Genomic DNA, 115,343 nt, shown 5'->3' with positions numbered 1-115,343 from the left:
AGGCCTAACAATAAAAGCCTTTTCAAAAATCCGAGACAAAGGTAATGGTTTCTATAAACTTATGAGGTCACCTACTCAAAAACAATCGTCGGTTAAATGATTTAAAACACAAACAACGGATTTAAAGAGAGAACAGACTGTCGTGAAACATAGACTATTTTCAGGCAAACCCGTAAAACGTCTCTGACCACGCCCTTAGGACGCGGTTTATTGAGCTGAAATAAATGAGAGAATTTTAACCAGTTGCAATCTGGTTGCATTTTTTGAAAAACACAAAAACAAAAACAGCTAACAATCTGTTTATAAGATTATTAGCTGTAGTTTTTTGATTGCTTGCGGAGAGAGAGGGATTCGAACCCCCGGTACCTTGCAGTACAACGGTTTTCAAGACCGCCGCATTCGACCACTCTGCCATCTCTCCAGACGCTGTTCAGGTCGGTGCTTTATTTCTAAAGCGTTGCAAAGGTACGGCTTTTTTTTAATCCTGCAAATGTTTCGACAGAAAAATTGCACTTTTCATATAGAAATAGTACTTTTACACAACCTACTTAATGACAATACTTATGAAGAGAACTTTACTTATTCTTGCCTTAGGTATAATAACATACTCAATTTCAAACATTAAAGCCCAAAACCAACAACACATTGCAATTCAGAATATCAATAAAACTCAATTCCTGAGAAAAATTGGAAATCTGGACAAACAGCGGAAATATAAAGGACCAAAGCCGGTCATCATTGACTTTTGCGCCACATGGTGTACTCCATGCAGAAAACTTTCCCCGATTTTACTTGAAGTAGCTAAAGAAAATAAGGATATAATCATCTATAAAGTAAATGTGGATCAGGAACGTGAACTGGCTCAACAGTTTAAGATATTTGCTATCCCTACTTTACTTTTTATCCCAGTCAATGGCAAGCCATCTAAAAATCTGGGACTTATCTCCCGGTCAGAACTAGACACATTAATCCAGCTCAAGCTTCTGAAGTCCGAATCCTCCAGTCTTTAATATAAATATGATCAACTTCTACACTGCTACAGAAAAAGACATACCGCTGCTTCAACATTTAGCAGACGAAATCTGGCATCAGCACTACCCCGGAATTCTCAGTATAGAGCAAATAGACTTTATGCTCAAAAAACTGTATAGTACGGACAGAATAAAAGAGGAACTAAGCCATGGGGTATACTGGGTTATTTTTAAATACGACCAGCAACCTGCGGGATTTATAGCCTGCGAGATGGAGAAAATGCAAACCTGCAAACTCCACAAAATATACATCTACCCACATCTGCATGGTAAGGGGATTGGACGTAAAGCGATGGAAGTCGCAAAGGAATATGCCAGAAGCCAGGGAGCAAGCAAACTAAAACTATACGTAAACAGAGGCAATAGAGCTTCCATTGAAGCTTACAAGAGATTAGGATTTACAAAAGAAAAGGAGGTTGACCAATACTTGGATAAGTTCCTGCTTGACGACTATCTAATGTGTCTGGATTTATAACAAAGAAGGATGTAAGCCCCAGCCTACATCCTTCTTTGTTATCTGAAAACTATAGATTTTCAATCTTATTCAGCATTTTAGCTGTCGCTTTAATTGCCGCTTCAGTCTGATCCCCATCCAGACCACGGGTTTTGAAGTCCACCCCGTTATATGACCAAGAAATTACTGTCTGAACAAAAGCATCGGTTCGTCCACCTGGAGGAATACTAACGCTGTAATTGGTCAGCATCGGGAATGAACGATCCAATTTCTTATACACCTTCTTCAAAGCCTTCATAAAGGCATCATACTGACCGTCGCCATTAGATGTTGATTCATGCATCTGGCCGTCTATCTCGATCTTTAAAGAAGCGACAGGCTTCAGTCCCTGCGCCAGTGAAAGCGAATAATTCAGAATCTTCACATTGGATTCCTTAACATCCTGTTTCAATACATCTGAAACAATATATGGAAGATCTTCCTGTGTTACAATCTCTTTCTTATCTCCCAACTCTATGATACGCTCGGTCACTTTACGGATTGATTCTTCATCCAGATCAATTCCCAAATCTTCGAGATTCTTTCGGATATTGGCTTTGCCGGAGGTTTTTCCTAAAGCATACTCTCGGGTTCGGCCAAATCGTTCTGGCAAGAGATCATTATAATAAAGGTTATTTTTGTTATCTCCGTCAGCGTGAATACCGGCACACTGGGTAAAGACATTCGCTCCGATTACCGGTTTATTTGCCGGAATCGTCACTCCGGAATATGACTCTACAACGCGACTGACGTGATTCATGTTCTTTTCCACAATGTGGGTCTTCGTCTGTAACTGATCGTGAAGCACGGCGATAACACTCGACAAGGGAGCATTACCGGCACGCTCACCCAGACCGTTAATTGTAGTGTGAATTCCCTTCACCCCTGCTTTTGCAGCTGAAAAGACATTGGCAGCAGCCAAATCATAATCGTTATGAGCATGAAAGTCAAAATGCAGGTCAGGATAGCGCTTCACCATCATCCGGCAATAATCGTAGGTATTGTACGGATTAAGCACTCCCAGAGTATCGGGTAACATAAAGCGTTTAACCGGCATATCTTTGAGCCCGTCCATCATAAAGAAGACGTAATCCTGTGAATCCATCATACCGTTTGACCAGTCTTCCAGATAAAGATTCACCTGAATACCCATCTCCTGAGCCAAAAGAATAGTCTTTTTAACGTCAGCCAGATGCTCTTCAGGGGATTTACGAAGCTGAAACTCGCAATGCTTTTGAGACCCTTTTGTCAAAAGATTCACCACTCGGCAGCCTGCATTCTTAATCCATTGCAGAGAAACTCCTCCATCAACAAACCCCAACACTTCAATACGGTCCAGATACCCTTTACGGGTAGCCCAGTCGATAATCCTGTTTACGGCATCGTATTCACCTTCCGACACACGCGCCGAAGCAATCTCTATACGATCAACCTTCAGATCCTCCAAAAGCAGACAGGCAATACTTAGTTTCTCCTGTGCCGCAAATGAGACTCCGGATGTTTGTTCCCCGTCACGCAGGGTGGTGTCCATTATTTCTATCTTCATGCACTTCTCCATTTCTACGATTAAAATCGCTCTTAATCGTTCAGTTTTGTCAAATACTAAAAAACACTGAGACACTAAGAGCACGAAGAGACACTTAGCTTAAGTGAAACTTGGTGCCCTTCGTGCCTCAGGGTTTCAATATGGCGGAAAGATTATTTCTGTTCCCAGGCCTCTATCAGAGTCTTGTTGCTCAATAGATAGTCGATATCATCGAAACCGTTCAACATACAACCTTTTTTGTATGGGTTAATATCGAATGATTCGGTTTTACCGTTAGCGTTGTTCGTGATTGTTTGCTCTTCGAGGTTCACAGTCACAGTCGCAGCAGCATCAGCATTGATTGCAGCGAACATTTCTGCCAAAAATCCTTCGCTTACAACAACAGGAAGAACGCCATTGTTCAGTGCATTTCCTTTGAAGATGTCAGCAAAAAAGCTAGAAACTACTACTTTGAAACCGTAACCGGCAATTGCCCATGCAGCGTGCTCACGGCTTGAACCGCTACCGAAGTTTTTACCTGCCACAAGAATTTCTCCCGAAAAAGTAGGATTGTTCAAAATGAACTCTTTAATCGGAGCACCGCTTTTGTCATAACGCCAGTCTGCAAAAAGGTTATCACCGAAACCTTCGCGGGTAGTCGCTTTCAGGAAGCGAGCTGGTATAATTTGGTCTGTGTCCACGTTCTCGATTGGAAGAGGCACACAAGTCGATGTTAATGTTGTGAATTTTTCCATAATTAGAGACCCCACCCAACCTTTCCCAAGAAGAGAAGGTTGCGGGTATTTGGGCTTATTTTATAATTACAAATCTTTTTTTGTTCTCTAAAAATTACAACTTGCGAGGATCGGTAATTTTACCGGTGATCGCAGCAGCAGCAGCTACCAGCGGGCCTGCAAGAATAGTGCGGGCACCCGGTCCCTGACGACCTTCGAAGTTACGGTTAGAGGTAGATACCGCATATTTGCCGGCAGGAACTTTGTCTTCGTTCATAGCCAAACATGCAGAACATCCCGGCTGACGAAGTTGAAAACCTGCTTCAGTCAGGATTGTATCCAAACCTTCTTCGCGGATTTGTTGCTCTACCATCCAAGAGCCAGGAACCAACCATACAATTACGCTATCCGCTTTTTTCTTGCCTTTCACAAAGTTAGCAAATACACGGAAGTCTTCGATGCGACCGTTAGTACAGCTTCCTAGGAATACATAGTCGATAGCTTTACCTTCGAGTTTTTCACCCGGCTGAAAGCCCATGTAATCCAAAGATTTCACGTAAGAAATTTTACCAGCGTCATCAATGGTATCCAAAGTAGGAATATTTTCGGTAATACCCATACCCATACCCGGATTGGTACCGTAAGTCACCATTGGCTGAATATCAGCAGCGTTGTAAGTTACTTCTCTGTCGAATACCGCATCGTCATCGCTTTTCAACGTTTTCCAGTAAGCCAATGCTTTGTCCCACTCTTCACCTTGAGGTGCGAATTCACGACCTTTTACGTATTCAAATGTAGTTTCGTCAGGAGCAATCATACCACCACGTGCACCCATCTCGATACTCAGGTTACAAACGGTCATACGCTCTTCCATGCTCATTGAGCGGATTGCCTCACCGGCGTATTCTACGAAATATCCGGTAGCGCCACCGGTAGTTTGTTTTGAAATAATATAAAGTGCTAAGTCTTTTGCAGTTACACCAGCGCCCAGTTTACCTTCGATGTTGATACGCATCGTTTTAGGTTTAGGCTGAAGGATACACTGAGATGCCAATACCATCTCTACCTCGCTGGTACCGATACCGAATGCGATAGAACCGAAAGCACCATGAGTAGAAGTGTGGCTGTCACCACATACGATAGTCATACCCGGACGGGTCAAACCGTTTTCCGGTCCTACTACGTGGATGATACCGTTTTTCTTGTGACCCAATCCCCAAAGAGTTACACCGAACTCAGTTGCGTTTTTGGTCAATGTTTCTACCTGAAAACGAGAAATAGGATCTTCGATTGGTTTCTCCTGATTCAAAGTAGGAATGTTGTGGTCAGGAGAGCAGGTTGTTTTTTCCGGACGGAAAACTTTCAAACCTCTTTTACGCAATCCGTCAAACGCTTGCGGACTGGTTACCTCATGACAGAAGTGTCTGTCAATGTACAATTGAGTGGGACCATCCTGCACCGCAGTTACTACGTGCGCATCCCAGATTTTGTCAAATAATGTATTCATAATCTTCTTCTTTGCCGGAATCCCATCAAATTACCCCGACGATTTTTATGATTTAATTAAATTCTCTCGCGATTTGGTCAGATGACAAATTTATTGATTGCATCAATATAAGCTTCCACTGAAGCGGCAATTATATCAGTATTGGCTCCAAAACCGTAGTAAACAGAACCTTCATATTCTACCTGCATGTGAACTTTACCCACATCATCACTACCTTTGGTAATGGCCTGAATCAGGAACTCTTTCACGGTAGTCTGGCGACGAATAATCTGTTTTACCGCATTGATTGCAGCATCAACAGGGCCGTTACCAGAAGAAGCAGCTTCGAAAGGCTCTCCGGCAATAGTCAGACAAACACTGGCAACCGGCTTAATACCTACACCAGAACTTACCTGCAAATATTCAAGTTTAATACGTCCATTTTCTTTGCGTTCTTTGCCTACCAACATTAAGACATCGTCATCGTTAATGTCTTTCTTTTTATCGGCAAGTTTCAGAAAATCTTCGTAAGCCTGATCCAGCTTCTCTTTATCAAGCGTAACGCCCAACACTTCCAAGCGGTGTTTCAATGCTGCACGACCACTGCGCGCAGTCAATACGATAGAGTTTTCATCAACCCCTACATCTACCGGATCAATGATTTCATAGCTTTCACGATTTTTCAAAACACCATCCTGGTGAATACCAGAAGAGTGAGCAAACGCATTACGACCTACGATAGCCTTGTTCGGCTGAACCGGCATATTCATCAGGCTCGAAACCATGCGGCTGATACCGTAAATCTTTTTCGTATTAATGTTGGTATCGATACCGATATCTTTGTGGCTCTTCAGAATCATAGCCACCTCTTCCAACGAAGTATTACCGGCACGCTCTCCAATACCGTTGATGGTCACCTCAACCTGACGCGCACCGTTCATTACACCGGCAATAGTATTTGCAGTAGCCATTCCGAGGTCATTGTGACAGTGTGTAGAAAGGATTGCATTATGCACGCCATTTACATTCTCCATCAGATATTTAATCTTGCGGCCGTATTCTTCAGGCAAACAATAACCGGTAGTATCCGGGATATTTACCACAGTAGCACCGGCTTTGATTACCGCTTCTACCACGCGAGCCAGATATTCATTATCCGAGCGACCGGCATCTTCAGCGTAAAACTCCACATCATCCACAAAGCGACGGGCATATTTCACGGCAGCCACTGCTCGTTCGATTATTTCCTCGCGGGTTGAGTTGAATTTGTGCTTGATGTGATAATCCGAAGTACCAATACCGGTGTGGATACGTTTGTGTTTAGCAAAACGCAACGCATCGGCAGCTACTTCAATATCTTTTTCGACAGCGCGGGTCAGTGCGCAAATGGTTGGCCATGTAACTGCTTTAGATATTTCAATTACTGAATTAAAATCTCCCGGGCTAGAAATCGGGAATCCGGCTTCGATAACATCCACACCCAACTCCTCCAATGCCTTAGCGACTTCAATCTTTTCGATAGTATTCAACTGACAGCCTGGCACCTGTTCGCCATCTCTCAGCGTTGTGTCAAAAACATACAATCTATCAGACATAACTATTTGTTTTAAATTATTTGCAATACTGCAGCCCCCTTTAGGGAAGCCGTTTTTGATTATAGTATAAAAAAAAGCCTTTTTCACCAGGGAGTGAGAAAGGCTTCATTATATTTTGTGACACATCACCATATTACATACCCACCTTTCTTCTGCCTGATTTACCCGGGAGAATAATAGAGTTTTGCAGTAGAAAATGTAATGAAATAGTGTTCATATCTTCAATTTTATGATGCAAAGATAGAGATATTTTTTTACACGCAAAATAAATCAACGTTTTTTTCTGCATTAAACTTAGAAAGTATAAGATTTTCGAGCAAAAAACATTCAATCTATAAGATTAAAGCAAATACAACTTACAAATCCATACACCTCCCCCGATACGACTCTTAGAAATAGAAAAGGCACTTCTGCGCGAAGTGCCTTTTCATTATACTATAAGAATGAATTATGCGAATTCTTCCCATTTAACATTACGCATGTCTCCGGACTTGTTGAATTCAGTGTGGAAAGCCAGACACGCATTCAGGTTGTGAGGAGTATGTCCTTTACCCAGCTTCAGGTAATCCCACAACAACTGTTTGTAATCCGGGTGAGCTGTTTTTTCGATAATCTCTTGCGCACACTGGATTGGAGATTTACCGCGAAGGTCAGCCACACCGTATTCAGTAACGATGATTTTAACTGAGTGCTCACTGTGGTCGTGGTGAGAAACCATTGGTACGAATGCGCTGATCGCACCGTTTTTAGCAACAGAAGGAGTCGTAAAGATAGAAAGGTACGCGTTACGCGCGAAGTCACCTGAGCCACCGATACCATTCATCATCTTGTTACCAATGATATGAGTAGAGTTTACGTTACCGAAGATATCAGCCTCAATCGCAGTGTTGATCGTAATCAATCCGAGACGACGAACCAACTCTGGGTTATTTGAGATTTCCTGCGGACGAAGAACCAGTTTATCTTTGAAGAATGCAAGGTCTCCATAAACTTCATTCATACAAGGAGTACTCAAAGTCAATGAGCTACCGCTGGCGAATGAAATATTACCTTGTCTCATTTGATCGATCACTGAATCCTGAATCACCTCGGTAAACATAGTGAATGCAGGGATATCCGGATTAGCCCCCAGACCGGCCAATACTGCATTTGCAATGTTACCTACCCCTGACTGGATTGGCAGGAATGAAGCAGGAATAGTCCCTCTTTTAATTTCAGCAGCCAGGAAATTTGATACGTTTTCACCGATTTTCAGTGTAACGTCATCCATCGGAGTAAATCCGCCGATTTCGTCATCCAGGTCAGTTTCTATTACACCGACAATTTTTTTAGGATCGACTTTCAATACCGGAGAACCGATACGATCGCTAACTGTATAAAGAGGAATTTCTTTTCTATAAGGAGGATCCAGAGGAATGTAAACATCGTGCAAACCTTTAAGTTCTTTTGAACGACGCTTATTGCGTTCCAAAATAATTTTATCAGCCAACATACAGAAAGTAGGTGCGTTACCTACAGCTGAAGTCAACACCAACTCACCGTTGTCATTATAGTCTGCAACTTCGATTACAGCGTAATCAATTTTCCCGAAGAAACCATAACGAAGATCCTGAGCCAATTGAGACAAGTGATAGTCGAAATAATGAGCTCTGTTTGCATTAAGAGCTACGCGCAGGTCTTTGTTTGACTGATAAGGAGTCCGGAATTTGATTGCATTGGCACGTGACATCACACCATCCAATGACTCTCCGGTAGAAGCGCCGGTAAACATACCTACCTGAAATGGTTTTCCTTCAGCGTGGAGTGCTTCTGCTTTTTTTGCCATCTCACGACCGATGGCTTTCGGGCAACCCACAGCAGTAAATCCACTGAAACCCAGGTTATCCCCGTGATTAATCATACCTGCAGCTTCTTCTGCAGTAATTATTCTAAATGCCATAATATATAGTGTTGTAAATTAGTTTTCCCTACAACCTGATTTTCAAGCCGCGAAGTTACAAAAAATACCTTTGACAGAGACCAAACAGGTAAAAAAATCAAACACTTAACAACAAAATGCCAGCAATCCCAGCTCACGATCTTCAATTCTCTGAAATAAAAAAGTTACTCCGGGAATTCACCTGAAGTAACTCTTCCAATATTTTTTCATCCGGCAAATCTCAAAAGTATTTCCGGTTAAATATCTCCGAATAGATAACCGCCTTTTTAAGCTCATCCTTATCCACAAAATCAACAACCGGACGATTCGATTCTTCCTCCGGATTTAAACCCTTTTGAGGCATTTCCAATGAGGGAGATATCGCAGAAAGTCCTTCTACGTTATCTACCCGGTCAATAGAGAGCGGTACTTTTTTTACGGGTTCAACCGGCTTAACAACCTCGGGGGTTACATTTCCCGGAAAAAAGATCGTCGGGAAATCATCCTCTTCTTCTCTCGGAGGTGAAGACGGCGGGGTAACATTCTTTTTCTTCGACTTATTAATGCTTCCGATGATTGACAGGACAACCATTACAAGAAAATAAATCCAGGATTTATCGTCACTCATAGCATCTACCGGTTAATGGAACAATAAGAAAATATGATTTCCGTAAAGGTACGATTATTCCGGCAAATATCCAGTTTAATAAAACCAATGTTTCCGACTAGTTTTCTCCCGAAACCAGGTGCTCTGCCATTGTAACCCGGATATCATCAGGAATAGCCACCGAGCGCTGCTCGTTAAAATCGAAATGAACTAAAACAGTTCGTCCTTTTGTACAAAGCTTCTCTCCCTGCCAGGCCTCCTGATGAACCTCAAATGAAGAACGTCCGATTTTTGAAATAAAGGTACGAATCTCCACATCCTGGTCAAAATAGAGTTGCGCAACAAAATCAACCTCATAACGAGCCAGAATCAAATTCCAGTTGTCAAACTTAAATTCGGGATTAAAATAACGATAAATAGGGTTTCTTGCCTGCTCAAACCAGCCGGGCATTACCGTATTATTTACATGGCCCAGGCCGTCAATATCGCCAAATTTGGGAGTTACAGTCATTGAATACATTGTCTCAATTCTTTGATGTTTACGGGGACAAAATTACAGAAGCCATTTTTTGCAGCATAGGCAAATTCACTTTTTAGCCTTATTTTAACTCAAACACTTCTGACGCAGCGAGCATCCTAATTTATGTAATATATCCATAACAATTCAAATGTCCTTTTACAGGACGTCACACTCATTCGACTAAGACGCTCAAAAAAAAAAAAAATCCCACAATATGCTGAGACAGGCAGAAGACAGAATACGACAAGAAAATTCACCCAAGGAAAGCTTCAATCCCATTGACATTCAGCATCTCATCCAAAGGCCCTTTAACAAAGAGTGTAAAGAAAATTGAGGGCCGCTTCACAGCGCCCCTCAACGATTTAACCTAAACCTTAACTATGAAATATTTCATTCATAGTTATTTGTTGCTTCAAATATAGCACACAAAGTTTAACGATACAACTTCGCACTTTGAAAAGCTTCTAATATTATCATTTATTAACACTACAAAAACCTTCAGGTTACGTTTGTCAAACAAACAAGCTCACTCTTTCAGTCCTTAATCTTTTCAATCAAAACCGAATATGAACGTAATCGGTTTAATTTAATTATCTTTGCAGCGGTTTTTAACCGGCATATAATTTGTTCAACTTCAAATATTGAAATGCGATTCAGCCGCTCAACAGAACATCCAGGAAACCAACCTGCTTTCCAGTCATTCAGACATAAAAACAGTACTTTCGTTTTTTCGCATTTCCATTATATCGTTACGCTACATCAGGCACCTGCATGCTATTTTCCACTATAAAATATTCAGATTAAGAATTCACAAAGCAACTATTCATTATGGCTTTTGTAAACAATGCTTTAATCGTCAGACGGGTTTTACTGGAAAGATTGGTAAAACTCTGGAAAGAAGACAAACTGATCTCCGATATAGACCGGTTACCCCTCGAACTTACTCCTAAAAACGCCAAAGTCAGGGGACGCTGCTGCGTTCATAAAGAGCGGGCAGTTTGGAAATACAAAGCTTTCCCACTGCTGGGTTTTGACGTATCGGACGAAAAGGATGAACTTGCACCTCTCTCCTATTATGCAGGAAAGGCACTTGATGCCAATAGACAACCCAAGGAAAATCTTCTTTGCGTGATTGACGAAGCCTGCACAGCATGCGTCCAGGTAAACTATGAAGTGACCAATCTGTGTAAAGGCTGCGTGGCACGTCCCTGCTACATGAACTGCCCCAAAGATGCTATTGAATTCCACCGCAACGGCCAGGCCGCCATTAATCACGATAAATGTGTTAGTTGCGGTATTTGCAAAGATGCCTGTCCGTACCACTCTATCGTTTACATTCCAATTCCTTGTGAAGAGGCGTGTCCGGTAAAAGCAATCTCTAAAGATGAAAACGGCATCGAAGTCATAGACGAAACCAAATGTATATACTGTGGTAAATGCATCAACGCATGTCCGTTCGGCTCTATCTTCGAAATCTCGCAGACTTTTGACGTCTTATCAAGAATAAAAGAGGGTCAAAAAGTGGTAGCAATTGTCGCTCCCTCAATTTTGGCACAATACGAAAGCGACTGGGAAACCGTTTTCTCTGCAATGAAAGAAATTGGATTTACCGACATAGTAGAAGTCGCGCATGGTGCGATGGAGACAACCCGCAACGAAGCTGCCGAACTGAAGGAAAAACTCGAAGAGGGACAAGCGTTCATGACCACCTCCTGTTGTCCGTCATATGTCAATCTGGTGGATAAACACATCCCGGGTATGAAGCCATTCGTTTCCCACACCGGCTCACCGATGTATTACACCGCACGTATGGTGAAAAAAGAACATCCCGATGCGATTATCGTATTTGTAGGCCCATGTGTTGCGAAACGCCATGAGGCAAGAAAGGACGAAGAGGTTGATTTTGTATTGACCTTCGAAGAAATCGACTCTATTTTTAACGGATTGGGAATTGAAATCACCCATTGCCATAAAAAAGAGTTTGCACCGCGTGCTCAGAAAGAAGGACGTGGCTTTGCTCAGGCTGGTGGGGTAATCGCTGCCGTTAAGTCGATGAATCTTATCCCCGACCTCAACGCGCTCCAGATCGCCGATGTCAATAAAAAGAATATCGGACTGCTCCGCGCTTATTCCAAAGGGAAAGCACCTGCACAATTTATAGAAGTAATGGCGTGCGCCGGAGGATGTATTACCGGTCCATCGGCAAACGTAACAGGAAATATCAGCCAAAAGTATTATATCAAAAATATGGCTGACGAAAACGAAGAATAAACCGCTTACAATTATACAATGAGTCAGAAAATCATTATCAGCAAAGACATCCAACAAGATATCACCGCTATCCTGGCGGAAATGGCTTACGACCACCTTTTCATTCTGACGGATGAAAATACACAAAAACTTTGCCAACCGCTATTAGCCGGAATTCACGTTTTGGAAAAGGCGCAGTACATCACCATCAAGGCTGATGACACAAATAAAACGCTCGAAGCGATTGCCGGAGTATGGACTTATCTGAGTCAGAACCATGCATCACGCAAATCAATGATGATAAACCTGGGCGGTGGAATGGTTACCGATCTGGGAGGATTTGCCGCTTCTACTTTCAAGCGTGGAATCAAATACATCAATATCCCAACCACTTTGCTTGGTGCTGTAGATGCTGCCGTAGGTGGAAAAACGGGAATCAACTTTAATGGTTTGAAGAACGAAATCGGCGTATTTTCTCCTGCCGATGCCGTCATTATCAATTCTAACTTCTTCCGCACACTTGACCGCCAAAACTTACTTTCAGGCTACGCCGAAATGCTAAAACACGGACTCATCAGCAGCGAACAGGAGTGGAAAAATCTACTGAAATTCGACATTGATAACATCGACTACGATTACCTCACTCAATTGGTCGGTGAATCCGTTTCCATCAAAGAACGTGTCGTAACCGAAGACCCGTTTGAAAAAGGAATCCGAAAAGCCCTTAACCTCGGTCACACTGTGGGACACGCTTTCGAGAGCCTTTCTTTCGAAGAAAACCGTCCGGTACAGCATGGTTATGCCGTGGCATGGGGATTGGTTTGTGAGCTTTACCTTTCGAAGAAGCAGACCAACTTCCCGGCAGAGAAGCTGAGCCAGACTGTCGCCTTTATCCGTAAAAATTATGGCACGTTTGCATTCAGCTGCAAACAATACGACCGTCTTTACGAACTGATGACGCACGACAAGAAAAACGAAGACGGCATCATCAACTTTACACTGCTGGGTGAAGTGGGAGACATCCGCATCAACCAACAGGCAACAAAAGAGGAAATCTTCGAAGCGCTGGACTTTTATTGCGAATGTTTCGGACTATAATCCGTACATTATCCGGCAAGAGTACACGTCAGGGGGGCGTGTGGTCGTAGTATCTAAGAATATAAGCAGAATGGATTCAGTGGAAAAATCACCACTGAATCCATTTGCATTTTTACAAACAATAATTATCTTTGCAACCGCAAAACGGGGTGTAGCTCAGCCCGGTTAGAGTACACGTCTGGGGGGCGTGTGGTCGCAAGTTCGAATCTTGTCACCCCGACTGCTGAGTATAAGGGTCTTACAGGTTACTGTGAGACCTTTTTTATTTTATAGCCTAACTTTTGGGGTAAAGTTCATATTTCCACAACCGCTTTTCTTTTTAATCGCTTTGTGATGCGATACCACCCGGAAGGTTGGCTACAGAGAACAAAGAAGCTGTGGATAAAATACCGTCCAATAATGATAGGAAGCAGCTTCTGCTTCTTATAATCTTCATCCAGATTCAATCTTCTTATATCCTTATTGCTCCTTTCTGAAACCCAGGCATCCAGATTATCTTTTTATCTTAAAATTAGCTGACTCACAGCGGTTTGTTAAAAACCAAAAGCATAAAACCCAAGCCTCACGATCAAAGTTTTATATTTCAAAAAAGAAAGACACTGACTGAACATTCGCCTCCGGCCATCGTTCTTATTTGGAATTATTATACACAACCACAGGTAATCAAATACATTATGTCAATAACCAAAGAAAAGCTTCTGCATATGTACAAGCTGATGCTTGACATTCGAAATTTCGACAATAAGGTAAATCAGATGGTTAAGAAGGGACAAGTTCCCGGCATGACACACTTCTCAGTAGGCGAAGAAGCTGCGAATGTGGGAGCTATCTCTGCTATCGGCAGAGGAGATCTGATTACCTCAAACCACCGCGGACACGGACAAAGCATTGCCATGGAAATAGACCTCAACGGCATGATGGCCGAAATCATGGGAAAAGCCAATGGAACCTGTAAGGGGAAAGGGGGATCCATGCACATTGCCGACCTGGAAAATGGAAATCTTGGGGCTAACGGGATTGTAGGCGGTGGCATGGGAATGGCTATCGGTGCAGCCCTCACCCAAAAGATGAAAAAGACAGGCAATATTGTGTTATGCTGTTTTGGCGACGGCGCTTGTAACGAAGGAACCTTTCACGAATGCGTCAACCTGGCATCTGTCTGGAAACTACCGGTTATTTTCTATACGATCAACAATTCATATGGTATCAGCACTCCCATCAAATCGGTGATCAATGTCGAGTATAACTATCTGCGAGCCGGAGCATACGGTATTCCGGGGTACCTGATCGAAGATGGCAATAATGTACTGGATGTGTACAGGATGTTAGAAGAAGTGGTGAAATACGTTCGCGATGGCAATGGCCCCGTTCTGGTGGAAAGTCTCACCTACCGCTGGTATGGTCACTCCACTTCCGATCCTGGAAAATACCGCACCAAACAGGAAGTGGATGAATGGAAGAAAAAAGATCCTATTCTGAAATTTAAAGTATATCTGATTGAAAACAAGATAGCAACCGATACCGAACTTGATGAATTGGATGCCAAATCGAAAGAACGGGTGGAAGAATCTGTAAAATTCGCTCAGAGCAGTCCTGACCCCAATCTGGAATCGGCTTTCGAAGATATATTTGCCGACTAAACAAGCGATTTAAAAGATCATATTCTTATAGATTCCACATTTCAAGGTTTAAGAAGATACGCTTAACTGATGTGCTCCATTATATAAAAAAGCAACTTCAATGAAAAACGAAACAAAACTAATGTCTGTAAGAGACGCAATTATAACAGCCATGTCCGAAGAAATGCGAAAAGACGAAAACGTATTTCTGATGGGTGAAGATGTCGGTATTTTCGGTGGTGATTTCGGGACATCGGTCGGTATGCTTGAGGAATTCGGCAAAGAACGTGTGCGGGATACTCCCATTTCCGAAAATGCCATTTCAGGTTGTGCCATTGGAGCCGCTATGACAGGTATGCGCCCCATCGTTGATGTCACATTTATGGATTTCGTCGTATACATGATGGATAATATTGTCAACCAGGCAGCCAAGACCCGGTATATGTTTGGCGGTAAAGGACAGGTACCTGTTGTTTTCCGTTGCGCAGCGGGATCCGGTGTAGGCTCTGCAGCTCAACACTCTCAGTCGCTCGAGTCGTGGTTTTGCCATATTCCGGGACTGAAAGTCGTGGCACCGGGTACTCCGGCGGATGTAAAAGGCCTGCTGAAAGCTTCTATCCGGGATAATAATCCGGTGATATTCCTGGAATACAAAGCCCAATACAATGTAAAGGGCGAAGTACCGGTCGATCCCGAATTTGTTTTGCCATTGGGCAAAGCCGATATCAAGAAAGAGGGAAAAGATGTAACGGTCATAACATACGGACGAATGCTGGAGCGTGTACTGCAGGCTGCCTACGAGGTTGAAACCTCTGACGGCGTGAGTGTGGAAGTGGTGGACCTGCGTACATTAATTCCCCTGGACAAAGAGGCCGTACTGGAATCGGTGAAAAAGACCGGAAAAGTATTGCTGGTCAATGACGCACACAAAACCAACGGCTTTATCGGTGAGGTATCTGCCATTATAGCCGAGAGCGAAGCGTTTGATTATTTAGATGCTCCGATCATGCGCCTGGCTGCCGAAGATGTACCGGTTCCCTATAACCATAGTCTCGAAACAGCTATGATTCCCAATGTGGACCGCATCAAAAAATACATCCTTAACCTTATGAACAAACGATAACAGGGAGGGTGAGCATGAAAAGTACGAAATTAAGAGCAACTCCTGCAGCCCGGGCCTTGGCTAAACGGTTGGGGGTTGACCTGTTTCATGTGGTAGGAACCGGCGCCAAAGGCCGGATTCACAAGGATGATGTGGCCGGCTTCAACTACGAGAAAAAGATTCATATTACACCGTTGGCCTATCGGATAGCAGAAGTGCATCATATCGATCTGAATGGGGTGACCGGCTCGGGCCACAACGGAAAAGTGATGAAGGAGGATGTGTTGAATCTGATTCCCGATCCTGCTATTAAAGCCATCTTTGACCGCGACGAATTATACGGGCTGCCCGCAGCAGCTTCTCTAAAAGCAACGACCCCTTCTGTCAGGAATGAAGCAGAATCGGTTCCGACCATACCGGCAGAACAAGGCGACACAGAAGTCATACCGATGAGCATGATGCGCAAAGTGATCGGCCGGCGTATGTCGGAAAGTTACTTCGGTGCACCTACCTTTATCCAGACCTGGGAAGTGGACATGACCGAAATGAATGCTTTGCGTGCTAAGCTGATGGATCCGGTCAAAGAAAAGACCGGCAAGAAAGTAACCGTTACCGATTTACTTTCGATGGCCGTGGTGAAAACCCTGATGAAACACAAGTATATCAATTCGAGCCTTTCTGCCGATGGCAATCAGATCATATTCCATAATTATGTAAATCTGGGTATTGCAGTCGGATTAGAGGAAGGATTAATGGTACCGGTTGTGAAAAATGCAGAGAAAATGTCGCTCAGCGAGCTGGTGGTGGCAATGAAAGACCTCACAGAACGCACGCTTGCCCGAAAAGTGCTGCCGGATGAGCAATCGGGCAGCACCTTCACCATCAGTAACCTGGGAATGTATGGCGTGAGTCATTTTACGGCAATCATCAATCAGCCGAATGCCGCCATTCTCAGTGTGTCATCTACCGTGAAAAAGCCTGTGGTGGTAAATGATGAAATCGTGATACGGCCCATGATGAGCATGAGCCTGACCAGCGATCACCGGCTAATTGACGGATTGGGCGCTGCCAGATTTATGACAGAACTGAAAGCACTGATCGAAAACCCCATAACATTGCTGATCTGAAAATGGTTGGTGTTGTCTGATTCACAAATACTAATTTCAGGATTTACATTAAGAAACAAGAATATGGCTTATGAAATAATCATGCCCAAAGCCGGTATTGATATGACCGAAGGGCAAATTGTGAAATGGCTAAAGCAGGAAGGTGACAAGGTGGAAGAGGGTGAGATCATTCTCGAAATCATGACCGACAAAACCAGCATGGAGATTGAAGCGGAAGTTTCAGGATATCTGATCAAAATCCTTCACAGGGAGGGAGAGACGGTACCTGTGGCGGAAGTAATCGCATATATCGGAGAACAGGGAGAATCTCCGGATAATCAACCTGAGGAAAAGACTGAAGATGCTCCTGTAGAACAACCTCAAACCGGTGACAAACCATTGATCCGTCTGGAAGACAGTTATCATGTGGTTGTAATCGGCGGAGGTCCTGCCGGCTATTTTGCGGCTATTCGTGCGGCACAGCTGGGCGCTAAAGTTGCGATTATAGAAAAAGGAGCATACGGAGGTACCTGCCTGAACTGGGGATGTATCCCGACCAAGGCTTATCTGAAAAATGCCGAAATCATAGAAGCGATAGAGCTGGCAGCTTCACGCGGTATTATTCTGGAAAATACGAAGTACTCCATCGATATGGACAAAGTGCTGAAATTCAAAGATGGTGTTGTGAAAAAACTATCCCTTGGGGTAGAAACATTGCTGAAAAGCAATGGTGTGGACATTTTCCGCGGTGTGGCTAAAATCAATAAAAACAAAGATGTGGTGGTCAATGATTCGCAAATCATCAAGGCCGATAAGATCATTCTGGCCGGTGGTTCTAAAGTATCGAAAATCAATATCCCCGGCATTGATAATCCACGCGTACTGTCGAGCGACGATGTGCTGATGCTGAGAGAAATTCCGGAAACACTGACCGTGATCGGCGGAGGAGTTGTGGGTATCGAAATGGGACTTGCACTCCATGCTCTCGGTTGTAAAATCACCGTAGTGGAGATGATGGATCGGATCATTCCGGGCATTGATGCCGAAGCGTCGGCTGTATTAAGCGCCACATTGAAGAAAAAGGGAATGACGATTATCACTTCTGCCTCGATTACCGGCATCGAGGAGCGCCGCAATAAGCTGCAGATCAAGCTGGCCAGCGGAGATGTAGTGGAATCGGATAAAGCGCTGCTCTCCATCGGCCGTGTACCTGATCTGGAGGGTATCGGTGAAGTAGAATTTGTAACCGAACGCGGAAAGATCAAAGTGGACAAATACATGGAAACCAGCGTAAAAGGCATTTACGCTCCCGGTGACATTAACGGCATCAAGATGCTGGCTCACGTAGCTTTCCGCATGGGCGAAGTGGCTGCAGAAAATGCGGTGAAAGGCAACCACCGTTCGGTCAAACTCTCGTCTGCTCCATCTGTAGTATATACTTCACCTGAGGTGGCAATGGTTGGTTTGACGGAAGAGCAGGCCCGTGAAAGGTGTGATATCCGTGTCGGACGTTTCGAATTCGCCGCGAATGGTCGTGCCATGGCTTCGAGTGAAACGGTCGGATTCGTAAAAGTGATTGCCGACAACAAATACGGTGAGATCCTGGGAGTACATATCGTTGGTCCTACGGCTGCCGAAATGATCAACCAGGCTGCTTCTCTAATGGAACTGGAAATCACCGTTGACGAAGTGATCAAAACCATTTATGGGCATCCGACTTACTCTGAAGCGCTATATGAAGCATGTGCCGATGTATTGGGCGAAGCCATCCATATTCCGAAAAAGAAAAAGTAATCAGATGATCTGATAAGTAAAAAAGCTGTTTTCGAATTGTCGTAAAACAGCTTTTTTACAACTACACTACTTACTAAACCGGAAAATATCCCGGCCATTATTCAACAGGAATACTATGATCTATGTGATTAGCAAATCATTCAAACCACAGTTCAACATTGCCTTAGAAGAATATTGCTTCAGGACACTTCGTCATCACGACAAAGTGCTTATGCTCTGGAGAAATGAGCCTTCCATCATATTGGGCAAATTCCAGAATACACTCGAAGAGATAAATATGTCATACGTAAGGGAAAATGGGATCCATGTTGTCCGGCGTATTTCGGGCGGTGGAGCCGTGTATCATGATCGCAACAATCTGAATTACACAATCATCTCCAATGAGGATAAAGGTTCTGAATTTGATTTCAAATCTTTTGCCGGCCCTGTCATAGAAGCATTGGAATCGTTGGGAGTGAAAGTCTGTTTATCAAACCGTAACGATATTCTGATTAATGAAAAAAAAATAAGTGGCCATGCACAGGCTTATATCCGGGGGCGTATCATGCACCACGGTTGCCTGTTGTTCAATAGCGAACTGAGCGCATTGTCCAGAGCATTGGAAATCCCGAAAGACGAGTTCATATCCAGAGGGGTCAAATCGGTGCGTAGTTCCGTTGACAACATATACCCGCATTTGGCTGAAAAGATCACGATAGAGGAATTTACCGATTGCATTTTGCATCAGATGAAACTCCGGTTTCCTGATATGGAAGAATATCTGTTCAGTGACGATGAACTGGCCGAGGTGGCTAAAATCAGTACCGAAAAATTCAGTTCCTGGGAGTGGAACTTTGGGCACTCTCCTAAATATACCATTAAACGTAAAACCGTATTTGCAACAGGAGAGCTTCTCGTCTGCGCGGATATTAAAAACTCCGTAATCGAGAATATCTACTTTGACGGTGCTTTTGCGCTGAACAATAGTGGTCTTTCATCCGTTGAGAGCGCTCTGCTAGGTGTAAAATACACCCGGGAAGATATCAGGGAGCGGTTGCATCAGTTTTCTACGGATTGCTATTTGAAAGGAATTCAGATCAATGAGTTAGTAGGAGCGATTGTAGATTGAATGAATCAATAAAATAATTTGTAACAGATCAATTACAACCAAACCCTATTTAATGGGATTTGAAAAGAGCTGCCCCGGCCTAAGCCGAAACAACTCTTTCTTTTGTGGAGTCTGGATTAACCTCAAAATACATCTCCCACCATAAGGGCATCTTTCGTAAAAGAGACATACCTCTCCCCCACCTGCTGCACAAACTCGATCCCAACCGACTGAATACAGGCAACCTGTGCTGTAGCCAACCCCTCCACATTGGTAAGCGTGGAAGTTAGCGACAGGACCTGCGCTACATCATCACTTACCGGAAAATAATCAGAGTAGGTAATGACCGACTTCTCATTCAGCACCGCTTCTACCGGCTCATACTGCTCCGTTACGGCATTGTATGCAAAGTCTGAGAGTACTGAAAGTATCTGGATAAACCGAAAATGGGTCGCTCCGGATGGATAGGTCAGCACCTTTGCCGGCACAAACGGTTCGATATGGAAAGTGGCACTCTCCTTACTTTCGGTATGTGTCATACTATAGGGCGCGCGTAACACATCCCGGAGTTGCAGGCTCTCCCTGTAAGGAAAGCGAATCAGCATCTCCCCTTTTTTACTGACCAGAATGGCTCGGTACCCACGCGCTTCCGAGAGATCTTCGAGGTTGATCTTCTTCATCAGCTTCACTGCACGGGCGCTCATGGTGTCATCGGCCATCTGGGTAAGCAACGGTGCAATCCCCATCCGGAACGATGCCGTAATCCGACCGCATGCGCCAAACTCATTCATGTTCTCCCTCGTCCGGGCAAACTCCGCACCCTTCTTGATACGGTCAGCGCTGACCGGAGTTACATACACGGCAAAGCTGCCTTCTTTTCCCTTAATTTTGTAGTGCCGAATCCCGTCTAACGAGCCACGGTACTTTAGCATAGTGTTGTCTTGCCATGATTGTAAATCGATTAATTAATGAATAAAATGTTTCTGATTACAATGCAAAACTACAAGTTATCCGCCTGGTCAACAATCGGATATAAAGACCAATAAAGCTCATTTAAGCCCATTAGGATAAGAGGCGTTATTGGCCTCTATTGTGTCTTATTGGGCTTAAATGGACGTGGGAAAAGAAGTAATTGAGGCGAATATAACTTCATTTAACGTTAAAAACCTCCAAGGTTTTCATTTCCCCAGGTATAGGCAAGGTAACCCCAGGATATCCCCTATCTATATAGGTAGGGAATATCCCCGGCAATTCCCCCGCTATTCCCTGTCTGTTATTCATCAGAAACACCAATGACCCACCCATGAGTATCGGATTACTACCGAATATGTACCGAACCAGAGCTGATCTCCCAGAGAAATCTTTGCCTTGAAATAACATTGTGCTCTGATGAACTCTATTGGTCTTATTTGGCATTTAGAATCATTTGACTACCAGATGAATACCCGGTAATTTTGCATTGTAACCGAAAACGATAAAAATTCAGAATTTGGCAAAATTAAAAGGAGTCCTGCAAATGACAGGGAATATCGGTGGAATGTCTATCTACAAAATGAAAGGATGTGACGAACTGATTATTCGGGTAAAGGGAGGTGCCACCCGGGAGCAAATTGAGACGCTGGAGAGCTGCAAGGTCGTACGACAAAACAACAACGAGTGGCGGGGCGTCACTCAACTGGCCGGAGCTATCCGGAGATCAATAAAACCAATCACCGGATTGTCGGATTACAACTTTTGCGGTCAATTGTCAGCCCTTGCCAAGAAAATACAGAAGTCAGACATCGAGTCCGTTCCGGGAAAAAGATCCTTGTTACCATCTGCTAATCGAAATCTATGCACCGGATTCCAGCTTAACCGGGAACACTCTTTCCGCAATACGGTACTATCAGAACTTTCATGGGAGATTAACCGGGATAGCAAATTGGCACAGGTCAATATCGGAGAAATCACACCGGTATGTCATATCAAGGGGTGGAGTAATGCAGGAACAGTTTTTCGATTTGTGGTTACATTAGGAACGGCATCGGATTATGCATTGTCCGAAGATCAATATCTACCGGTAAACAACTCTCTACCGGAATTTACCACCGTTAAAACGACAGATTGGCTTTCGATGAAGCAGGAGATTGATGCCCAGTCGCTAACATTGGCAGCACCAATGAATAAGAACACCATCATAGACAATCACACCAGTTTTGTATTGGGAATCGGGATAGAATTTGCCACACCAGGGATAAGCGGTGAGATACAACCGGATAAAGTAGTGGGATGTGCACAGATATTGGGTGTGGGGTAATTGCATTGGACGTCTGATGTTCGCAACTGGTAATATGTATATGCACATGTCAAATTTTCAGGTTTCTTTTACAGATGAGCTATTACTGTATCAACAAATCCATATAAACACATAGCCCGACAGACTCACGTCTATCGGGCTACAGATTCAGATATGATTGATATATGCATATCTGAAATTATAATAGAGAAGGGTTATCTTTGTTTCACGTTCATCCCGCTACCCATAAGGCTTTGGTGAACTTTCATGTTGCAAATATATTGCATTTTTTGGAACTGAAAATAGGTTTTGCAGAAACATGTATGTAAAACATATTTTTATTCTGTTTCAGACGAAAAATCAATTCAGAAAGCACAGCCCGACAGACATCACGTCTACCGGGCTGCTGTATCAGATGAGATTGGGCAAAATCATCCGAATATATATAGAGAAGGGTTATCAATTTAATTTATGCCATTCAGGTTTCTTGATTCCGATTTTCATTACCTCATCTTCAAATGTATCCCTTGGAATAGCAGCTTTATTTCTGATCCTGGTTCTATAGTTATAGATTGTGGTAACAGAATAGCGCAAAAACTGCGACATCTTTACACTGTCTGTTATTCCTAGTCGTATCAATGCCATCATACGGAGCTCTGTCGGCAATCCTTCTCCCGGTTTGGGGTGTATGGCATAATCATTCTGCAATAAAGCATTAAACTCCTCAATAAAATTGGGGAAAAGCTGCAGGAAGGTCTGATCGAAGTTGGTATAAAATGTAACCAGTTCTTCGTTAATAAACTTTTCCGAGCGGATGTTCCTCATCAGATCCTCCATTTTTCCGGTCATCGCGATTTTGTGGAGTTCCCGTCTGTATTCGTCCAGCTTCTGAATATACAGAGAACATTGCTCTATATAACGCCCTACAAATTCCTCCTTAATCAAACTGGCCTCTGTCAAATCATTATTAGTTTGCTTCAGCATCTCATTAGCGGATACAAGCTGCTGATTGAGGTACTTTAATTGCTCATAAGCCAGATCCCGCTCTTTCTGCATAATGTCAAGCTGTCGCATATGCTTTCTCATTTTACTTCTCGAAACAAGCAAAATGAATAGCAGGAGAACAATTACGCCGGCAAAAACCCCCAAAAGCTGCTGACGATCCCGATTTGCAGACTCATATGCCTGATTAATGATAGGCATAATCTGCGTGATTTCCCATGTCCTGGCTCTTGATTTACACAACAAGGCATCGTCCAAAGACCTTAATATGTATCTGTGAGAGCGGTTAATATCCCCCTCTTCAAACAATAGGAATGCCAGTTTATAGAGTGACTCATAATTCCTGTAAGCGTACTTCAGGTCATATATGGAAGATATCGCCAACCATCGCTTTTCATGCAACCTATCCCCCAATCCCTGGTATGCCATTGCAATAAAATAGGCATAAAGCGCCCGGTTATGGTTATCGGGCAGAGAGGAATAAGCAGGTAGTAATATCTTCAGCGCTTTTGTATAAGCTCTATTATTAATCAACTGATCCGAACGGATGATATTTACACCCGGAATACGATCAGATGGACATTTCAACATATACTCGCAACAACGATTAATTTCTGAATTAAACCGTTGCTTTTCATCTTTATCAATTGCATAGGATAAAAGATTGCCATAAACATACCGGAGTATCAAATGGTAATACCCTTTTAGTTCAGGATAATCATCAATATCGACCTGATTAAGCATATCAAGGCTAAGCTTTGCCCTACCTACAACTGAAAAAAAATAGGCTATATCCAGTCTGGATTCATTTATTCTGAAAACATTATGTTGTTTTTCAGCAATCCGGAGTTTCATTCGGGCATACTCCAATGATGAATCAGCCAGGTAAGTTTTATACTCGTCGAAAAGCAGACCACAAACGACATAATGTACATTATCATCCGTAGCATTTCGTAACTGCGTTTTCAACAATTGAAGTTTTTTCTCTTTTATATCGGTATAAAGACTACGTTCAGTAAGTGTTTGATCCAGCTCTTTCAACAAAGAAACGACCTCTGTATTAGCATAAAGAGTGGATACAAATAGCAATAAAACAGCAAAGGTCAACAATCTCATGGTCATCAATTCAGATAAATAAAAGTAATTCAGATAAGCTCCCGGATTATCTGACAGTCCTTGTGGTATTCTATTCAGTATGTTGTTAGATGGTTAATCAAACAAATATACATTGTTTTTTCGCACTTATCTTCTGATTAAATCACATTACAGACTCGCTGATTACTATCATACTCTTTTAACCGGCAACACACCATAGTATTACTATTGAAATATCCGATAAATAAAACAGAGCCTGCACATTCTTCTACATCATGTAACATTCCCTGAAATAAAGACTCTTCGTTATCTGATTCCTTGGTTTTAACCAGAGGTGTTTTATAAACTTGACTTTTCATTCTGATTAGTATAAATAATAACAATTAGTTGTCAATCACTTTCTAGCATAATTTCCCGTTCATGTAATTTCTTCGGGCATTATCAGCCATGACTACCTCTCGAGAAGATAAATTGCAATCTCCTGCGCTTTAATATCTAAACTAAATAGAATGGAACTTCAGAAAACAAATTTAGTAAGGATAACTTTTGATGACGCCAGCATTAAATACAAATATAGTATTTAATGCCCCCATCAACACCACACAAACCTGGCTTTCAACCAACTACAACAAACAGACAGAAATACAAATATAGTACTCTAATCAAAATACATTATAAATAACTCGTTCAACAAACACTCATTGACGTAAATAAGAACATCCCTGACATAAATTTTGTCCCGGTACAAGTCCACTATTGATCACTTAGTGTTGAATCAGAGTTTCAATACTCAGAATTTATTTTGAAAGCGGATATAATTGATACTTCCCGAAAGCTTCTCCACAAATATCATTTCAGACCAATCGTCATGACCCGTTCCTCGAATGTCTCGCGGGAGCCGACTGCTTTGTTTCTGATACGCGTTCGGTAGTTATAGATTGTATTCAGAGAATAGCGTAGGAAATGTGAGATTTTCGCACTGTCAGTAATTCCCAACCGGATCAAAGCATATATTCTCAATTCAGTTCCCAATAGTTCTCCCGGCTTAGGGTATATACCCTCTCCATCAGCAAGCAGGCTGTTGAACTCTTCTACAAAATGGGGAAATATCCGAAGAAATGTCCTGTCAAAATTAGCATAAAAGCTATGAAGCTCATCTTTTATAAATTGCTCCGATTTGACCGCTTGAATCAAATCCTCTATTTTGCCGGCAGCTGATTTGCGAATCAATTGCTTCCGGTATTCCTCCAGCTTGTGAATATAGATCGAACATTGCTCCATATATTTCCCAACATACTCTTCTTTGATCATATTGACTTCGGACAAGCTTTCATTAGACCTCCTCAGTGCCAGATTTGCTTCTGACAGATCATCATTCAGTATCAACATCTCATCATTAACCCTCTGCATTTCCTGATTTAGCTTAACGAGTTGTTCGTTAGCCTGACTTAACTCCTTACGGGCCCGCTTTATCTTTTGCTGTCGTAGATATAATATCCATCCTCCTATTAATAATAAAATAGCCAGTACACTTACAACGATCAGAAAGATAACCAGATGGCGTTCTTCTGCATCATTTTGTAATTGATAAGCCTTATCTATGACCGGCATCATCTTTGATATCTCGATCGTTCGCAAATAAGCCTTACAAAATATGGCATCCTCCAGAGCTTGCTTCATATATGTATATGCCCGATCATAATCGCCGTCTTCATACAACATAAAGGCAAGGCTCCGCAACGAAATGTAGTTCTTATATACAGCCTGCAAGTCGTAGATCGCAGAGACCATAAGCCACTTCTCTTCCTGTTGACGATCCTTTTTTTCGTGGTATGCCTGTGAAATGATAAAAGCAACTATTGCCCGGTTATGATCATCCGGACGAAGAGAATAAAAGTACCCGGGTAAAGATTTTAGGGCTTGATCACTCCTGCCAGCGGCTATCCATTTAGCCGCATTGACCATAATATGCACACTGGACTGATCATCTCCTGAAAGAATTAAAGAGTCCCGATATTTATCAATCTGCAGCTCATTTTCCTTTTTCTCATCCCTGCTGATGGATAGATTTGATAAATACTCATACGAAGTTCGACGGATGTGATAATAATAGGACTTCATCTCCGGATAACTATCAATATTCACCGGAGCTAATATTTCAAAAGTTGATTTTATTCTGCCCAACGACATCATCCCATCAGCTACATTCAATCTGGAGTCTGTAATTTTACGTTTATCTTTTAGCTTTTCCGCAAAGTCTAATTTCCTTTGGGCATATATCAAAGAAGAATCAATAGAATAGGTTTTATACTCATCATAAAGCAAACCGCAAAACGCATATCGCAGACTATCCGAAGTGGCTTTTCTCAATGATACTTTGAGCTTATTAAGCCGTGCCTCCTTTCGTGCACTATAGATAGGGCAATTGGCAATCGTATTATCAAGAACGTTCAACAACGAATCTCTTTCATGATTCGCGAAAGCAAGGTGAACGACCATAAAAAGCAATAAAACAGAAAATAATTTCTTCATGTAGATGAATAAGAACATTATAACAAAAGCACCTTTGATGTTTCAAACAATTAATATCCAGTCTGGTTTAGCAACAGATTTCTTTTTGGAATCAATTCCGGATAAAATACAATGAAGCTGAAGAACTGACTCCCATTTCGACGAAGCTGACTCAACATTTATTTTAGGGAATAACCCGCCCAACAATAATATTTCTCACAAAAGTAATTCTTCGCAACTACTCCGTTTGTTTCAAATGTTACATTACTTTGTATCAGATGTTACATTACTTTGTTTCTAGTGAGCTAATTGAATATCTGCCTTTTTAACATTATCCAACCATGATCAAACAGATACCATCATCCCAACCGAATACAAAATAGCAAGGGAAGAAGGGACAAAAAGGCCCGGACATTTACCCCCGGGCCTTTTTGCTATATTATATTTGTGGCAGGAAGAATCACTCTTCATCCTTATTTTCCTCTTTCATGATCTGCGCTACGATCTTACGCTCATCGTGCTTCTCGTAAGCCTCAACAATACGCTGCACCAACACATGGCGCACAATATCGTTTTTGTCAAATTCCACCTTACCGATTCCTTTTACATTCTTCAGAATCTGAAGCGCCTGTATCATGCCCGACTTTTGCATCGGAGGAAGGTCAATCTGTGTAATATCTCCGGTGATAATCATTTTGGCATTCAGGCCAAGACGGGTGAGAAACATCTTGATTTGATGTGTAGAGGTATTTTGTGCTTCATCGAGGATAATTACAGCATCGCTGAGTGTTCGCCCGCGCATAAAGGCCAGCGGTGCAATCTGGATGATGTTGTTCTCCATATATTCTTTCAGCTTTGCACCAGGCAGCATGTCCTGCAAAGCATCATAGAGTGGTTGCAGATAAGGGTCGATCTTCTCTTTCATATCGCCGGGAAGAAAGCCGAGTTTCTCGCCCGCCTCCACAGCAGGGCGGCTCAGGATAATCTTCTTCACCTGTTTGTTTTTCAACGCCCGTACAGCCAATGCAATCGCCACATAGGTTTTTCCTGATCCCGCAGGTCCAAGAGCAAAAACCATATCGTTTTTATCAAAGGCTTCCACCAGCTTCTTTTGATTGGGCGTGCGCGCCGTGATAGATTTTCCGCTCACCCCGTGGATAATCAGGTTATCCAGCTTCACCTCGGCGGGTTCTGCGCCTTTTACAAAGCTGATAATGATATTTTCATCCAGCACATTAAATTCAAGACAGTAAGCTTCCAGTTTACGGATCGTCTGCTCAAAAGCATTCGTATCTTCCTCATCGCCGATTACACGGATCACACTACCACGCGCAGCCAAACGGATTTTCGGGAAAAGAGATTTGAGGAGTTGAAGGTTGCAGTTGTTCACGCCGTAAAAAACGACCAGATCGACACTGTCAAGGATGATTACTTTTTCTATCATTAATTTGTTGTTAGGGCTGATTTTAAGGGATATGTTTCTACAATCTGCACAAAAGTAATCAATCGCGACTAATTCTTTGAAAAATGATCGCTATTTTTAGGGTGTAAAACCCTTTACTCATTAACCTTAACTGATGACTTATGAAGAAACACGGACTATTTTTCGCCTTACTCTCGCTCTTACTACTTTCATCATGCCATAAACAACAAAAGATAAAACGGATGTTTCACATCAATGACTTCCACAACTTTTCCCGAACATTCAATGATTTGAATGAAAAACAACTTCAGGCAGCGCACCTGATAGGCATTTCCCCTATTGCATCGCGTGAAGAGGCGGAAAAGAAGCTGGATAAACTAAAGGAGGTAAAAGATTGTGATTTATACAATGTAGATAGCCTGACAAATTCGGTTCCGTTTTTAGTCAACAAGGCAGCCTGTTTACTTGATACTATTGGAACAAACTTTCAGGATTCTTTGGGAAAGAAGAATGCACCTAAATATAAATTGATAATAACGAGCATTCTCCGTACACACGACGACATAAAAAAGCTCCATCAGAAGAATGGAAACTCAACGCTTAATTCAGCGCATCTTTTCGGAACTACTGTCGATGTCGCTTATACACGTTACGAAAAGCTGGATCCGGAGCATGAACTAACCGATGTACCGGAAGATAAGCTGAAAGCAGTATTGGCAGAAGTACTGCGCGACTTGCAAAAGGGTGGAAAATGTTACGTCCGCTACGAAGTAAAACAAGGGTGCTTCCACATCACGGCACGTCCGTAAACAGTTACACCTGACAGGTTTTAAAAACCTGTCAGGTTAAAAACATAAAAAAAGCGCCGGATTGCTCCGGCGCTTTTTATTTATGTTGGGTTGGATTATTTTACAGAATCCATGTGTGCGATCAAATCCAACACTTTGTTAGAATAACCCCACTCGTTGTCATACCAGCTAACCAGTTTGACGAAGTTACCGTTCAACGCGATACCAGCACCTGCATCGAATACAGAAGTGCGTACTTCGTGAACGAAGTCAGTAGAAACTACTGAATCTTCAGTGTAACCAAGTACACCAGCCATTGTAGTTTCAGAAGCAGCTTTTACAGCAGCTTTGATTTCTTCGTAAGTAGCAGCTTTTTCCAAACGTACAGTCAAGTCAACTACAGAAACGTCAGCAGTTGGTACGCGGAATGCCATACCTGTAAGTTTACCATTCAATGAAGGGATAACTTTACCTACAGCTTTAGCAGCACCAGTAGAAGAAGGGATGATGTTACCCAGGATAGAACGGCCACCTCTCCAGTCTTTAGCAGAAGGAGCGTCAACAGTTTTCTGAGTGTTAGTTGCAGCGTGTACTGTAGTCATCAAACCTTCAACGATACCGAAGTTATCGTTGATAACTTTAGCCAAAGGAGCCAAACAGTTAGTAGTACAAGATGCGTTAGAAACAACGTCCATGTCTTTAGTATATTTGTCAAGGTTTACACCGCAAACAAACATAGGAGCGTCGTTAGAAGGAGCAGAGATAACAACTTTCTTAGCGCCACCTTTCAAGTGAGCAGAAGCTTTCTCAGTAGTAGTGAAAACACCGGTTGATTCAACAACGTAGTCAGCACCAGCAGCACCCCAGCCGATAGCAGCAGGATCTTTTTCAGCAAAGAAAGCAACTTCTTTACCGTTTACGAACAACTTACCATCTTTGTTTTCAGCAGTTCCCTGAAATTTACCGTGTACTGTGTCATATTTCAACATGTACAACAAGTAATCGATATCCAGGAATGGGTCATTTACTGCAACGATTTGAACATCGTTTCTTTCTTGAGCTGCACGGAACACCAAACGTCCGATACGGCCGAATCCGTTAATACCTACTTTAATCATTGTAATAAAACTATTTAAGGGGTTTTAAAAACTGGGGGCAAATTTACCGCTTTTCTCTTGTATGGTAAAATAATACAAGAAAAAAAATATGCCGCAAAGCACTTTTTTTACCCCTCATCTATTAAATCGTAATCTCAACATATCAAAATGACACATAACTCTCATTTTCAGGACTATTTTCAAATTCAACTTGATTATTTTCTCTAAAAATCGTACGTTTGCAAAAATGAAAAAACGACCTGCTAAAAAGATAGAATTCAAAACCCAAACACTGAAACGGGAGAATAAAATTGCCTTTTCGTTAAACGAGAAGGAATTCAATATGCTGCGCCAGTATCTGGAGAGCAATAAGATTGAAAATCAATCCCGCTGGATAAGAGAAGTCGTTATGGGCTATCTGTGGCAAAAGGCGGAAGACAATTACCCTTCACTATTCAACGAGGCCGAAATCAGAAAGTAACCCATCTTTTTCCAAAAAAGAATCTTCCGCGATTCGCGTATTACCCATTTAACTCAATCAAAACAGAAACCTCAACCACTTTCGCCATAAAGAGGATGTATAGAAATACCGCCGTGCATTTTTGCGTGTCTATAACGAATAAAGTGGAGATTATTTGTGTAATTGATTGATAAAGAATTTATCGATCAGTATTCGTGGAAACAATATTTTATTTACATAAAAAACAGCTTGCCACGAATTCACGAATTTGATTCGAAATTAAAGAGAATCAGCAATATATCTAATATGAATTTAATTCGAATTACTACGAATTATTTTTCATAAATGAAAAATTCAGGAAACACCATTCGTGTATTCGTGGCTAAAAAATAGATATTTCAGATGTTATCAGACGACCATTTCATGAAACAGGCCTTGTTAGAGGCCCGCTATGCCGAAGAAGACGGAGAAATACCCGTTGGCGCAGTTATTGTTTGCAACGAAAAAATCATTGCCCGTGCTCATAACCTGACCGAAACGCTAAATGATGTTACGGCTCACGCCGAAATGCAGGCTATCACGGCTGCGGCAAATGTTTTAGGCGGGAAATACCTGACCGACTGCACATTGTATGTTACGCTGGAACCCTGCGTTATGTGCGCCGGAGCGCTTGCCTGGTCGCAAATATCGAGGATTGTGTACGGCGCTTCAGATGACAAACGGGGCTATTCGAAATATTCAGATGCTTTATTGCACCCGAAAACAGTGGTTGTAAAAGGAGTACTGGAAGAGGAGTGTGCCGCAATTATGAAAACATTCTTCAAAAAAAAGAGGTAAGTTATTTACTTACCTCTTCAAAATCGACATATTCACCTTCGTTGGTGTCGAAAATTTTTTTCTTGTTGTTTCTACCTGCACTTTCCTGCTGCGGTCCGAAATCTCTATGACCGCTGTATTCCTGGCCTCCCGCATAACTTTCAGAAGTCCGTCTTTTCGGGAAAAACAATCCGATGATTCCACGTATTACACTTAATCCAAATGAAATCACAGAAAGCACAACCATCAGGAACAGGAAAAGGAGAAAGAGAATGAATGCTCCCATACTAACACTTATTGAAATACGTCACTAAGTAACAGCTTATTTTCCAAACTGTTTTATCGCTTAATGATATTTAGTAAAACCGACATCAGGATATACAATAATATAGTAAGCGAAATCCCGAGTAATTTAAAGCACAGTAAGAATACGACTGCCGCAATGACAATAGAAAACTGCGCAATATTCTTTTTGAATGACAGATTCTTAATCTTCAGGGAAAACATGGGTATTTCAGCCACCAATAACAGAGAGAATACCACTACCAGCACTACCAACACCCCCGGAGTGAGAATACTCATCGGATGAATGGTATTGTAGGCTGCCAGGCTCACCCAGAAAAGAGCGTTTGCCGGAGTCGGCATACCGATAAATGTGGTAGTCTGTCTTTCGTCGATGTTGAAAATCGCCAGGCGCAATGCCGAAAAGATGGCAATCAGAAATGCAACATAAGGCACAAATGCTGAAAGCTCCTGCAATGCCATTTGCTGACGTAGCAATGAGAAGACAACAACGGAAGGAACAAAACCAAAACTGACCATATCGGCCAACGAATCCAGTTCTTTACCGATAGCAGAATAGGCTTTTAACTGACGGGCCGCCAATCCGTCACAGAAATCGAAGAATGCAGCCAGGAAAACCAGTCCGGCTGCCAATACAAAGTTAAATTCCAATGCGGCAACAGCAGCCATACATCCCGAAAAGAGATTCAGACAGGTAATTGCATTGGGGATATGCTTTTTTAACTGCATTATTTCAAACGGGCTAATTGGGTAACGTTTCCGGTTACTTTTTGGTCAAGATTTACCAAGACATCGCTATCCAATGGTAAATAAAGGTCTAATCGGGAACCGAACTTGATAAATCCGAGGAATTCATTGATGCGGCAATCGTCATCAATATCCGAATAGGTTACAATACGACGAGCCAACGCTCCGGCAACCTGACGTACCAGAATCTCAACACCTTCTTCAGTCTCAATCACAATGGTTGAACGTTCATTTTCAGTACTTGACTTAGGCAAGTAAGCTCCCTGAAAACGACCTTCGTGGTGAGTTACATATTTTACTTTACCATTCACCGGATACCAGTTGGCATGCACGTTAAACGGAGTCATGAACACCGAAATCTGAAGTCTTTTGTCATGGAAATATTCATTTTCCATCACTTCTTCGATTACAACTACCTTACCATCGGCAGGAGTTAATACTACATTTTTTGTCTCACCGGTATAAATACGTTTCGGACAACGGAAGAAATTCACCAGAAGAAGGTATATCACGGAAGTGACTCCAAAGACGCTGAGAAATATCCCTTTAGGGGCAACAACCCAAAGCAGGATATCTAAAACGACTAAAAACAGCAGGGATAAAATCAGCAAATCCCAACCTTCTCTGTGGATTCTAATTCTCATATAAAAAGGGTGTTAAGTAATTCCGGCACAAAAGTAGCTTTTTATTTAGAATTACACAATCCACGGATATTAATTGGGGGAAATAATATGTGGCTTAGCGCAAAATGTCATCCGACAGCAAAAGGGAGATTAACAAAAAAAAAACCGCCCCAACTTTTACATTGAGACGGCTTCTGTCCTATTTACGATTTCTTATTTTATCTCCCGTATATCAAATGGTGTTTCCTGATACACGTAGTAATTGAGCCAGTTGGAGAAAAGCAGATTGGCATGGCTACGCCAGCGAACCAGTGGCTTCTCATTCGGGTCATCGTTGCGGTAGTAGTTTTGCGGCATCTCAATGGACAAGCCCTTCGACAGGTCGCGTTTATATTCCGTATCTAACGTGTCAGGTGCATATTCAGAGTGGCCGGTGATGAAGAACTCGCGACCATCACGAGCCATGGCAATATAGACCCCTGATTCTTCCGATTCTGACAAGATGGTCACTTCCGACACCTTTTCCAGATCTTCACGACGCACCTCGGTATGACGGCTATGCGGAACATAGAATTCATCATCGAGTCCACGGAAAATCGGAAGGGTCGGGTCATTAGCGGTATGTTTGAATACGCCGAACATCTTTTGATCCAAAGGATGCTTGGGTACGCCGTAGAAATGATACAATCCTGCCTGCGCAGCCCAACAGATATAAAAGGTGGAGGTCACGTGATGACGCGCCCAGTTGAATATCTCCTGAATCTGAGCCCAATAGGTTACTTCCTCGAAAGGCAATTGTTCTACAGGAGCCCCGGTGACAATCATTCCGTCAAAGTTCTGCCCTTTCACCTCATCAAAGTCATTGTAAAACTCCAGCAAGTGCTCGATAGGCGTATTCTTAGAGTTATGTTCTTTGATGTGCATCAGAGTGAGTTCAATCTGCAAAGGGGTATTCGACAGAAGTCGGACTATATCGGTTTCAGTCGTAATCTTGAGCGGCATCAGATTGAGCACGAGGATTTTCAACGGACGAATATCCTGCGAGGAGGCCCGCGATTCATCCATCACGAAGATATTTTCCTTTTTCAGTAACTCAATCGCCGGCAAATTAGATGGTAATGTGACTGGCATAGTATATTATTTGATAGAGAATTAAACATGATTTTCCGTCAGCAAACACAAACGGTAACACAAATCGTAACGGCAAAGGTAGTGTATCTTAATGCTTTCAGCAAATCCACTATTGTTATCATTTAGCCAGATTGGATAAAATGGAAGGTGCTTCGGCTTCCTGCATCACCTCGTGCTCCTCGTGCCCAAACTGTGCCGGATAGATCAACGCAATATTATTATCGGCAAAATAACGCGATAGGAAGACCGGAAGTTTATCAAAATCGGGATGGTAGGAGTTGGAGGACTTACGGGCTGCTATGATTACAAAAAGGTCATCCGGAATCACCACCTTGGTCAAAGAGAGGAATTCATCCCAATCTTCCATCAATTCAAACTCAGCGCGGATATTGTAACGACGAATCAGGCTTTTGATACTCTTCAACGTATTAGGTGTAGAGTAAAAAATGATACGACAACCAATCTGGCGGGTCATATTGGACAAACGGTCCACCCACAGACGGAATCCGGTCTCCATTTCCGCTTTATCGGGAACGGCGACCACGATGCGCGTAAACATGTTGACCGGCGTGGTACATTTGGCAATCGTGAGCATTTTATTGGTGCCATCCAGTACATTATCCGTCATTGTCCCGAAGAAGGTATCCACAATATTAGCCCTGCGGTGCAGTCCCACAATCACCTCCGTAATCTCTTTTTCCTTAATCGTATGGAGAATACCACTGGAAACGTTCATGTCTATGCGAAGAATCTTCTTGACATAGGTATCCGCAGAAGAAGCCACCTGCGAGGCCATATCAAGCAACTTGTTCCCATTTGAAAGAGCCTTCTCATTGTTGTCTTTGCTGACAACGGTCAGCGCAACCAGTCGGGATTTCCTCCGCGGGTCTTTCATCAGCAAGGCCAGATTGACCAGGTTACCCACCGTAGAGGGATTGGACAATGGAATCAATATTCTCTCCTGTCGCTGGTCAATGACCGTTTTGGATTCCTGAACATGCTCTTTAGCCAGCGCTTTTGCCGCTCGCTCCGTCACGAAAGAGCTGACCGTACAGGAAACAAGTATCAGGATAATTGCCCCGTTCATCACATTGATATCGAAAATCCCAACGTTATAACCGACCAATACCACTGCCAATGTGGCTGCCGCATGCGAATTACTGAGACCAAAAATCATCAGCCCTTCGTATTTGCCCATACGGAAGATTTTCTGGGTAATATAGGCTGAGAACCATTTACCAAAAATAGCCAGGACAGTCATGGTTGCCACTACGATCAATGAATCCACGCCCTTAAACAGAACACCGAGATCAATCCGCATACCCACTCCGATAAGGAAATAAGGTATAAACAGAGCATTTCCCACAAACTCAATTCGGTTCATCAACGGTGAAATCTTCGGAATGTAGCGATTCAGTACGATTCCGGCCAGAAAGGCACCGATGATGCCTTCCAACCCAATCACCTCAGCAATCCAGGCGGACAAGAACACCAATGACAGGATAAAAATGTATTGGAGAATATTGTCATTGTACTTTTTAAAGAAATACTTCACGATACGTGGATAGAAAAATATGACACCAACCACATATAGCGTAAATGAACCACCCAGTTTTATCCAAAACCATTCACTCATCTCTCCTTTATGGATTGAGACCACCCCAGCCAGGACAAGAAGTGCAAAAAGGTCAGTAATAATTGTTCCTGCTACAGTAACAATTACTGCACGTTGCCGTGTAATCCCATAACGGTAAAGCAGCGGATAAGTAATCAGCGTGTGCGAGGCAAACATGGACGCCAGCAATACCGACTTCAATATGGGATAATGTAAAATATAGAATCCGGCAAAGGTTCCCAGTAACATCTGAAAAGAGAAGGTCGTAAGACCAAATACAATTCCTTTGGACTGGTTTTGCCGGAAGTCGTTAACATTAAGCTCTAAAGAAGCCAGAAACATCAGATAAATCAACCCCACCTTACCAAAAATCTCGAAACTTCGGTCTGAAAGAACCAACCCAATACCATTCGGCCCGATAAACATCCCGGCCAGAATCAGTCCGATGATATGCGGAATCTTGATTTTATTCAGGAGTAACGGAGCAAACAGGATAATGGCCAACACGATCGAGAAAATCAGGGTCGGGTCGGTTATGGGAAGGTGAAAATGACTTAGCATGATAATATATTGATGAACAGATTCTACAAACGGACTGATTAGAATTCCGACCTGGTCAGCAGGCTTTCCAACTCTTCCGGATTGATATGGCTGAATAACTGATTTTTATGCGCCAGAGAAATCGTACCCCGCTCTTCCGAAACGACGATCACTTTCGCATCCGTCTCCTGGGTGATCCCCAGCGCTGCCCGGTGCCTCAATCCAAGCTCCTTGGGCAATTGAGTATCGTGCGAAACGGGAAGAATGCAACCGGCTGCGACAATCTTATCATTGACGATAATCATGGCGCCGTCATGAAGGGGGCTGTTCTTGAAGAAAATATTCTCTATCAGGCTCGTGCCGACATCTCCGTTGATGGGTTCTCCGGTTTTTTCATAGCTAATCAGGCTCATCTCTCCGGCAATAACAATCAATGCACCGGTTTTTTTGTTTGCCATATTGCGGCAGGCTATAACGATGGGCATTACCGATGTTTGGTCTTTATCGACATTCCGCTCACTGATAAAAAACTTCAGCAGGTAGCGCCAACGCTTGTGGGAACCCAGGTTAATCAGGAACCGTCGTATTTCATCCTGAAACAGAATTACCAGTGCAATCACCCCAACGCTCACCAGCTTATCCATGATGGAACCAAGCAATCGCATCCCCAGCACGTGACTCACCAACAACCAGATACCGATAATGGTCAGCACCCCGATAAACACGTTGATCGTGCCCGAGGCCTTCATCAGCCGGTAGGTGTAGTAGAGCAAAAACGCCACCAGCAGAATATCAATTATGTCTTTTATTGTCAGGTATGCTAACATGTTGTATTGGTTTTCACAATTTATAGAAGCACTCTTTTATAGTCCAACCCTCTTTTCCCAAAATTCACACAAAGAGCCAACTTATTTTTTTGAGATAGCAAGATAATTGATCGACTGAGAAATGTTTGCATCATGGATTTCCATTGCTGCTTTCACTTCAAGAATAATCTTACCCATAACAACAAAGTCTGCTACGAATTTGCGTTGAAGAATGTTCCCTTTGTAATTGATCTCGTATTCCTTTTCCCTCTCATAGGGTATTCCGGCCAGTTGAAACTCTATTTCCAATGCATCTTTATATACCACTTCAAGGAATCCACCTCCAAGGGTATTATAAACCTCCATGCATTTTCCTATTATTTCATAAGATTCTTTCTTGTAAAGTATCTCAGTCATAATATCGTTATTTTATATTCGCCACGAATACACGAATAGTTATTTCATCGAATATTTTCGAAAGAACACCTATCTTTTTCAGTTTCTGAAAAAGTGATGATAGCCTGACTGTATTTTCGTTTTTCATTTTTGAAAAACATTCGTGTTTTTTTAAGACTGTATTATTCCCATATCAAATACCGTTCAAACTCGAATTATATTCGTGGATTCGTGGCTGACAAATAGTCCATTATATAAATATATTCGCCACGAATGCACGAATAGTTATTTCATCGAATATCTACGAAAGAACACCTATCTTTTTCAGTTTCTGAAAAAGAAATGATAGCCTGACTATCTTTTCTTTTTTCAACTTTGAAAAACATTCGTGTTTTTTGATTCTATATTAATTCTTGCTTCGAATATGTTCGTATAAAAATCTATTCGTGTATTCGTGGCCAAAAATACCATTTATAGTATTAATTCTTAAAAGCTTATATTCAAACTCCCACTTTTTGCACCAGCTTAATGGTCTCCACCGCCTCTTTCACATCATGCACCCGAAGAATCGAAGCTCCACCCAGCAGTGCCAGTGTGTTTAATACGATTGTTCCGTTCAGACTGGTTTCCGGCGAACCACCCAGAAACTTGTAAATCATAGACTTTCGTGAAATCCCCACCAGCAACGGCAGATCGAATATCCCAAATTCACGTAAATGGTGCATCAATTCATAATTCTGGTCCAGTGTCTTGCTAAAGCCAAAGCCGGGGTCGATGATGATATCACAAACGCCTAGCTTGCGCAGTTGCTCCACCTTCTTTGCCAAATCAAACAGGATATCCGGCAAGAGATTATCGTACTGGCAAAATTGCTGCATCGTCTGCGGAACTCCACGCATGTGCATCAACACGTAAGGGACATGCAGGTCTGCCACCGTTTCAAACATTTTATCATCAATGATTCCACCTGAAATGTCATTAATCACCGATACCCCATACTCCTTTACGCATCGTTCGGCAACCGAAGCCCGAAAAGTATCCACTGAAATCAACGCTTCAGGAGCTGTCTTTTGGATAATTTTCAATGCAAAATCGAGTCGTTCCATTTCCTCCTCCGGTGAAATATCCACACCGTCGGGACGGGAGGAATAGGCTCCCAAATCAATCATCAACGCACCTTCCGCCAGAATTTGTTCTGTACGTTCGGCGATGTCCTTCTCAGTCTGATAGCGGCTTCCTCCGTAAAAGGAGTCCGGCGTAACATTGAGAATACCCATGACGACAGGGGTAGAGAGGTCATATAAGGTTCCGTTGAGATTAATCTGGTGATAAGAAAGTTTCATGCGTAGTCTGTTATGTAGTGCAAATCTATGAATTTTCGGCTATCTTTTGGGATTTCACTGCCGGATTTGTACTTTTGACGTTTCAAATAAAGAGCAAACAGCCTATGAATAAGCTAATTTATATAGGATTAATTACTATATCATTACTCTCTTGCAGTTCTAAGCCTAAAGAAACAAGCGCAACGACTGAAAAAGTTACTTCAACAACTCCGGCCTTCAGCGCTGATAGTGCATATGCCTATGTTGAAAAACAAAGCTTATTCGGTCCCCGATTGCCAAACACCCAGGCCCATGTGAATTGCGGTGATTATATCGTTTCACAGTTTAAACGCTTCGGGGCAACTGTTACCGAGCAAAAGGCAGATCTGACCCGGTTTGATAAAGTGGTGCTCAAATCACGCAACATCATCGCCTCATACAATCCGGATAAAAGCGACCGTATCCTGATTCTTACCCACTGGGATTCTCGTCCCTTTGCCGACAACGACCCTAACCCGGCCAATTACAGCAAACCGGTAGATGGTATTGATGACGGGGCCAGCGGAGTCGGTGTTATGCTCGAACTTGCCCGCATGATGGCAAAAAAGAATCCTGCTATCGGTATTGACCTCCTTTGTGTAGATGCAGAAGATGTGGGAGCTCCTCAATATTATCAGGGAGAAAGCAGTGAAGATGACTGGTGCCTGGGCTCCCAATACTGGGCAAAGAATCCACACACGCCGGGATATACCGCCCGCTTCGGAATCCTGCTCGATATGGTCGGTGCCGGTGGAGCCGTTTTCTATAAAGACAATGTATCCCTGAATTACGCGTCCGGTGTTGCCGACCGCATCTGGAAGAAAGGACAAAGCCTGGGTTACGGACAATATTTCCGTGACGGACAGGGAGGAAGTATTACTGATGACCACGTTTACATCAACAAACTGGCCAAAATCCCCTGCGTGGACATCATTAACTTTGACCCCAATTCCCGCCAGGGATTCCCTGCACACTGGCACACCATTGATGACACGATGAAGAATATCTCCAAAGAGACCCTCAAAGTGGTTGGCCAGACTTTAGCGGAAATTATTTACGAAGAAAAATAAACTCAATTAGCTGATCAGCCAATTGGAAAACTCGGGAATTCGAAGATTTGTAAATTGAATTACATTCATTCTTCCCCTTTCCCCTTTAATTACTTTAATTGTTTTAATTCCTTAATTACATAGACTGATGACTATCAACGAAATTCAAGACAACATCATCGACGAATTCTCAGAATTTGAAGACTGGATGGATAAATACCAACTCATCATAGACCTGGGCAACTCTTTAGCACCCATTGACGAGAAGTATAAAGTACCGCAATACCTGATCGAAGGTTGCCAAAGCCGCGTATGGCTTCAGGCAGAATATGAAAACGGGCTGGTTATTTTCAAAGCAGAAAGCGATGCCGTAATCGTAAAAGGGATCGTATCTCTATTGATTCAGGTGCTTTCGGGGCATACTCCCGATGAAATTATCAATACCGACCTCTACTTTATTGAACAGATCGGATTGAAAGAACACCTCTCTCCCACCCGCTCCAACGGCTTAGTGTCGATGGTTAAGCAAATGCGCTTGTATGCGCTGGCGTTTAAGGCGAAAGCATAATTCACCAAAAAGGTATAATATGAAAAGCGCCGAAGCATGTTTTTTTGCTTGGGCGCTTTTCTCATAGTATAGGGAAATTGCTTATTTCCCAAACAAAGGCATCACCAACAACGTCACGGTCAATCCGATCAATACGGTCACCGCTCCCCAGCCGATTACATTCTGCAAAGGCTTATTGACATATTCACCCATGATCTTTTTGTTATTGACCAGTAACATCATACTGACCAGTACCACCGGCAACAGCAATCCGTTGATGACCTGCGACCATAGCGAGATTGCAATCAGCGGTGCATTCGGCCAAAGGATTATCAATACCGAAAGAACCAGAATTATCGTATAAAGCACATAGAACTCAGGCGCCTCTTCCCATTTTTTATCAATACCCGCCTCAAAGCCAAACGCCTCGCAAACATAGAAAGCAGTGGCCAATGGCAAAATCGTCGCCGAGAATATCGAAGCAACAAACAAACCAAAGGCAAATACTTGTGATGCAAACTCTCCTGCCAGCGGCTTCAGTGCCAATGCCGCATCTTTTGCTTCATTGATTTGAATGCCTTTTTCGTGCAGAGTCGATGCGCACGCCACAATGATGAAGAAAGCCACCACCACAGTTGCAATACATCCCACCACAATATCAATCATCGAGTATTTGAAGTTCTTAATCTCCAAACCCTTTTCAATCACAGACGATTGCATGTAAAACTGCATCCAGGGAGCAATAGTAGTACCGACAATTCCGATCATCATCGCCAGACTTTTTGAGTTGATCTCCACCTGCGGATGAACAATCGCGGTTCCAATCTCTCCCCAGTGTGGATGTCCCATAATAGCAGAAACCACATAAGTCAATAATGAGACGCTAAAAATCAGAAAGATCCGTTCCGCAAGCTGATAAGTTCCTTTTACCACAAGTATCCAGACCAACGCCCCAACCAACGGGACCGATATATATTTACTGACGCCAAACACTTCAAGACTTCCCGCCACACCGGCAAATTCGGTCGTAGTGTTGCCAATATCTGCAATCAATAATCCGATGAATATCAGGAAGGTAATTTTCACGCCGGCATTCTCACGAATCAAATCAGCCAAACCTTTGCCGGTTACGATACCCATACGGGCATTCATCTCCTGAATAATTATCAGTACGATAAAGGAGGGAATCAACGTCCAAATCATGTTATAGCCATACACCGCACCGCTTACAGCATAGGTAGTGATACCTCCCGCATCATTATCCACGCTTCCGGTAATGATTCCCGGCCCAAGGATAGCCAGGAACAGGCCGATCCGGCTCCATAGTTTCTTATTCTTAAACATTCCGGGGTCTCCTTTTATTTATTCGTTTTGCGTTTACCAATCAAGTCCTCGACCACGTCGTCGATAACCACCATTCCTTGCAGGATATTTTCCTTATCAACTACCGGGATAGCCAACAGGTTGTATTTGGAAATAAATTCGGCAATCTCGTTAATCTCCTGATCGTCGTGCAAGTGCACCGGTGATGGTTTCATGATCTCGCTGATAGCTGCATTGGGTTCTGAAATCACCAGGTCGCGAAGCGAGAAGGTCGCAATCAGCTTCTCTTTATCATTGACCACAAAGAGGTTATATAATTCTTCCGCTTCCGGTTTCTTCAGGCGAAGCTCCGCTAACACCTCCTCAACGGTATTATCCTTATTGAAGGAAAGGTATTCGGTGGACATGATACTTCCCACTGAATCGTCGGGATATTCCAACAGCTCGCGCACCTCTTCGGAAGAATCTTTCTCCATCTCCCGAAGGATTTGTTCCGCTTTTTCCTCTTCGAGCTCATCGAGAATGTCGGCCACCTCATCTGCCGGCATCTTTTCAAGCACATCGGCAGCTTTTGCGACTGAAAGGTTTTCCAGTAGGTGAATCTGAGCTTCTACCTCCAGCTCTTCCATCACATCGGCAGCCTTCTCTTCATCCAACGCTTCGAACACAGAGAGACGGGTCTGTTTGCCCAAATCCTCGATAATATCGGCAAGGTCAGAAGGGTGAAGTGTTTCGAGCTTCTTATGGCTTTTGGAAAGTTTGATATTGAAATTGGAGAAATCCACCGCCTCGATGTCATCCCACACGATAAATTTAGCAGGAATGGTTACCCGGAACAGGAGCAGGAATTTCTTTAACGGCTTGGCAAGGCCAATGCGGCGAAGCAATCCTTCCACTCCGATATCCACTGCCAGTGCAAAAGTTCCCGTAGGTACCGACACCAGTCGTATGTCATTCACCCGAACCAGTTTACGACCGTTCAGGTCTACGATCTGTTTATCCAAAATGCCTTCCCCGAGGAAAACACCATCGTCCAGTTTTTCCTGGTCATAAGGAATCAGTTCTTCACAGGCAACTGATATTTTCCCGTTGACTTTTGTGACAACAAAACCGTCAAATGAATAAATCAAAGTTGTTTTCCCCTTTTTGAGCTTAATCGCTGCAACTAAAGGGCGCTCCACTCCTTCCGATATATAATTGGGAAGAATGAACAGGTCTTTTACAATGCCCACAAATTGGTTGTGCGCATCATAAACGCGTGAGCCGATAATGCGACTCAGGTAAAAGGTTGTGAAAGATGTCATGAAGTCACCTCCTTGCGTTATGACTCAGCAGGAGGTTACGAAGAGGTAATTCCCCGGCCAGGTCAGGTTAGTAATATGAATATATGTGCCGGGTCTCCGTCCATTTGGAATAAAGATTTTTATTTGCGGTGCAAAAGTACTACTTATTTTCGCAGGAATAGCCACATCAGGCTGTTAACGTTTCAATATTCGGTTCAGGGATTGAAGCGAATTGCTTTAAAAGTTATTGAACCTCCCATTATATAAAGAGATCAAACGCAAAGGCGCAAAAACGCAAAGTGTTTATTCCTTCGCGTTTTTGCGCCTTTGCGTTCAAAGTTGTATTGTTACCCTCTTATTTCTCAACAAAACCTTCTACTCCATTCATCGAAGGTTGAATCTCACCAACTCATACCCACCATTTCCTGCATCCTTTTTGCTGACATAGGAATAGATACAACGATTGTGAAACCTGAAAACAGCCGGATTGATTTTCAACTCATAACTATCTGAGACAAAACTGGATGAAGCAATCCGGACGCCTTTATGATCATAAGTGTAAACATCAAATTTATTCGACCCCTCTTCGCGGGTAAAGCGGAACAGAAGAATATTATCATCCTCATCAATCATCATTTCCGAGAAGTAAGGCAGATGGTCGGGGTAACTGGCAGGCTCCCTGAATTTATAGAGCTGCGCTTTGTATTGGAAAATATATTCGTTCCAATACTCCTTGTTTTTGTCGGATTTCTGCACATCCTCCTCCAGCTTTTTAAGTTCTTTGACCGCTTTCTGGTAATACTCTTCCCTATCTTCTTTGCTGATGACTTCCGGTTTGATGTCTGCTACGAATTGTTTTATCTTCTGACCTAAAGGATTATACACCGCAATCTGCCCGTTTGAAGGATTTGCCACGATGAGATTACCGTCCGTTGAAGACGTAATCCTTACCCTGTAATACATATCGTGTGAGAAAGGCAGTAAACAGCCGATAACAGGCGGTTTATAGGAAGTTGCCACATGGTATTTGCCCTCGTTATCGATTTCACCTCTGGAGTTGGGCGTAATGACAATACTTGCTTTATCCTGGTTAGGTTGTATTTCAGAAAAGATCTCCCTCTCTACACCATTCCTAAAGTCCAGAATCCGAACAGAGGTCCGGTTCTGCTTACCGACACTAAATCCAACAATAGCTATTTTACCGCCTTTTAGCGGATAGGTATTGAGCGGCATATACTTCAGAGTAATCGTTTTCACCCATTTGCCATTCAGATCGAAGAAGTGCATACGGCCATCCACCGCTATGGTATATACATATTTTCCATCCAGTATCCCCTGCACAGTGGGCTCATAAATAAAGTCACATGGCTTCTTTCCCCCTTTTTTACCAAAGGTCTTTACGAAATTACCCTGCTTATCAAACTTGCAGATCAAATGCTTTGTGCGCAGACTCATAAAGACAGATCCATCTGGCGCAACGACCATACTGCGTACAGCTCCCCTGCTTTTAGACGGTTCGGACTGACTGGCGTCCGGAAAAAGCTGGTTCAGGTCAGCATGTTTTGCGTAAGCCGCATCGGGCACTAACTGTATCTCACCATCTTTGTACATCGAACTCCGATGTTGCGCCTGTACGGACAGCGCCAATACGATGAGAAATAAAAAAAATAGTCGTTTCATTTGAGTTTTATTTAGCCTGAAAAACTACTTCATCTGAATCAGTTCATTCAATATCCCCTTTGCCTTTTCGCAATCCTCCTGATTTGCAAACGAGAAGACATTCATTTTCAGCTCGCTCTCCTGCCCATTGACAATGGGCTGAACAGATTTTTCCTCCTTCATAGAAATCAACAGATTGTGGAAACCATCAAAGTCTGAAGATACTTCACGGATATCCTCAAGGGAATACCTGAATCGATTTCCATTGTTATCGGAACGATTTATTATCCCCTGTTTATCAATCTGCACATCAGACTGATAAAGCGACCTTTTTAGTATCTCTTTCAATTCTGACAATTTCTCGTCTTTTGTCTGACCTTGCATGATCGCGGGAAAAGAGATAAGCATCACCAGAAAAATCCATTTTACGCATTTCATAACATACTATTTTAATTGGTTGAACATTCAATCACTTTCCCATTTTCGTCGGTAACCGTCGTTATAATCATGTTTTCCTGCCAGGCGGTATTGGCGTCCACGCTGTTGCAGAGTTCATATTTCATTATCGCTTCCTGCGTCGGGTTAAATTGCTTTTCCGTTTTTTGAGGCCAGAATTGCCAGCAAACGATGATGGGGATTAAAACGGCGGCTATTTTCAGCCAAATGGATATTGAGCTGTAGTGCTTTTTAACCGGAGCTTTATTTTCGGGGAAATTAAACACGGGAATCTGCTCCGGCTTTACTGTGGTAAAGTTTATCATTTCAGAAATCCGCAGAGAGTTTCGCATCTGCTCTTCATAATGCCGTTGGCAGTCGGGGCAATGAGACAGATGCTCCTCACATACAGCCATCTGTTTCTCCTTCATTTCACCGTCAATCAGCAATTGTATCTGTTCATTTGTTAAGCATTGCATCGTATTGTCTTTTCAATAATGGTTTAAGTTTGTCAAGCGTCCTCGACAGGGTTTTCCCTACGGAAGTAAATTTCACGCCGCTGATCTCTGCAATCTCCTTGTAGGAAAGCCCTTCCGAATAGAGTATAATTATCATGCGTTCGTGTTCTTCAAGCCGGGCTAAAGCTTGTCGGATGACTGACTTTTGTTCGTCCTCTTCATACTTTTGCATCACACATTCATTATCACACAGGGCATATACTGAAGCGTCATCAATAGAATAGGTCTCCTGTCTCCTGCCTACGATATTTACGCATTGATTAGAAGCTACCTTATAAAGCCAGGTTTTCGGATAATCCATCGTTCGTTTTGCCTGCATTTCCAGAAACAGTTTCATAAAAACCTCCTGTACAACGTCTTCTATCTCCTGCCGATCAGAGATAAACTTCGATACCAGACGAAAAATCATGGTATAGTGTTGTCGGTATATATCGTCAAACTGTTTCAAACTAAGGCGGTTTACTATATTGACACGAAGCTATCCAATTTTGTGACACCGAGGTCTATTTTTTTATCGGATAAGTACTAAAACAACAATTTTCGTTAGTACAAAAGACAGTCAGAATGCAATATTCTTGTGAATATACAGATAGCTTGCTCCGTTGATGCTCTACTGTTGTTCCGCTGTTGATAAACCTATATTCCATAGTCATCCCATATATATTTCATACATATCCCATACTTATACCATACATAAAAAGGTATGGGTTATCTATTGAACAACTATAATTTGAGATTGGGAGGCTAATTGATTATTAGCATAACAATAACGGAGCAACTATGTAACAAGAGCGGAGCAAGCCTGAACCGGCTTCAAAATAAAAAAGGAACCTCAGCATCGCAAAGATTCCTTTTTTATCTATTTAGTCAAACAGACTCAACTGCCGTTCCAGCAACTGAAAGGTCTGACGGTGATAAGGAGTTGCGCCATGTTCGGCAATGGCCTTACGATGCGCTTTGGTGGGATATCCCTTATTCTTATCCCAGGCATATTGTGGAAATTCTTCGTGCAGTTGCATCATGTAGTCGTCCCGGTAGGTTTTGGCTAAAACCGAAGCTGCAGCAATGGAGAGCATTTTCCCATCTCCTTTTACGATACAGGTGTGAGAGATTTCCGGATAAGCCTTAAAGCGGTTACCATCTATCAGCAAGTGCTCCGGACGCACCCTGAGCTGCTCCACCGCCCGGTGCATGGCCAGAAACGAGGCATTCAGGATATTAATCTCATCAATCTCCTGAGGAGAAACTATCCCCACTGCCCAGGATATAGCCTCCCGTTCAATCAACGGACGAAGTTCGTAACGCATCTTCTCTGTCAGCTTTTTGGAGTCATTAAGAGCCTCACAGTGAAAACCTTCCGGCAAAATCACAGCAGCGGCAAAGACAGCTCCGGCCAGACATCCGCGTCCGGCTTCGTCACATCCGGCTTCAATCCGGCCTTTTTCTAAATAGGGCAGCAACATATCGTGTAAGGTATAAAATGAGTGAAATCGAAAGCGAAAGTACTATATTTTGAAAAAATATTCACGCTAACGACAATCACAATCGGATATAATGTATAATTTTGCAGTCCCAATCGAATAAATATACGCTATGAGTATCAAATCAGAAAGATTAAATGTCATGCGACGCCTGGTTGCCCAACATGAAATCGAAAACCAGGATATGCTGCTTGCCCTTCTGCGCGAAGAGGGCTATGAAGTAACTCAGGCAACCTTATCCCGCGACCTGAAACAACTGAAAATCAGCAAGAATCCGAACTATGCAGGAATTTATGTATATATGCTACCCAACAACATCCGGACCATTGACATGCCCCAACGGCAGACGATAAATTATGAATTCATGGCTGAAGGATTTTTATCGATCGAATTTTCGGGTCAATTGGCCGTGATGAAGACACGTCCGGGACATGCCAGCGCCATCGCTTACGAAATCGACACCAAAGCGCCGCATATTATCCTGGGGACAGTAGCCGGTGATGATACCATCCTGATTGTTCCGCGGGAAAATATCTCCCGACGACAGATCATGGAGACTTTGGGTATGTTTATCCCCAACTTGAAATAAGACATTTTATTAACCACAGACCCACGGAGATTTTTCACAGGAGCTTCCCTGCGTTAAAGATCCCTCGTGCTTCATTATGGTTTCTAACTAGAATACAGGTAAAAAAAGAAATGAGCCAAATGATTAAAGTAATGGTGGCAAGCGAGAGCCACATTCCGTACGTACAGATTATCCTGGACACAATTGAAGCGGCTGCGAAAGTACGCGGAACTGGTATCGCACGAAGAACCAACGAATATATTGAACAAAAAATGCGCGAAGGCAAAGCCATCATCGCGCTGGCCGGAGAAGAAATGGAATTTGCTGGATTCTGCTACATCGAAACGTGGGGTAACAAACAGTTTGTGGCAAACTCAGGATTGATCGTGGTGGACAAGTTCCGCGGTAAAGGCCTGGCTAAAGCCATTAAGAAAAGAGCGTTCGACCTGAGTCGTGAAAAATATCCGAATTCCAAAATATTCGGTCTGACCACTGGTGTGGCTGTAATGAAAATCAATACCGAACTGGGCTACCGTCCTGTTCCCTATTCCGAACTTACCGATGATGAATCCTTCTGGAAAGGTTGCCAGAGCTGCGTAAACTACCCGATTCTGGAGAGCAAAAACCGCCGCTTCTGTATGTGTACCGGAATGCTTTTCGATCCGAATGACCTGAAGAAAAAGGATATTCTGGACGATATTGATAAAGACATTATAATCGAATAATAATCACAACATCACTATAGTATGAAAGAAAAAGTATTATTGGCGTTTAGCGGCGGGCTTGACACTTCATTCTGCGCTAAATATCTGACTGAAGAAAAAGGGTACGAACTTTATACAGCGATTGCCAATACCGGAGGGTTCAGCGCTGAAGAGTTGAAAGCAGTAGAAGAGCGCGCTTACAAACTCGGCGCTACCAAACACTTTACGCTTGACGTTACTGAGGAGTATTACGAAAAAAGCATCAAATACATGGTGTATGGTAACGTATTACGCAACGGCACTTACCCTATCTCGGTAAGTTCGGAGCGTATCTTCCAGGCGATTGCCATTATCAACTGTGCTAAAGAAATCGGTGCGGACTATGTAGCTCACGGTTCTACCGGAGCAGGTAACGACCAGGTTCGTTTTGACCTGACTTTCGAAGTTTTGGCTCCGAATATCAAAATCCTGACTCCGACCCGCGATATGGTGTTAACCCGTGAATACGAAATCAACTACCTGAAAGATCACGGTTACGAAGCGGATTTCAAAAAGATGGAATACTCTATCAACAAAGGTCTCTGGGGAACCAGCATCGGTGGTAAAGAGACTTTGAAATCTGACCAGACTCTTCCTGAAGAAGCTTATCCTTCACAAATGACCGCTACCGGCACCGAAACACTGACTATCGAATTCGAAAAAGGTGAAATCGCAGCTGTTAACGGCGAGAAATTTGAGAACAAAGTTTCAGCAATCCAGAAAATCGAAGAGATTGCTGCAAAATACGCTATTGGCCGTGACATGCACATCGGCGATACCATCATCGGTATCAAAGGCCGTGTAGGTTTCGAAGCTGCTGCGCCGATGATTATTATCAATGCACACAAAATGCTGGAAAAACATACCCTGACCAAATGGCAGCAATACTGGAAAGACCAGTTGGGCAACTGGTACGGTATGTTCCTTCACGAATCACAATACCTGGAGCCGGTAATGCGCGACATGGAAGCATTCCTGCAAAGCTCTCAGGAAAATGTAACCGGAAAAGTAATCGTTAATCTGGCTCCATATCGTTACGTTTTGGTAGGTGTGGATAGCCCATTTGATTTAATGAAAACCGATTTCGGTGAATATGGTGAGGTAAACAAAGCCTGGACAGCAGACGACGTAAAAGGATTTACCAAAATCCTGGGCAATCAAATGAAGATATACCACAACGTTCAAAAAAGAAACGGCAAGGAATAGTCTGAATTTATCTTGTTTGAATAAGACACAAAGGTTGATTTAGTTGCAGATTACCACGAAGAAATCTATTGAGGAAATATCCTCAAATATTTGTGGAATTCTCTACATAGAAAATCACGCCACGAATTAACTTCGTTGATCTACGATTCACGAATGAAAGAATTCGATTTAATTCAATCGAATCACACCAATCTTTTTCATGTCAGAAAAAGAGAGAAGTTACCCTTTTTATTCGTGGATTCGTGGCAAAAAACAAACCTTTGGAAAAATATAATCCGATTAAGTTTGAGAGAGAAAAGACTTCAACGTGAGCGGAAGACCATCGAAAAGATGATGCATATCTTTTGCCGGTCAAAGCATAATCACGGAAAACAACTTTGCGAAAAGTGTCAGAAACAGTTAGAATACGCATTTCAGCGGATTGACCATTGCCCGTTTAAAGAGAAAAAACCGGCTTGTAAAAAATGTAATATACATTGTTACAAACCGGATATGGCAAAAATCACTCGTGAGGTCATGCGTTTCTCAGGACCACGGATGCTTTTTCACCATCCGATACTGGCAACGTGGCACATTTTTGATTTAATGCGTTTTTGAATCGTTGAAACTCATTCTCCTTAATGCAAAAATAAAATGATAAAAACCGGAATCATAGGCGGTGCGGGCTATACGGCCGGCGAACTGCTGAGACTTTTAATCAACCACCCCGAGGTGGAAATCGTATTCGTAAACAGTAGCAGTAACGCCGGGAACAAAATCACGGACGTCCACTCGGGACTGTACGGAGAAACTGATTTGGAATTTACCGACCAGATGCTCTTTGATAAAATCGACGTGCTATTCCTTTGCATGGGGCACGGCGACAGTCAGAAGTTTATGGAAACGAACGGGGCTGAACTGCCTGCATCGTTGAAAATCATTGACCTTGCAAATGACTTCCGCCTCAAAGCTGACGGCAATAAATTCATCTACGGTCTGCCTGAACTGAACCGCGAAGAGATTAAAAAAAGCCAGTACGTAGCTAATCCGGGCTGCTTTGCGACTTGTATCCAGCTGGCATTGTTGCCATTGGCTAAAAACGGTTTACTGAAAGGAGAAGTACACGTCAATGCCATTACCGGCTCTACCGGCGCTGGGGTGAAACCGGGGGCTACCAGCCACTTCAGCTGGAGAAACAACAACATCTCCATCTACAAACCGTTCAAACACCAGCATTTGCCTGAAATCAAGCAATCGTTGGCTCAGCTGCAGGCGGGTTACGATGGCGTGATTAACTTCATTCCGGTGCGTGGTGACTTTCCACGCGGAATTTTCGCATCTATCTATCTGGATTGCGAACTTGAAGTAGCTGATGTAATACGCATGTATGAAGAGTTTTATGCGGGTCAGTCTTTTACCTTTGTGGCAAACAAAACCATCGATCTGAAACAGGTGGTGAATACCAACAAAGGCATCGTTCAGGTAGAAAAATACGGCAACAAGCTGCTCGTTACTTCCATTATCGACAATCTGCTGAAAGGTGCATCGGGACAAGCGGTTCACAACATGAACCTGATGTTTGGCCTGGATGAAAAAGCAGGTCTGCACTTGAAACCGAGTGCGTTTTAAATAAGTTTCAAGGGAACTTAGACCTGACAGGTTTTGAAAACCTGTCAGGTCTAGTTTGCCGATGAAACAAGTTCAGCTAAAAATAACACAACCTAATTTATACGGAACGCCTCAAAACGTAAAACGTATAACCTAAAACCTAAAACGTAAAATGAAACTATTCGACGTATATCCGCTCTTCAATATTACCATTGAAAAAGGAAGCGGATGCCAGGTTTACGATAACGAGGGTAATGAATACCTCGACCTTTACGGCGGACATGCCGTAATTTCGGTGGGTCACACTCATCCGAAATATGTAAAAGCCATCAGCGAGCAATCTGCCAAACTGGGCTTTTACTCAAACTCTGTTCAGAATCCGCTGCAAGTGGAGCTGGCAGAGAAACTGGGCAAACTTTCAGGTTGCGAAGAGTACAGCCTTTTCCTGATTAACTCAGGAGCAGAGGCGAATGAAAACGCACTAAAACTGGCTTCTTTCCATACCGGCCGCACACGCGTGATTTCATTTGAAAAGAGCTTTCACGGAAGAACTTCGGCTGCTGTAAAAGTGACTGACAATCCCAAAATCGTTGCTCCGATTAATGACAATATTCCAGTGACTTTCCTGCCGTGGAACGACTTCGACGCCGTAGAGTCGGAACTTGAAAAAGGGGACGTTTGCGCCGTGATTATTGAAGGTATTCAGGGAATTGGTGGTATTAAAGTACCTGACTACGGCTTCCTGCAACAGCTTCGTGAGCTTTGTACCAAAACCGGCACAATCCTGATTCTGGATGAAATCCAATCCGGTTACGGTCGTAGCGGTAAATTCTTTGCTTACCAGTATGCCGGTATCAAACCGGACATCATCACCGTGGCAAAAGGGATGGGCAACGGATTTCCAATCGGAGGTGTGTTAATTAGCCCGATGTTTACCGCTGTTCACGGACAGCTGGGAACTACCTTCGGAGGGAACCACCTGGCATGTGCGGCTGCTATCTCTGTCATTGATATTATGGAAGACGAAAAACTGATTGATAATGCGTTGGAAGTGGGTGAATACCTGATGGCCAAACTGAAAAAATTCCCGCAAATCAAGGACGTTCGTGGTCTCGGTTTGATGATTGGATTGGAGTTTGAGCAACCGGTAAAGGAAATCCGCAGCAAGCTATTGTTTGAGCAGAAGGTATTTACCGGCGTTACCGGTACCAACGTAATCCGTCTGTTGCCGCCGCTTTGTCTGACCAAAGCGCAGGCAGATATCTTCCTGGAACGTTTTGCCCGTTGCATTTGATTTTCAGCAAAAAGACATCGCATAAACAGATAGTGAGTCAATCCGATTGGCTCACTATTTTTATATTTGCAAAAAGAAGAGATATAAGCTCATGAAAAAACTTCGCATTGCCCTGAAAAATTTCATGCATTCGATATACGAAAACCGCCAGAAAGGTACGATTATCATTGTCGGCATCTCAATTTCCCTGGTGAGCATTTTCCTCTATTTTTCAAGGAAACTCGTTGACGAACTCGCTCATGAAGAGCGTAATAAAGTGGAAATATGGGCCGAAGCCATGCGCATTCTTTCCAGTGATTCCAATGAAGGTGATATTCCGCTGATTCTAAAAGTGCTTCAGAGTAACCGCACTATCCCTGTCGTTCTGATTGATGAAAAGGATAATGTGATTACCTACAAAAATATCGACATTCCCACCAAAGACTCTGCTGCATTTATGAAGAAGGAGGTGCAACGGTTAAAGGCTCAGGACAACAAAATCATTATCAACCTGAGCGAAGCGAACTACCAGTACCTTTACTACGATGATTCCATTTTGCTGAAGAAACTGAATTACTACCCCTTTGTCCAGCTTCTGGTGATGACTATATTCCTGCTGGTGGTCTATTTTGCCGTGCGGAGTGCCAAGCGGGCCGAACAGAATCAACTCTGGGTGGGGCTATCCAAAGAGACCGCCCACCAACTGGGCACCCCGATTTCATCCCTCATGGCCTGGACCGAATTTTTACGCATGAAGAATGTAGATGAGAATCTGCTTCAGGATATGAGCAAAGACGTGAACCGGCTCAAAATCATAGCCGACCGTTTTTCCAAAATCGGTTCCAAACCGGAAATCATCCCGGTGGATATTGTCCCTACATTGCAGAATGCGACCAACTACATCAACAAGCGCACCTCAGCTAAGGTTAAAATTGAAACCTTCCTGCCCAATGAACCTATTCCGGTCTGCCTCTGTGTTCCTCTTTTCGAGTGGGTCGTGGAGAATCTTTGCAAAAATGCAATCGACGCGATGGATGGTGTGGGATATATTTCCATCACAATGAAAACCAATGCCGAAGGAATGGTAATCATTGACGTTTCCGATACCGGAAAAGGAATCCCGAAATCAAAGTTCAAAACTATCTTCCGCCCCGGATTTACCACAAAAGCCAGAGGATGGGGACTTGGACTCACTTTGGTGAAAAGAATTATTGAAGAATATCACGAAGGAAAAATCTACGTGAAATCCTCTGAAATCAATAAAGGGACCACTTTTCGCATCGAGTTAAAAGCTGCAAACTGAGGCATTTCCTCCAAAAAATAAAAGCGAGGGTATTGTAAATCAGTTTTTTTTCGTACTTTTGCGCAGTTTTACCAGTAGAAGCTTTGGGAAAGTTTAACGCATACAACATATCGCTCAAGGGCAACCAGGCAGATGTTCGAACATTCGAATTTCACCTGGACAACGAGTTCTTTAAGAACATCGATGGCAATGAGGTGCAGAAAGGCAAAGTCAATGTCGAGCTGACGGTGAAGAAATCGGCATACCAGCATGAATTCAAATTCGAGATTAACGGTGTGGCTTTCGTTCCCTGTGACCGATGTCTTGATGATGTGGAGATCCCCATTGAAACGGAAGAGAAGCTGTTTGTCAAATTGGGCAAAGAGTATTCCGAAGAAAGCGACAACCTGATTGTCATCCCCGAAGATGAGGGAGAAATCAATGTTGCCTGGTTTTTGTACGAATTCATCGCGCTTGCAATCCCGATGAAGCATGTACATGCTCCGGGAAAATGCAACAAAACTATGTCTTCAAAATTGAAGAAACACTCTACCAGAAGTAGTGAAGATGACGAAGATAGCGTCGAATACGAAACTGAAGAGATTGAAACCGAAGACAATACAATAGAAACCGACCCGCGATGGGACGAACTCAAGAAATTTACGGATAATAATTAAAACGTTTTATTAAAATGGCACATCCTAAGAGAAAACAATCGAAAACAAGAACAGCGAAAAGAAGAACGCACGACAAAGCTATCGCTCCTACAATGGCAGTATGTCCTAACTGTGGCGCATGGCACCTATACCACACAGTATGTGGTGAATGTGGATACTACAGAGGAAAATTAGCTATCGAAAAAGAAGCTGCTGTATAATCACAAAAAAGATTTGAGCTTAATCAAATTATAGCCCTAAAAGAGACTATTTTTTAGGGCATTTTTTTTAATGCTATTTCCTCTGATACAATGAAAGAACTTAATGCTGTAATCACAGGTGTCGGCTCATACGTACCTGATTACATTCTTGATAACGAAGAACTTGCCAAAATGGTAGATACCACTGATGAGTGGATCATGACCCGCATCGGTATCAAAGAGCGCAGAATCCTCAAAGAAGAAGGTGCCGGCTCATCTTACATGGGTGCCCGCGCAGTAAAACAACTGCTCGAAAAAACCGCTACCAAACCCGAAGAAGTAGAACTTATCATTTGTGCAACTTCTACCCCTGACCATATTTTCCCTTCAACAGCATCGATTATCGGTGAGCAAAACGGCATCAAAAACGCATTTGCATACGACTTATCAGCAGCTTGTTCTGGCTTCCTGTTTGCACTGGAGACTGCAACGGCATTTATTAAGTCCGGAAAATATAAAAAAATCATTGTGGTGGCGGCTGAAAAAATGTCATCCATTACTAACTATACCGACCGTACTACCTGTCCGCTTTTCGGAGATGCTTCTGCGGCTGTATTGTTAGAACCGACTGAAGAGAAAATCGGTGTAATGGATGCAATCCTCAAAACTGACGGTATCGGATATTCTAACCTGCAAATGAAAGCGGGTGGATCGGTTCGTCCTGCTGACCACGAAACCGTTGACCAGCACATGCACACTGTTTACCAGGAAGGTCAGGTCGTATTCAAACATGCCGTATCGAATATGTCAGATGTTTCTGCCGAAATCATGGAGAAAAACAACCTGACTCACGAAGATATCGCATGGTTCGTACCTCACCAGGCTAACCTCCGTATCATCGATGCGGCTGCCAACCGCATGGGATTGTCAAAAGACAAGGTAATGATAAACATCCAGAAATATGGAAATACCAGCGCTGCGACTCTTCCTCTCTGCTTGTCAGAATGGGAACCACAACTGAAAAAAGGTGACAACATCATCCTCTCAGCATTCGGAGCCGGATTTACCTGGGGTGCAGTCTACCTCAAATGGGGATACGACGGTAAATAAGATTAAATACCAATCCATATACTCAAAAACGCATCTTTATAAAGGTGCGTTTTTTTGCTTTTGATACGTATCTTTGTATCCCAAATCGAACACTTAACATCCTGTAATCAACAACTTATGCACAAAGCAGGTTTTGTAAATATCGTAGGAAACCCCAATGTGGGCAAGTCCACACTGATGAACGCCCTTGTCGGCGAACGCATCTCTATTATCACCTCAAAGGCGCAAACAACGCGTCACCGCATCATGGGTATTGTCAATACCGAAGAGATGCAAATCGTTTATTCCGATACCCCGGGAGTATTAGAACCCAACTACAAGCTTCAGGAATCGATGCTGAACTTTTCCACTTCGGCACTGGTGGACGCTGACGTATTGCTTTACGTCACCGACACGGTGGAGAAAGTGACTAAAAACGAATCGTTCCTGAAAAAGGTAAATGGAGTGGAAGTTCCTGTACTTTTGCTCATCAACAAAATCGACCTAACTACCCAGGAAAAACTGGAGCAGCAGGTAGAGCAACTGAGATCCCTATTCCCGAAAGCGGAAATCATACCAATCTCTGCCAAAGAGAAATTCAATACGGCATACCTATTGAAACGTATTCAGGAGTTGCTGCCTGAGTCTCCTCCCTTCTTCGATAAAGATGCGATGACCGACAAGCCGGCCCGTTTCTTCGTTACCGAGATTATCCGTGAGAAGATTCTTCTTTACTACAAAGAGGAAATTCCTTACGCGGTAGAAGTCGTAGTTGAGCAATTCAAGGAAGATGACAAATTGATCCGCATTGGTGCTGTCATTAACGTGGAACGCGACAGCCAGAAAGGGATTATCATCGGTAAAGGTGGGAAATCACTTAAAGGTGTGGGAATGGAAGCCCGTAAGGATATCGAAGCCTTCTTTGGCAAGAAAGTATTCCTCGAGCTCTATGTTAAAGTCGAGAAAGACTGGAGAAACAAGGATCGCGCACTGCGCAACTTTGGTTATGACCTGAAATAATTATCCCCGAAATATCCTTCAAAACCGTAAAGCCAGCCGCTTTGCGGTTTTTTTATTCTACAAATTCAACACAAATCAGTCTTTCTATACTTCCGGGGCAACAAACATTCAACTCCTATTGTTACATTAGCGATAAAATGAACAGATACTACATCAATAGGATATTTCTATGCTAGGATTTTTCAAAGACTTAAAACGCAAAGACCATAAGCCCATCAGCTTTGAGGTCTTCAAATACATCGGGCCGGGATTGCTGGTAACCGTCGGATTTATCGATCCGGGTAACTGGGCATCGAATCTGGCCGCCGGAGCGGAATACGGATATACTTTACTCTGGATGGTGACATTGTCCACCATCATGCTCATCGTGCTCCAGCACAACGTGGCGCACTTAGGGATAGCGACCGGTCTCTGCCTGAGTGAAGCGGCCAATAAATATCTGCCCCGGGTGGTCTCCCGCCCGATAATCGGTTCCGCTATTCTTGCCTCCATATCCACCTCTCTCGCGGAAATACTTGGGGGAGCCATCGCATTGAAGATGCTGTTTCATATTCCCATAAAAATCGGAGCGGTAATCGTTGTGGTTACCATTCTGGCTATTGTATTATCAAATAGCTACCGGAAACTGGAACGCTGGATTGTCGGATTCGTTTCTCTCATCGGCTTGTCTTTTATTTATGAGCTTGCCATTGCAGATATCAGTTGGCACGAAGCGGCCATTGGATGGGTAAAACCGGAAATTCCAGATGGAGCCATGGTGATTGTGATGAGCGTATTGGGCGCTGTGGTCATGCCGCACAACCTTTTCCTGCACTCCGAAATTATCCAGAGCCGCCATTGGAATCTGGAAGATGACGCTGTCATTCGCAAACAACTGAAGTATGAATTTTACGACACCTTGCTTTCGATGATTGTGGGATGGGCGATCAATAGCTCGATGATTATCATGGCAGCGGCGGTATTTTTCAAGAATCATGTGCATGCCTCTGAACTTCAGCAGGCCCGGGATATGCTTGTCCCGTTGTTGGGGAATGCGGCGGCGGTGATTTTTGCCCTGGCCTTGCTTTTATCGGGGATATCATCCACGATTACTTCAGCCATGGCGGGCGGCTCTATCTTTGCCGGATTGTACGGGGAACCTATTGACCTGAAAGATAACCACAGCCGGATGGGGGTTTATATTTCATTGTTTACGGCATTGCTTATTATATTCTTCATCGGTGATCCGTTTAAAGGTCTGATATACTCGCAAATGGCGCTCAGTATCCAACTTCCGTTTACCATTTTCCTGCAAATCTACCTGACCTCGTCGAAGAAGGTGATGGGACAATACGCCAACGGCACATATCTGAAGTTTGTACTCCTGACCATCGCAGCCATCGTTACCTATTTGAACATTAGATTGTTAATTACGCTGTTTAATTGACCGAAACAGCATGCTCTTTTATGATGGATTAAGTCCGTAAGCTTTTGATTTAGTTTTATTTATCCAAAGTAAAGTCGTATCTTTGCGGGCTGAAAAATCCCGTCTGAGGATTTTTTAGCCTGCATTTTGATTCATTCATAAGGAAATTATTTGCTACATGGGAAATATAGCTGCAATTGTTGGACGCCCCAACGTGGGAAAATCGACGCTGTTTAACCGCCTGACAGAGAGTCGCCAGGCCATCGTAAATGAACAAGCCGGAACTACCCGCGACCGCCAATACGGTAAGGTTGAATGGGGTGGTCAGGAATTTTCAATCATTGACACCGGCGGTTGGGTGGTTAACTCGGATGACGTATTCGAAGAGGAGATCAACAAACAGGTGGGCATCGCTATGGAAGAGGCCGACGTGATTCTTTTCGTAGTTGATGTAATCAGCGGTATTACCGATCTCGATGAGCATGTGGCTAAGATCCTTCGCCGTACTGATAAACCGGTGATTCTGGTTGCCAATAAAGTGGATATCCACGAATTGCAATACCAGGCTGCCGAGTTCTACGGACTTGGGCTGGGTGATCCGATTATTCTTTCGGCTATCAACGGATTGGGAACCGGAGACTTTCTGGATTTGGTGATTTCGAAATTCACCAAGAAACCGGAAGAAGAGCCGATGGAGGTATTGCCCCGTTTTGCAATCGTAGGCCGTCCGAACGCAGGTAAATCTTCTATCGTGAATGCTTTCATGGATGAAGACCGCAACATCGTAACCGACATTGCCGGTACTACCCGCGACTCTATTTATACCCGTTATTCTAAATACGGATTCGACTTCTATCTCGTGGATACAGCAGGTATCCGCAAAAAAGGTAAAGTAACTGAGGACCTCGAATATTACTCGGTAATCCGCTCTATCCGCGCCATCGAAAACTCAGACGTATGTGTCCTGATGATCGACGCAACCCGCGGTATCGAAGGACAGGATATGAACATCTTCTCCCTGATTCAGAAAAACAAAAAGGGTCTGGTGGTTTGTATCAACAAATGGGACCTGGTAGAAGACAAATCACAGCAGGCGATCAAGACTTTCGAGAACGCGATCCGCGAACGTCTGGCTCCGTTTGTTGACTTCCCGATCATCTTTACCTCTGCAACAACCAAACAACGTATCTTCAAGGTACTGGAAACAGCCGTAGAAGTTTATCAGACCCGTCACAATAAAGTGAAGACCAGCGAGCTGAATGAGGTGTTGCTCCCGATCATCGAGAACTACCCACCACCGGCTCACAAAGGCAAATATGTGAAGATTAAATACGTAACGCAGTTGCCAAACACTTATGTGCCAAGTTTCGTATTCTTTGCCAACCTGCCGCAATGGGTGAAAGAGCCGTACCGCCGTTTCCTCGAAAACAAGATTCGCCAGTACTGGAACTTTACCGGAACTCCGATTAATATCTTTATCCGCGAAAAGTAAACGATATTTACTATATAAAAAGCGACCAATTGCCGAGAGGGCAGTTGGTCGTTTTTCATATATATCCGGATGTGATAATTGGCGATATCTGTATATTTTTGAGGTAAATCCCGCTTCTATGAAGCTACTCCTCTCAAAACTGCATGTAGCATACTCTTGAGAACGGCTTCAGTACTTCCACCCGCCTGTATCTTGACATTAATTAACCACCAAACAAATATATTGCTACAAATTTATTACATACCTTTGCGAAGCAATTGGATACACAAACAAAAAACACGATAACCTAAACCCTGCCTTTTAATAGGCAGACATACTATTGGGCGGTATTTTATTATTTTCAAAATAGAGATGAGAGGTATTTTATTATTTGCGCTTTACATGACAGCGTTACAAGCCTATCCCGGCAAACCGGTTGTTAACAGAATTCTTGAAAAGAAAAGAGGGAAACAAAGTTTATTCTCAAAAATGGAGTATAAAATCGTCTATTACACCGAAGACGGGAAGCACATTGCGTCTATCCCCAAAGAGCAATATCAAAAGGCGAAAGTTGGAGACACTATTGTCTGTACTTTGGCCTACCGACCAAGATAAATGGGTATTTATCCCGTTCACCTTTAACATACTAGCCCCGGGGCGTACTGCCCGCAATTTTTCGCGGCTGGTGTTAGTAGCTAAAAAAGCGGCTTCAGGTAGAAACCCGAAGCCGTTTTCGTATTCAATAATTTGCAAATCACAAATGCTATAACCTGACGCCACTTAAGCGCACCGCTCTCCAACCTCTCCTTCCGTAAGTTACTTCGAGACAGGTGTTCGCAGATGAGCGACAACCATTCCCCGCTAAATATTGCTCATTTTCTACCAAATATTCCACAAGTTCATGGGTTGTCGATATTATTTTTGCATCATAGAAATATTGAATCCCTTTATAACCTATGAGAAAATCATCAAAACTATTTTGTACAATTGTTGCCGCACTATTCGTCGTGGGTGCATTTGCCCAAACTCAGAAAGTAGATAAATATCAGCCCTGGTCTGTCCGTATGACAAAGTCGGATATTATCCGCAATCCCAAAGCCTGGATGCTCGACTTCACTAAAGAGTTGAAGTGGAACTATTGCCAGGGATTGGGTTGTCAGGCATTCCTCGATGTGTATGACCGATACGGAGATAAAAGCCTTTACAACTACGTAAAAGCCTATACCGACACCATCATTGATAAAGACGGAAAAATCCTGACATACAATAAAAACAACTATTCACTCGATATGGTCAATCCGGGTAAAATCCTCTTCCGGATGTATGCCCGCACCGGCGATAAACGCCTGAAGAATGCGCTAGACTCGTTGTACGCTCAGTTGAAAACTCATCCGCGCACCCCACAAGGCGGATTCTGGCACAAGAAAGTTTATCCAAACCAAATGTGGCTGGACGGGCTTTACATGGGCGCACCTTTCTATGCTGAATACAACAAGACCTTTAATCATCCCAAAGCACAGGCTGATGTGGTGAAACAGTTCCTGCTCGTTGCCAAACATACTTATGATCCTAAAACCGGACTCTTCCGCCACGCGTGGGATGCCAGCAAGGCAATGCCCTGGGCTGACAAGACAACCGGACAGGCGCCTCACGTATGGGGACGTGCGATGGGATGGTATATGATGGCCATCGTGGATGCACTTGACTTCCTTCCGAAGAACCAACCAGGCAGAGACTCTATGATTGTCATCCTGCAAAACGGTGCAAAATCATTACTGAAATATCAGGATAAAACCACCGGAGCCTGGTACCAGGTGCTTGATATGCCCGACCGCGCAGGCAATTACCAGGAAGCGACCTGCACCTCAATGTTTGCCTATGCCATGTTGAAAGGCGTGCGCAAAGGATATCTTCCCGTTCAATACCGCGCTGTGGCACTCAAAGCCTACAACGGACTGATCAAGAACTTCATCAAGGTAGATGATAACGGGATTGTTTCACTGACCCGTTGCTGCGGTGTAGCCGGATTAGGTGGAAATCCTTACCGTGACGGTTCGTTTGATTACTACGTACACGAATTGATTCGCGATAATGACCCGAAAGGTGTGGGCCCCTTCATCATGGCCAGCCTTGAGGTGGAAAGCCTCAACAAAAACAAGAAATAATCTCACTATTCATACCCAGGATTATCTGAATAACTTCAGCTTTTCCAAAGTTCTAAACTTTGGAAAAGCTTTCTTCCTCTCTTCTCTTCACCTTTCTTCTACTAACGATAAACACATCTGAAATGAAACTACAATCCATTAAAACTGCAGTATTGGGTATTTCGCTCCTGTTGGGAGGAAATGCGATTGCGCAGAAAAAGGTTACGGCTTTTCCCGGAGCGGAAGGCTTTGGTAAATATACCACAGGCGGACGTGGCGGCAAGGCAGTCTATGTCACCAATCTGGACGACGATGGCCCGGGCTCACTTCGCCAGGCGCTAAAAACAAAAGGTCCGCACACGGTTCTATTCAAGGTATCGGGTACCATTTACCTGAAAACAAAACTCAATATCAGCAGCGGAGATGTGACCATCGCCGGACAATCGGCTCCGGGTGACGGTATCTGTATCGCTGGCGCACCTACTTCCATCAGTGCTGACAATGTCATTGTCCGTTACCTGCGCTTCCGTATGGGTGATTTGAATGCCATAGAGGATGATGCTTTCGGAGGCCGTTTTCACAAAAATATCATCATCGACCATTGCTCGATGAGCTGGAGTACAGATGAATGCGGCTCATTTTATGGTAATGAAAACTTTACACTACAATGGAGCATCCTCTCCGAAAGCCTGAAGATGAGTGTCCATCACAAAGGCGCGCACGGTTATGGCGGTATCTGGGGTGGAAAGAATGCAACTTTTCACCACAATCTGCTGGCACACCACGATAGCCGCAATCCGCGACTCGATCACCCGGGCATTACGCAAATCACCGGCATTACAGACCTGCGCAACAATGTCATCTACAACTGGGGAGGAAACAGTACTTATGGTGGTGAGACTCACGTAGCCAATGTAGTCAACAACTACTACAAACCCGGACCCGCTACTCCGGATAGCCGTAAGAAGTACTTCTTCAATCCTTCGAATGAGACCGGTGGTAAGGCAACTGGCTTTGGAAAATTCTATGTTTCGGGAAATATTCTGGAAGGGAATAACGCCATCAATCAGGATAACCACAAAGGCATAAAACCTCAATCACCCGTCAGCCTTGACTCTATCCTGTTTACCAAACCGCTGGATAATGCCGGTATAAAAACCGAAACGGCTCAGCAAGCCTTCGAATCGGTTCTGAAGAGTGCGGGGGCGAATCTGCACCGGGATCCGGTAGATGCCCGTGTCGTGGATGAAGTGCGTACAGGCAAGGCTCCTTTCGGAACTAACGGACATATCAATTCACAAAAAGATGTGGGCGGATGGCCGGAACTGAAAAGCACGGCAGCTCCTATTGACAGTGACAACGACGGCATGCCAGACAGTTGGGAAATCAAAAATAAGCTCAATCCGAAAGATCCGTCAGATGGAGCAAAATCAAGTCTTGACAAACAATATACAAACCTTGAGGTTTACCTCAATTCTCTGGTTAAATAACATTCCCAAAACAAAATCACCTGCTTCGATGAAGCAGGTGATTTTGTTTTACAACGATTGTTTTGCCTTTTCGGCAATCAGTTTCCGGGCTTCCTCAATAATGGTATCCAGTCCTTTCAGTGTATCGCTTCTTTTTATCTGCACATTTACGTCAGGATCAATTCCAAACTCTGTCTGTGTTTTATCCGCATCATACATCGGGGAAGCAGAGAAACGGATGGACCATCCATTGGGCAGTTCAGAGTGGAAAGGCAGACCGCTGCCCCCTCCTGTACGATCACCCATGATGGTTACGTTGGGGAGTTGCTTCATTACACTGATGAAGTCATTCGCTGCACTGTAACATTGCCGGTTTGTCAATACAATAACCGGCTTCTGGTATCGCAAGCGTGTAGTTGCATCGAGGTATTTGGGAAACAGAGGAGAAAAGTCGTCGTGACCTTTTCCGGTTTTGTGGGAGATATAACCGACCAGTTTCCGTTCATTGATAAATCGGGAAGCAATCACATTGACATTCGTCAAATCACCTCCCCCATTATTCCGCACATCAATAATAATCCCGTTACAGATGCTGAATTTAGAGATTATCTGATCCAGATTCCCTTCACCCACCGCATCGGCAAAACTCTCATAATACATGTACCCGACATTGTCATCGAGCACTTTGTAATCAATCCCCGAGGCTATCTTATAGTCGGTTCCCAGATAATTATTCTTGACAATGCTATCGTTGAAGTTGGGCGCATATTTCTCAAACCAGGCCCAGTAGCGGGAGACATCAAACGACGCATACAGATTGACGTGACCATCCTTCAGCTCGTTGAGCATCTTCGACAACACCTCAAACAACTGTTCCTCATTCATATTGTCGTTGATTCGCTTTGCATAGACATTATGGATGCTATCCCAGTTGATGTTCTTATATGTAAAAAAGCAATACCGTTCATCCATCAGGTGCCAGAGCGCCTCAAAGTTTCCCTTTGGGGTATTCGAATAATCAGGCTCCTTGATGCAGGAAAGCATGATTACGGCAAACAGTAAGCAAATTATCTTCTTCATAGGCGGTTAGAACGATTTTCCCTGCAAATGTTTCTTGCGACTCAGATGTAAAATATCTCCGGAAATGCCAATCAGCAGATTATGGTTCATCACTGATGTCTCGATGTTGCTGATGCGGGTCTGATACAGATTAAACAAATAACCGAACTTCAGCGAATACTTTCCAACGGGTAGTTCCATCGTCAGCTTGTTATTAAACGTCCATTGGTTATGCAGGGAGAGCAGGTGAACAATATTCGAACGGTTGCCCAATTCAAATATCTCATAGTACGATTGTCCGTAATCCGGAGAGAATCCTGCACCCAGAACCGGCATTCTTAAATCATAGCTCAGCAAAATGGGAGTTTGTTTCCACCGGAAGCGATAATCCAACCTGCCGGCAAAATCCAGATTGAGATTTACCTTGGCTTCGGCCGGATTGTTATCGTTTCGGTTATTATAAACAACACCCAAAAGGAAGTCAGGAGCCAGTCCGATTTTTGCATGAAACTTATCGGTTGAAACGACTTTTCGTAAATAAGAGAAGGTGTAATCCAGAAAAGCGGTGTGATAGAGTCCGCGGTCAGAATAGTTGCTGGCGTGGGCATAATCCAGATTAATGTCGTGCTGCCAGGTAACCAACCCGTCTTTACTATCCTTATCCAGACTAAAATCAAGCCTGTAGTTTATTCCCGTGTATTTATACGGACTCAGATAGGTTTCGATGACAGAACTTTGACCAAGGCCAAACAGCAATGTCCGGGTCTGCAATTTCCCGTTTTCACTCTCTTGCGAATAAGAAGTCCGCGAGAGGCAAACGGTTAGAAGTATCGCTAAACAGATTCTATAGTAGGTCATTGTGGAATTCATTACATCTCCTGAAATTAATTATACTGAATTAATAACCGCTTGAAAACAGAAAATCCCGACTCAGTAGTGATACTTTCAAACAAAAAAGCGCAACACCCGATTCTTATAACAAAAAAATCAGGCATTGCGCTCTTTGATATGAGGTTAGAAAAGTCTTTTCTGACCGGTAATTTCATCAATAATCTCATTATCCGATTCATCCGGCAGATCAGTCGGCTTTACATTTTCATCCGGCTCGTCTGAATCGATTGACTCCTCTTCCGGTTCGGGGAAACGGGTCGGTTCCAGTTCAGTCACCTTGTCAATGGCAAAGGTAGAAATCCGTTTTCCTTTTGCCCGGAAGCTCTTCACGCCGATAAACTCTTCCACGTCAATCTCAAGCGGATCGCGGAAGTTATCACTTCCCCCGAAGAGCACTTCGAAGCGCGGATAGGTTTCATCAGTCAACAGCCACAGTTCCGATTTAGGATTCTCACCGAGGAAGCTCTGTTTCTTTGCAGAGGCTTCGAAGCTGAAACGTTTGATGTACGGATAACCCTGGTCGGCATCAAACAATGCAACGGACCACACTTTATTCGGGTCAAACTTCTCAATGCGCTGTATATTCGATTCGTAGTGATTACCCGCATCGAAGTTTGAAGTATAATACTCTCCGTTTTTGAGCACCACCAGGATAAGATCGTCGCTGTGGAATTCTCCCAGATGCTCGCCGCGTCCATCGTAATTGAGGCGGAAGACATCCCAGTCAAACCACACCTGACGTCCACCCAACGTGGAACCGCCACGGATCTTCAATGTAATGCGGAAGATTTCGTTCTTGGTCAACACATTCCCCATCGACTGGCGACCTTTGATGGCCAGCTTACTGAAGTCTTCTTCGAATACTGTCTTGCGCAGTCTCGGATTCGGTTTCAGGACAATGCGGATTACCTCAGCTTCCCCGTTCGGGTTGGCGGTGAAGTAAAGCACTTTCGATCCCGGTTTGCCTTGCGACATATCGTACTCCTTATCGCGGGTGAGGCCGGTTGCAGCAAAACGTTTGAAGTAATATGCTCCACCTTTGCCGTCCTGGTAAACGGCATTGTAAATGGTGCGTTTATCGTTTTTCTTGAACACATTGACGTGAATCACTCCTTTGCCCACAAAGAGCTTGTCGGCGACTTTCACGATTTTGTATTTTCCATCCTTATAGAAAAGGATAATATCGTCGATGTCCGAACAGTTGCAGACAAACTCATCCTTACGCAACGATGTACCAAGGAAGCCCTCCTCACGGTTGATGTAAAGCTTTTCGTTGGCCTCTACCACCTTCGTAGCCACGATGGTATCGAAACTGCGGATTTCGGTCATACGAGGGAAGAATTTGCCGTACTTATCTTTCAGCTTCTGGTACCAGGCGATGGTATAGTCCACGATGTGTGCCAGGTGATGATCGATGGTTTCGATCTGTTGCAGGATATTGGCAATGTGCTCTTCCGCCTTGTCGGAGTTGAATTTCAGGATACGTCCCATCTTAATCTCCATCAGGCGAAGGATATCATCGGAAGTTACCTCGCGGATGAAGTTAGGCTTGAACGGCTCCAATCGTTTGTCGATGTGAGCTATCGCCTCATCCATCGAGCGGGAGTTTTCAAATTCTTTATCTTTATAAATGCGCTCCTCAATGAAGATTTTCTCCAGCGATGCAAAGTGCAGGTGCTCCTGCAATTCGTTTTTCTCAATCTCCAGCTCACTACGGAGTAGAAGCAGTGTATGGTCGGTATTGTGTTTCAATACGGTACTGACTGTCAGGAAGTGTGGTCTGTTATCCGAAATCACGCAACAGTTTGGTGAAATGCTCACCTCGCAATCGGTGAAAGCATACAGCGCATCAATGGTCTTGTCAGACGATACGCCCGGTTGCAGATGCACCAGAATCTCCACATCTTTCGCCGTATTGTCGTCCACCTTGCGGATCTTGATTTTCCCTTTATCCGTTGCCTTCAGGATAGAATCAATCAGTGACGAGGTTGTCTTTCCGTAAGGAATCTCTGTGATGGCAAGCGTTTTGTTATCGCGTTTCTCTATCTTGGAACGGACTTTTACCGAACCGCCGCGCTCGCCGTCGTTGTATTTCCATACATCGATATAACCTCCCGTCTGAAAGTCAGGATAAATCTGGAACGATTCCCCTTTCAGGTAGGAAATGGAAGCCTCAATCAATTCGTTGAAGTTGTGCGGCAGAATTTTGGACGAAAGACCAACGGCGATACCTTCCACGCCTTGAGCGAGCAGCAACGGGAATTTCACCGGTAGGGTAATCGGCTCCTTGTTACGTCCGTCGTATGAGAGTTTCCAGTCCGTTGTTTTGGGATTGAAGACCACATCGAGGGCAAACTTCGAAAGGCGAGCCTCAATGTAACGGGGAGCAGCCGCACCATCGCCGGTCAGGATGTTACCCCAGTTTCCCTGGCAATCCACCAGAATATCCTTTTGTCCGAGTTGCACCAACGCATCGCCGATAGAAGCATCACCGTGCGGGTGAAACTGCATGGTATGACCAATGATGTTCGCCACCTTGTTGTAGCGGCCGTCGTCGAGTCGCTTCATCGAGTGAAGGATACGTCGCTGTACGGGCTTTAGTCCATCATTGATGTGCGGCACGGCACGTTCCAGAATTACGTATGATGCATAGTCCAGAAACCAGCTTTGATACATACCGGAGAGATGGTATTTAAGCCCCTCCACGGTTTTCTCGGGAACTCTGTATTTGGAATGAGCGGATGAATCGGAAGCCGTGTCTTCGTTCTCCACTGCTTCGTTTTCAATAGGTTCTTCTTCGGGAAGGTTGTCCAGGATTTCGTCTGACATAGGTCTTTGCTCTTCTTATTTTAGGGGAATCTGCCTGTTAATATTCTGATTCCTGCAAAATTAATAAATTATCCCGTTTGAAAAGATTTATGCCACAGCTCCGAAGGTTATTTTGCGAGCTAAATAAATAAAAAAAGATCTGCCATGAATCCGGAAATGAATGATAAGGTATCCCTTTTGTATCTTTCTGGTGGGTCACAGAAACATTATATCGTCATATTTCTTAATTTTACCCCGGACAATCTTTTGTCCTTCCTTATTTACTCATTATCAATCCTATTCAATATGAAGCTAAAAATCATTGCACTCAGCCTAATCCTGATTGGATTTATCTCCAATTCGTTTGCCCAGAACTTCTCTAAGTTGAAAGAGCTACGCATGACCCAACCGAAGGATTATGCCAAAGCCGAAAAGTCAGTCACTGCCTGCTGCAAATACCTGCTCAACAATCCGGTTACGAAGGAGAAGGAGAAGCGCGATATCGCGGCTAATTTTATGTTCCAGTGGATGCAAGGGACTCCTGACTACACTTTCGATTTAGATGAAACCGTTGCCGAACTGAGCAAAATCAACCAGACTCTTCTGCCGGTTTATATGGCCGCGATTACCCAATACACACTGGAACACAAACTGAAGAAAGGGGACAAGAAGGTAAAGGAATACGCCATCAAGCAGGTGAGCGCTTATTGTGAGAATCCCAAGAACGGTGTGGAAATGACCGATGCTTTGCGCAACTGGTTGATGCAAAACCGGGAAGATATTCCGTTGCAGTTGATCTGATACGGAAAGGAACCTTATGTATACAAGAAAGCAGCTCAGGGAATTAATCCTGAAGCTGCTTTTTTATTTTTACTGTCGATACTTTTGCAAGCTGGGAGGCTTGCTTATAGAAATGACATAGCGAGACGCTATGCCAAACGACCTAACGACCGAACTACGGTTATCGCAGCCTACCGGCAACGAAGAGTTATCCAGTTATTTTAGTAATCAACTCATTACATTTTGTAGAGACAACATATAATCTCAAGAAAAAACCAATAACTCCCCCTAAACACCAAATAGAATATTGCGTATTTATGAAGATTGAAAATACGATACCCAACACTATAAAGGCTAAATCATACATAAGAGAATAGTTACATCTGAAGTCCAATTCTGATTTACCATTTGATTGAATTATATCAAATTCACCACCACTTAATACACCCATCAGAGTAAGTTGAAACTTCCTGTCAATTATACTATTTCGAAAGGTAATCCGGTTATCAACCGATTGAATATTCCTGGCTTCCAAATAACCTAATTCTTCTTTTATATCTGACTTTATATCGTCAATACTCTTTTCCTCAGGCAATGCGATTTTACAGATCGAATAGTGCATGAGCAACTGTTTTATTTCTAACCGAAAACTATTTATTTGAATCTTCGCCATAAATGTATCCTTATTTAAATCAATCATTTTGCGTTGGTATTATTCTTGAGATCATATCATCACATCCATTTGAAACCATGGAATTAGCTATAGCTATGCTCGCTAAACTTCCCAAACTAAAAAGGAAAGATATTACATATGCTCCTGTTGTAAATGCCACAACTAAACCAACTAAAATAAAAATGAAGTGAGACCAAAAGGGATGGTAACATTCTATGTATAGTTGAGCACCGGAAGGAGTTTCTACAACCTCTATAAAGCCATCGGTTACAATTCCCATAAGGTCCCAGCTATATCTCCATTCGAAACTTTTATTCTTAAACAACACTTTGTTATTCTCGACATGAATCTCTGTAGTCTTCATCACTTTCAATTCGTGTACAATTTGGTGTAAGACCCCATTGACAGTTCTACCTGTCATGTCAATATCTTCGATCCTTTTATACTTTAATCTTGGTTTCATTTCTAATTGTCTTAAATATTAATTCTTCTTGTCCCATCGGATATATACACCGTAGAAAGTAGCGGAACCGGAACTAATTAATCCCACCACAACCAAACACCTTTCATCTCCTTAATTGTTTGTTTTAGTTTATCTATTGTTCCTACTCCTTGATCAACAGAATCCGGACAAAATTCATATACTTCTTTTGCAAATGCGTCTAAATCTGTTGGTAATTTGTCAAATTCTATTTGAAGCCAATCTCCACTACAACCTATTATGATTAATCCATACTTCGCTTTCCATTCAGATATTTTCCTGTCCCGTCGGATATATCGTAAAAAGGAGCGAAACCGTCGGTGGGATTTGTAATCCCACCTCTTAAATACTATAAGGATTTGTAATCCGACAACAAACTAAACCACCATCACTTTCAGCAATCCCGAGCTTCCCGCGTAATCAATCGCAGAGCTATACCGGTAATCTTCGGGGCGATTGACCAGTTCAGCCGTAACGGGATTATTATGGATATAATTGAGCTTCTGATCAAAATAATCGACAAGAAATATCTCCTGATGATCATTCCCTTCCTGCCAGAAACGATAGTTCTTGATCTTCTTATCGTTACGACCGGCGTATTCGAAGCGATTAAGCATCCACTCCCGCCTACTTTCCTGTGGATCCGTCTGCAAGGTACGAAGAATTTCCTTGCTCGTAAACTTCTTGAAATCCCGCATTATATCCGACACTTTATCATCGCCTTCCGAGCCGACAATCATATGCAAATGATTCGACATCAGCACCCACGCATAAATGATCAATCCCTTTTCAGCCTGGCAATACCGTAATGAATCCATGATAATATGCTTATACCTCGGTCGGGTAAATATATCCACCCAGTCGACCACGGTGTCTGTCACGAACCAGACTTCTCCGGTGATACAGTTTGCAATGTTCATTATTTGATCTTTAAATGTTTCAAAGTTATTTCTTTTCGCATTACAAATGCTCATAGCATGAAGAAGGCGGGATTGCAAATCCCGCCAACGGCTCACCTTCTTTTATTCGGTTTTATATCCGGTGCGACGGGGTCATTTCTAATTTGCACCTTTCTTTTTTCAACGTATCTCCTAACATTGCCTTTTCATATAAATCCTTTTGAATTGCACATTCTTCTGTAGTATCTAGATTTCCTAATTTATCAACTCCAATAATTCTATAATATCTTGTATCTTGATATTTCTCTAGAATAACAATATTATATGATTGTTTACGGAAATCATTCTCAACATAATCTTTGCATGTTGGATTATTGCAAGCAGTAAAAAGAGATATTAGCACAATTAGACCTGATGATTTTGTAAATGCTTTAAACGCTTTTGTGTTATCTATATTCATATCATATTCATCTGAATATCCTATTTAAGAATATAATCCATCCAATTTGCCCCTTTCATACAATATATTGCAGTTTCGCCTTTCTTAGGGTCTTGAACTTTCATACAACTAAAATATTGCCATTTCAAGATTAAGACTTCCTGATTATATTTATCAACACATTTATGACGAAAAACCATCTTATTACCGTCAAAACGGATCATGTCGTCAATATAAATAAAATCCCCAAAGTCGGCTCCACTATCATACTCCCATAATTTATGTCTTAACACTCTGTTTTTCATAAAGCAGTCTTTATCCACAAAGTAAAAAGCAATAAGGACTGCAAAAGAAAAACCGAACAAACAATATTTCAAATTCACTTTCATCCTAAAATATTTTGTTTCGAACACCACTAAACCCTTATCCCTATCCCGCCAGGTATCCATACCGAAGGAATTAGCGAAACCGCCAATGGAATTTCAATCCTACCTCTTTAATACTCCTATGTGACAAGGGCTATCATAATTAGGTACTTTCATCTTTTATCACAACCAAATACCATTTGTCGTTATAGATCTTGAAAATATACATTACACTAACTCCAGTATCTTCAATTTGAATATTATAATCGAACTCATCATCACTTAACTTAGTAATACTCTTCAAGTATTTTTTAGGCAGCTTCGAGAAATCAGTGAATGTCCATTCTTTTTTATTAATCATCTTTTCATCAAATGAATTTGTTTCAGTGTTATACGAAAGGTTTTTAAGAGGAAAAACAATCCTGTCTTTTTGAAAAACCGAGTCTTTTTGAAACCGATTAAAAAAAACGTCAAAACCCTCCTTCTTTTCTGTTCGAGCAAGGGAAGTCGTATCTTCTAGATGCTTTATCTCTTCTTTGATTTTAGATTTACTATTACAGCCACCTGAGATCAAACCAATCAAGAAGACTAAAATCAAAAATATTTTATTCATTGGATTAAGGAATTTGGATTTCTGGTATTTTAGGTTGTTCTATCTTGTCCCATCGGATATATACACCGAAGGAATTAGCGGAAACGTCGATGAGATTTGCAATCCTATCTCCTTAATATTGTCAGAACTTCCAATCCAACAACAAACTATTTCCGCTCTAAAATTAAACATTTTATTCAATCATCAAGATTCTGTGTTCTAAATTAATCTCATAACAAAAAACGACGCTCAAACAGGACTAAAAACCACCCATTTTCGCTATATTACTAAATTACAGACAAATACTAAATACCAAACAGTTGTTTGCATAACATGCAAAGCCCTTTGCAAAACTTGTAAAGGCTTCTGCAAGTTACGCAAGGCCTTTTGCATAACTTGTTTTTGGCTTTGCAAAACATGTAAAGCCGTACACAAAACACGCAAGGGCTTCTGCAAGTTATGCAAAGCCTTTTGCATAACTTGTTCTTGGCTTTGCAAAACAGGCATGGCCTTATGCAAAACAAACATAGGCTTCTGCAAGTTATGCATGCCACTATGCAAAACATGCAAAGCTCCATGTAAAACAAACATAGCTCTATGTAAAATGAACATAGGTCTATGTAGATTATGTAAAGCCTCTTGCATAATTTGTTTTTGGCTCTGCAAAACATGCAAAGCTTCATGCAAAACAAGCAAAGGCGTCTGCTAATTGTGAGTGACTCTTTACAAAACATGCATAGCCTTTTACAAAACATGCAAAAGCTTCTGCATGTTATGTATGCCCCTTTGCATAACAAGCATAGCTCAATGTAAAACGAACATAGAGCTATGTTAATTGAACAAAGCCTTTTGCATAACTTGTTTTTGGATATGTAAAACATGCAAGGGCTTATAAAAGCATGCAAAGGCATCTGCTTATTATGTTTGATCTTTTGCTATACAACCATGACTCTATGTATAATAGCAAGCGATCAAAACAGAAAGTGCTTTGATATACAACTCCTAATTTCACCTATTCTCCTCTCACAACACATTCTTTTCGACATTTATTTACAAAAAAGCAATTCTATCCCTTTTAGGGGAAAATACTTTAATTATATTTGTTCAGTTTTACAATCTGATACCTATCATAGCTTATCATTTCCTATTTTCTGAAACAGATCATTCAAAGACATCAATAATTCCTGAAATAACATTAAGTATGAAGAAGTTTTTTCTGCTTCCATTAGCCTGTATTTCCATTTGCGCGTTTGAGGCAAATGCACAGGCGAAGGACACCATTCCGGCTTCCGGCAATGAAATCATCAAGAAAGGTATTGAGCTGAACGACAACGGCAAGTATGACGAAGCCATCCGGATGTTTGGCCGGGTGAGTCCGTGTGATCCCGACTATGCGTGGGCCTGCTACGAAACAGCCCTTACCTACAGTAATTCCGACAAGGCGGAACCGGCTTACCTGAAATGCCTTGAAGCGGAATCCCTCAACCCCAACGATCCCAACACAGCTACTCTTAAAGGGAATCTGCTTGATGATATGGGCAAGACCGGGGAAGCGATTCAATGGCTGAATGCTGCCTATAAGCGCTGGCCATACAATCAACGGTTGATCTTTAACCTGGCTGTATGTTACCTCAATAATAATGATCCGCAAAAAGCCGAAGAGCTTCTCATCACCGGCTTGAAATACAATCCTTACCACTCCTCTTCACACATGGCGCTGGCCAAGGCCAACTATATCATGGGGCGCAAAGCGCAGGCTTTTCTGGCTTATAACATGGGGGTACTGTTAAATACTTCAAACCGGAATATATCGAGCTTCGAAAAGGCGGTAACCGGAGAAAACGACTCCATCTCTCATCCTTATCAATATAGCTATCCGAAAGATCTTAAACATGAAAAATGGGATGAGCTGACCGGATTGCTTAATTCGGAACTGGCCTTCAAGAATGACTTTCCTTATAACTTTAAGATCAACTATATCACCACGCGACAGTCGCTGATGTTGTTTCGCAAAATGGCATTCGAGGGGAATGACCCTTCGTTTTACAACCAGTGTTACGTGCGCTTCTTCGCGGATTTGATGAAGGAGAATGATTTTGAGACTTACACCTATTACTTCTTCCAGAATACGGAGGATAAAACCGTCACTGACTGGATCAAGAAAAACAAGAAACAGTATGATCGGTTTGTAGCACGTTCGAAACAGAAACTGAACAACTGGCGCGAATATGGATTCTCTACGGATAATGAGCAGAAACAGATCAAGCAATATCATTTCGATGATAACGGCGATCTGGAAAGCCTGGGTATGCTCAAAGAGGGAAACAAACCTTCCAAAGAAGGTCATTGGGTAGTGGTCAACGATGAAGGCGGCCGTTCAGAGGAAGGCGTCTATAAAGAGGACAAAATAGAAGGAAAGTGGCTTCTCTTTTGGGAGCAGGGTCCGGTCAAGCAAGATCTGAATTATAAAAACGATGAGCTGGACGGACAAAATATCACCTATCATCCCAATGGGGTGAAATCGGGTATTTATCCACGCCTCAACGGAAAACGGGAAGGTATGGAGGAAGAATATACCTCGTGCGGCAAGTTGCTTTTCCGCCATCCGTATAAGAATGACAAGAGCGAAGGAACCCTGCTTGAGGTAGAATATGGCGACGGACTCCAACGCGAAACCGCATATAAGAATGGTAAGAAAGAGGGTCCTTGTACCGAGAAATGGTTAAGCGGAGGCCTCAAAACCGAAGCATTCTATAAAGACAGTTTACTGGAAGGTTCCGTGAAAAGATGGTATGCCAATGGCAAACCGGAATCTGTCTTCAATCACAAAGCAGATAAAGCAACGGGGAAATTTGTGACTTATCATGCCAACGGAGTGAAAAAACTGGAAGGGGAGTATGATGAGTCGGGAGAACTGACCGGAACATATCGCGAATATGACCGTAACGGAAAACTTCTTTCGCTTTCTGAAAGCTACAAAGCCGGAAAACTGACCGGCGTCCAGACTTTCTATTTCCCTGATGGGGCTAAACAAGGCATTCTCAATTACAAGGAGGATGAGATTATGCAGCTGGAATGGTTTGACAAAAGCGGTAAGAAATTATATGCGGCAACAAACCAGAACGGCGAGCTGCCTTTCAAATCTTATTATCCGGATGGCTCTCTAAGACAAGAGGGCGTTTACAGAAAAGGGAAAAAAGAGGGCAACTGGAAAACATACACGCCTGCCGGTGTTGTGCTTGAAGAGGAAAACTGGAAAGATGGCATGCAATCGGGAAGTCAGAAAGGTTACTTCTACGATGGTTCAATAAAGACGGCATATAGCTGTGACAGTAACCGGGTTGTCGGCCCTTACAACCTCTATTATGCTAACGGCCACCTCAGAGCGCATGGTTATTACGACAAAGAGGGATATACCGGAGAGTCTCTCTCTTACTATAGCAACGATTCGCTGCAAAGCCGCGGATTTTACAAGGACAATCATCTGGTGGGTCGCCGTATGAGTTATAGCCCTTCAGGCAAACTGTTGCTCGAAGAACGGTTTAACCGTAATGGAGAGCAAACCGAAGAGATTTACTTTGACCTTCAGGGTAAAGTGAGTGACGATCTGAAGTTTGAATACGACTCCCTCAACTACATCCAGCACTATCCGAATGGAAAGGTGAAAGCTAAAATCTCCATTTGTGACAACGAGCGAAACGGTATCCAGGAGACCTATTATCCGAATGGAAAATTGAAAAGCCGCCAGCATTACCTCTTTGGCAAAGAGCAGGGATTGTCAACCAATTGGGATTACCACGGTGTAAAGAGCGACGAGCAAAACTATATCATGAATGAGCCGGAAGGTGTGCACTATTCTTTTGAAAACGGGAAACCGGATTTCAAAACGATTTATGAAAACGGAAAAGAGCAGGGACTTTATCAGGAGTTTTATCCGAATGGCAAGGTATTCCGCCAGATTAACTTTGAAGATGGAGAACGTCAGGGAAATACGGACTACTTCGCACCGGACAGCACCTGGATGTTTAGCCTGCACTATTTCAAACAGAACCTGACCGGCATCTCTTACCGCGATAACAAAAACAATCTGCTGAAAGAGCAACCTATATCTCAATTCAACTCGGATCTGCTTTGCTACTATCCAAACGGAAAACTATCGGCTAAAGTACCGTTGAAAAAAGGAATATTCGATGGTGTGAATGTCAACTATTATCCGAATGGTAATGTGATGCGCGAACGCACTTTTGTCAACGATGCGCTGAACGGTACAAACAAATATTATTATGCTTCAGGTAAACTGAAAGAGACCAGCGAATACCGGAACGACAACCGCAACGGTCATTACGTCTCTTATTTTGAAAACGGACAGAAAGAGATGGAGGGTGAATACCTGGCGGATAAGAAGAGCGGCAAATGGCTGGTGTATGACAAGACCGGAAAGCTAACCGAAACACTATTCTATGAAAATGACGAGATCTATGATATCCGATAAATTAAAACAGGGGTATAAAGGCTTGCTTCTTGCCGGTTGCCTGGGGATAGGAATCATTCCTGCCCTGGCACAACCGGCTACCGAGCTGGCTCAATACCAGGCTAAGTATCCAAAAGAGCAGATCATCGGCTTGCTGGATAAATGCGAGGTTACGATCACCCAGGATAAGAAATCGGGCGTTCCTCAGATCCGGATGAAAGAGTCGAGCGTAGAGATGATTCTGGAGGAGAGCGCTTCGTTGTACACTGACTCGAAGGAGTTCTTCAACGGTAAGACAGAAATCAAAAAGCTTGAGGCCTACAGTCTGATTCCCGAGCAGGAGAAATTCCGGAAAGTTCCCGTTTCGAAGTTTGTCAAGACGACCGAAGTGGATGACTCCTACTTTGATGACGTCTATTGCTACAACTTCAACTTTCCCGCACCGGGCAAAGGGGGCAAACGTTGCAAAAACACCGAAGTCGAGATCAAAGATCCCAACTATCCGCTCTGGTTTTATTTCGACAGCAGCTATCCGGTGGAGCAGGCCGAGTTTTCGGTAACATTCCCTGCCAGCGTGAAGATCACCTATCACCTCTTCGGAGAGGATACCACGCGCATCCGTTTTTCCCAATCAACAAAAGGAGATGAGATCACTTACCGCTGGACAAGCACTTGTCCGAAGGGATACGATCACGACCGTCTGGCTCCTAATATCCGTTATTATGTTCCCCAAATCGTGGTGCAGATTGCGGAGTCGGAGTTTAAGGGCAAAACGACCCGGCATGTCCTTACCCTGGATGATCTTTACAAAGTGGAGTACGCCAACATCAGCAAATTGAACCTGACGGAATCTCCGGAAGTAAAAGCCATTGCCGACTCCATCACCGCAGGGATACAATCGCCGCGGGAAAAGGTGCGTGCGATATACAAATGGGTGCAAAACAACATCCGTTACATCGCTATCGAGGATGGTTCCAACGGATTGGTGCCGAGGGAGGCTTCTTTGGTGTTGAGCCGGAGATACGGCGACTGCAAAGACAAGTCGAGCCTGCTTACCTCCATGTTGCGTGCCATCAAGCAACCCGCATCCCTGGCCTGGTTAGGCACAAGGCATTTGCCTTACAAGTATTCGGAATACCCCACCATCTCTGCCGGCAATCACATGATCGCGGTGTGGTGGAATGAACAAAACCAACCTGTCTTACTGGACGGAACCACGCAGTACCTCCGGATGGAAGATGTCCCTTCCGCCATTCAGGGCAAGGAGTGTATCATTTCCAAAAACGAAAAGGAGTATCAGCTTTACCGCATCCCCTTCTGCGCACCATCGGTGAATACTGTCAATGACACCATTCATCTCCGGATTGAAAACGGAATGTTGAAAGGAAGCGGCATCTCCGTTTTCGATGGCGAAAAAAAGTCGGAGATCATTGCCCGGTTTGCACGGACAGAAAAGGAGAAGTACAGCACCCTGTGGGAGGATGTTTTTGCCAAACCGAGCGATAAGTTTACCATTACCCGTATCGAAACCTCCGACCTGAAGGAGATCGATCAGCCGTTGAAGATCCGCTTCGAGTTTCAGATTCCCGATTACATCACCACAGGAAACAACAGCTCTTACCTGAATATGAATATCGAAAAGAGCCTCAACAATACCGAGCTGAAGAAAGACCGGAAGATGCCGATCGAATTTGAAATGCCGATGAAGCACAATCTGGTCTGTATCCTCGATATCCCCAAACAGCTAAAGGTAACCGATGTGCCCAATGCCACGACATACGACAGCCCGAAATTCAGCTACACCCAGAAATACGAGAAGCAGGGCAACCGGATCGTGATGAGCAGCACCCACATCTACAACCAGCTTTTGCTCAAAGGCAACGATATCGCTGAGTTTTACAAAATGGTCAACCTGATGAAACAGGCTTACCGAAACACCATTATCCTTGAAAAGAATTAATTCCGCAAAACATTGAATCCTATGAGAAAGATATTTTTCCTGACCTTGCTGGTCCTCCCGATGGTTTTATTCGGGCAAACCGAATTCGGAAGCTACAACTGGAACACCTACCCTTCCGACAATAAGAGCGACACCATCAAATGCGTTAACGGCGCTGCCGTCACGCTCGAACGGCGCATCACCGAAGTATTCCTCAACAAGCAAAACATCTTCGAAGAGGTTTACGTCTTTCACAAAAAGATAAAGGTGGATTCGCACGATGCGCTGGATCATTACAACAAGATCTATATTCCCCTGAATAACGTGCTCGAAATCCTCAATATCCAGGCCCGCTTCATCTCTCCAAGCGGTAAAATCACCAACCTGCCCAAGGAGAGCATCAAGCAGATTGCCAACCTGGAAAATGACGGCGATTATAAAACGTTCGCCATCGAAGGCGCAGAGGTGGGCGGACAGATTGAGTACTTCTATACCCTTCGCAAGGAGTTTGACGCCTATTCGGGCTATTACATCCAGGATGATATCCCGAAAGCGAATGTTGAGATCATCTTTGCCTATCCGTCGAAACTCTCTTATCAGATCAAGGGGTATAACGGGTTTCCCGCATTTACCCTAAATACTTCCAACGAGGAGAAAACCTATCAGAAAGCCTCTGTAAAATACATTCCCGCGGTGGAAGAGAAGGTTAAGTATGCTAACTACAAAGCGAGCCTGATGCGTTTCGAATACACGATGGCATACAACCATTACCGTTCTGCCCTTCGTCTCAATTCGTGGAAGACGGCGAGCGAAAACACTTACAACCGCCTCTTTGACCTTTCAGCTAAAGACAAAGCGACCATCCTGTCATTGTTGGCACAAATCAATCCGCCCACCGGAGATCTGACCCAACAAATCCGGAGCATTGAAAACTGGGTGAAGAAGAACATTGCTATCTCGAAGGAGATCAACGCACAGAAGGAGCTGAGCGAGATGATCCGCCTCAAACAGGCCAATCACTACGGTGCGGTGCGAATTATGGTGGCTTTGCTGAATGCGGCAAACATCAACTTTGAGTTTGTAGAGACCGGGAATAACGAGACCCGTCCTTTCGACCCGGACTTCAACTGCATGAACTTCCTCGATGACTACCTGGTCTATTTCCCTGCCATCAATCAATACATGGCGCCCGGCTTTCCGGATTACCGTCTGGGACTGATCCCTACCGATTACCAGGGACAATACGGCCTCTTCCTGCGTCCGATCAGTTACAGCGACAAGCTGAAGTCTTTGGCTTACGATATCCGCCGGATTCCGATCCACGACTGCTCCCTCAACACCGACACGATTGATGTAGTCGTGAATGTAAATCCTGCTGAGTCGGTTGTTTCGGCTCAGGTTAAACGCCAGACCAAAGGGGCATTGGGACAAACCTTCCAGTCGTTCTTCAATTACCTGAATGAGGAGAAGAAGAAAGAGGTCGTTTCCTCCTTCTTCAGTATGGGCAAAGAGAATTCGGTAATCAACAATTATCAGGTTAGCAATGAATCACCGGACAACATCGGAGTAAAACCAATCACCTGGATGGTGGATCTGACGGCGAATTCGTTGTTGGAAAATGCAGGCAAAGACCTCATCTTCCACATCGGGGAGACTATCGGACAGCAGGGGGAGCTTTACCAGGAGAAATCAAGGACAATCCCCGTCCACATCGGGGCCCTGCACAAATATTACCGCAAAATTGTATTCAATATCCCACAGGGCTATAAGGTGGCTAATCCCGAGAACCTGAATATGCACGTGGAGATGAAAAACGAAGGAAAGACCAGTTGCATCTTCACCTCGCAAGCGGAGATCAAAAACGACCAGCTGGTCATCACCTCCGATGAATATTATATGGAAGAGAGCTATCCGGCCAGCCGCTACGATGAGTTCCGCAACGTGATCAACGCTTCTGCCGACTTCAATAAAAGAACGATATTGCTGAAGAAGATTTGATGAGAATGGGCGACCACAAAGGTTGCCCTTTCTTAAATGTGCATATAAAAATTCATTAGATAGACATCTAAAGAGGCTAAGGAGGGGATATTACGGAGAAATCCAAATTCTAAGTAAAAACGTCTTTTCGCATAAGTCTTTTTCGATGAATAAAATGAAAAGGAAATTGTCGAGATTCTGAAGTGCAGATATTTAAATACCCCTTATTATAAAATCACGGACAAGTATTCATTTTATAATTCGAAAGTTACAATCTAGTAATCAACCAAATATGAAATTCACAATAATTCTAATAGCATCTTTATTATTCGTCTCTAATGCATATTCTCTTAAACCAGATACGACTGCATATTTAATTACACCAAGTAGATATGGATTAATGTATAAAGAATATAAGGTGAAAACAAAAGATGGTTATACATTAAATGCCTGGTTCTGTCCTGCACAAACAGCTCCATCTATTGATTCTCTGTTTGGTGAAGGAGCAAAAGAACCTCTCCAAAGACCATATGTTATAGACAATGCTAAAAGACCAACTATAATTATTTGTAATGGAGACGCAGGTAACATGTATCCAAATGTGAGTTTAGCATATCGCTATTGCCAATATGGGTTTAATGTGATAACATTTGACTGGCGCGGCTTTGGTCAAAGTCAATATTTTCCGATAAATACTGATTATCTTGTTTATCCGGAGTTTATTACTGATTATAATGCAATAGTTGATTTTGCAAAACAGATTCCAATTGTTGATTCTAATCGCATTGGTGTATTTGGTTATTCCACAGGAGCTTTTTTATCATTTGCCATTGCTTCACAACGACCTGAAATTAAGGCTATCGTTGCAAGAGGAATATTTACAGATTATAAAAGCGTCACACCTGGGTTACAGAAACTAGTACCAAAAAGAACCTTATTTTGTCCAGAAGGGATGGATAAATATTCACCAAGAAATAATTGGAGTACATTTAGAAAGCCTATATTTTTAGTTGTTGGAGAGAAAGATATTCGTACTCCAAAAGAAAACTCGATAGAAATTCTTTCTAATGTCAAAAGCAATGTTCGAGAACTCTGGATTGTAGAAAAAGCAGAACATGGTTCTGATAAGGCTCCTGAAATTGTAGAACATGAATTATTCATTAAAAAAACAGTCTGCTTCTTCAAAGACAATTTATAAATCTACCCAATCCGGTTTTTAATATCAACCAAGGCGATCTAAACGATCGCCTTTTTTATGCTGAAGTCCATACATTCCTGCTCAAATAATTACCAAAAACTCACCGTTAAGCGTATGGATCCGCTTACGCTTTCTTTGAAAACAAATCTCTGACTTGTAACGAAAAGAAGAAGAACATCACCAATTCCACTTCACCCTCACAAACCCCAAATGCACATGCTCCTGCTGACCACCCGATAATTTTCCTACAAACGACTGGGTAATCAGCGAAAGTTCAAAGTTTTCTGCAATCGAATAGCTCAGGGTCGGCCCTACGAAATAACCATTCAATCCGGGAAACCACATGGCCGCAAATGAGGCATTAAACAAAGGAGTAACGGGATAACTGCCCTGAATCAGCACGTTCCATTCGGAGACGGAGAGCTGTTTGGGCGAAAGTTGGGAGAGGTAGAATGAATTGAATGATGCAGGTTTGTTTCCTTTCAGCGGATTATAAAGCACCTCGCCTTGCAGGCTCAGCGAATTGCGGAACACATACAATGCCCCCACCGAAGCGACAAACAGGCCGGTAGTATCAGCAAAATGCTGCCGGGGATGAAAGTATGAGCACTCCCCGCTAAACGAAGCGCCACCGAGGCTACCCGTCCACCCTGCGCCAAGCACCCAGTCCTGCTCATTGAACACTCCCCCGAGCAACTGGATATCATACCCCCAACGATTCGCTCGGTACAGGGCTGCGGCAGTCATCTTCTTCTCTGCATTAGCCTTCGCGGCAAGCTCCACGGTCGAAGTGCCCGATGGGTAATACTGCAACCGTACAGCATCACTCCCCGGCTTTTCCACATAATCGAAATCAAAGAAGGAGTAGGCATTGAAGAGGTCGTTGGGATTCCACGCCATGCACTGTCCCCAGTTGATGCGCTGACGACCGAGGCGCACCTGCGTTTTCCCGGCATTATAATCGAGATAAGCCCGGTCAATAGCAGAGTGCAGCAGGTAGCTTTTCCCCGAAGCGATGGTTCCGGAGAGCTTCAGCCAGTTATCATCCGCTCCCACCATCGCCTTATAGTTGGGAATGAGCTTGACCGATTCCCCATAGAGCAGACGGTTGCGAAGGTCAAGCTCCACATTCCAACGTTTATCAGAAGTATGCCAGTTCAGGTTCAGGCGGTTGTGGAACAGGTTGTCGGTAACCCAATTTTCCTGCCAATTATTAAACATCACCGACTGCATATTGGTCAGATAACCGCTCACCGACCAGTTGCGGGGAATGGAATCCTGTGCCTGAAGCATCGTTATACAGACCAACCATCCACAAAGCATAAGCCCATACCAGATATTTCGCCTCAACAATTTCATTTGCTAAAAAGGGATATTCAGTTCATCCGATTCAATCTTGCCATCCACCAGAGTAATCACGCGGTGCGCCTTACTAACCACCCGCTGGTCGTGCGTGGAGAAGATAAAGGTGATGTTCTCTTCGTGATTGAGCTTCTCCATAATCTCCAACAGGTTTTCGGTCGAACGGGAGTCAAGGTTAGCCGTCGGTTCGTCTGCAAGGATAAACTTCGGCTTCGAGGCCAATGCCCGTGCCACTGCCACCCGTTGTTGTTGTCCTCCGGAAAGTTTGGCCGGACGGTTATTCATCTTATCGCTCAGCCCTACAGCTTCAAGAAGTTCCTTCGCCCGGCGTTCACGCTCTTTCTTCGGCATTCCCTGCAATTGCATCACAAACTCCACATTCTCCAGCGCCGTAAACACCGGAATCAGGTTGTACGCCTGAAAGACAAAGCCGATGTGATTCATCCGAAAATTGGTCTTCTGCCGGTTGCTGAGGTGACCGATATTTACCCGGTCAATAATCACCTCTCCTTCGGTCGGATTATCCAATCCGCCCATTATGTTGAGCAGAGTCGTCTTTCCCGAACCGGAAGGTCCCACGATAGCGGCAAATTCCCCTGCTTCAAAACTCAGGTCGATGCCATTGACCGCATACACCGGCAGCGTATTCGGGTCATATATTTTATGCAGATGATTGATTTCGATGATTTTCATGATGTACTATTTTACTGTTGTCTTTATCGAAAGGCTCGCTATGAGCGAGTCTTTCGAGTAGCGAACCCGACCCTTTCGCTCATTGAGGCTGTGTGAAAACTCACAAAAAACTCAAGTCTCTTTGCCTGTCCGCCCCCCAAAGCCCCCTCCCGATAGCTATCGGGAGGGGGCTTTGCAGCAGTAAAAACAGGTAAATCAGCACATTTATTGACCGATTTAACCAAAATACGGTGTTGTTTGCACCACTCCTCCCCACTTTGGGGAGGTCGGGAGGGGTCGGGAGCTAGTTTTCACACAACCTCTCATTGTGAAAGTATCGGTATTATTCAATTCTGTACTTTCGCTTCAGACTTGTTTTCAACTCCTTATCGCATCGGCGGGATTTATTTTCAACGCTTTATAGGCCGGATAGAGTGCCGACAGAATACCGGTGACAATAATCATCGACGTGGTCTGTATCAGGTCTTTTGCCGCAATAAAGGGATGGATGACCGAAGAATAGCCGATGCTCTCATAAGCCTCCTTCCAAAAGTAAAGGTCCAATCCATTCAGGTAATAATGGTGAATCACCAAAGAGCCAACACCCATTCCCAATGCACCACCGGTGAGCGACAGGAAGATGGTCTCCAGCATAATCATCCCAAAAATCCTCCGGCGATTCATTCCGATAGCCATCAGCATGCCCAGTTCATGAACGCGTTCGAGCACCACCATCAGCATCGTATTGATGATCCCGAAACAGAGTGCCAACAAGATGACCACCATGATGATAATCATATACTGGCTCATGATGCTCACCAGATAACCGGCCTCGGGACTCAACTGTTGCCACTCCTGCACTTCCAGATGGGGATAACGTTTCGCCAAAGTCTGTTTAAGCTGAGGGGTAAATGCATCGTCTTTGAGCAATACCGCCACTTCATGGGCTGCGGTTTCGGGTAGATTAACCAGCCGCGACACATCCCGGTTTCGGACGAACACCACCGACTCGTCATACATGTAATTCTCCGTCCGATAAATCCCCACGACACGGAAAGCCCCCGCTGTGATGTTGTTATCCGCATCCTGCAAGGTAATGATGCATTTATTCTTCAGGTCAACTTTGAGCTTCTTCGCTAGGCGTTCGCCGATCAACAGAGCATTGCGGGATCGCTCGGGGAAATATTCACCGGAAACCACTTTCTGATGTAGTATCGTCACCAGCTTTTCATCCGCCGGGTCAATGCCGACCAGTTTTACCCCTGTACCTGTCTCGGCTGAAGATATCATCGCATTGAGCACCCAGCGTTTGGAAGAGGCTTTTACCCGGGGGAGTCTCTTGATATCACTGACCATCCGGGACGCTTCCGGCATATAGAGCTTCGTTTCCGTATTTTGCTGAAACCCGGGCCGGTGAATCTGAATATGTGACACCTCCAGTCCGATGATGGTATCTACCCGATCCTTCACCATTCCATTAGTCAGGGCAATGAGGAATATCCCGGAGAATATCCCCAGCATCACTGAAACAATCACCACGAGACTCCGCAGCTTATTCCGCCAGATATTTCGCCATGCCAGTACAGGTATCATAGGTTATAAGGAATGAGGGACTGAATTATCTACAGTCTTACATCTTAGTTCTAACATCTTGGTTCTTTTGTCTATTATCCTTTTAATGCTTTGACAATCTTCAACCGGCTGATAAGATAGACCGGATAAAGTCCGATGATGAGGGTAAACAGGAAAATAATCAATGCCTGCTTAAAGAAGAGACCGGGTTCAATCGAAAACCACATATAGGGCTCGAATCCCATCTGTTTCAACATCTCTCCTCCCTGTCCGGTAAAGGGAATCGGGTGATCGACGAAATAGGCAATCGCGGGAAGACTGCCCAGAATCCCGGCAACAGTCCCCAGCAGTCCGATGAACACTGTCTCCATCACTACCATCAGGGCTAACCGGTATTTCTGTGTTCCTACCGCCATCATCACACCAAACTCCTTCCGGCGCTCGGCCATCATCATCATGATAGTGCCCAATATACCGAACCCAATGATCATGTAAAGAATGCCTTTTTCGATCCATCCACCGGCGCGGTCACTTTCGATTTGTTTGAGCAGAAGGCTGTTCATCTCCTTCCAGTTCATCACTTCGAATGAACCTCCGATTCGCTTCTTTATTTCCTGCTGCACATCGGTTACATAGCTATCATCAGGCACCATGATTACCAAAGAGGTTAATCGCTTTTCTGCCGAGAAAAGCATCTGGCACTCCCGGATATCCATGTACACCAACGTCCGGTCAAGCTCAGGTGAGGCCAGGTGCATGATTCCACGAACAGGGTATTTGCCGGCTGCACTCGTACCGTGATAGCCCTGGCTAATCAACACCAATGTATCGCCAACTCCAAGTCTAAGATACCGGGCTAGTTCACTGCCAATCATCACTCCCGATTCGCCATTCTTCAGATATTTTCCCTGAATGATTTTGCGGGAAAGGCGGGAGATACGGTCTTCCTTTTCCGGAGAAATACCTGAAACCAACGCTCCTTTTGTCAAATCCTTAGATGAAGCCAATGCAAAATTCTCCAATCGCGGAGAAACGACAGTTACATGGGGTATGCGACTAATGGCAGAATCGAGTTGAGGCGAATCAGCCAGCAGGTTATTGATCGTCCTATCCTCCCAATACCCTTTCTGGTGGACCTGAATGTATCCCGAATAAAAGCTGACAATCGCCTGAATGTATTGCGCATAGGAGCCCTCCTGCATGGAACTGACAAACGTAGCAAAGACTACCCCGAAAAAAACGGAAGCAGTCGTTATCAATGTCCGGCGTTTATTGCGCCAGAGATTGCGCCAGGCCAGTTTGAACAGGTCAGTCATAAGGATATTATTTACCTGACTTTCTTCATATTCTGTTGGGTAAAGAAACTGTCAGATATCGGCTGGTCAAACACTAAATTATTGATTTGAAGGATGGTTTTGTTGCCTTTCTTATTCGCAGGAATAATCTCCATCGTGGTAAGAATCGTGCGGTCACCCATCTGTTTCAGATTATAGGCATTCATCGTATTGACAGGCTGCTGGTCTTCATCATAATAGACGGCTTTCCACATATCAAAACCGTTTTTAGAGACCCAGGTTAGTATCTTTCCCCAAACGACAGGAGCATCGGGCAAGGGTACCAGTTCGATTTTGTAACAGAGCTGATCGCGTACCAGCTCCTCCCCAAGTAGTTTATGGGTATAATCATGGATAATGGAAGACTCTTTGACCAAATCGTCATTGGTAAAATCCGAACCCATCCACGACTGCATCATCATAGACGGTGGTATCTTGATCAACCGTTCGATAGAGGGCATCCAGTTCCACATCTCTTTACCGCGTTTCAGAAATACCTGTCCCTTCTCCTTTGCCGGTGCGGAAATGTATATCAATGAATAATCACGTCCTTTGGTCCAGGCCGTAAAGGTCAGGCTTCGTTTCCAGTCGGGGCGGACAATTGTTAGTGTCATCGTTCCCTGACTGCTTTTTCCCCGCGACTTATTATCCGCTTTCTGAATGATTTCAGTAGCTGTTAACGTCTGGGCTTTCAGGTTTAAGGTAAAAACAGGGAGAAGTAATAAGCTGATAATAATGCCGGTGTTCTTCATGAAGGTCAGTCATTTATGGTATTAAACAAAAAACGTCCGATTCTACCATTAGAAACGGACGCTTAGGGATATTGTTTATCGGAACAGGACTATTCTGCGGTAAACGGGTGATTCTTATAGCTTAGGGCAATCTCTTCAGCCAGATGGGCAGGCACAAAGAAACGGACATCCTTCCCCTCTGCCAATGACTTCCGGATAAATGTAGATGAAATCTCGATCTGCGGGGCATTGGTCAGAATCACATCAGCCGGAAGGCTCAACGGATCAATCTCAAATCCTTTGCGCGGATAGATCAGTACCGGATATTCTGCCAGAATGCGGTCATAATCTTTCCACTGGTCAAAGCAAAGCCAGTTATCCGCTCCGATGATCAGGACAAATTCATGGTCGGGATACTGCTCCTCCAATGCCTGTAGGGTATTGAAGGTAAATGACGGACGGGGCAATGCAAATTCGATGTCCGATGCCTGAAAACGGTCATAAGTACCGATGGCTGTTTCAACCCACTTCAGACGAAGATCATCCTCCAGTAGATCATCACTGTTTTTCAACGGATTATGGGGAGAAACCACAAACCACACCTCATCGAGCGATTCAAACTCGCACATGTAATTGGCCAATGCCAGGTGACCGATATGAATAGGATTAAACGATCCTGAGAAAATGCCGGTTCGTTTCATAAAAACGCTTTTTATAGAACAAACGCTGCCCCCGTTTTTCCAAAGCAGCGCTGAAATATTTTAATTGGGGAAGGCGATAGTATTATGCCAACAGTTTCTTTACGGTTTCAGAAATCAGTTTGCCATCAGCTTTACCTGCAAGCTGTTTTGAAGCAACACCCATTACTTTACCCATCTCTTTTGCACTTGTAGCACCCACTTCTGCGATGATTACTTTAAGAGCATCTTCCAGCTCTTCCGCACTCATCTGTTTAGGCAAATAGGCTTCGATGACCGCAGCTTCTTCCAACTCTTTTTCAGCCAGGTCAGGACGATTCTGAGTGGTATAAATAGAAGCGCTCTCCTTACGCTGTTTCACCATTTTCTGAAGGATTTTGTTTGCTACATCATCAGAAAGGTCGCCGTCAGCGCCTTTAGCGGTTTTAGCCTCGATGAACTCTTTCTTTACACCGCGTAAAGCTTCAAGTTTGATTTTATCTTTAGCCAGCATAGCAGCTTTGATGTCTGCGCTTATTTGATCAAAAAGATTCATTTTCGAAAAATATTATTGGGTTAAAAAACGATTTTGTTATCGGATGATTTTGGTGCTTCAGGAGTTTTTTTCTCCTGGATGAATGCCGGTGCTGCTGGTGCTTGTGCATGAGTCGCAAACTTATTCACAAAACTCGGTTCCCGGTTATAGGCAGGAGTTTGTTCCAACTGCTCAATCACAGCATCATCATCAAGTTGCACGTTTGACAGGATAACAGGTTTGGGTCTCAGTCGTCCACGGTTTGCCACTGCTGCCGAGCCATACACCACACGAATCATCTCTTCGCGTTTGCGTTGCTCTTCCTGATCGATGGCTTCCTGTTCTTTGCGGATCTTTTCGTTTTTCTCCACCATACCGGGGATATTCGACATTTCGAATCCGGTTGCCAAAAGCGCCAGTTTAACAGAATCACCCAGAGAATCGTCAATCGCAACCCCCCAGATCACCTCAATCTTCTGTTGGTCAAATTTATTCATGAACTCGTGCACCTGAGCCATCTCCTCCATTTTCACCGGATTTTGCTCGCTTGAGTAAAGGTTAAACAACACCTTGCGGGCTCCGAACGGATTGTTGTTATTGAGCAATGGTGAGTTCAGAGCATCTTCAATCGCCAACTCCACACGACGGTCACCTTCTCCGTAACCGGTACTCATGATGGCAACGCCCCCGTCTTTCAGGATGGTACGAACATCGGCAAAGTCAAGGTTGACGATACCCGGATTGGTAATAATCTCAGCAATACTTTTAGCAGCTACGGTCAGGGTATCATCAGCCTTTTCAAAAGCATTCCGGATATTAAGGTCAGGGTAAATGCTGCGAAGTCGCTCGTTATTGATCACAAGCAGAGCATCCACATATTTACTCATTTCCTCTACCCCGTTCAACGCCTGAATAATCTTCGGTTCACCTTCAAACAGGAAAGGGATGGTTACGATTCCTACGGTCAGAATATCTTTTTCTTTTGCCAATCGGGCCACTACAGGAGCTGCTCCTGTACCGGTGCCACCACCCATTCCGGCGGTGATAAATACCATTTTGGTGCCATCATCCAGCATCAGGTTGATATCTTCAATGCTCTCTTCTGCGGCTTCACGGGCACGCTCTGGACGGTTACCGGCTCCAAGGCCTTCGGTAGTCTTCATTCCCAACTGAATCTTATAAGGAATTGAAGATTTGTTTAATGCCTGGTTATCAGTATTACAAAGTACGAAAGAAACGTCGTTGATTCCCTCTTTGTACATGTGAGAAACAGCATTACCGCCACCACCACCAACACCGATTACCTTGATGATTGAGGCATTTGACTGAGTAAAAACAAAGTCCAGTATATCGTTAGTTATTGTTGCCATAGTTCTGAATAATTAGGCCATTTCTGAATTGTCATTCTCCATCTCACCAAACAGACTGCCAAATAGACCGCCGAGTCGCTCCGATACAGATTTCTTTTTCCCTTTTTTAGTATCTAAAACAGGTTGAACTTCTTCTTCAACATCATCTTCTGTTTCCTCATCGTTTTCCACAACCGCCGGAACTTCAATTTTCGGTAACACTTTGACACAAGGTTGCGTGCCGGTCATTAACAAGCCCAGTACCACGGCATAGGCCGGATTCTGCATTGATTCGGTAGTTGACATTCCGTTGGTGATGTGACGGGAGATTTGGGCTTTTTTAGCCTCCACTCCGGTTTCGCGTTTAATCAGGTCGGTAATGTTGCGCAGTTGAGATGCACCACCGGTGATATAGATGCCCGCCCCCAGTTGTTTGGAGAAACCTGAAGCCTCAATCTGCGCCCACGCATTCTGGATAATCTCCACCATTCGGGCTTCGATGATATTATTCAGCGTATGAAGATCAATCTTTGGACCATCCACACCGCCGCTATTACGGGGGCTAAATATCTTATTATCAGAATCTGGATTAAAGATAGCACTACCATAGGTGTTTTTCAGCTTCTCAGCATCCGCTTCTACCAGATTCTCACTGCTGATATCACGGGTCACCACCTGTCCGCCAAAAGGAATCACGACAATGTGGCGTAATAATCCGTCTTTGTAAACTGAAACGGTAGTAGTCGCTGCTCCAAAGTCTATCAAAGCACAACCCAGCACCTTATCGGCCTCGCTAAGTAATACTGATGCAGCTGCCATAGGTGACACTTTATATCCGGCCAATATCAGTCCGGAACGTTCTTCCACCACACGGCTTACATTACGCAGCAAAGTAGGACGTCCAAGGATTAACTTGAAATGGCCCTCAATTTCGGTGCAAGTTACACCTATCGGATTGATCTCCGTCTTTTTTCCATCCAGTTTATATTCATTGGGAATAATATCCAGAATCTCGTAATTATCGGATTTGTGCAAACGACAGGCCTCTACCAGATTGTCGATGACAATCTCATTTACCTGTGTCTCATGCTCCATTCTGATGTAAGCCTTCTCATTCTGGGAAATAACAGACTGTCCGGAGACTCCAACATAGATTTTTTCCAGCTTTTGGTGAATTCGATTCTCCAACAAACTGACTATTTTCTTCATCTGAATGGCAGCTTCTTCTACGTTGTGGATATTTCCACGGCGCACACAACTACTGGTCTCGTGTTTCTCCACGGCAACCACTTCGAGCGTGTTTTGGTTTTTGATACCAACCATGCCGACTATTTTCGATGAGCCAAAATCAATGGCTGCTATATATTCCTTAGGTTCCATAGGTTAAAGTATTAATTGGGTGTGCAGATAACTTGCCGGTCATAACGCAAATTGATTGTTTTGTATTTATTCCATCCGAAATGATTAAGGCCCTGTTTATAAAGCGCAAAGAGGTTATCCATTTTGGCTTCAAAATCAGTTAGCCTACCTAACAATATCTTCTGTTCTCCCACCGTGGGGATTAATATCACTTCCTGATTTTGCTGAACATCAATTTGCTGAATCTGAGCATTCCAGAATGGATTCCCGCGCAAAAATAGTGCAAATCTAAACAAGTCGGTTTCTGCCAGTTTTTTTTGAATGAATCCCGATGCGATAGGCAAGCGGGCACTGTATTTATAGGAAATCGGCATTGCCTTTCCCTCTTTATCAATATAATAATCACCAAATAACGACATCACGCGCAAAACCGGGATCCGTTGATTTATCAACACCCTGATTTTGTTGTCATTGGTTTTGAAACATTCCACCTCACGAATCAACTGGTCTTTCTTGATACATTCCTCGATCTTCTCGGTATTGATCTTGCCCATTTTTTTATCCACAGGGTAAAGATCTTCGTATTTGATCATCGCAATAACCTCTTTTTCATCAATCAGGTGAATTTCGTTTTTGTCCACAATAATTACGTCCAGCCCTTTACAGACCTCTCCCCGCGGCTTTCCATAGAAGGAAACCGCAGCAAAAGCTACATATCCGATCAGTAGCAGGACGGCAATTATTTTCAGGATCAGTTTCATTTACCTTGCAATATATCAATAATTTGCGGAATATAAGTATCGATATCTCCGGCACCCAGTGTCATCACCACATCGTACTCCTTACCACGTAATTGGTTCAACAGTTCTTTTTTCGAACAAAGCGTCTTCTTGGGAGAAGTCACTTTCTCAAAAATAATCTCCGAGCTAACTCCCGGAATCGGAAGCTCCCTTGCCGGGTAGATTTCCAGCAAAATCAGTTCATCCGCCAGTGATAAATGCTCCGCAAATTCCACATAAAAATCGCGGGTGCGCGTAAACAGGTGCGGCTGGAAAATCACCGTAATCTTCCGGTCCGGATAAAGTTGTTTCAACGATGAAATACTGGCCTTCACCTCTTCCGGATGATGACCGTAATCGTCCAACACCACCAGGTTATCTGATTTCAGATAGAAATCAAAACGGCGTTTGGCTCCACGGTATGAAGCCATCCCTTTACGTAAATCGTCACCGGTTACTCCATTCAACCAGGCCAATGCCATAGCCGCAATGGAATTCTCGATATTGATGCGAACCGGAACACCCAGCTCGATATCTTTGATCGTTTCGGTCGGAGTCACAAAGTCAAAAACAATGGTTCCGTTTCCGATACGCACTCGCTCTGCATGAAAATCACCCTCTTCGATGGAGTACGAATAAAGCTTTACCGAAGACTTCAGATCAGGTTCCACTTTCAACCCTTTTTTCATGATCAGGCAACCTCCCTCTTTGATCAGGGAAGTGAAAATACGAAAGCTTTTCAGATACTCCTTCTCGGTTCCATAAATATCTAAATGGTCCGGATCAGAAGAGGTAATCACCGCCATATAGGGATGCAACCAGTGGAAAGAGCGATCGTATTCGTCAGCCTCAATCACCGTCAGGTCACTTTTATCGGAAAGCATCAGGTTGCTGTTGTAGTTCTTTAGGATTCCTCCCAAAAAAGCATTGCAATCCACCGGTGACTGCTTCAGCAAATGAGCCGTCATACTCGAGGTTGTGGTTTTACCGTGCGTTCCTGCCACACATATACCACGGTCTGTATTGGTGATTTCGCCCAATACCTCCGCACGTTTGGCCATCCAGAAACCATTGGTCCTGAAATAAGTCAGCTCCGAATGGTCATGGGGAACTGCCGGTGTAAGCACCACCAATGTGGTCTCTTTCTCCAGGCAATATGCCGGGATCAGGGAACAGTTATCTTCGTAGTGAATATCGGCACCTTCCTTGATCAACTGAGCAGTCAGTTCGGTTGCCGTTTTATCGTAACCGGCCACTTTTTTCCCCTTAGCCAGGAAATAGCGAACCAGCGCGCTCATTCCGATGCCGCCGGCTCCCACAAAGTAAACCGATTTAATATCTTTCAGACTTTTCATCTCGTGTAAAAATAGGTAAAACTCTATACAATTGCAAATTAGCGGCTGGCGATTTCGACATTATTATTGTCGATCAGCGGCAATCCGCAAAATCTGTGATAAAGTTGAGCCGTTGCCAACACATCTTTTTCGCAATAGGTGGCTATCCGGTCAATATTATTCTCTTCGTAAAATACGGAAGCCACCTGACTTCCGTCAATATCGTCTTTCGGCGTCGGAATCCCGAAAACTGCGGTCAGCAATTTCAACGAGGTGTAATTTTTGTAGTCCCCGAAGCGCCACAATTCCAATGTATCCAGGAAACGGACCTCCCAGGGCTTTTTGCCGGCGATATTCAGGACATCCGGCAATGCGATGCCATTAATCAGCATCCGGCGGGCAATGTAAGGGACATCAAATTCCTTAATATTATGTCCGCACAGGTTATGCTCCGGAGAAATGGTCTTATTCAGCAAGGTGGCAAAATCCGTCAGCAACGCTTTTTCATCCTCACCGGCAAACGATTTGAGTCGAAAATGGCTCTCCCCGTTTTTCCAATACACCATACCTACTGAAATACAGACGATACGTCCAAACTCGGCATATATCCCGGCCTCTTTGGAGAAGGCTCCCGAAGCGTCTAAATCATCGGAATAGCGATCCGGCATCCGGCGTTTCTGCGCATCAAATTTCTCTTCCCACAAAAGCTGAAGCTCTGCAGTCATTTCACTCAATGCAGCCGTTTGCGGAACGGTCTCGATATCGAGGAACAGAATCTTGTCTATTTTCGGGCTCGCACTCATATCATTTGGGTAATTCAGCCATTACATTCAGCAGGTCAAATAGCAAATCACGGGTGACAACGTCGTATTTTCCACAACCGGATTTAATTTCATCCGGTGTTTGAATATAAGGCGCTTTAACTTTCAACTCTTCATCTTCGTCATTATCGAAAAACGGCAGAATATACTGTTTGGATAATTCCAGATGAAATTGCAGGCCGACTACACGATTGTTATTCAAGGCAAATGCCTGATTCGGACAACCATCTGAGGTAAAAAGCGGATCTGAATTTTCAGGAATCTCAAACATATCACCGTGCCACTGCATGACAGTCACCTCTTCTTCTTTCAGATTCGGGAAAAGGGTGTGATTAGAGAATAGTTTCTTTACCGCAAACCAGCCGATTTCCTTATACGGACTCCGAATTACCTCTTTGCCTGATGCCCGGGAGATCAACTGTGCTCCAAGGCAAACGCCAAGAATCTTTACATTCGCTTCAATGGCTTTTTTTATATATTGCTTTTCTCCAACCAACCAGGGGTATTGCTCCTCCTCATCCACATTCATCGACCCGCCCATAATGATAAGCATATCAATCTGATTGGGATCGGGATATTGCAGGGCATTTTCCCAAAAACGGGTTTCGGTATAGGTGTATCCGTTTTCCTGAATCCACTCCCCGATCATGCCAAGCCCTTCGAACTCCAGATGTCTGAATACGTGAATCTTCATAGTGGGTTTTTAGTCAATTAGTTTCAATACCTCTTCTGCAATGCGACGGGCAGAGTCGTGTTGTGCCAGGGTGAGGATATTCTTACCAAGTTGTTCGATTTTCACCTCATCATTTATCAGCTGCAACGCTGCCGGAACCAGCTTTTCCTTAGCTTCAGCATCCCGAATCATAATCGCAGCCTCTTTCTCAACGAGAGCCATAGCATTCTTCGTCTGGTGATCTTCCGCCACATTAGGAGAGGGAACCAGAATAACCGGTTTTCCTAACAGACAAAACTCCGAGATTGAGCTTGCCCCGGCACGTGAAATGATCACATCAGCCACGGCATAGGCCAAATCCATCCGGCTCACAAATGCAGTCAGATGGATATTTCCTTTATCTTGTTTTTCGAGTTCCGCTTTTGCATCTTCGTAGTAATACTTACCGGTTTGCCAGATAAACTGCACATCCGAATTTCCGATTTCGGCAAGTCCGGCTATCATACTTTGATTAACAGTGCGGGCCCCGAGGCTCCCACCCACGACTAGTATGGTTTTCTTGTTCGGATTAAGGTTGAAATAGCTGTACGCGACCTCCCGCTTATCCGACCCGGTAAATAAATCCTGACGAACAGGGTTACCGGTCAGAATGATTTTATCTTTCGGGAAAAAGCGCTCCATTTTGTCGTATGCCACACAAATCTTAGCGGCATTCTTAGCCAAAAGCTTATTGGTTACTCCCGCATAAGAGTTCTGTTCCTGAATGACAGTCGGGATACCCAGCATGCCTGCTGCTCGTAACGTCGGGCCACTGGCATAACCGCCCACACCAACTGCCGCATCGGGCTTAAACTGACGAACCGTTGATATTGCCTTCACCATACTTTTGCCTAAACGGTAAAGTACGACCACATTCTTCAACAGGTTCTTCCGGTCAAATCCACTGACAGGCAAACCGACGATCTTATATCCGGCCGCAGGAACTTTTTCCATTTCCATGCGGTTTTCGGCTCCGATAAAGAGAAATTCAGCTTCAGGACGAAGCACTTTTATTGCGTTCGCGATGGAGATAGCCGGGAAAATATGGCCTCCGGTACCACCTCCGCTAATGATTATGCGAGGATTTTTCTTCATTTCAAAACTGATTATTCAGTTACAAATTAATAGTTCTCTTCTTGTTCTTCAACCTCTTCCGACTCCGCCTCTTCAGGTGACATCTCTCCGGCAGCAATCATCTTGCGGGTATTTTCGCAGGCATTGGCATACTGGCTTACCGAGAGGATTATCCCGAAGTAGATACATGTCAGAATCGTAGATGTCCCACCACGGCTAATGAGCGGCAAAGGTTGTCCGGTTACGGGAATCAGATTCACCGCTACAGACATGTTGATGATCGCCTGGAAAACGATGAGCAAGGCACTACCGATAATCAACAATGCGGGAAAAGCGTGATTGCACCTTCGGGCTATAATTCCCACCCGAAACAACAAGACAAAATAAAGGAACAAGACGAAAAAACCACCCAGAAAACCGGTCTCTTCCAGAATAATGGCATAGATAAAGTCGGAAAATGCCTGCGGAAGAAAGTCCCGCGTCTGGCTGTTTCCCGGCAACATACCAAAAACAGATGAACCGCCATTGGCAATGGCTATTTTGCCGGTCATTACCTGACGGTTTTTATCGGTAATTTTCAGGTCCTCGAGTTTTGCCTCTTTCTTATTGTCATGCTCTTTGAGTCGGTTGATCCAGGTTGTATAACGGGTTTTTTCCAAAGCCTTAATATGCATGCTTGGAACAACATAGATCGCCATAAAGATAAATCCAATACCCACTGCCGCGATAACAAAAAGCTTTCTAAACTGGACCCGTCCGATAAACATCAGAATATACACTACGGCAAAAAGTAAGAAGGCCGTGGAGAAGTTCTCCTTGACAATCAACAGACAAAAGAACCCTGCAATCCACATGACCCATTTGAAGGCATTATTCGAAGCATGGCTTTCATCCTGAAAACGGGCTAATATATATGAGGTTGTGATAATAACGCCCAATTTGGCAAATTCGGAAGGCTGAAAACTCACCCCTCCGAAACTGACCCAACGTTGGGCATCATTAACTTTCATTCCTCCTGCCAGTGCATAAATCAACAGGATAAAGGCAAAAATAAGAATATAGAATCCTAATGTCGAGAACTTTTTATAGTTAATATTCTGAACGACAATTACCAGCAACGTACCTCCCAACAGGAAAGTAGAATGACGCATGATGGGGTCGAAATGACGAACCGTCGCCTTGTATGATAACATACTCGAAGCACTGTACACCTCTACCAGAGAGAACATACAGAGTATGAAAAAGATAGCCCAGATTACCCGGTCTCCCCTAAACAGCGCTTTGGTCAAGTCCATAATTGTCGTTTTGTTGGATTATAATTCTCTAAACAGATATACCGGATTACAGGTTACGCACGCACTCCTTAAACTGGCGTCCGCGGTCTTCGTAGCTTTGGAAAAGGTCGAAGCTTGCACAACACGGAGAGAGCAATACGGTATCGCCTTTATCCGATAACTGGTAGCATTTATCAACCGCCTCCTTCATAGATCCGGCATCGGTAATAACAGCCACTTTACCATCGAAGAATTTATGCAGTTTGCTATTGTCCACACCCAGGCAAACTATCGCTTTCACTTTCTGTTTTACCAGTTCCTCGATTTCGGTATAGTCATTTCCTTTATCAGTACCTCCCAGGATGAGAACCACAGGAGTCTTCATGCTTTGGAGCGCATACCAGCAAGAGTTTACGTTGGTTGCTTTTGAGTCGTTGATATATTCCACACCACGCACGCGGGTTACCTTCTCCAGGCGGTGTTCCACGCCCTGAAAATCGCCCAGTGCTTCACGGATTTTCTCTTTACGGATTTGCAATAACTTAGCTGAAATACCCGCTGCCAATGAGTTATAAAGGTTGTGTGTGCCTGACAATGCAAGCTTACTCAGTTCCATGGAGAATGCGTCACTCTCAGGAGCTTCAATAACAAGATCGGCATTTTCCGTATATCCTTTTACGCCCACTTCCTTGATTTCGGCAAATGGAAAAAAACGGGCATCGATATGGCGTTTCTTAATTTCCTCGGTGATAATGGGGTCATCATTCCAATAGATGAAAGCATCTTCAGGAGTCTGATTTTGTGTAATGCGGAATTTAGCATTGATATAATTCTGCATACAATAATCGTAACGATCGAGGTGGTCAGGGGTAATGTTTAGCAGGATAGCAATATTGGCACGGAAATCGTACATGTTATCCAACTGGAAACTGCTCAACTCCAGCACGTAATATTCGAAGTTGTCTTCTGCCACCTGCAAGGCAAGGCTTTTACCCACGTTTCCGGCAAGACCGACATTCAATCCTGCTTTTTTCAAAATATGGTAAGTCAGCATTGTGGTAGTCGTTTTACCGTTACTACCGGTGATACAGACCATCTTTGCATCGGTATAGCGGGCGGCAAACTCAATCTCAGAGACCACTGGAATTCCTTTCTCGATAATCGCCTTCATAATAGGCGCTTTATCCGGAATTCCCGGACTTTTGATTACCTCATCAGCATTCAGTATTAATTCATCAGTATGGGTGCTCTCTTCCCAGACAATCTGATATTTGTCCAACTGCTCTTTGTACTTATCGGCAATAGCAGATTTATCTGAGACAAAAACATCAAATCCCTTTACTTTGGCCAAAACAGCTGCTCCGGCACCACTCTCTCCCGCTCCTAATACTACAATTCTTTTGCTCATATATAACTTCTTCTATATTCAAAAATGGGATTAACGGATTTTCAATGTAACTATAGTAATTACCGCCAGTAAGATCCCGATAATCCAGAAACGAACCACAATTTTCGATTCAGGCACAGGGCGTATTGGCCCCTGAATAATGGCATCAATACCTGCATTTCCCGGCTTCTGGAAATGGTGGTGAAGCGGAGCCATCTTGAAAATACGTTTTCCAGTACCCGTTTTCTTCTTCGTATATTTGAAATAATAACGTTGTAAAATAACAGAAAGGTTTTCCACCAGGAACACCCCGCAAAGAATCGGGATCAGCAGCTCTTTGTGAATGATGATGGCAAAGACGGCAATGATACCACCAAGGGTAAGACTTCCGGTATCCCCCATAAAAACCTGAGCCGGGAAGGAATTAAACCAGAGGAATCCGATCGTTGCCCCGATAAAGGCACTTGCAAATACAGACATCTCCTCCACTCCGGGCAGATACATGATATTAAGGTAGGAAGCATAGTTCACGTTACTGGACACATAAGCCAGAATACCCAGTGTGACCCCTATTATGGATGAGGTTCCGGTAGCAAGGCCGTCCAACCCGTCAGTTAAATTAGCACCATTGGATACCGCCGTTACGATAAAAATAACCACAAGGATAAAAAGCGCCCATCCCCAGGCCTGGTAATTCTCACCTGTAAACTTAACCAGATCAGCATAATCCAGGTTATTGTTTTTTACAAATGGAATGGTTGTCTTTGTTGACTTAACATCCTGATTGTGATATTGTACGTCTGTAATCACATTGCCCTGGCGTACCTCTGAATTTTCACGCATAACCACTTTAGGACTCATCAGCAGGACAATTCCTACAATCAGTCCCAATCCTATCTGACCTACAACTTTGAATTTTCCCTGAAGACCTTCTTTGTCTTTTTTGAATACCTTGATATAGTCATCCAGAAATCCGATAAGTCCCAACCACACGGTGGTCATAATCATCAGCATCATATAGACATTTCCCAAACGACCGATTAACAATACCGGCACGAGAATAGAGATAATAATGATAATCCCCCCCATGGTAGGAGTACCTTTTTTCTGCATCTGTCCTTCAAGACCCAGATCACGGACCAACTCTCCAATCTGAAGCATTTGCAATTTATCGATAATACGACGGCCTATAATTGTTGAAATCAATAAGGATAAAATCAAAGCTGCTCCCGAACGGAATGAGATGTACTTGAAAACACCTGCTCCGGGAACATTTAGTTCGTGTAAGTATTGGAATAAGTAGTAAAGCATTTAGTTATTAGTTACAAGTGAAAAACTATATGTTTATTATATCGTGAGTCAGGATAACCCGTTTAACTCTTCAAAAATCTCGCGGACGATTTCGCGGTCATCAAAGTGATATTTGACCCCTTTGATATCCTGATAATTTTCATGTCCTTTGCCGGCAATCAGGATGACATCGCCCGGTTGCGCCAGCATGCACGCTGTACGGATAGCCTGTTTCCTATCGGTAATAGTCAGGACCTTTTTCTTATCAAGAATATCAAGACCGGCCACCATATCGTTGATGATATCGTCCGGCTCTTCAAAGCGGGGATTATCGGATGTCAGAACTACCTTATCACTTCCATTGACTGCTTCTTTGGCCATGATGGGGCGTTTTCCTTTATCGCGGTTTCCGCCGGCTCCAACCACCGTAATCACCCGGCCTTGCCCTTCAAGTACCTGATGAATGGCATTCAATACATTATTCAGGGCATCCGGAGTGTGGGCGTAATCGACAATCGCAGTATAACCGGACAGCGAACGCAACGTCTCGAAACGGCCCGAAACCGGCTTCAGGGTACTCAGGATAAGCAATATCTCATCCATGCTTTTCCCCAACAAATGGGTCGCACCGACTACAGCTAGCAAGTTTGAGGCATTGAACTTCCCTACGAAGTGAACCACAACCTCCCGCTGGTTAACTTCCAGTGTCATTCCTTCAAAATGATTTTCAAGGATTCGGCCTTTATAGTCTGCCAATGTACGCAGGGAGTAGCTGTATTTCTTCGCTTTGGTATTCTGCAACATGACAGGACCGGTCTTATCGTCACCGTTAGTCAGGGCAAATGCCTCTTTGGGCAACTGGTCAAAGAATCCTTTTTTCGCCTTCAAATAAGCATCGACTGTTTTGTGATAATCGAGGTGGTCTCGGGTCAGGTTGGTAAAGATCCCTCCGGCAAACTTTAGTCCGGCAATGCGGTGCTGGTCCACAGCGTGTGAACTCACCTCCATGAAGGCATATTCGCAACCCTCTTCCACCATCTGCGCCAGCAGGTGATTCAGGGAAATGGGATCAGGCGTGGTATGTGTAGCCGGAAATTCGGTATCATTAATGATGTTACAAACTGTTGAAACCAATCCGGCATAGTGCCCCATTGCACGGAACATATTATATAATAAGGTAGCAATGGTCGTTTTGCCATTCGTACCGGTAACGCCAACCAAAGTCAGTTTTTCAGAAGGGAAACCATACCACGTAGCGGCTATACAACCCAATGCTTCCGAGCTGTTTTCTACCTGGATATAGGTTACCCCATCGGATAACTCTTCCGGAAAAAGTTGGCAAACGATTGCCTTTGCCCCTTTTTCAATGGTCGATGATATAAATTCGTGTCCATCCACTGCCGTACCGGTCACGGCAATAAAGAGACTTCCGTCTGTTGCCTTCCGGGAATCAGAACAGATACCTGTTACCTTCGTTTCAGTGGAACCGATAAGTTGTTTGACTTTCAGTTTTGAAATGAGTTGTTGAATTTTCATCTCTGACTGCTTTTATATTATAGTACAATACTTTTATTTCTTACTGCAAAGTAATGGTAATAACCTGTCCCCTTTGCAAAAGTGTTCCTGCCGCCGGGGTTTGCGATGCAACGGTTCCGCATCCCATCAGTTTCACCCGCAAACCACAATTTTCGAGCAAAAAGACAGCATCACGGGCACCCATTCCTTTGACATCCGGCACCAGATTGGCGGCAACGGCATAGCCATTCAATGCAACGGCTCCTTTTTCCGACTCCGGTTTAACCCAGTTATTTCGTCCTCCCAGGTCAACGGTATGGACTCTCAATGCACGCAATACAGACTGGATATCACTTTTCAACCCGGCTTTTACCATTGGAAAGGCCGTATTCAATGAATCCCGTACAGCCATATAGGCAGGCACGGTCAGGCTTCGAGCATATACCTGCTCTGCAATTCTTTTGAAAACACCCCCCGACATGGTTCCTCCTGACGGGTGGCCTATTTTGGGATATCGTATCACGACTATCCCCGTATATTTTGGTTTGTCTGCTGGGAAATATCCGCAAAAGCTTACCTGGTGACCGCTATATCCCGAGCTACCCTGCGAAACCTGAGCGGTTCCCGTCTTTCCGGCAATCCTGATGTAAGGCGATTCTACCGACTTTCCAGTTCCTTTTTCCACAACCCCCAGTAACATATCCTTAATGATGCCTAATGTCTTCGGAGTACAGATCTGCGGATTTACCACCTCCTGCTCGAAAGTACGCATTACGGTACCGTTGTGATTGATACTACGGACAAAATGAGGCTTAATCATTTTTCCGTTATTCGCTATCGCATTGAAGAAGGTCAGCGTGTATATCGGAGGTATCTGCGTTTCATAACCAAACGACATCCAGGCCAGGGTAGTCTTATACCAATTCGAATTTCCAGGATATTTAATACGAGGCGCTGCCTGTCCGGGAATTTGGAAATCCAGCTTCCGGTTAAAGCCCAGTTGATTGATTTTATCCACATAGCGGGCAGGACAATCGTGATAAGCCCTGTCGATAATCTTAGACACCCCTACATTCGAAGAATACCAGATGGTCTGTGCGGCACTGATGCGGTGGTAACCGCCTTTGTCCCAGTTGTGGTCTCGTACGACTTTTCCTTTGTACGCCCAGAGTCCGTTACCGGTATCGATGGTGTCCGATGGTTTGACTTTACCATCATCCAACGCCACCATCATGGAGGCCACTTTGAATGTAGATCCCGGCTCACTCAAATCCGAAACGGCCTGATTTCGGGTTTCCCCGTATTCGCCGTTTTCCATTCGGGCCATATTGGTAATGGCCTTTACCTCTCCGGTACTGGTTTCCATCAGAACCACAGTACCCGATTCGGCTTCCAGCTCGGTCAGTTTATCAAGGAGCGCCTTTTCGGCAATATCCTGGATATTCACATCGATGGTGGTCATAATATCCATACCGTCCACCGGTTCCCGCTGTGTAATATTGATGAAACTGTTCCGTACTTTCTGACGGGTACACATACCCGGAATCCCATGCAAAACAGAATCAAACTGAAGCTCCAGTCCGTTCTTACCGCCTTTATTTTTTTCAGAGTAAATATCCCCGATAGTCCGGGAAGCCAAAGAGCCAAATGGTTTCCGTCGCTGAAAGAAGGTTTTGGTGTAAAACCCGCTGATCCCGGGAGCCAGTTTCATGAACGGATTTTCTTTAATCAGCTTCAGATTGGTGTAAGAAACCTTTTTGCCTGAAATCTTAAACTGTCGGCTCTCTTTACTCAATCCTTTGCGAATATGACGGCGGTATTCTTCCGGTGATTTATCACCGATTATCTCTGAGAGAGTCTTGCAAAGGCCTGACATATATTTATCCAGAGAGTCCAGAGAAGACACCCGCTTGTTGGTACCCATATACCCGTCTGCTTTAAAGTCAAGGTACAGTTCATATTGAGGAATACTGCTCGCCATCAACCGGCCGTCTGCCGCGTAAATATTTCCGCGGGTAGGCTCGATCTGAATATTCTCAATCTTATTTTTTTCGCCCAGATTCCGCCACTTTTGTCCTTCCACAAACATGATGTTTATGATCTTGTAAACAATAAGTCCCAGAATACAAACGATAAAGATGATGACAATACCGTATCGGTTCAATATACTGTTTCTGTCGATGGGCATGCTATTCTTTGGCCGGTTTAGTTAGTTTGTAGGGAGGCGTCTGTGACTCTTCCAGTTCAATCCCGTTTTCCAGTATCAGGTTTTTCACCTGCGACTGCTTGCTGCCCCCCATCAGCTCGGCTGAGCGGGTTAATGCTTCGTATTTCACATCAGTCAGTTTCTTCTGCAGCTTCACAATGTCCATCATCTTTTGCTGGCACTCGTAACGGTTGCTGATGTAGAAGAACGTCATAAACAAAATCATGGCAATCAAACCCGCATTACGTTCCAGAAAACCGTTAGCCAGTACCTGACCGCCTATCACGTCACGCAGCGTAATTTTCTTACCATCCTGCGCAGCTTTCTTTTCGTTGTTTTTTTTGAATTTGATAGCCATTAAACTGTAGTTAGAAAGAACCGACTGAATTACAACTTTTCTGCAATGCGCAATTTAGCGCTTCGGGCACGCGGATTACGCTCCACCTCCTCATCCGAAGGCACAATCACTTTATTGCTCACCGGTTTCAACGGCGAAACTGTATTTCCAAAGAAATCCTGCTCCAGTTTACCCTCGAAGTTTCCTGTTTTGAAATAGTTTTTCACCAAACGGTCTTCGAGCGAATGATAGGTAATCACCGCCAGCCTACCTCCCGGCTTCAACAGTTCACGTGCCTGCTCCAGCATCTCTTTCAGAGTTTCCAGCTCCTGATTCACCTCGATCCGCAATGCCTGAAACACCTTCGCAAGGTCTTTCTTCTCCTGCGTCTTACTAATGCAGGGGCGTATCACTTCGAGAAAATCGCCAATAGTGACTATTTTCTTTGTTTGACGGGCTTTCACAATAAGGGAAGCTATTTTGCGGGAGTTTTTCATCTCGCCATAGAGGTAAAAAATGTCGGCAAGCTTTTCTTCCGGCAAAGTATTAAGCAACTCTGCGGCAGAAGTACCGGCGCGTTTATTCATACGCATATCCAGGGCTCCGTCAAAGCGGAATGAAAAGCCACGATCCGCATCATCAAAGTGATGGGACGAAACACCTAAATCGGCGAGTAATCCGTCTATAGACTTCACCCCATGATACTTCATGAAGTTATACAAAAAACGGAAGTTGCTGCGCACAAACACGAACCGCTTATCTTCCACGATATTCTTTTCGGCATCTTCATCCTGATCAAAGGCATAGAGTCTTCCGTTCGGGTTCAGGTGTTTAAGAATTTCTTTCGAATGGCCTCCACCTCCAAAAGTTACATCAACATAGACGCCACCGGGACGGATAGATAAACCATGAATGGTCTCCTCCAGCAAGGCAGGTACATGGTAAAAGTCTGATTGATTGTCCATTGTTCGGATAATGCTTTTATCATTTGTTTTCATGTGACCTTATTTTATTATTCAGGCATCACATGGAACTCGCATACAATATCTTGTTCATTTGACACAATCCAACTGCACGCTCGTTTCAAGCTGTAAAAATAGGAATAAAAATTGTTTCAGGTCAATATTCTGAAGAAAAGTTATCAACAGCTTTTTCCCAAAGATAGCATTTTCTATATCAAACCTTTAGTCTTAAAAACATAAAGCAAATCTTCACCTCTCAAAGTGTTAAAACCAGAGTGACCAGCGACTCATTACAGCCTGAAAATGATTAATATACGACCTGCAACTCAGGGATTCGAATATTTGATATAACTTTGTGCGGAAATTGCACAAAACTATGGATAGTAAAATCATTCAGATAGACGTCGATAAAGTCTTGCGGGAAAAGGCTCCGAAAATCAGCAAAAAACTACCCCGCTTTGTCGTTTCATTTCTGAAAAAGGTTATCCACCAGGAAGGGATCAATGCCTTCCTTCGAAAAGCCGGTCACCTCTACGGAACGGACTTCGCCGACGCCATGGTTGACCACTGGGAAGTCACCCTGAAAGTGGAAGGATTAGAAAATATCCCGACAGACCGGAAATTTGTATTTGCCTCAAACCACCCGTTGGGAGGACTCGATGGCATCGCATTAATCAGCGTAATCGGCAAACAGTTCAATGGTAAGGTTCGCTTCGTGGTCAATGATATCCTGATGAATATCAAGAATCTGGAGCCGGTATTTGTCCCAGTGAACAAACACGGGGCTCAGGGCAAACACTCTGCTGAAGCCATTAATGCTGTTTATAATTCCGATGTACAGGTATTGTTTTTTCCTGCCGGTCTGGTATCACGCCGCCAACACGGAAAAATTGAAGATCTGGAATGGAAAAAAGCATTTATTGCCAAATCCATCCAATACCAGCGGGATATTGTACCGGTCTATTTTGACGGCTGCAACACTTCATTTTTTTACAACTTCGCCCTTTTTCGCAAAAAAATCGGGCTGAAAATCAATCTTGAAATGTTACTTTTGCCCCGCGAATTATTTAAGCAACACGGCAAAACATTTACTATCCGATTCGGAGAACCCGTTCCCTGGCAATCATTCGACAAAACCAAATCTCACACAGCCTGGGCGCACTATGTAAAAGAGAAAGCCTACGCCTTAAATAAGTGAACCAAAACCGCTACAGATTTATATGGAAAATATTATTGCTCCCGTTGACAAACAATTAATACTCAACGAGCTGACCCCGGAACGCTTTTTACGTAAAACCAATAAAGGGGGAAACGAAATCTACATAATCACTCATCACGATTCACCGAATACAATGCGCGAAATCGGACGTCTGCGCGAAATTGCTTTCCGCGATGCAGGCGGAGGTACGGGTCTCGCTGTGGACATTGATGAATACGACACGATGGAGAATCCCTACAAGCAGCTTATTGTATGGAATCCTGAGGCCGAAGAGATCATCGGCGGTTACCGTTTCATGTATGGTGATGAAGTGAACTTTGATGAGCACGGACATCCTATGCTTGCCACGGCACACATGTTCGAAATGTCGGAGCAATTTATCAAAGAATACCTGCCCAAAACGCTGGAGTTGGGACGTTCATTCGTGACCCTCGAATACCAGTCATCAAAAGCAGGTGCCAAAGCCCTCTTTGCTCTTGACAACCTGTGGGACGGACTGGGCGCACTGCCTAAAATCAAGTCGAATATCGAGTATTATTACGGTAAGGTGACCATGTACCCCAACTACCACAAAGGGGCACGCGACATGATTCTGCACTTCTGGCAAAAATATTTCCCTGATCCGGAACGTCTTATCTGGCCGGTTACCCCGATTACTCCGCATTGGGATACCGATGTGGAGCAGTTGGAAAAATTATTCTCCACCGGTAACTTCAAGGATGATTATAAAATCCTGAATCAGGAGGTTCGTAAACTGGGGCTCAACATCCCACCGCTGGTAAATGCCTACATGAGCCTTTCACCAACCATGAAGGTGTTTGGCACAGCCGTAAACGATACTTTCGGCGATGTTGAAGAGACAGGAATCCTGATTAAAGTGGAGGATATCTTCGAAGAGAAACGCACCCGTCATATCGACACATTTTCTACTGAAATATAATCAGTCACAAGCATATCACAGGAGCGCCGGAATCAGTTATGATTCCGGCGCTTTTTGTTTGCACCTATCTATCTGAGATAAAATACGGCTTTGAAGAATGACATTACCTCATTCAGCTCTGACTGACTCTGAAATCCTCTCTCTTTCGTTTTCCTTTCCCTATATTTGTAAATAGGTTGATTATACATAATTCTAAGGATATCTATGGAAAAGTGATGAATTAAGTATCAAACTATCTATATTGAACCTTATTACAAGATATAACCAACCTATAAGCTTCACCTGAGGAAACTATTCAATTTCTATCACAAAGTCAGCGTAATACTATCTTACTGTAGTACGATTATATCCCGGGCAGGCATATCCCGGATATTTTGTCCCCTTCAATTATTGCCGGTCCAATCACTTGTTATACCTTTGATAAAAGCTATTTCACAGAGTGCCTCATTTCAAAAAATACTGACGATGGAAAAGGTTATCAACACCGGCAAACTGCCAATCAAATTGTGGCTGAATGATATCGAAGAAGAAGCCATGCAACAGGCCCGTAACCTGGCCAATCTGCCGTTTGCCTTTCGCCAGATTTGTCTGATGCCTGACGCCCACTCGGGATATGGTATGCCGATCGGAGGAGTAATGGCTACGCAAAATGCTATTGTACCAAACGCGGTGGGGGTGGATATCGGCTGTGGCATGGGGGCTATTCGCACCAACCTGCGAACCGAAGAGATGACTCCCGAAATCCTGAAAAACATCATGACGGATATCCGCGGAGTTATCCCATTTGGATTTAACCATCATAAGCAGGCTCAGGATGAATCGCTTATGCCGCCCGGATTCAAATTGCACGAGATCCCGGTGGTGAAACGGGAATACGAAGCCGCACTAAAGCAGATTGGCACACTCGGCGGAGGGAATCATTTTCTGGAGATACAACAGGATAATGACGATTTCGTGTGGATTATGGTCCACTCCGGCAGCCGCAACATCGGCAAACAGGTGGCTGACTTTTACAACAAAAAGGCAAAGAAGCTAAATGCCATGTTTCATTCTACCGTTGACCCCAAGGCCGATCTTGCCTTTCTGCCTTTTGATTCGGAAGAGGCGCACCATTACTACAAGGAGATGAGATACTGTGTGGCATTTGCCTACGCGAACCGACACCTGATGCTCGACCGCATTAAGGAGATATTTGAAAGCCAGTTCTCAGGGATTATATTCGACCCAATCATCAACATTGCCCACAACTATGCCGCCTGGGAGACTCACTTTGGGGAAAAGGTGTTGGTGCACCGCAAAGGAGCGACTTCGGCCAGAGCCGGTGAAACAGGTATCATTCCTGGCTCACAGGGAACAAAGTCATACATCGTGGAGGGCCTGGGCAATGAGGAAAGCTTCCAGAGCTGTTCACACGGGGCGGGGCGCACCATGAGCCGGTCAAAAGCCATCAAGACGCTGGACCTACAGGAGGAGATCCGAAAGCTGGATGAGCAGGGCATTATCCACGCCATTCGACATAAAAACGATCTGGAAGAGGCGGCTTCTGCCTATAAAGATATCTCTACAGTGATGAACAACCAGCGCGACCTGGTCAGAATCAAAGTTGAACTTTCTCCTATGGCGGTACTGAAAGGGTAATTTCACCTTGAATTTAGAGACATATCCTGCTAAATGCGCTTCAGAGAAAAGATAAACATCTTACTATATCCCGGGAAACAATCTCCGGGATTATCTATTTAATATCCCTTTAATCACCCCAAAACAAAACAACTTTTCACTTCTCAAAGAGCCTTACCGATTCACCTGACTCTGAAAAACTCTTTCCACCATTATTAAGATTAAAATTGCTCCAAACTCATTTGAACAATCCACATATTCTGTTTGTTAAACGGTATTCCTCAATAAAACGCCTATCGATAGCATTGCCGAAACCTGCATTTTTTCGAATGTAAGAATAATCTTCTATCGTAGTTAATAACCAGAGGAATAGCTTTTGACTCCCTATGCGGCATCACTTGAATCCTATATTCAGGAAAATTCCGGCAATGGGGTTAATCGTACGTCAAAAAAGAAAATACGGAAATTTTTCCTTATTTAACAAGTTCACATGTAGCTTAGCCCTTAATCGGGCAGAGCCAACAACCCGAAACTTTGCATTCAGCTTTAATAAAACTAATACGGACTATTTCATGAATAACCTCTATCTGACCGAAGATTATCTTCCCGTACTGATTCAAATTCTGGTTGCGCTGGGATTTGTGGTATTCGTTATGGTTGTGACTCATTTCATTACCCGTAAACGCATACGCACTCCACGCAAAGAGGAGAATTTCGAGTGCGGAATAGAACTACAGGGAAATGCCCGTTTCCCTTTTTCCGTTAAGTATTTTCTGGTGGCCATTCTATTCGTATTGTTCGATGTGGAATTGGTCTTTTTTTACCCCTGGGCGGTAAATTTCAAAGATACCGACTGGTCGGGATTCCTCTATATGATGCTCTTCCTGGCTGTGTTTCTTTTCGGTTTTTACTACATCTACCGGAAGGGGGCATTTAACTGGAATGAGGAGAAAGACTAAAGGGCTGAGGGAAAGAGGGATTGAGAACGAACATCCATAAAAACAACAAAGAAATGTCAGAATCAAAATCATATAACGTAGTCGATGCTCCCGAAGGTTATTCTGCTCCTGGGCTTTTTGCCACATCACTGGATGCTGCGGTAGGGTTGGCACGAAAGAATTCAATATGGCCCCTGCCATTTGCGACCTCATGTTGCGGTATCGAGTTTATGGGAACCATGGGAGCGCACTATGACCTGGGACGTTTTGGAGCGGAACGATTGAGCTTCTCACCCCGTCAGGCCGACCTGCTGATGGTGATGGGTACCATTGCCAAAAAAATGGCACCGGTGGTACAACAGGTTTATGAGCAAATGGCGGAGCCTCGATGGGTGATGGCCGTCGGAGCCTGCGCCGCAAGCGGAGGAATATTTGACACTTACTCTGTCCTTCAGGGTATTGATTTGGTCGTACCGGTGGATGTCTATGTACCGGGATGCCCACCGCGCCCTGAACAGATTATCGACGGATTTATGAAAATACAGGAGTTGGTTGGAAAAGAATCGCTTCGTCGCCGTTATAGTGAGGAGTACAAAGAGTTATTGAAAAAGTACGGGATAATATAAGGACGACCCTTCCCGGCCTCCCCAGAGGGGAAGAGAAGACAGAATCCAAATTACTGGAACGATTATGGAAAATGCAACTATTATAGACTTTCTGATACCGGATTTCAGCGAAAAAATATTACTGGTCGATGAATCGGCAGATATTCTTACGCTGATAGTCGATTCATCGGCAGCGAAGAATATTATCCGAACCCTGAAGGAGCAACTTAACTTTTTCTTTCTGACCGACCTGTGCGGGATTCATTACCCTGAACAGGAAAAAGAGCTGGGAGTAATTTATCATCTGCATAACCTGTTGGATAATAAACGAATCCGGATTAAGGCATTCGTAACCAAAGAAAATCCTCAGGTGGAGAGCCTGACTGACATCTTCTCAGGAGCCAACTGGATGGAGCGCGAAACCTATGATTTCTATGGTATTGAATTTACCGGACACCCGAATCTGAAACGGATACTGAATGTGGATTACATGGATTATTTCCCCATGCGCAAGGAGTATCCGCTGGAAGATGCGACACGGACGGACAAGGATGATAAGTTTTTCGGACGATAGAATCCGATGTTCATGTGTTAAACAATTTAGCAGCCTGCTCTGCAGAAAGCGTTAAAACCGATAACAAATAAACGCTTTTGCCTGATAGGGTTTAATCGAAGGATAACCGAACGATGACCGAATGATAACCGAAAGATTAGCGTAGGCACTCATTGTTAACAAAACTATAACAAACAAGAAGTGAAGGTAATAATATTCTCTTAAAGATTTTCTTTAGCCAAACTCACAAATTGTGTATCTGTATGAACAATGATGATAATAAAAATAGCATAGAAGAGCCGAAAAGCTACAATACGCTCAACCTCGGTCCTACCCACCCGGCCACGCATGGCATTTTCCAGAATGTACTGACGATGGATGGGGAAAAGATTGTGGATGCGGAACAGACTATCGGTTATATCCACCGGGCTTTTGAGAAAATAGCCGAACGACGGGCTTATTATCAGATAACACCTCTGACCGACCGGATGAACTACTGCTCTTCACCTATCAATAATATCGGATGGCATTTGGCGGTAGAGAAGTTACTTGGGGTGGAGACCAACAAGCGCATCGACTATATGCGTATCATCGCGATGGAACTGGCACGCATTGCTGACCATCTGGTTTGCAATAGTGTGATCGGGGTAGATAGTGGTGCATTAACCGGCTTCGTCTATGTATTCCAGGAACGGGAAAAGATTAATGAGGTTTACGAAGAGCTTTGCGGAGCACGACTGACTACGCATCTGGGATGTATCGGTGGCTTTGAGCGGGACATTACACCTAAAGCTATTAGTAAAATCAGGACAGTGATGAAGTCTCTACCCAAAGTACTGCATGAGTTTGAAAACCTGCTGATGCGCAACCGTATTTTTATGGACCGGACCATTAATGTGGGAGGCATTTCGGCCGAACGTGCATTGAACTATAGCTTTACCGGCCCTTGCCTGCGTGCTGCGGGTGTGGACTACGATGTACGTGTGATGGAGCCTTATTCATCCTACCAGGATTTTGATTTTGTGGTGCCTGTGGGACAAAACGGTGATACCTATGACCGATTCTGCGTTCGTCAGACGGAAATGTGGGAAAGTATCAAACTGATCAATAACGCGCTGGAAAATCTTCCGGAAGGGAAATTCAATATGGAAGTCCCTGCATTCTTTATGCCTCCCAAAGAACAGGTTTACAGCCAGATGGAGCCGCTTATCAGCCATTTCAAAAAGGTAATGGGCGAGATTGATATTCCGGCCAAAGAAATTTATCAGGCTGTGGAAGGGGGCAATGGCGAACTGGGCTTCTACATCGTATCAGATGGAGGACGTACGCCATATCGGGTACATTTCCGCCGCCCCTGTTTTATCTATTATCAGGCTTTCCCGGAAATGGTACGCGGAGCTTTGCTCTCTGATGCCATCCTCACATTGAGCAGCATGAATGTCATTGCGGGGGAACTGGATGCCTAAACTGAGGGATTGAGGGGATAAAGGATTGAGGGAATGAGGGTCAGAAAGAATTCAACATCAACAAAATACTTAGCGCCTTTGCGTTTAAATAAAACACTATGAGCGAAAAAGCATTTACACATAAACTCCACGTAAGAACCAATGAGGAAATCTCCTTCACCCCGGAAACTCTGGAAAAGGTGAAAGGCATTATCTCGCATTATCCGGAAGGAAGGCAAAAATCGGCATTGATTCCTATCCTGCACATCGCGCAGGAGGAACTGGGCGGTAGCCTGAATGCTGATATCATGGACTATGTGGCCGGATTGCTGGATATCACCCCGATTGAGGTGTATGAAGTAGCGACTTTTTACAGCCAGTTTTACATCGACCCGGTCGGAAAGTATGTGATTGAAGTATGTCAGACAGGACCCTGTGCGATCTGCGGTGGAGAGAAAATCATTGAATACTTAGAAAAGAAACTGGAGATTAAAGTGGGGGACACCACTCCGGACAATCTGTTTACACTCAAAACAGTGGAGTGCCTTGGCGCATGTGGATCGGCTCCGGTTATGCAGGTCAATACCGAATTTTACGAGTTTCTGGATATCCATAAAATCGATGAGATCATCAACGACCTGCGCAGCAAAAGTAAACTGAAGAAATCAGAGAAACTGACATGGAAAGAAAGATTATCCTAGAACATATAGACGTAAAAGGCATCCGATCCATCGAGGTATATCGTAGTATGGGTGGTTATGACTCGGTGGCTAAAGCATTGAAGTCAATGACTCCCGATGAGGTAACGGAACAGGTGATTAATTCCGGGCTACGTGGTCGCGGAGGTGCCGGGTTTCCTACCGGTCGGAAGTGGAGTTTTATTGACAAAAAGAGCAACAATCCCCGATACCTGATTTGCAATGCCGATGAGAGTGAACCGGGAACCTTCAAGGACCGTTACCTGATGGAGCACATTCCCCACCGGCTGATTGAAGGGATGATTTCAGCTTCGTACGCATTGGGGGCAAACACTGCCTACATTTACGTGCGGGGAGAATTTAAATACATCATCGGCATATTGAATCAGTCCATAAAGGAGGCTTATCAACAGGGGTTTCTGGGAAAAAATATTTTGGATTCGGGTTTTGACCTTGACATCTATGTACATCCCGGAGCCGGAGCTTATATTTGCGGGGAAGAGACTGCCCTGATTGAATCACTGGAAGGCAAACGGGGTACTCCCCGGTTAAAACCGCCCTTTCCCGCTATCAAAGGGCTTTACGATTGTCCGACTGTGGTCAATAATGTGGAAACACTCGCCAACATAGGCTGGATTGTCAACAACGGAGCCGAAAGTTATGCGCAAATCGGAATCGGTAACAGCAAGGGCACGAAACTCATTTCTGCCTGTGGAAACATAAATAAACCGGGAGTCTATGAAATTGAGATGGGCCTGCCGGTGGAAACATTTATCTACAATGAAAAATTCTGCGGCGGTATCAAAAATGGCAAAGACCTGAAAGCCGTAATCCCGGGAGGTTCGTCCGTCCCTATTTTACCGAAAGAATTAATATTGAAAACTGCGGATGGTAAGAAACGCTTACTGAGTTACGAGTCTTTATCGGAAGGTGGTTTTCAGACCGGGTCCATGCTCGGTTCTGGTGGCTTTATTGTTTACAATGAAAATGCGTGTATCGTGCGCAACACCTATAACCTTTCGCGTTTTTACCACCACGAATCGTGCGGGCAATGCTCGCCCTGTCGCGAGGGAACAAGCTGGATGGAAGCCGTATTGCATCGTATCGAGCACGGTCACGGGAAGCAGAAAGACATTGACCTGCTGGTAGAAATCGCATCCCGCATTGAGGGAAATACCATTTGTCCGTTGGGAGATGCGGCTGCATGGCCGGTAGCAGCTGCCATTCGCCACTTCCGGCACGAGTTTGAATTTCACGTGGAGCATCCGGAGATTGTCAAAAACATTCGTCACGGTTCTCTGGCAAAATACGCAAAATAGTTTTCGCAAATGGCTAAGCTAAAATTTACAATAGATAATCAGACCATTGAGGTGGAGCAAGGAACAACTATCCTTCAGGCTGCCCGTATGATTGGAGGTAAGGTGGTCCCACCCGCAATGTGTTACTACTCGAAACTTCAGGGAAGCGGTGGTAAATGCCGTACCTGTCTGGTGCGCGTAGCACAGGGCTCATCCAAAGACCCGCGTCCGATGCCGAAGCTGGTAGCTGCTTGCCGTACCGAAGTGATGGACGGAATGGTGGTTGAGAACCTCACATCGCCCGATGTGGTCGCTGCACGACGTGCCGTAGTAGAATTTCTGCTGATCAACCACCCTCTCGATTGTCCTGTATGCGACCAGGCCGGGGAGTGTGACCTGCAAGATCTCAGTTACGAACACGGTTCGCAATCGGCTCGCTTTGAAGAGGAGAAACGCACCTACGAACCAATTGATATTGGCCCGCTGATTCAGTTTCATCCGAACCGCTGTATCCTCTGCTACCGGTGCGTATATGCAGCGGACCAGTTGACAGATAAGCGGGTCCATGGTATTCTTTATCGAGGAGAAAAGTCGGAAATTTCGACCTTCATCAGCCAGTCGATTGAAAATGATTTCTCCGGAAATCTGATTGATGTCTGTCCGGTGGGAGCATTGACCGACAAGACCTTCCGCTTTAAAAACCGTGTCTGGTTTCTCAAGCCGATGGATGCTCACCGCGATTGCCCCAAATGCAGTGGAAAAGTGGCGTTATGGTTGCGTGGTGAAGAGGTTTACCGGGTGACCGGCCGAAAAG

106 protein-coding genes and 2 tRNA genes (1 of these 108 running past the window's edge) are annotated in these 115,343 nt (G+C 43.9%); 47 read left to right on the top strand and 61 right to left on the bottom strand.

The window, feature by feature from the left end; translation table 11 throughout:
• Positions 1 to 336 precede the first annotated feature (336 nt).
• Positions 337 to 421: transfer RNA gene (locus MLE17_RS11750), tRNA-Ser, on the bottom strand.
• A gap of 142 nt (positions 422 to 563) precedes the next feature.
• Here MLE17_RS11750 and MLE17_RS11745 point away from each other — a divergent pair.
• Together MLE17_RS11745 and MLE17_RS11740 are read left to right on the top strand one after the other, a co-directional pair.
• Positions 564 to 1,010: a thioredoxin family protein gene (locus tag MLE17_RS11745; protein ID WP_243348994.1), complete on the top strand. Its 447-nt coding sequence runs from the start codon at positions 564 to 566 to the stop codon at positions 1,008 to 1,010.
• A 7-nt stretch (positions 1,011 to 1,017) separates the two neighbouring features.
• Complete coding sequence (locus MLE17_RS11740) at positions 1,018 to 1,506, top strand: GNAT family N-acetyltransferase (protein ID WP_243348993.1); 489 nt, start codon at positions 1,018 to 1,020, stop codon at positions 1,504 to 1,506.
• Between the two features lie 49 nt (positions 1,507 to 1,555).
• Here MLE17_RS11740 and MLE17_RS11735 read toward each other — a convergent pair whose 3' ends face one another.
• The 7 genes from MLE17_RS11735 to MLE17_RS11705 form a co-directional block, all read right to left on the bottom strand.
• Positions 1,556 to 3,055, bottom strand: coding sequence for an alpha-isopropylmalate synthase regulatory domain-containing protein (locus MLE17_RS11735; protein ID WP_243349005.1), 1,500 nt, complete (start codon positions 3,053 to 3,055; stop codon positions 1,556 to 1,558).
• A 167-nt stretch (positions 3,056 to 3,222) separates the two neighbouring features.
• Complete coding sequence (leuD, locus tag MLE17_RS11730; protein ID WP_243348992.1) at positions 3,223 to 3,804, bottom strand: 3-isopropylmalate dehydratase small subunit; 582 nt, start codon at positions 3,802 to 3,804, stop codon at positions 3,223 to 3,225.
• Between the two features lie 94 nt (positions 3,805 to 3,898).
• Entirely contained in the window at positions 3,899 to 5,290 is a 1,392-nt protein-coding gene (gene leuC, locus MLE17_RS11725; protein WP_243348991.1) for a 3-isopropylmalate dehydratase large subunit, read from the bottom strand.
• Positions 5,291 to 5,367: 77 nt separating this feature from the next.
• Positions 5,368 to 6,864 (bottom strand): 2-isopropylmalate synthase, encoded by a 1,497-nt coding sequence (locus tag MLE17_RS11720; protein WP_243348990.1) that lies wholly within the window; start codon positions 6,862 to 6,864, stop codon positions 5,368 to 5,370.
• A gap of 448 nt (positions 6,865 to 7,312) precedes the next feature.
• Positions 7,313 to 8,803: a succinate CoA transferase gene (locus MLE17_RS11715; protein WP_243348989.1), complete on the bottom strand. Its 1,491-nt coding sequence runs from the start codon at positions 8,801 to 8,803 to the stop codon at positions 7,313 to 7,315.
• Between the two features lie 220 nt (positions 8,804 to 9,023).
• Complete coding sequence (locus MLE17_RS11710; protein ID WP_243348988.1) at positions 9,024 to 9,410, bottom strand: hypothetical protein; 387 nt, start codon at positions 9,408 to 9,410, stop codon at positions 9,024 to 9,026.
• A 97-nt stretch (positions 9,411 to 9,507) separates the two neighbouring features.
• Positions 9,508 to 9,909: an acyl-CoA thioesterase gene (locus MLE17_RS11705; protein WP_243348987.1), complete on the bottom strand. Its 402-nt coding sequence runs from the start codon at positions 9,907 to 9,909 to the stop codon at positions 9,508 to 9,510.
• 828 nt (positions 9,910 to 10,737) lie between these two features.
• Between MLE17_RS11705 and MLE17_RS11700 the strand changes: the two genes are divergently transcribed.
• From MLE17_RS11700 to MLE17_RS11665, 8 genes are all read left to right on the top strand, one after another.
• On the top strand, positions 10,738 to 12,180 hold the full coding sequence (locus tag MLE17_RS11700) for a monomeric [FeFe] hydrogenase (RefSeq protein WP_243348986.1): 1,443 nt from the start codon (positions 10,738 to 10,740) through the stop codon (positions 12,178 to 12,180).
• An 18-nt stretch (positions 12,181 to 12,198) separates the two neighbouring features.
• Positions 12,199 to 13,257 (top strand): 3-dehydroquinate synthase, encoded by a 1,059-nt coding sequence (aroB, locus tag MLE17_RS11695; protein WP_243348985.1) that lies wholly within the window; start codon positions 12,199 to 12,201, stop codon positions 13,255 to 13,257.
• A gap of 145 nt (positions 13,258 to 13,402) precedes the next feature.
• Positions 13,403 to 13,477: transfer RNA gene (locus MLE17_RS11690), tRNA-Pro, on the top strand.
• Between the two features lie 454 nt (positions 13,478 to 13,931).
• The gene (locus tag MLE17_RS11685; RefSeq protein ID WP_243348984.1) at positions 13,932 to 14,897 is read left to right on the top strand and encodes a thiamine pyrophosphate-dependent dehydrogenase E1 component subunit alpha; all 966 of its coding nucleotides are present in this window, start codon (positions 13,932 to 13,934) and stop codon (positions 14,895 to 14,897) included.
• A 100-nt stretch (positions 14,898 to 14,997) separates the two neighbouring features.
• Complete coding sequence (locus tag MLE17_RS11680) at positions 14,998 to 15,999, top strand: alpha-ketoacid dehydrogenase subunit beta (RefSeq protein WP_243348983.1); 1,002 nt, start codon at positions 14,998 to 15,000, stop codon at positions 15,997 to 15,999.
• Between the two features lie 14 nt (positions 16,000 to 16,013).
• Positions 16,014 to 17,105, top strand: a complete 1,092-nt coding sequence (locus tag MLE17_RS11675) for a dihydrolipoamide acetyltransferase (protein WP_243348982.1) — start codon at positions 16,014 to 16,016, stop codon at positions 17,103 to 17,105.
• Positions 17,106 to 17,168: 63 nt separating this feature from the next.
• The gene (gene lpdA / locus MLE17_RS11670; RefSeq protein ID WP_243348981.1) at positions 17,169 to 18,878 is read left to right on the top strand and encodes a dihydrolipoyl dehydrogenase; all 1,710 of its coding nucleotides are present in this window, start codon (positions 17,169 to 17,171) and stop codon (positions 18,876 to 18,878) included.
• A gap of 115 nt (positions 18,879 to 18,993) precedes the next feature.
• Positions 18,994 to 19,986, top strand: coding sequence for a lipoate--protein ligase (locus MLE17_RS11665; protein WP_243348980.1), 993 nt, complete (start codon positions 18,994 to 18,996; stop codon positions 19,984 to 19,986).
• A 122-nt stretch (positions 19,987 to 20,108) separates the two neighbouring features.
• Here MLE17_RS11665 and MLE17_RS11660 read toward each other — a convergent pair whose 3' ends face one another.
• Positions 20,109 to 20,897: a hypothetical protein gene (locus tag MLE17_RS11660; protein WP_243348979.1), complete on the bottom strand. Its 789-nt coding sequence runs from the start codon at positions 20,895 to 20,897 to the stop codon at positions 20,109 to 20,111.
• Positions 20,898 to 21,454: 557 nt separating this feature from the next.
• Between MLE17_RS11660 and MLE17_RS11655 the strand changes: the two genes are divergently transcribed.
• Positions 21,455 to 22,261, top strand: coding sequence for a hypothetical protein (locus MLE17_RS11655; protein ID WP_243348978.1), 807 nt, complete (start codon positions 21,455 to 21,457; stop codon positions 22,259 to 22,261).
• A gap of 438 nt (positions 22,262 to 22,699) precedes the next feature.
• Here MLE17_RS11655 and MLE17_RS11650 read toward each other — a convergent pair whose 3' ends face one another.
• The 4 genes from MLE17_RS11650 to MLE17_RS11635 form a co-directional block, all read right to left on the bottom strand.
• Complete coding sequence (locus MLE17_RS11650) at positions 22,700 to 24,358, bottom strand: DUF6377 domain-containing protein (protein WP_243348977.1); 1,659 nt, start codon at positions 24,356 to 24,358, stop codon at positions 22,700 to 22,702.
• A 137-nt stretch (positions 24,359 to 24,495) separates the two neighbouring features.
• A complete protein-coding gene (locus tag MLE17_RS11645) occupies positions 24,496 to 24,696 on the bottom strand; it encodes a hypothetical protein (RefSeq protein WP_243348976.1) in 201 nt (66 codons plus the stop codon).
• Positions 24,697 to 25,186: 490 nt separating this feature from the next.
• Positions 25,187 to 26,869, bottom strand: a complete 1,683-nt coding sequence (locus tag MLE17_RS11640; RefSeq protein WP_243348975.1) for a DUF6377 domain-containing protein — start codon at positions 26,867 to 26,869, stop codon at positions 25,187 to 25,189.
• Between the two features lie 439 nt (positions 26,870 to 27,308).
• Positions 27,309 to 28,292, bottom strand: a complete 984-nt coding sequence (locus MLE17_RS11635) for a PhoH family protein (RefSeq protein WP_243348974.1) — start codon at positions 28,290 to 28,292, stop codon at positions 27,309 to 27,311.
• 140 nt (positions 28,293 to 28,432) lie between these two features.
• On the opposite strand from MLE17_RS11635, the gene MLE17_RS11630 reads away from it, so the two are divergent.
• Positions 28,433 to 29,080 carry a DUF5715 family protein gene (locus tag MLE17_RS11630; protein WP_243348973.1) on the top strand — a complete coding sequence of 216 codons (648 nt, stop codon included), beginning with the start codon at positions 28,433 to 28,435 and terminating at the stop codon, positions 29,078 to 29,080.
• A gap of 95 nt (positions 29,081 to 29,175) precedes the next feature.
• Here MLE17_RS11630 and gap read toward each other — a convergent pair whose 3' ends face one another.
• A complete protein-coding gene (gap, locus tag MLE17_RS11625; RefSeq protein WP_243348972.1) occupies positions 29,176 to 30,177 on the bottom strand; it encodes a type I glyceraldehyde-3-phosphate dehydrogenase in 1,002 nt (333 codons plus the stop codon).
• A gap of 226 nt (positions 30,178 to 30,403) precedes the next feature.
• Between gap and MLE17_RS11620 the strand changes: the two genes are divergently transcribed.
• Together MLE17_RS11620 and MLE17_RS11615 are read left to right on the top strand one after the other, a co-directional pair.
• Positions 30,404 to 30,637, top strand: coding sequence for a hypothetical protein (locus tag MLE17_RS11620; RefSeq protein WP_243348971.1), 234 nt, complete (start codon positions 30,404 to 30,406; stop codon positions 30,635 to 30,637).
• Positions 30,638 to 31,018: 381 nt separating this feature from the next.
• Entirely contained in the window at positions 31,019 to 31,453 is a 435-nt protein-coding gene (locus MLE17_RS11615; RefSeq protein WP_243348970.1) for a nucleoside deaminase, read from the top strand.
• Between the two features lies 1 nt (position 31,454).
• Here MLE17_RS11615 and MLE17_RS11610 read toward each other — a convergent pair whose 3' ends face one another.
• The 8 genes from MLE17_RS11610 to folP form a co-directional block, all read right to left on the bottom strand.
• Positions 31,455 to 31,718, bottom strand: a complete 264-nt coding sequence (locus MLE17_RS11610) for a DUF4834 family protein (protein ID WP_243348969.1) — start codon at positions 31,716 to 31,718, stop codon at positions 31,455 to 31,457.
• 53 nt (positions 31,719 to 31,771) lie between these two features.
• Positions 31,772 to 32,464 carry a CDP-diacylglycerol--serine O-phosphatidyltransferase gene (gene pssA, locus MLE17_RS11605; protein WP_243348968.1) on the bottom strand — a complete coding sequence of 231 codons (693 nt, stop codon included), beginning with the start codon at positions 32,462 to 32,464 and terminating at the stop codon, positions 31,772 to 31,774.
• Positions 32,464 to 33,126, bottom strand: coding sequence for a phosphatidylserine decarboxylase family protein (locus tag MLE17_RS11600; RefSeq protein WP_243348967.1), 663 nt, complete (start codon positions 33,124 to 33,126; stop codon positions 32,464 to 32,466). Before MLE17_RS11600 ends, pssA begins: the two co-directional genes overlap by 1 nt.
• A gap of 192 nt (positions 33,127 to 33,318) precedes the next feature.
• Positions 33,319 to 34,236, bottom strand: coding sequence for a homoserine O-succinyltransferase (gene metA / locus MLE17_RS11595; RefSeq protein WP_243348966.1), 918 nt, complete (start codon positions 34,234 to 34,236; stop codon positions 33,319 to 33,321).
• A 118-nt stretch (positions 34,237 to 34,354) separates the two neighbouring features.
• The gene (locus tag MLE17_RS11590) at positions 34,355 to 36,412 is read right to left on the bottom strand and encodes a cation:proton antiporter (protein ID WP_243348965.1); all 2,058 of its coding nucleotides are present in this window, start codon (positions 36,410 to 36,412) and stop codon (positions 34,355 to 34,357) included.
• A 38-nt stretch (positions 36,413 to 36,450) separates the two neighbouring features.
• Complete coding sequence (gene cdaA, locus MLE17_RS11585) at positions 36,451 to 37,218, bottom strand: diadenylate cyclase CdaA (protein ID WP_243348964.1); 768 nt, start codon at positions 37,216 to 37,218, stop codon at positions 36,451 to 36,453.
• A gap of 81 nt (positions 37,219 to 37,299) precedes the next feature.
• A complete protein-coding gene (locus MLE17_RS11580; RefSeq protein ID WP_243348963.1) occupies positions 37,300 to 37,614 on the bottom strand; it encodes a GxxExxY protein in 315 nt (104 codons plus the stop codon).
• Positions 37,615 to 38,093: 479 nt separating this feature from the next.
• The gene (folP, locus tag MLE17_RS11575) at positions 38,094 to 38,936 is read right to left on the bottom strand and encodes a dihydropteroate synthase (protein ID WP_243348962.1); all 843 of its coding nucleotides are present in this window, start codon (positions 38,934 to 38,936) and stop codon (positions 38,094 to 38,096) included.
• A gap of 104 nt (positions 38,937 to 39,040) precedes the next feature.
• Between folP and MLE17_RS11570 the strand changes: the two genes are divergently transcribed.
• Complete coding sequence (locus tag MLE17_RS11570) at positions 39,041 to 40,024, top strand: M28 family peptidase (protein WP_243348961.1); 984 nt, start codon at positions 39,041 to 39,043, stop codon at positions 40,022 to 40,024.
• 127 nt (positions 40,025 to 40,151) lie between these two features.
• Positions 40,152 to 40,571, top strand: coding sequence for a SufE family protein (locus MLE17_RS11565; protein WP_243348960.1), 420 nt, complete (start codon positions 40,152 to 40,154; stop codon positions 40,569 to 40,571).
• An 81-nt stretch (positions 40,572 to 40,652) separates the two neighbouring features.
• Here MLE17_RS11565 and MLE17_RS11560 read toward each other — a convergent pair whose 3' ends face one another.
• The 7 genes from MLE17_RS11560 to MLE17_RS11530 form a co-directional block, all read right to left on the bottom strand.
• A complete protein-coding gene (locus MLE17_RS11560) occupies positions 40,653 to 41,894 on the bottom strand; it encodes an NRAMP family divalent metal transporter (protein WP_243348959.1) in 1,242 nt (413 codons plus the stop codon).
• A 14-nt stretch (positions 41,895 to 41,908) separates the two neighbouring features.
• A complete protein-coding gene (locus tag MLE17_RS11555; RefSeq protein WP_243348958.1) occupies positions 41,909 to 43,177 on the bottom strand; it encodes a magnesium transporter in 1,269 nt (422 codons plus the stop codon).
• Positions 43,178 to 43,540: 363 nt separating this feature from the next.
• Positions 43,541 to 44,836, bottom strand: a complete 1,296-nt coding sequence (locus MLE17_RS11550; RefSeq protein ID WP_243348957.1) for a hypothetical protein — start codon at positions 44,834 to 44,836, stop codon at positions 43,541 to 43,543.
• A gap of 24 nt (positions 44,837 to 44,860) precedes the next feature.
• Entirely contained in the window at positions 44,861 to 45,253 is a 393-nt protein-coding gene (locus MLE17_RS11545) for a hypothetical protein (RefSeq protein ID WP_243348956.1), read from the bottom strand.
• 11 nt (positions 45,254 to 45,264) lie between these two features.
• Complete coding sequence (locus MLE17_RS11540) at positions 45,265 to 45,729, bottom strand: zf-HC2 domain-containing protein (RefSeq protein WP_243348955.1); 465 nt, start codon at positions 45,727 to 45,729, stop codon at positions 45,265 to 45,267.
• Positions 45,710 to 46,216, bottom strand: a complete 507-nt coding sequence (locus tag MLE17_RS11535; protein WP_243348954.1) for an RNA polymerase sigma factor — start codon at positions 46,214 to 46,216, stop codon at positions 45,710 to 45,712. Before MLE17_RS11535 ends, MLE17_RS11540 begins: the two co-directional genes overlap by 20 nt.
• A gap of 415 nt (positions 46,217 to 46,631) precedes the next feature.
• Positions 46,632 to 47,231 carry a ribonuclease HII gene (locus tag MLE17_RS11530; protein ID WP_243348953.1) on the bottom strand — a complete coding sequence of 200 codons (600 nt, stop codon included), beginning with the start codon at positions 47,229 to 47,231 and terminating at the stop codon, positions 46,632 to 46,634.
• A gap of 130 nt (positions 47,232 to 47,361) precedes the next feature.
• On the opposite strand from MLE17_RS11530, the gene MLE17_RS11525 reads away from it, so the two are divergent.
• The 16 genes from MLE17_RS11525 to MLE17_RS11450 all read left to right on the top strand — a co-directional run bounded on the left by MLE17_RS11525 (position 47,362) and on the right by MLE17_RS11450 (position 63,383).
• On the top strand, positions 47,362 to 47,838 hold the full coding sequence (locus MLE17_RS11525; RefSeq protein ID WP_243348952.1) for an arginine repressor: 477 nt from the start codon (positions 47,362 to 47,364) through the stop codon (positions 47,836 to 47,838).
• A gap of 110 nt (positions 47,839 to 47,948) precedes the next feature.
• Entirely contained in the window at positions 47,949 to 48,542 is a 594-nt protein-coding gene (locus MLE17_RS11520; protein ID WP_243348951.1) for a GNAT family N-acetyltransferase, read from the top strand.
• 21 nt (positions 48,543 to 48,563) lie between these two features.
• Positions 48,564 to 49,766 carry an argininosuccinate synthase gene (gene argG, locus MLE17_RS11515; protein WP_243348950.1) on the top strand — a complete coding sequence of 401 codons (1,203 nt, stop codon included), beginning with the start codon at positions 48,564 to 48,566 and terminating at the stop codon, positions 49,764 to 49,766.
• 153 nt (positions 49,767 to 49,919) lie between these two features.
• Positions 49,920 to 50,363 (top strand): nitrous oxide-stimulated promoter family protein, encoded by a 444-nt coding sequence (locus MLE17_RS18870; RefSeq protein WP_262920314.1) that lies wholly within the window; start codon positions 49,920 to 49,922, stop codon positions 50,361 to 50,363.
• A gap of 36 nt (positions 50,364 to 50,399) precedes the next feature.
• Positions 50,400 to 51,374 carry an N-acetyl-gamma-glutamyl-phosphate reductase gene (gene argC, locus MLE17_RS11505; protein ID WP_243348949.1) on the top strand — a complete coding sequence of 325 codons (975 nt, stop codon included), beginning with the start codon at positions 50,400 to 50,402 and terminating at the stop codon, positions 51,372 to 51,374.
• Between the two features lie 151 nt (positions 51,375 to 51,525).
• Entirely contained in the window at positions 51,526 to 52,647 is a 1,122-nt protein-coding gene (locus MLE17_RS11500; RefSeq protein ID WP_243348948.1) for an aspartate aminotransferase family protein, read from the top strand.
• 124 nt (positions 52,648 to 52,771) lie between these two features.
• The gene (locus MLE17_RS11495) at positions 52,772 to 53,929 is read left to right on the top strand and encodes a sensor histidine kinase (protein WP_243349003.1); all 1,158 of its coding nucleotides are present in this window, start codon (positions 52,772 to 52,774) and stop codon (positions 53,927 to 53,929) included.
• A gap of 83 nt (positions 53,930 to 54,012) precedes the next feature.
• On the top strand, positions 54,013 to 54,585 hold the full coding sequence (locus MLE17_RS11490; protein ID WP_243348947.1) for a YceD family protein: 573 nt from the start codon (positions 54,013 to 54,015) through the stop codon (positions 54,583 to 54,585).
• A 14-nt stretch (positions 54,586 to 54,599) separates the two neighbouring features.
• The gene (gene rpmF / locus MLE17_RS11485; protein ID WP_243348946.1) at positions 54,600 to 54,785 is read left to right on the top strand and encodes a 50S ribosomal protein L32; all 186 of its coding nucleotides are present in this window, start codon (positions 54,600 to 54,602) and stop codon (positions 54,783 to 54,785) included.
• A gap of 90 nt (positions 54,786 to 54,875) precedes the next feature.
• The gene (locus MLE17_RS11480; RefSeq protein WP_243348945.1) at positions 54,876 to 55,874 is read left to right on the top strand and encodes a beta-ketoacyl-ACP synthase III; all 999 of its coding nucleotides are present in this window, start codon (positions 54,876 to 54,878) and stop codon (positions 55,872 to 55,874) included.
• Positions 55,875 to 55,991: 117 nt separating this feature from the next.
• Positions 55,992 to 56,873 (top strand): GTPase Era, encoded by an 882-nt coding sequence (gene era, locus MLE17_RS11475; protein WP_243348944.1) that lies wholly within the window; start codon positions 55,992 to 55,994, stop codon positions 56,871 to 56,873.
• 169 nt (positions 56,874 to 57,042) lie between these two features.
• Positions 57,043 to 58,299 carry an Nramp family divalent metal transporter gene (locus MLE17_RS11470; RefSeq protein ID WP_243348943.1) on the top strand — a complete coding sequence of 419 codons (1,257 nt, stop codon included), beginning with the start codon at positions 57,043 to 57,045 and terminating at the stop codon, positions 58,297 to 58,299.
• Between the two features lie 157 nt (positions 58,300 to 58,456).
• A complete protein-coding gene (gene der / locus MLE17_RS11465) occupies positions 58,457 to 59,770 on the top strand; it encodes a ribosome biogenesis GTPase Der (RefSeq protein ID WP_243348942.1) in 1,314 nt (437 codons plus the stop codon).
• 381 nt (positions 59,771 to 60,151) lie between these two features.
• Positions 60,152 to 60,364 (top strand): hypothetical protein, encoded by a 213-nt coding sequence (locus tag MLE17_RS11460; RefSeq protein WP_243348941.1) that lies wholly within the window; start codon positions 60,152 to 60,154, stop codon positions 60,362 to 60,364.
• A gap of 341 nt (positions 60,365 to 60,705) precedes the next feature.
• A complete protein-coding gene (locus MLE17_RS11455) occupies positions 60,706 to 61,914 on the top strand; it encodes a glycoside hydrolase family 105 protein (RefSeq protein ID WP_243348940.1) in 1,209 nt (402 codons plus the stop codon).
• Between the two features lie 122 nt (positions 61,915 to 62,036).
• Complete coding sequence (locus tag MLE17_RS11450; RefSeq protein ID WP_243348939.1) at positions 62,037 to 63,383, top strand: polysaccharide lyase family 1 protein; 1,347 nt, start codon at positions 62,037 to 62,039, stop codon at positions 63,381 to 63,383.
• A gap of 48 nt (positions 63,384 to 63,431) precedes the next feature.
• Here MLE17_RS11450 and MLE17_RS11445 read toward each other — a convergent pair whose 3' ends face one another.
• The 3 genes from MLE17_RS11445 to MLE17_RS11435 all read right to left on the bottom strand — a co-directional run bounded on the left by MLE17_RS11445 (position 63,432) and on the right by MLE17_RS11435 (position 68,141).
• A complete protein-coding gene (locus MLE17_RS11445; RefSeq protein ID WP_243348938.1) occupies positions 63,432 to 64,442 on the bottom strand; it encodes a S41 family peptidase in 1,011 nt (336 codons plus the stop codon).
• A 6-nt stretch (positions 64,443 to 64,448) separates the two neighbouring features.
• Positions 64,449 to 65,279 (bottom strand): DUF3316 domain-containing protein, encoded by an 831-nt coding sequence (locus MLE17_RS11440; RefSeq protein WP_243348937.1) that lies wholly within the window; start codon positions 65,277 to 65,279, stop codon positions 64,449 to 64,451.
• A 156-nt stretch (positions 65,280 to 65,435) separates the two neighbouring features.
• Positions 65,436 to 68,141 carry a DNA gyrase/topoisomerase IV subunit A gene (locus MLE17_RS11435; protein ID WP_243348936.1) on the bottom strand — a complete coding sequence of 902 codons (2,706 nt, stop codon included), beginning with the start codon at positions 68,139 to 68,141 and terminating at the stop codon, positions 65,436 to 65,438.
• Positions 68,142 to 68,426: 285 nt separating this feature from the next.
• Between MLE17_RS11435 and MLE17_RS11430 the strand changes: the two genes are divergently transcribed.
• Positions 68,427 to 68,921 carry a hypothetical protein gene (locus tag MLE17_RS11430; RefSeq protein ID WP_243348935.1) on the top strand — a complete coding sequence of 165 codons (495 nt, stop codon included), beginning with the start codon at positions 68,427 to 68,429 and terminating at the stop codon, positions 68,919 to 68,921.
• A gap of 187 nt (positions 68,922 to 69,108) precedes the next feature.
• Here MLE17_RS11430 and MLE17_RS11425 read toward each other — a convergent pair whose 3' ends face one another.
• From MLE17_RS11425 to MLE17_RS11395, 8 genes are all read right to left on the bottom strand, one after another.
• Positions 69,109 to 69,600, bottom strand: a complete 492-nt coding sequence (locus MLE17_RS11425; protein WP_243348934.1) for a hypothetical protein — start codon at positions 69,598 to 69,600, stop codon at positions 69,109 to 69,111.
• Positions 69,593 to 70,036: a hypothetical protein gene (locus MLE17_RS11420; protein ID WP_243348933.1), complete on the bottom strand. Its 444-nt coding sequence runs from the start codon at positions 70,034 to 70,036 to the stop codon at positions 69,593 to 69,595. The genes MLE17_RS11425 and MLE17_RS11420 overlap by 8 nt, the downstream gene beginning before the upstream one ends.
• A gap of 77 nt (positions 70,037 to 70,113) precedes the next feature.
• On the bottom strand, positions 70,114 to 70,329 hold the full coding sequence (locus MLE17_RS18975; protein WP_410795624.1) for a DUF4253 domain-containing protein: 216 nt from the start codon (positions 70,327 to 70,329) through the stop codon (positions 70,114 to 70,116).
• Between the two features lie 102 nt (positions 70,330 to 70,431).
• Positions 70,432 to 70,974 (bottom strand): REP-associated tyrosine transposase, encoded by a 543-nt coding sequence (locus tag MLE17_RS11415; RefSeq protein WP_243348932.1) that lies wholly within the window; start codon positions 70,972 to 70,974, stop codon positions 70,432 to 70,434.
• Positions 70,975 to 71,086: 112 nt separating this feature from the next.
• Complete coding sequence (locus tag MLE17_RS11410) at positions 71,087 to 71,413, bottom strand: hypothetical protein (protein ID WP_243348931.1); 327 nt, start codon at positions 71,411 to 71,413, stop codon at positions 71,087 to 71,089.
• A 20-nt stretch (positions 71,414 to 71,433) separates the two neighbouring features.
• Complete coding sequence (locus MLE17_RS11405) at positions 71,434 to 71,841, bottom strand: hypothetical protein (protein ID WP_243348930.1); 408 nt, start codon at positions 71,839 to 71,841, stop codon at positions 71,434 to 71,436.
• A 79-nt stretch (positions 71,842 to 71,920) separates the two neighbouring features.
• On the bottom strand, positions 71,921 to 72,370 hold the full coding sequence (locus MLE17_RS11400; RefSeq protein ID WP_243348929.1) for a hypothetical protein: 450 nt from the start codon (positions 72,368 to 72,370) through the stop codon (positions 71,921 to 71,923).
• A 258-nt stretch (positions 72,371 to 72,628) separates the two neighbouring features.
• Entirely contained in the window at positions 72,629 to 72,994 is a 366-nt protein-coding gene (locus MLE17_RS11395) for a hypothetical protein (protein WP_243348928.1), read from the bottom strand.
• Positions 72,995 to 73,550: 556 nt separating this feature from the next.
• Between MLE17_RS11395 and MLE17_RS11390 the strand changes: the two genes are divergently transcribed.
• The 4 genes from MLE17_RS11390 (at position 73,551) to MLE17_RS11375 (ending at position 81,934) form a co-directional block, all read left to right on the top strand.
• Positions 73,551 to 76,841 (top strand): tetratricopeptide repeat protein, encoded by a 3,291-nt coding sequence (locus MLE17_RS11390; RefSeq protein ID WP_243348927.1) that lies wholly within the window; start codon positions 73,551 to 73,553, stop codon positions 76,839 to 76,841.
• A complete protein-coding gene (locus MLE17_RS11385) occupies positions 76,828 to 78,780 on the top strand; it encodes a transglutaminase-like domain-containing protein (protein WP_243348926.1) in 1,953 nt (650 codons plus the stop codon). Before MLE17_RS11390 ends, MLE17_RS11385 begins: the two co-directional genes overlap by 14 nt.
• Before the next feature lie 21 nt (positions 78,781 to 78,801).
• The gene (locus MLE17_RS11380) at positions 78,802 to 80,757 is read left to right on the top strand and encodes a DUF3857 domain-containing protein (protein WP_243348925.1); all 1,956 of its coding nucleotides are present in this window, start codon (positions 78,802 to 78,804) and stop codon (positions 80,755 to 80,757) included.
• A 271-nt stretch (positions 80,758 to 81,028) separates the two neighbouring features.
• A complete protein-coding gene (locus tag MLE17_RS11375; protein WP_243348924.1) occupies positions 81,029 to 81,934 on the top strand; it encodes an alpha/beta hydrolase in 906 nt (301 codons plus the stop codon).
• Positions 81,935 to 82,111: 177 nt separating this feature from the next.
• Here the strand turns inward: MLE17_RS11375 and MLE17_RS11370 are convergent, their stop codons facing one another.
• From MLE17_RS11370 to rsmH, 21 genes are all read right to left on the bottom strand, one after another.
• Positions 82,112 to 83,293 (bottom strand): hypothetical protein, encoded by a 1,182-nt coding sequence (locus MLE17_RS11370; protein ID WP_243348923.1) that lies wholly within the window; start codon positions 83,291 to 83,293, stop codon positions 82,112 to 82,114.
• A 3-nt stretch (positions 83,294 to 83,296) separates the two neighbouring features.
• Entirely contained in the window at positions 83,297 to 83,989 is a 693-nt protein-coding gene (locus MLE17_RS11365; RefSeq protein WP_243348922.1) for an ABC transporter ATP-binding protein, read from the bottom strand.
• A 357-nt stretch (positions 83,990 to 84,346) separates the two neighbouring features.
• Positions 84,347 to 85,561 (bottom strand): ABC transporter permease, encoded by a 1,215-nt coding sequence (locus MLE17_RS11360; protein WP_243348921.1) that lies wholly within the window; start codon positions 85,559 to 85,561, stop codon positions 84,347 to 84,349.
• A 74-nt stretch (positions 85,562 to 85,635) separates the two neighbouring features.
• Complete coding sequence (locus MLE17_RS11355; RefSeq protein ID WP_243348920.1) at positions 85,636 to 86,856, bottom strand: ABC transporter permease; 1,221 nt, start codon at positions 86,854 to 86,856, stop codon at positions 85,636 to 85,638.
• Positions 86,857 to 86,867: 11 nt separating this feature from the next.
• Positions 86,868 to 87,626: an outer membrane lipoprotein-sorting protein gene (locus MLE17_RS11350; RefSeq protein ID WP_243348919.1), complete on the bottom strand. Its 759-nt coding sequence runs from the start codon at positions 87,624 to 87,626 to the stop codon at positions 86,868 to 86,870.
• An 89-nt stretch (positions 87,627 to 87,715) separates the two neighbouring features.
• Complete coding sequence (nadD, locus tag MLE17_RS11345) at positions 87,716 to 88,306, bottom strand: nicotinate (nicotinamide) nucleotide adenylyltransferase (RefSeq protein ID WP_243348918.1); 591 nt, start codon at positions 88,304 to 88,306, stop codon at positions 87,716 to 87,718.
• 82 nt (positions 88,307 to 88,388) lie between these two features.
• Positions 88,389 to 88,838, bottom strand: a complete 450-nt coding sequence (locus MLE17_RS11340) for a GatB/YqeY domain-containing protein (protein ID WP_243348917.1) — start codon at positions 88,836 to 88,838, stop codon at positions 88,389 to 88,391.
• Between the two features lie 20 nt (positions 88,839 to 88,858).
• Positions 88,859 to 90,187 (bottom strand): cell division protein FtsZ, encoded by a 1,329-nt coding sequence (gene ftsZ, locus MLE17_RS11335; protein WP_243348916.1) that lies wholly within the window; start codon positions 90,185 to 90,187, stop codon positions 88,859 to 88,861.
• 12 nt (positions 90,188 to 90,199) lie between these two features.
• Positions 90,200 to 91,546, bottom strand: coding sequence for a cell division protein FtsA (ftsA, locus tag MLE17_RS11330; protein WP_243348915.1), 1,347 nt, complete (start codon positions 91,544 to 91,546; stop codon positions 90,200 to 90,202).
• Positions 91,547 to 91,557: 11 nt separating this feature from the next.
• Entirely contained in the window at positions 91,558 to 92,286 is a 729-nt protein-coding gene (locus MLE17_RS11325; protein WP_243348914.1) for a cell division protein FtsQ/DivIB, read from the bottom strand.
• Positions 92,283 to 93,659: a UDP-N-acetylmuramate--L-alanine ligase gene (gene murC / locus MLE17_RS11320; RefSeq protein ID WP_243348913.1), complete on the bottom strand. Its 1,377-nt coding sequence runs from the start codon at positions 93,657 to 93,659 to the stop codon at positions 92,283 to 92,285. The genes MLE17_RS11325 and murC overlap by 4 nt, the downstream gene beginning before the upstream one ends.
• A 38-nt stretch (positions 93,660 to 93,697) precedes the next feature.
• Positions 93,698 to 94,441 (bottom strand): 3'-5' exonuclease, encoded by a 744-nt coding sequence (locus MLE17_RS11315; protein WP_243348912.1) that lies wholly within the window; start codon positions 94,439 to 94,441, stop codon positions 93,698 to 93,700.
• A gap of 1 nt (position 94,442) precedes the next feature.
• Entirely contained in the window at positions 94,443 to 95,153 is a 711-nt protein-coding gene (locus MLE17_RS11310) for a type 1 glutamine amidotransferase (RefSeq protein ID WP_243348911.1), read from the bottom strand.
• A gap of 9 nt (positions 95,154 to 95,162) precedes the next feature.
• Entirely contained in the window at positions 95,163 to 96,266 is a 1,104-nt protein-coding gene (gene murG, locus MLE17_RS11305) for an undecaprenyldiphospho-muramoylpentapeptide beta-N-acetylglucosaminyltransferase (RefSeq protein ID WP_243348910.1), read from the bottom strand.
• 26 nt (positions 96,267 to 96,292) lie between these two features.
• Positions 96,293 to 97,540, bottom strand: coding sequence for an FtsW/RodA/SpoVE family cell cycle protein (locus MLE17_RS11300; RefSeq protein ID WP_243348909.1), 1,248 nt, complete (start codon positions 97,538 to 97,540; stop codon positions 96,293 to 96,295).
• Positions 97,541 to 97,586: 46 nt separating this feature from the next.
• Positions 97,587 to 98,927, bottom strand: a complete 1,341-nt coding sequence (gene murD, locus MLE17_RS11295) for a UDP-N-acetylmuramoyl-L-alanine--D-glutamate ligase (RefSeq protein ID WP_243348908.1) — start codon at positions 98,925 to 98,927, stop codon at positions 97,587 to 97,589.
• A 30-nt stretch (positions 98,928 to 98,957) separates the two neighbouring features.
• The gene (gene mraY / locus MLE17_RS11290) at positions 98,958 to 100,217 is read right to left on the bottom strand and encodes a phospho-N-acetylmuramoyl-pentapeptide-transferase (protein WP_243348907.1); all 1,260 of its coding nucleotides are present in this window, start codon (positions 100,215 to 100,217) and stop codon (positions 98,958 to 98,960) included.
• A gap of 48 nt (positions 100,218 to 100,265) precedes the next feature.
• Positions 100,266 to 101,732 carry a UDP-N-acetylmuramoyl-L-alanyl-D-glutamate--2,6-diaminopimelate ligase gene (locus MLE17_RS11285; RefSeq protein ID WP_243348906.1) on the bottom strand — a complete coding sequence of 489 codons (1,467 nt, stop codon included), beginning with the start codon at positions 101,730 to 101,732 and terminating at the stop codon, positions 100,266 to 100,268.
• Positions 101,733 to 101,772: 40 nt separating this feature from the next.
• A complete protein-coding gene (locus MLE17_RS11280; protein WP_243348905.1) occupies positions 101,773 to 103,899 on the bottom strand; it encodes a penicillin-binding protein in 2,127 nt (708 codons plus the stop codon).
• 1 nt (position 103,900) lies between these two features.
• The gene (locus MLE17_RS11275) at positions 103,901 to 104,275 is read right to left on the bottom strand and encodes an FtsL-like putative cell division protein (RefSeq protein ID WP_243348904.1); all 375 of its coding nucleotides are present in this window, start codon (positions 104,273 to 104,275) and stop codon (positions 103,901 to 103,903) included.
• Between the two features lie 29 nt (positions 104,276 to 104,304).
• The gene (rsmH, locus tag MLE17_RS11270; protein ID WP_243349002.1) at positions 104,305 to 105,219 is read right to left on the bottom strand and encodes a 16S rRNA (cytosine(1402)-N(4))-methyltransferase RsmH; all 915 of its coding nucleotides are present in this window, start codon (positions 105,217 to 105,219) and stop codon (positions 104,305 to 104,307) included.
• A 373-nt stretch (positions 105,220 to 105,592) separates the two neighbouring features.
• Between rsmH and MLE17_RS11265 the strand changes: the two genes are divergently transcribed.
• From MLE17_RS11265 to MLE17_RS11220, 10 genes are all read left to right on the top strand, one after another.
• The gene (locus MLE17_RS11265; protein ID WP_243348903.1) at positions 105,593 to 106,414 is read left to right on the top strand and encodes a 1-acyl-sn-glycerol-3-phosphate acyltransferase; all 822 of its coding nucleotides are present in this window, start codon (positions 105,593 to 105,595) and stop codon (positions 106,412 to 106,414) included.
• A gap of 22 nt (positions 106,415 to 106,436) precedes the next feature.
• Entirely contained in the window at positions 106,437 to 107,375 is a 939-nt protein-coding gene (locus MLE17_RS11260; RefSeq protein WP_243348902.1) for a GNAT family N-acetyltransferase, read from the top strand.
• A 465-nt stretch (positions 107,376 to 107,840) separates the two neighbouring features.
• Positions 107,841 to 109,013 carry an RtcB family protein gene (locus tag MLE17_RS11255; RefSeq protein WP_243348901.1) on the top strand — a complete coding sequence of 391 codons (1,173 nt, stop codon included), beginning with the start codon at positions 107,841 to 107,843 and terminating at the stop codon, positions 109,011 to 109,013.
• 551 nt (positions 109,014 to 109,564) lie between these two features.
• The gene (locus MLE17_RS11250; RefSeq protein ID WP_243348900.1) at positions 109,565 to 109,951 is read left to right on the top strand and encodes an NADH-quinone oxidoreductase subunit A; all 387 of its coding nucleotides are present in this window, start codon (positions 109,565 to 109,567) and stop codon (positions 109,949 to 109,951) included.
• 53 nt (positions 109,952 to 110,004) lie between these two features.
• Entirely contained in the window at positions 110,005 to 110,556 is a 552-nt protein-coding gene (locus MLE17_RS11245) for an NADH-quinone oxidoreductase subunit B (RefSeq protein WP_243348899.1), read from the top strand.
• Positions 110,557 to 110,620: 64 nt separating this feature from the next.
• Complete coding sequence (locus MLE17_RS11240) at positions 110,621 to 111,109, top strand: NADH-quinone oxidoreductase subunit C (RefSeq protein WP_243348898.1); 489 nt, start codon at positions 110,621 to 110,623, stop codon at positions 111,107 to 111,109.
• A 242-nt stretch (positions 111,110 to 111,351) separates the two neighbouring features.
• Positions 111,352 to 112,554 carry an NADH-quinone oxidoreductase subunit D gene (locus MLE17_RS11235; protein ID WP_243348897.1) on the top strand — a complete coding sequence of 401 codons (1,203 nt, stop codon included), beginning with the start codon at positions 111,352 to 111,354 and terminating at the stop codon, positions 112,552 to 112,554.
• Between the two features lie 98 nt (positions 112,555 to 112,652).
• Positions 112,653 to 113,234, top strand: a complete 582-nt coding sequence (gene nuoE, locus MLE17_RS11230; RefSeq protein WP_243348896.1) for an NADH-quinone oxidoreductase subunit NuoE — start codon at positions 112,653 to 112,655, stop codon at positions 113,232 to 113,234.
• Complete coding sequence (gene nuoF, locus MLE17_RS11225) at positions 113,213 to 114,550, top strand: NADH-quinone oxidoreductase subunit NuoF (RefSeq protein WP_243348895.1); 1,338 nt, start codon at positions 113,213 to 113,215, stop codon at positions 114,548 to 114,550. Before nuoE ends, nuoF begins: the two co-directional genes overlap by 22 nt.
• Before the next feature lie 9 nt (positions 114,551 to 114,559).
• On the top strand, positions 114,560 to 115,343 hold the 5' portion of the coding sequence (locus MLE17_RS11220; protein WP_243348894.1) for a 2Fe-2S iron-sulfur cluster-binding protein. It continues 182 nt past the right edge of the window; the window shows 784 of its 966 coding nt (coding positions 1-784); its start codon is at positions 114,560 to 114,562; its stop codon lies off the right edge, out of view.

This window comes from Parabacteroides sp. FAFU027, assembly GCF_022808675.1.
Lineage (GTDB): Bacteria > Bacteroidota > Bacteroidia > Bacteroidales > UBA7332 > CAXXIC01.
This window is presented reverse-complemented; position numbering and strand designations above follow the sequence as displayed.

Coding starts and splice junctions, on each gene's coding strand:
- MLE17_RS11745 (WP_243348994.1), top strand. CDS start 564: ATGAAGAGAACTTTACTTATTCTTGCCTTAGGTATAATAACATACTCA.
- MLE17_RS11740 (WP_243348993.1), top strand. CDS start 1,018: ATGATCAACTTCTACACTGCTACAGAAAAAGACATACCGCTGCTTCAA.
- MLE17_RS11735 (WP_243349005.1), bottom strand. CDS start 3,055: ATGGACACCACCCTGCGTGACGGGGAACAAACATCCGGAGTCTCATTT.
- leuD (WP_243348992.1), bottom strand. CDS start 3,804: ATGGAAAAATTCACAACATTAACATCGACTTGTGTGCCTCTTCCAATC.
- leuC (WP_243348991.1), bottom strand. CDS start 5,290: ATGAATACATTATTTGACAAAATCTGGGATGCGCACGTAGTAACTGCG.
- MLE17_RS11720 (WP_243348990.1), bottom strand. CDS start 6,864: ATGTCTGATAGATTGTATGTTTTTGACACAACGCTGAGAGATGGCGAA.
- MLE17_RS11715 (WP_243348989.1), bottom strand. CDS start 8,803: ATGGCATTTAGAATAATTACTGCAGAAGAAGCTGCAGGTATGATTAAT.
- MLE17_RS11710 (WP_243348988.1), bottom strand. CDS start 9,410: ATGAGTGACGATAAATCCTGGATTTATTTTCTTGTAATGGTTGTCCTG.
- MLE17_RS11705 (WP_243348987.1), bottom strand. CDS start 9,909: ATGTATTCAATGACTGTAACTCCCAAATTTGGCGATATTGACGGCCTG.
- MLE17_RS11700 (WP_243348986.1), top strand. CDS start 10,738: ATGGCTTTTGTAAACAATGCTTTAATCGTCAGACGGGTTTTACTGGAA.
- aroB (WP_243348985.1), top strand. CDS start 12,199: ATGAGTCAGAAAATCATTATCAGCAAAGACATCCAACAAGATATCACC.
- MLE17_RS11685 (WP_243348984.1), top strand. CDS start 13,932: ATGTCAATAACCAAAGAAAAGCTTCTGCATATGTACAAGCTGATGCTT.
- MLE17_RS11680 (WP_243348983.1), top strand. CDS start 14,998: ATGAAAAACGAAACAAAACTAATGTCTGTAAGAGACGCAATTATAACA.
- MLE17_RS11675 (WP_243348982.1), top strand. CDS start 16,014: ATGAAAAGTACGAAATTAAGAGCAACTCCTGCAGCCCGGGCCTTGGCT.
- lpdA (WP_243348981.1), top strand. CDS start 17,169: ATGGCTTATGAAATAATCATGCCCAAAGCCGGTATTGATATGACCGAA.
- MLE17_RS11665 (WP_243348980.1), top strand. CDS start 18,994: ATGATCTATGTGATTAGCAAATCATTCAAACCACAGTTCAACATTGCC.
- MLE17_RS11660 (WP_243348979.1), bottom strand. CDS start 20,897: ATGCTAAAGTACCGTGGCTCGTTAGACGGGATTCGGCACTACAAAATT.
- MLE17_RS11650 (WP_243348977.1), bottom strand. CDS start 24,358: ATGAGATTGTTGACCTTTGCTGTTTTATTGCTATTTGTATCCACTCTT.
- MLE17_RS11645 (WP_243348976.1), bottom strand. CDS start 24,696: ATGAAAAGTCAAGTTTATAAAACACCTCTGGTTAAAACCAAGGAATCA.
- MLE17_RS11640 (WP_243348975.1), bottom strand. CDS start 26,869: ATGAAGAAATTATTTTCTGTTTTATTGCTTTTTATGGTCGTTCACCTT.
- MLE17_RS11635 (WP_243348974.1), bottom strand. CDS start 28,292: ATGATAGAAAAAGTAATCATCCTTGACAGTGTCGATCTGGTCGTTTTT.
- MLE17_RS11630 (WP_243348973.1), top strand. CDS start 28,433: ATGAAGAAACACGGACTATTTTTCGCCTTACTCTCGCTCTTACTACTT.
- gap (WP_243348972.1), bottom strand. CDS start 30,177: ATGATTAAAGTAGGTATTAACGGATTCGGCCGTATCGGACGTTTGGTG.
- MLE17_RS11620 (WP_243348971.1), top strand. CDS start 30,404: ATGAAAAAACGACCTGCTAAAAAGATAGAATTCAAAACCCAAACACTG.
- MLE17_RS11615 (WP_243348970.1), top strand. CDS start 31,019: ATGTTATCAGACGACCATTTCATGAAACAGGCCTTGTTAGAGGCCCGC.
- MLE17_RS11610 (WP_243348969.1), bottom strand. CDS start 31,718: ATGGGAGCATTCATTCTCTTTCTCCTTTTCCTGTTCCTGATGGTTGTG.
- pssA (WP_243348968.1), bottom strand. CDS start 32,464: ATGCAGTTAAAAAAGCATATCCCCAATGCAATTACCTGTCTGAATCTC.
- MLE17_RS11600 (WP_243348967.1), bottom strand. CDS start 33,126: ATGAGAATTAGAATCCACAGAGAAGGTTGGGATTTGCTGATTTTATCC.
- metA (WP_243348966.1), bottom strand. CDS start 34,236: ATGCCAGTCACATTACCATCTAATTTGCCGGCGATTGAGTTACTGAAA.
- MLE17_RS11590 (WP_243348965.1), bottom strand. CDS start 36,412: ATGCTAAGTCATTTTCACCTTCCCATAACCGACCCGACCCTGATTTTC.
- cdaA (WP_243348964.1), bottom strand. CDS start 37,218: ATGTTAGCATACCTGACAATAAAAGACATAATTGATATTCTGCTGGTG.
- MLE17_RS11580 (WP_243348963.1), bottom strand. CDS start 37,614: ATGACTGAGATACTTTACAAGAAAGAATCTTATGAAATAATAGGAAAA.
- folP (WP_243348962.1), bottom strand. CDS start 38,936: ATGAAACTTTCTTATCACCAGATTAATCTCAACGGAACCTTATATGAC.
- MLE17_RS11570 (WP_243348961.1), top strand. CDS start 39,041: ATGAATAAGCTAATTTATATAGGATTAATTACTATATCATTACTCTCT.
- MLE17_RS11565 (WP_243348960.1), top strand. CDS start 40,152: ATGACTATCAACGAAATTCAAGACAACATCATCGACGAATTCTCAGAA.
- MLE17_RS11560 (WP_243348959.1), bottom strand. CDS start 41,894: ATGTTTAAGAATAAGAAACTATGGAGCCGGATCGGCCTGTTCCTGGCT.
- MLE17_RS11555 (WP_243348958.1), bottom strand. CDS start 43,177: ATGACATCTTTCACAACCTTTTACCTGAGTCGCATTATCGGCTCACGC.
- MLE17_RS11550 (WP_243348957.1), bottom strand. CDS start 44,836: ATGAAACGACTATTTTTTTTATTTCTCATCGTATTGGCGCTGTCCGTA.
- MLE17_RS11545 (WP_243348956.1), bottom strand. CDS start 45,253: ATGAAATGCGTAAAATGGATTTTTCTGGTGATGCTTATCTCTTTTCCC.
- MLE17_RS11540 (WP_243348955.1), bottom strand. CDS start 45,729: ATGCAATGCTTAACAAATGAACAGATACAATTGCTGATTGACGGTGAA.
- MLE17_RS11530 (WP_243348953.1), bottom strand. CDS start 47,231: ATGTTGCTGCCCTATTTAGAAAAAGGCCGGATTGAAGCCGGATGTGAC.
- MLE17_RS11525 (WP_243348952.1), top strand. CDS start 47,362: ATGAGTATCAAATCAGAAAGATTAAATGTCATGCGACGCCTGGTTGCC.
- MLE17_RS11520 (WP_243348951.1), top strand. CDS start 47,949: ATGAGCCAAATGATTAAAGTAATGGTGGCAAGCGAGAGCCACATTCCG.
- argG (WP_243348950.1), top strand. CDS start 48,564: ATGAAAGAAAAAGTATTATTGGCGTTTAGCGGCGGGCTTGACACTTCA.
- MLE17_RS18870 (WP_262920314.1), top strand. CDS start 49,920: ATGAAAGAATTCGATTTAATTCAATCGAATCACACCAATCTTTTTCAT.
- argC (WP_243348949.1), top strand. CDS start 50,400: ATGATAAAAACCGGAATCATAGGCGGTGCGGGCTATACGGCCGGCGAA.
- MLE17_RS11500 (WP_243348948.1), top strand. CDS start 51,526: ATGAAACTATTCGACGTATATCCGCTCTTCAATATTACCATTGAAAAA.
- MLE17_RS11495 (WP_243349003.1), top strand. CDS start 52,772: ATGCATTCGATATACGAAAACCGCCAGAAAGGTACGATTATCATTGTC.
- rpmF (WP_243348946.1), top strand. CDS start 54,600: ATGGCACATCCTAAGAGAAAACAATCGAAAACAAGAACAGCGAAAAGA.
- MLE17_RS11480 (WP_243348945.1), top strand. CDS start 54,876: ATGAAAGAACTTAATGCTGTAATCACAGGTGTCGGCTCATACGTACCT.
- era (WP_243348944.1), top strand. CDS start 55,992: ATGCACAAAGCAGGTTTTGTAAATATCGTAGGAAACCCCAATGTGGGC.
- MLE17_RS11470 (WP_243348943.1), top strand. CDS start 57,043: ATGCTAGGATTTTTCAAAGACTTAAAACGCAAAGACCATAAGCCCATC.
- der (WP_243348942.1), top strand. CDS start 58,457: ATGGGAAATATAGCTGCAATTGTTGGACGCCCCAACGTGGGAAAATCG.
- MLE17_RS11460 (WP_243348941.1), top strand. CDS start 60,152: ATGACAGCGTTACAAGCCTATCCCGGCAAACCGGTTGTTAACAGAATT.
- MLE17_RS11455 (WP_243348940.1), top strand. CDS start 60,706: ATGAGAAAATCATCAAAACTATTTTGTACAATTGTTGCCGCACTATTC.
- MLE17_RS11450 (WP_243348939.1), top strand. CDS start 62,037: ATGAAACTACAATCCATTAAAACTGCAGTATTGGGTATTTCGCTCCTG.
- MLE17_RS11445 (WP_243348938.1), bottom strand. CDS start 64,442: ATGAAGAAGATAATTTGCTTACTGTTTGCCGTAATCATGCTTTCCTGC.
- MLE17_RS11440 (WP_243348937.1), bottom strand. CDS start 65,279: ATGACCTACTATAGAATCTGTTTAGCGATACTTCTAACCGTTTGCCTC.
- MLE17_RS11435 (WP_243348936.1), bottom strand. CDS start 68,141: ATGTCAGACGAAATCCTGGACAACCTTCCCGAAGAAGAACCTATTGAA.
- MLE17_RS11430 (WP_243348935.1), top strand. CDS start 68,427: ATGAAGCTAAAAATCATTGCACTCAGCCTAATCCTGATTGGATTTATC.
- MLE17_RS11425 (WP_243348934.1), bottom strand. CDS start 69,600: ATGATTGATTTAAATAAGGATACATTTATGGCGAAGATTCAAATAAAT.
- MLE17_RS11420 (WP_243348933.1), bottom strand. CDS start 70,036: ATGAAACCAAGATTAAAGTATAAAAGGATCGAAGATATTGACATGACA.
- MLE17_RS11415 (WP_243348932.1), bottom strand. CDS start 70,974: ATGAACATTGCAAACTGTATCACCGGAGAAGTCTGGTTCGTGACAGAC.
- MLE17_RS11410 (WP_243348931.1), bottom strand. CDS start 71,413: ATGAATATAGATAACACAAAAGCGTTTAAAGCATTTACAAAATCATCA.
- MLE17_RS11405 (WP_243348930.1), bottom strand. CDS start 71,841: ATGGATACCTGGCGGGATAGGGATAAGGGTTTAGTGGTGTTCGAAACA.
- MLE17_RS11400 (WP_243348929.1), bottom strand. CDS start 72,370: ATGAATAAAATATTTTTGATTTTAGTCTTCTTGATTGGTTTGATCTCA.
- MLE17_RS11395 (WP_243348928.1), bottom strand. CDS start 72,994: ATGCAAGAGGCTTTACATAATCTACATAGACCTATGTTCATTTTACAT.
- MLE17_RS11390 (WP_243348927.1), top strand. CDS start 73,551: ATGAAGAAGTTTTTTCTGCTTCCATTAGCCTGTATTTCCATTTGCGCG.
- MLE17_RS11385 (WP_243348926.1), top strand. CDS start 76,828: ATGATATCCGATAAATTAAAACAGGGGTATAAAGGCTTGCTTCTTGCC.
- MLE17_RS11380 (WP_243348925.1), top strand. CDS start 78,802: ATGAGAAAGATATTTTTCCTGACCTTGCTGGTCCTCCCGATGGTTTTA.
- MLE17_RS11375 (WP_243348924.1), top strand. CDS start 81,029: ATGAAATTCACAATAATTCTAATAGCATCTTTATTATTCGTCTCTAAT.
- MLE17_RS11370 (WP_243348923.1), bottom strand. CDS start 83,293: ATGAAATTGTTGAGGCGAAATATCTGGTATGGGCTTATGCTTTGTGGA.
- MLE17_RS11365 (WP_243348922.1), bottom strand. CDS start 83,989: ATGAAAATCATCGAAATCAATCATCTGCATAAAATATATGACCCGAAT.
- MLE17_RS11360 (WP_243348921.1), bottom strand. CDS start 85,561: ATGATACCTGTACTGGCATGGCGAAATATCTGGCGGAATAAGCTGCGG.
- MLE17_RS11355 (WP_243348920.1), bottom strand. CDS start 86,856: ATGACTGACCTGTTCAAACTGGCCTGGCGCAATCTCTGGCGCAATAAA.
- MLE17_RS11350 (WP_243348919.1), bottom strand. CDS start 87,626: ATGAAGAACACCGGCATTATTATCAGCTTATTACTTCTCCCTGTTTTT.
- nadD (WP_243348918.1), bottom strand. CDS start 88,306: ATGAAACGAACCGGCATTTTCTCAGGATCGTTTAATCCTATTCATATC.
- MLE17_RS11340 (WP_243348917.1), bottom strand. CDS start 88,838: ATGAATCTTTTTGATCAAATAAGCGCAGACATCAAAGCTGCTATGCTG.
- ftsZ (WP_243348916.1), bottom strand. CDS start 90,187: ATGGCAACAATAACTAACGATATACTGGACTTTGTTTTTACTCAGTCA.
- ftsA (WP_243348915.1), bottom strand. CDS start 91,546: ATGGAACCTAAGGAATATATAGCAGCCATTGATTTTGGCTCATCGAAA.
- MLE17_RS11325 (WP_243348914.1), bottom strand. CDS start 92,286: ATGAAACTGATCCTGAAAATAATTGCCGTCCTGCTACTGATCGGATAT.
- murC (WP_243348913.1), bottom strand. CDS start 93,659: ATGAAAAGTCTGAAAGATATTAAATCGGTTTACTTTGTGGGAGCCGGC.
- MLE17_RS11315 (WP_243348912.1), bottom strand. CDS start 94,441: ATGAGTGCGAGCCCGAAAATAGACAAGATTCTGTTCCTCGATATCGAG.
- MLE17_RS11310 (WP_243348911.1), bottom strand. CDS start 95,153: ATGAAGATTCACGTATTCAGACATCTGGAGTTCGAAGGGCTTGGCATG.
- murG (WP_243348910.1), bottom strand. CDS start 96,266: ATGAAGAAAAATCCTCGCATAATCATTAGCGGAGGTGGTACCGGAGGC.
- MLE17_RS11300 (WP_243348909.1), bottom strand. CDS start 97,540: ATGGACTTGACCAAAGCGCTGTTTAGGGGAGACCGGGTAATCTGGGCT.
- murD (WP_243348908.1), bottom strand. CDS start 98,927: ATGAGCAAAAGAATTGTAGTATTAGGAGCGGGAGAGAGTGGTGCCGGA.
- mraY (WP_243348907.1), bottom strand. CDS start 100,217: ATGCTTTACTACTTATTCCAATACTTACACGAACTAAATGTTCCCGGA.
- MLE17_RS11285 (WP_243348906.1), bottom strand. CDS start 101,732: ATGAAAATTCAACAACTCATTTCAAAACTGAAAGTCAAACAACTTATC.
- MLE17_RS11280 (WP_243348905.1), bottom strand. CDS start 103,899: ATGCCCATCGACAGAAACAGTATATTGAACCGATACGGTATTGTCATC.
- MLE17_RS11275 (WP_243348904.1), bottom strand. CDS start 104,275: ATGGCTATCAAATTCAAAAAAAACAACGAAAAGAAAGCTGCGCAGGAT.
- rsmH (WP_243349002.1), bottom strand. CDS start 105,219: ATGGACAATCAATCAGACTTTTACCATGTACCTGCCTTGCTGGAGGAG.
- MLE17_RS11265 (WP_243348903.1), top strand. CDS start 105,593: ATGGATAGTAAAATCATTCAGATAGACGTCGATAAAGTCTTGCGGGAA.
- MLE17_RS11260 (WP_243348902.1), top strand. CDS start 106,437: ATGGAAAATATTATTGCTCCCGTTGACAAACAATTAATACTCAACGAG.
- MLE17_RS11255 (WP_243348901.1), top strand. CDS start 107,841: ATGGAAAAGGTTATCAACACCGGCAAACTGCCAATCAAATTGTGGCTG.
- MLE17_RS11250 (WP_243348900.1), top strand. CDS start 109,565: ATGAATAACCTCTATCTGACCGAAGATTATCTTCCCGTACTGATTCAA.
- MLE17_RS11245 (WP_243348899.1), top strand. CDS start 110,005: ATGTCAGAATCAAAATCATATAACGTAGTCGATGCTCCCGAAGGTTAT.
- MLE17_RS11240 (WP_243348898.1), top strand. CDS start 110,621: ATGGAAAATGCAACTATTATAGACTTTCTGATACCGGATTTCAGCGAA.
- MLE17_RS11235 (WP_243348897.1), top strand. CDS start 111,352: ATGAACAATGATGATAATAAAAATAGCATAGAAGAGCCGAAAAGCTAC.
- nuoE (WP_243348896.1), top strand. CDS start 112,653: ATGAGCGAAAAAGCATTTACACATAAACTCCACGTAAGAACCAATGAG.
- nuoF (WP_243348895.1), top strand. CDS start 113,213: ATGGAAAGAAAGATTATCCTAGAACATATAGACGTAAAAGGCATCCGA.